Source organism: Brevundimonas sp. BR2-1 (genome assembly GCF_037626195.1).
Lineage (GTDB): Bacteria > Pseudomonadota > Alphaproteobacteria > Caulobacterales > Caulobacteraceae > Brevundimonas.
The window spans coordinates 1-106,046 of sequence record NZ_JARKMV010000003.1; the positions used below are offsets into that span (position 1 = coordinate 1).

At 68.1% G+C, this 106,046-nt stretch carries 122 protein-coding genes, 5 tRNA genes and 1 other RNA gene (1 of these 128 running past the window's edge); 63 read left to right on the top strand and 65 right to left on the bottom strand.

Features of this window, described 5'->3' with window-relative positions; translation table 11 throughout:
* From BrevBR_RS12765 to BrevBR_RS12825, 13 genes are all read left to right on the top strand, one after another.
* A partial coding sequence (locus BrevBR_RS12765; RefSeq protein WP_340001202.1) for an aminotransferase class I/II-fold pyridoxal phosphate-dependent enzyme occupies nucleotides 1-577 on the top strand: 577 nt, incomplete at its 5' end.
* A 143-nt stretch (nucleotides 578-720) separates the two neighbouring features.
* Nucleotides 721-897, top strand: coding sequence for a DUF6898 family protein (locus BrevBR_RS12770; protein ID WP_340001203.1), 177 nt, complete (start codon nucleotides 721-723; stop codon nucleotides 895-897).
* A gap of 67 nt (nucleotides 898-964) precedes the next feature.
* Entirely contained in the window at nucleotides 965-1,360 is a 396-nt protein-coding gene (locus BrevBR_RS12775; protein WP_340001204.1) for a GFA family protein, read from the top strand.
* Between the two features lie 108 nt (nucleotides 1,361-1,468).
* On the top strand, nucleotides 1,469-2,752 hold the full coding sequence (glyA, locus tag BrevBR_RS12780; RefSeq protein ID WP_340001205.1) for a serine hydroxymethyltransferase: 1,284 nt from the start codon (nucleotides 1,469-1,471) through the stop codon (nucleotides 2,750-2,752).
* A gap of 7 nt (nucleotides 2,753-2,759) precedes the next feature.
* Entirely contained in the window at nucleotides 2,760-3,218 is a 459-nt protein-coding gene (gene nrdR, locus BrevBR_RS12785) for a transcriptional regulator NrdR (RefSeq protein ID WP_056614424.1), read from the top strand.
* Nucleotides 3,218-3,844 (top strand): RibD family protein, encoded by a 627-nt coding sequence (locus tag BrevBR_RS12790; protein WP_340001206.1) that lies wholly within the window; start codon nucleotides 3,218-3,220, stop codon nucleotides 3,842-3,844. The genes nrdR and BrevBR_RS12790 overlap by 1 nt, the downstream gene beginning before the upstream one ends.
* A gap of 51 nt (nucleotides 3,845-3,895) precedes the next feature.
* Nucleotides 3,896-4,486 carry a riboflavin synthase gene (locus BrevBR_RS12795; protein ID WP_340001207.1) on the top strand — a complete coding sequence of 197 codons (591 nt, stop codon included), beginning with the start codon at nucleotides 3,896-3,898 and terminating at the stop codon, nucleotides 4,484-4,486.
* Entirely contained in the window at nucleotides 4,486-5,619 is a 1,134-nt protein-coding gene (ribB, locus tag BrevBR_RS12800) for a 3,4-dihydroxy-2-butanone-4-phosphate synthase (protein WP_332640335.1), read from the top strand. Before BrevBR_RS12795 ends, ribB begins: the two co-directional genes overlap by 1 nt.
* Complete coding sequence (ribH, locus tag BrevBR_RS12805) at nucleotides 5,613-6,077, top strand: 6,7-dimethyl-8-ribityllumazine synthase (RefSeq protein ID WP_340001458.1); 465 nt, start codon at nucleotides 5,613-5,615, stop codon at nucleotides 6,075-6,077. Before ribB ends, ribH begins: the two co-directional genes overlap by 7 nt.
* On the top strand, nucleotides 6,074-6,604 hold the full coding sequence (gene nusB / locus BrevBR_RS12810) for a transcription antitermination factor NusB (protein ID WP_332640336.1): 531 nt from the start codon (nucleotides 6,074-6,076) through the stop codon (nucleotides 6,602-6,604). Before ribH ends, nusB begins: the two co-directional genes overlap by 4 nt.
* 7 nt (nucleotides 6,605-6,611) lie before the next feature.
* Complete coding sequence (thiL, locus tag BrevBR_RS12815) at nucleotides 6,612-7,601, top strand: thiamine-phosphate kinase (RefSeq protein ID WP_340001208.1); 990 nt, start codon at nucleotides 6,612-6,614, stop codon at nucleotides 7,599-7,601.
* A gap of 37 nt (nucleotides 7,602-7,638) precedes the next feature.
* Entirely contained in the window at nucleotides 7,639-8,064 is a 426-nt protein-coding gene (locus BrevBR_RS12820; RefSeq protein ID WP_332640338.1) for a hypothetical protein, read from the top strand.
* Nucleotides 8,065-8,241: 177 nt separating this feature from the next.
* Nucleotides 8,242-10,395, top strand: a complete 2,154-nt coding sequence (locus BrevBR_RS12825) for a sodium-translocating pyrophosphatase (RefSeq protein ID WP_340001209.1) — start codon at nucleotides 8,242-8,244, stop codon at nucleotides 10,393-10,395.
* Nucleotides 10,396-10,498: 103 nt separating this feature from the next.
* Here BrevBR_RS12825 and BrevBR_RS12830 read toward each other — a convergent pair whose 3' ends face one another.
* A complete protein-coding gene (locus BrevBR_RS12830) occupies nucleotides 10,499-10,975 on the bottom strand; it encodes an outer membrane protein assembly factor BamE (protein ID WP_340001210.1) in 477 nt (158 codons plus the stop codon).
* 83 nt (nucleotides 10,976-11,058) lie between these two features.
* Between BrevBR_RS12830 and BrevBR_RS12835 the strand changes: the two genes are divergently transcribed.
* From BrevBR_RS12835 to BrevBR_RS12865, 7 genes are all read left to right on the top strand, one after another.
* The gene (locus BrevBR_RS12835; RefSeq protein WP_332640341.1) at nucleotides 11,059-11,592 is read left to right on the top strand and encodes a ubiquinol-cytochrome C chaperone family protein; all 534 of its coding nucleotides are present in this window, start codon (nucleotides 11,059-11,061) and stop codon (nucleotides 11,590-11,592) included.
* Entirely contained in the window at nucleotides 11,589-12,101 is a 513-nt protein-coding gene (locus BrevBR_RS12840; RefSeq protein ID WP_340001211.1) for a YceD family protein, read from the top strand. The genes BrevBR_RS12835 and BrevBR_RS12840 overlap by 4 nt, the downstream gene beginning before the upstream one ends.
* 93 nt (nucleotides 12,102-12,194) lie before the next feature.
* Nucleotides 12,195-13,274, top strand: coding sequence for a phosphate acyltransferase PlsX (gene plsX / locus BrevBR_RS12845; protein ID WP_332640343.1), 1,080 nt, complete (start codon nucleotides 12,195-12,197; stop codon nucleotides 13,272-13,274).
* On the top strand, nucleotides 13,271-14,248 hold the full coding sequence (locus BrevBR_RS12850) for a beta-ketoacyl-ACP synthase III (protein WP_332640344.1): 978 nt from the start codon (nucleotides 13,271-13,273) through the stop codon (nucleotides 14,246-14,248). Before plsX ends, BrevBR_RS12850 begins: the two co-directional genes overlap by 4 nt.
* A gap of 75 nt (nucleotides 14,249-14,323) precedes the next feature.
* The gene (locus BrevBR_RS12855) at nucleotides 14,324-14,632 is read left to right on the top strand and encodes an integration host factor subunit alpha (RefSeq protein WP_056614459.1); all 309 of its coding nucleotides are present in this window, start codon (nucleotides 14,324-14,326) and stop codon (nucleotides 14,630-14,632) included.
* A 5-nt stretch (nucleotides 14,633-14,637) separates the two neighbouring features.
* Nucleotides 14,638-15,075, top strand: a complete 438-nt coding sequence (locus BrevBR_RS12860) for a MerR family transcriptional regulator (protein ID WP_340001212.1) — start codon at nucleotides 14,638-14,640, stop codon at nucleotides 15,073-15,075.
* Between the two features lie 54 nt (nucleotides 15,076-15,129).
* Nucleotides 15,130-15,206 (top strand) — tRNA-Pro (locus BrevBR_RS12865).
* Nucleotides 15,207-15,270: 64 nt separating this feature from the next.
* On the opposite strand, the gene BrevBR_RS12870 is transcribed toward BrevBR_RS12865, so the two are convergent.
* Nucleotides 15,271-15,474: a DUF2842 domain-containing protein gene (locus BrevBR_RS12870; RefSeq protein ID WP_332640346.1), complete on the bottom strand. Its 204-nt coding sequence runs from the start codon at nucleotides 15,472-15,474 to the stop codon at nucleotides 15,271-15,273.
* A gap of 2 nt (nucleotides 15,475-15,476) precedes the next feature.
* Nucleotides 15,477-15,728 (bottom strand): transglycosylase, encoded by a 252-nt coding sequence (locus BrevBR_RS12875; RefSeq protein ID WP_332640347.1) that lies wholly within the window; start codon nucleotides 15,726-15,728, stop codon nucleotides 15,477-15,479.
* 134 nt (nucleotides 15,729-15,862) lie between these two features.
* Here BrevBR_RS12875 and BrevBR_RS12880 point away from each other — a divergent pair, with 134 nt between their 5' ends.
* Nucleotides 15,863-16,930: a COX15/CtaA family protein gene (locus BrevBR_RS12880; RefSeq protein ID WP_340001213.1), complete on the top strand. Its 1,068-nt coding sequence runs from the start codon at nucleotides 15,863-15,865 to the stop codon at nucleotides 16,928-16,930.
* Here BrevBR_RS12880 and BrevBR_RS12885 read toward each other — a convergent pair.
* Together BrevBR_RS12885 and BrevBR_RS12890 are read right to left on the bottom strand one after the other, a co-directional pair.
* Nucleotides 16,899-18,311 (bottom strand): alkaline phosphatase PhoX, encoded by a 1,413-nt coding sequence (locus BrevBR_RS12885; protein ID WP_340001214.1) that lies wholly within the window; start codon nucleotides 18,309-18,311, stop codon nucleotides 16,899-16,901. The two genes, BrevBR_RS12880 and BrevBR_RS12885, sit on opposite strands and share 32 nt — an antisense overlap.
* Nucleotides 18,312-18,395: 84 nt before the next feature.
* On the bottom strand, nucleotides 18,396-19,646 hold the full coding sequence (locus tag BrevBR_RS12890) for a DNA polymerase IV (RefSeq protein WP_340001215.1): 1,251 nt from the start codon (nucleotides 19,644-19,646) through the stop codon (nucleotides 18,396-18,398).
* A gap of 117 nt (nucleotides 19,647-19,763) precedes the next feature.
* Between BrevBR_RS12890 and BrevBR_RS12895 the strand changes: the two genes are divergently transcribed.
* Together BrevBR_RS12895 and BrevBR_RS12900 are read left to right on the top strand one after the other, a co-directional pair.
* Nucleotides 19,764-20,129 carry a response regulator gene (locus BrevBR_RS12895; protein WP_055830736.1) on the top strand — a complete coding sequence of 122 codons (366 nt, stop codon included), beginning with the start codon at nucleotides 19,764-19,766 and terminating at the stop codon, nucleotides 20,127-20,129.
* A gap of 6 nt (nucleotides 20,130-20,135) precedes the next feature.
* Entirely contained in the window at nucleotides 20,136-21,500 is a 1,365-nt protein-coding gene (locus tag BrevBR_RS12900; protein WP_340001216.1) for a PleD family two-component system response regulator, read from the top strand.
* A 6-nt stretch (nucleotides 21,501-21,506) separates the two neighbouring features.
* Here the strand turns inward: BrevBR_RS12900 and BrevBR_RS12905 are convergent, their stop codons facing one another.
* The 3 genes from BrevBR_RS12905 to BrevBR_RS12915 form a co-directional block, all read right to left on the bottom strand.
* The gene (locus tag BrevBR_RS12905) at nucleotides 21,507-21,692 is read right to left on the bottom strand and encodes a hypothetical protein (RefSeq protein WP_332640352.1); all 186 of its coding nucleotides are present in this window, start codon (nucleotides 21,690-21,692) and stop codon (nucleotides 21,507-21,509) included.
* A 76-nt stretch (nucleotides 21,693-21,768) separates the two neighbouring features.
* Nucleotides 21,769-21,936 (bottom strand): 50S ribosomal protein L33, encoded by a 168-nt coding sequence (gene rpmG / locus BrevBR_RS12910; protein ID WP_003164451.1) that lies wholly within the window; start codon nucleotides 21,934-21,936, stop codon nucleotides 21,769-21,771.
* Nucleotides 21,937-22,008: 72 nt separating this feature from the next.
* Entirely contained in the window at nucleotides 22,009-22,404 is a 396-nt protein-coding gene (locus BrevBR_RS12915) for a DUF5990 family protein (protein ID WP_332640353.1), read from the bottom strand.
* A gap of 57 nt (nucleotides 22,405-22,461) precedes the next feature.
* Here BrevBR_RS12915 and BrevBR_RS12920 point away from each other — a divergent pair, with 57 nt between their 5' ends.
* The gene (locus BrevBR_RS12920) at nucleotides 22,462-23,022 is read left to right on the top strand and encodes a hypothetical protein (protein ID WP_340001217.1); all 561 of its coding nucleotides are present in this window, start codon (nucleotides 22,462-22,464) and stop codon (nucleotides 23,020-23,022) included.
* On the opposite strand, the gene BrevBR_RS12925 is transcribed toward BrevBR_RS12920, so the two are convergent.
* Nucleotides 23,019-23,594, bottom strand: a complete 576-nt coding sequence (locus BrevBR_RS12925; RefSeq protein ID WP_332640355.1) for a superoxide dismutase family protein — start codon at nucleotides 23,592-23,594, stop codon at nucleotides 23,019-23,021. The two genes, BrevBR_RS12920 and BrevBR_RS12925, sit on opposite strands and share 4 nt — an antisense overlap.
* Nucleotides 23,595-23,718: 124 nt before the next feature.
* Between BrevBR_RS12925 and gyrA the strand changes: the two genes are divergently transcribed.
* From gyrA to BrevBR_RS12950, 5 genes are read left to right on the top strand one after another with little or no spacing between them, the layout of a single operon-like run.
* A complete protein-coding gene (gene gyrA / locus BrevBR_RS12930; protein ID WP_340001218.1) occupies nucleotides 23,719-26,505 on the top strand; it encodes a DNA gyrase subunit A in 2,787 nt (928 codons plus the stop codon).
* 3 nt (nucleotides 26,506-26,508) lie between these two features.
* On the top strand, nucleotides 26,509-27,312 hold the full coding sequence (locus BrevBR_RS12935; RefSeq protein WP_340001219.1) for an aminotransferase class IV: 804 nt from the start codon (nucleotides 26,509-26,511) through the stop codon (nucleotides 27,310-27,312).
* Between the two features lie 48 nt (nucleotides 27,313-27,360).
* Complete coding sequence (coaD, locus tag BrevBR_RS12940; protein ID WP_340001220.1) at nucleotides 27,361-27,843, top strand: pantetheine-phosphate adenylyltransferase; 483 nt, start codon at nucleotides 27,361-27,363, stop codon at nucleotides 27,841-27,843.
* A gap of 1 nt (nucleotide 27,844) precedes the next feature.
* Nucleotides 27,845-28,699, top strand: a complete 855-nt coding sequence (locus tag BrevBR_RS12945) for a peptidylprolyl isomerase (RefSeq protein ID WP_340001221.1) — start codon at nucleotides 27,845-27,847, stop codon at nucleotides 28,697-28,699.
* Between the two features lie 22 nt (nucleotides 28,700-28,721).
* On the top strand, nucleotides 28,722-29,630 hold the full coding sequence (locus tag BrevBR_RS12950; protein WP_332640360.1) for a peptidylprolyl isomerase: 909 nt from the start codon (nucleotides 28,722-28,724) through the stop codon (nucleotides 29,628-29,630).
* Here BrevBR_RS12950 and BrevBR_RS12955 read toward each other — a convergent pair.
* On the bottom strand, nucleotides 29,623-30,765 hold the full coding sequence (locus BrevBR_RS12955; protein WP_332640361.1) for a Ppx/GppA phosphatase family protein: 1,143 nt from the start codon (nucleotides 30,763-30,765) through the stop codon (nucleotides 29,623-29,625). The two genes, BrevBR_RS12950 and BrevBR_RS12955, sit on opposite strands and share 8 nt — an antisense overlap.
* A gap of 148 nt (nucleotides 30,766-30,913) precedes the next feature.
* Here BrevBR_RS12955 and hspQ point away from each other — a divergent pair, with 148 nt between their 5' ends.
* A complete protein-coding gene (gene hspQ / locus BrevBR_RS12960; RefSeq protein WP_332640362.1) occupies nucleotides 30,914-31,228 on the top strand; it encodes a heat shock protein HspQ in 315 nt (104 codons plus the stop codon).
* A 79-nt stretch (nucleotides 31,229-31,307) separates the two neighbouring features.
* Complete coding sequence (phhA, locus tag BrevBR_RS12965; protein ID WP_340001222.1) at nucleotides 31,308-32,183, top strand: phenylalanine 4-monooxygenase; 876 nt, start codon at nucleotides 31,308-31,310, stop codon at nucleotides 32,181-32,183.
* Here phhA and BrevBR_RS12970 read toward each other — a convergent pair.
* Complete coding sequence (locus tag BrevBR_RS12970) at nucleotides 32,150-33,415, bottom strand: acyltransferase family protein (RefSeq protein ID WP_340001223.1); 1,266 nt, start codon at nucleotides 33,413-33,415, stop codon at nucleotides 32,150-32,152. The genes phhA and BrevBR_RS12970 overlap by 34 nt on opposite strands.
* A gap of 12 nt (nucleotides 33,416-33,427) precedes the next feature.
* Between BrevBR_RS12970 and BrevBR_RS12975 the strand changes: the two genes are divergently transcribed.
* The gene (locus BrevBR_RS12975) at nucleotides 33,428-34,369 is read left to right on the top strand and encodes a LytTR family DNA-binding domain-containing protein (RefSeq protein ID WP_340001224.1); all 942 of its coding nucleotides are present in this window, start codon (nucleotides 33,428-33,430) and stop codon (nucleotides 34,367-34,369) included.
* On the opposite strand, the gene BrevBR_RS12980 is transcribed toward BrevBR_RS12975, so the two are convergent.
* The 7 genes from BrevBR_RS12980 to BrevBR_RS13010 form a co-directional block, all read right to left on the bottom strand.
* A complete protein-coding gene (locus BrevBR_RS12980) occupies nucleotides 34,370-35,644 on the bottom strand; it encodes an MFS transporter (protein ID WP_332640366.1) in 1,275 nt (424 codons plus the stop codon).
* Nucleotides 35,641-36,072 carry a hypothetical protein gene (locus tag BrevBR_RS12985; protein WP_340001225.1) on the bottom strand — a complete coding sequence of 144 codons (432 nt, stop codon included), beginning with the start codon at nucleotides 36,070-36,072 and terminating at the stop codon, nucleotides 35,641-35,643. Before BrevBR_RS12985 ends, BrevBR_RS12980 begins: the two co-directional genes overlap by 4 nt.
* Nucleotides 36,073-36,083: 11 nt before the next feature.
* Nucleotides 36,084-36,569, bottom strand: a complete 486-nt coding sequence (locus BrevBR_RS12990; protein ID WP_332640550.1) for a GNAT family N-acetyltransferase — start codon at nucleotides 36,567-36,569, stop codon at nucleotides 36,084-36,086.
* 63 nt (nucleotides 36,570-36,632) lie between these two features.
* A complete protein-coding gene (gene astB / locus BrevBR_RS12995) occupies nucleotides 36,633-37,970 on the bottom strand; it encodes an N-succinylarginine dihydrolase (protein WP_340001226.1) in 1,338 nt (445 codons plus the stop codon).
* Nucleotides 37,967-39,388, bottom strand: coding sequence for a succinylglutamate-semialdehyde dehydrogenase (gene astD / locus BrevBR_RS13000; RefSeq protein ID WP_340001459.1), 1,422 nt, complete (start codon nucleotides 39,386-39,388; stop codon nucleotides 37,967-37,969). The genes astB and astD overlap by 4 nt, the downstream gene beginning before the upstream one ends.
* A 17-nt stretch (nucleotides 39,389-39,405) precedes the next feature.
* A complete protein-coding gene (locus BrevBR_RS13005; RefSeq protein ID WP_332640369.1) occupies nucleotides 39,406-40,413 on the bottom strand; it encodes an arginine N-succinyltransferase in 1,008 nt (335 codons plus the stop codon).
* A 4-nt stretch (nucleotides 40,414-40,417) separates the two neighbouring features.
* Nucleotides 40,418-41,668: a hydrolase gene (locus BrevBR_RS13010; protein ID WP_340001227.1), complete on the bottom strand. Its 1,251-nt coding sequence runs from the start codon at nucleotides 41,666-41,668 to the stop codon at nucleotides 40,418-40,420.
* A gap of 105 nt (nucleotides 41,669-41,773) precedes the next feature.
* On the opposite strand from BrevBR_RS13010, the gene BrevBR_RS13015 reads away from it, so the two are divergent.
* Nucleotides 41,774-42,292, top strand: a complete 519-nt coding sequence (locus BrevBR_RS13015; RefSeq protein WP_340001228.1) for a hypothetical protein — start codon at nucleotides 41,774-41,776, stop codon at nucleotides 42,290-42,292.
* Nucleotides 42,293-42,295: 3 nt separating this feature from the next.
* On the opposite strand, the gene BrevBR_RS13020 is transcribed toward BrevBR_RS13015, so the two are convergent.
* The 4 genes from BrevBR_RS13020 to BrevBR_RS13035 all read right to left on the bottom strand — a co-directional run bounded on the left by BrevBR_RS13020 (nucleotide 42,296) and on the right by BrevBR_RS13035 (nucleotide 49,842).
* On the bottom strand, nucleotides 42,296-46,519 hold the full coding sequence (locus tag BrevBR_RS13020) for a translocation/assembly module TamB domain-containing protein (protein ID WP_340001229.1): 4,224 nt from the start codon (nucleotides 46,517-46,519) through the stop codon (nucleotides 42,296-42,298).
* The gene (locus tag BrevBR_RS13025; protein ID WP_445214763.1) at nucleotides 46,516-48,207 is read right to left on the bottom strand and encodes an autotransporter assembly complex protein TamA; all 1,692 of its coding nucleotides are present in this window, start codon (nucleotides 48,205-48,207) and stop codon (nucleotides 46,516-46,518) included. The genes BrevBR_RS13020 and BrevBR_RS13025 overlap by 4 nt, the downstream gene beginning before the upstream one ends.
* Before the next feature lie 145 nt (nucleotides 48,208-48,352).
* Complete coding sequence (locus BrevBR_RS13030) at nucleotides 48,353-48,613, bottom strand: hypothetical protein (protein WP_332640374.1); 261 nt, start codon at nucleotides 48,611-48,613, stop codon at nucleotides 48,353-48,355.
* 95 nt (nucleotides 48,614-48,708) lie between these two features.
* Entirely contained in the window at nucleotides 48,709-49,842 is a 1,134-nt protein-coding gene (locus tag BrevBR_RS13035) for a CaiB/BaiF CoA transferase family protein (protein ID WP_340001231.1), read from the bottom strand.
* 109 nt (nucleotides 49,843-49,951) lie between these two features.
* Here BrevBR_RS13035 and BrevBR_RS13040 point away from each other — a divergent pair.
* From BrevBR_RS13040 to BrevBR_RS13050, 3 genes are all read left to right on the top strand, one after another.
* Nucleotides 49,952-50,028: transfer RNA gene (locus BrevBR_RS13040), tRNA-Lys, on the top strand.
* Nucleotides 50,029-50,094: 66 nt separating this feature from the next.
* The gene (locus BrevBR_RS13045; RefSeq protein WP_340001232.1) at nucleotides 50,095-50,439 is read left to right on the top strand and encodes a hypothetical protein; all 345 of its coding nucleotides are present in this window, start codon (nucleotides 50,095-50,097) and stop codon (nucleotides 50,437-50,439) included.
* Between the two features lie 193 nt (nucleotides 50,440-50,632).
* Nucleotides 50,633-51,184, top strand: coding sequence for a hypothetical protein (locus BrevBR_RS13050; RefSeq protein WP_332640377.1), 552 nt, complete (start codon nucleotides 50,633-50,635; stop codon nucleotides 51,182-51,184).
* On the opposite strand, the gene tgt is transcribed toward BrevBR_RS13050, so the two are convergent.
* From tgt to BrevBR_RS13075, 5 genes are all read right to left on the bottom strand, one after another.
* Nucleotides 51,181-52,299, bottom strand: coding sequence for a tRNA guanosine(34) transglycosylase Tgt (gene tgt / locus BrevBR_RS13055; protein WP_340001460.1), 1,119 nt, complete (start codon nucleotides 52,297-52,299; stop codon nucleotides 51,181-51,183). The two genes, BrevBR_RS13050 and tgt, sit on opposite strands and share 4 nt — an antisense overlap.
* A gap of 33 nt (nucleotides 52,300-52,332) precedes the next feature.
* On the bottom strand, nucleotides 52,333-52,644 hold the full coding sequence (locus BrevBR_RS13060; protein WP_340001233.1) for a DUF1801 domain-containing protein: 312 nt from the start codon (nucleotides 52,642-52,644) through the stop codon (nucleotides 52,333-52,335).
* A gap of 97 nt (nucleotides 52,645-52,741) precedes the next feature.
* On the bottom strand, nucleotides 52,742-53,839 hold the full coding sequence (gene queA / locus BrevBR_RS13065) for a tRNA preQ1(34) S-adenosylmethionine ribosyltransferase-isomerase QueA (RefSeq protein ID WP_340001234.1): 1,098 nt from the start codon (nucleotides 53,837-53,839) through the stop codon (nucleotides 52,742-52,744).
* A 78-nt stretch (nucleotides 53,840-53,917) separates the two neighbouring features.
* Nucleotides 53,918-54,220: a hypothetical protein gene (locus tag BrevBR_RS13070; RefSeq protein WP_340001235.1), complete on the bottom strand. Its 303-nt coding sequence runs from the start codon at nucleotides 54,218-54,220 to the stop codon at nucleotides 53,918-53,920.
* A gap of 55 nt (nucleotides 54,221-54,275) precedes the next feature.
* Entirely contained in the window at nucleotides 54,276-54,779 is a 504-nt protein-coding gene (locus tag BrevBR_RS13075) for an Hsp20/alpha crystallin family protein (protein WP_340001236.1), read from the bottom strand.
* A 253-nt stretch (nucleotides 54,780-55,032) separates the two neighbouring features.
* On the opposite strand from BrevBR_RS13075, the gene BrevBR_RS13080 reads away from it, so the two are divergent.
* Nucleotides 55,033-56,706, top strand: coding sequence for a lysine--tRNA ligase (locus BrevBR_RS13080; protein WP_340001237.1), 1,674 nt, complete (start codon nucleotides 55,033-55,035; stop codon nucleotides 56,704-56,706).
* Between the two features lie 124 nt (nucleotides 56,707-56,830).
* The gene (locus tag BrevBR_RS13085; RefSeq protein ID WP_340001238.1) at nucleotides 56,831-57,304 is read left to right on the top strand and encodes an SH3 domain-containing protein; all 474 of its coding nucleotides are present in this window, start codon (nucleotides 56,831-56,833) and stop codon (nucleotides 57,302-57,304) included.
* A gap of 96 nt (nucleotides 57,305-57,400) precedes the next feature.
* Here BrevBR_RS13085 and BrevBR_RS13090 read toward each other — a convergent pair whose 3' ends face one another.
* Nucleotides 57,401-58,036: a S24 family peptidase gene (locus tag BrevBR_RS13090; protein ID WP_332640384.1), complete on the bottom strand. Its 636-nt coding sequence runs from the start codon at nucleotides 58,034-58,036 to the stop codon at nucleotides 57,401-57,403.
* Between the two features lie 111 nt (nucleotides 58,037-58,147).
* Here BrevBR_RS13090 and BrevBR_RS13095 point away from each other — a divergent pair, with 111 nt between their 5' ends.
* Together BrevBR_RS13095 and BrevBR_RS13100 are read left to right on the top strand one after the other, a co-directional pair.
* Nucleotides 58,148-59,107 (top strand): IS1595 family transposase, encoded by a 960-nt coding sequence (locus tag BrevBR_RS13095; RefSeq protein ID WP_340001239.1) that lies wholly within the window; start codon nucleotides 58,148-58,150, stop codon nucleotides 59,105-59,107.
* A 110-nt stretch (nucleotides 59,108-59,217) separates the two neighbouring features.
* The gene (locus BrevBR_RS13100; protein ID WP_340001240.1) at nucleotides 59,218-59,514 is read left to right on the top strand and encodes a hypothetical protein; all 297 of its coding nucleotides are present in this window, start codon (nucleotides 59,218-59,220) and stop codon (nucleotides 59,512-59,514) included.
* A 24-nt stretch (nucleotides 59,515-59,538) separates the two neighbouring features.
* Here the strand turns inward: BrevBR_RS13100 and BrevBR_RS13105 are convergent, their stop codons facing one another.
* Nucleotides 59,539-59,700, bottom strand: a complete 162-nt coding sequence (locus BrevBR_RS13105) for a hypothetical protein (RefSeq protein ID WP_340001241.1) — start codon at nucleotides 59,698-59,700, stop codon at nucleotides 59,539-59,541.
* On the opposite strand from BrevBR_RS13105, the gene BrevBR_RS13110 reads away from it, so the two are divergent.
* Complete coding sequence (locus tag BrevBR_RS13110) at nucleotides 59,699-60,310, top strand: hypothetical protein (protein WP_340001242.1); 612 nt, start codon at nucleotides 59,699-59,701, stop codon at nucleotides 60,308-60,310. The genes BrevBR_RS13105 and BrevBR_RS13110 overlap by 2 nt on opposite strands.
* Before the next feature lie 94 nt (nucleotides 60,311-60,404).
* Here BrevBR_RS13110 and BrevBR_RS13115 read toward each other — a convergent pair whose 3' ends face one another.
* The 6 genes from BrevBR_RS13115 to BrevBR_RS13140 form a co-directional block, all read right to left on the bottom strand.
* Nucleotides 60,405-60,833, bottom strand: coding sequence for a hypothetical protein (locus BrevBR_RS13115; protein WP_340001243.1), 429 nt, complete (start codon nucleotides 60,831-60,833; stop codon nucleotides 60,405-60,407).
* Nucleotides 60,834-60,870: 37 nt separating this feature from the next.
* Entirely contained in the window at nucleotides 60,871-61,281 is a 411-nt protein-coding gene (locus tag BrevBR_RS13120; RefSeq protein WP_340001244.1) for a hypothetical protein, read from the bottom strand.
* A gap of 103 nt (nucleotides 61,282-61,384) precedes the next feature.
* Nucleotides 61,385-61,723 (bottom strand): hypothetical protein, encoded by a 339-nt coding sequence (locus BrevBR_RS13125; RefSeq protein ID WP_332640387.1) that lies wholly within the window; start codon nucleotides 61,721-61,723, stop codon nucleotides 61,385-61,387.
* 39 nt (nucleotides 61,724-61,762) lie between these two features.
* Nucleotides 61,763-62,176 (bottom strand): hypothetical protein, encoded by a 414-nt coding sequence (locus BrevBR_RS13130; protein ID WP_332640388.1) that lies wholly within the window; start codon nucleotides 62,174-62,176, stop codon nucleotides 61,763-61,765.
* Between the two features lie 60 nt (nucleotides 62,177-62,236).
* Nucleotides 62,237-62,638: a PaaI family thioesterase gene (locus tag BrevBR_RS13135; protein ID WP_340001245.1), complete on the bottom strand. Its 402-nt coding sequence runs from the start codon at nucleotides 62,636-62,638 to the stop codon at nucleotides 62,237-62,239.
* A complete protein-coding gene (locus BrevBR_RS13140; protein WP_340001246.1) occupies nucleotides 62,635-63,105 on the bottom strand; it encodes a PaaI family thioesterase in 471 nt (156 codons plus the stop codon). Before BrevBR_RS13140 ends, BrevBR_RS13135 begins: the two co-directional genes overlap by 4 nt.
* An 83-nt stretch (nucleotides 63,106-63,188) precedes the next feature.
* On the opposite strand from BrevBR_RS13140, the gene BrevBR_RS13145 reads away from it, so the two are divergent.
* Nucleotides 63,189-64,226, top strand: a complete 1,038-nt coding sequence (locus BrevBR_RS13145) for a ligase-associated DNA damage response exonuclease (RefSeq protein WP_340001247.1) — start codon at nucleotides 63,189-63,191, stop codon at nucleotides 64,224-64,226.
* Here the strand turns inward: BrevBR_RS13145 and BrevBR_RS13150 are convergent.
* Nucleotides 64,223-65,854 (bottom strand): response regulator, encoded by a 1,632-nt coding sequence (locus BrevBR_RS13150; protein WP_340001248.1) that lies wholly within the window; start codon nucleotides 65,852-65,854, stop codon nucleotides 64,223-64,225. The two genes, BrevBR_RS13145 and BrevBR_RS13150, sit on opposite strands and share 4 nt — an antisense overlap.
* 191 nt (nucleotides 65,855-66,045) lie before the next feature.
* On the opposite strand from BrevBR_RS13150, the gene queC reads away from it, so the two are divergent.
* Genes queC through BrevBR_RS13165 form a run of 3 tightly spaced genes read left to right on the top strand, consistent with a single transcriptional unit; the run spans nucleotide 66,046 to nucleotide 67,759 of the window.
* A complete protein-coding gene (gene queC / locus BrevBR_RS13155; RefSeq protein WP_340001249.1) occupies nucleotides 66,046-66,762 on the top strand; it encodes a 7-cyano-7-deazaguanine synthase QueC in 717 nt (238 codons plus the stop codon).
* A complete protein-coding gene (gene queE / locus BrevBR_RS13160) occupies nucleotides 66,759-67,394 on the top strand; it encodes a 7-carboxy-7-deazaguanine synthase (RefSeq protein WP_332640394.1) in 636 nt (211 codons plus the stop codon). Before queC ends, queE begins: the two co-directional genes overlap by 4 nt.
* Nucleotides 67,391-67,759: a 6-pyruvoyl trahydropterin synthase family protein gene (locus tag BrevBR_RS13165; RefSeq protein ID WP_340001250.1), complete on the top strand. Its 369-nt coding sequence runs from the start codon at nucleotides 67,391-67,393 to the stop codon at nucleotides 67,757-67,759. Before queE ends, BrevBR_RS13165 begins: the two co-directional genes overlap by 4 nt.
* A gap of 1 nt (nucleotide 67,760) precedes the next feature.
* Here the strand turns inward: BrevBR_RS13165 and BrevBR_RS13170 are convergent, their stop codons facing one another.
* The 3 genes from BrevBR_RS13170 to BrevBR_RS13180 all read right to left on the bottom strand — a co-directional run bounded on the left by BrevBR_RS13170 (nucleotide 67,761) and on the right by BrevBR_RS13180 (nucleotide 71,428).
* Entirely contained in the window at nucleotides 67,761-68,033 is a 273-nt protein-coding gene (locus BrevBR_RS13170) for a hypothetical protein (protein WP_332640396.1), read from the bottom strand.
* Nucleotides 68,034-68,111: 78 nt separating this feature from the next.
* A tRNA-Val gene (locus tag BrevBR_RS13175) sits at nucleotides 68,112-68,188 on the bottom strand.
* Between the two features lie 54 nt (nucleotides 68,189-68,242).
* Nucleotides 68,243-71,428 carry an autotransporter outer membrane beta-barrel domain-containing protein gene (locus BrevBR_RS13180; RefSeq protein ID WP_340001251.1) on the bottom strand — a complete coding sequence of 1,062 codons (3,186 nt, stop codon included), beginning with the start codon at nucleotides 71,426-71,428 and terminating at the stop codon, nucleotides 68,243-68,245.
* A gap of 198 nt (nucleotides 71,429-71,626) precedes the next feature.
* On the opposite strand from BrevBR_RS13180, the gene BrevBR_RS13185 reads away from it, so the two are divergent.
* From BrevBR_RS13185 to BrevBR_RS13200, 4 genes are all read left to right on the top strand, one after another.
* Nucleotides 71,627-72,520 carry an SPFH domain-containing protein gene (locus BrevBR_RS13185; protein ID WP_332640398.1) on the top strand — a complete coding sequence of 298 codons (894 nt, stop codon included), beginning with the start codon at nucleotides 71,627-71,629 and terminating at the stop codon, nucleotides 72,518-72,520.
* A gap of 4 nt (nucleotides 72,521-72,524) precedes the next feature.
* Nucleotides 72,525-72,707, top strand: a complete 183-nt coding sequence (locus BrevBR_RS13190) for a hypothetical protein (RefSeq protein ID WP_332640399.1) — start codon at nucleotides 72,525-72,527, stop codon at nucleotides 72,705-72,707.
* A 133-nt stretch (nucleotides 72,708-72,840) separates the two neighbouring features.
* The gene (locus tag BrevBR_RS13195) at nucleotides 72,841-74,088 is read left to right on the top strand and encodes a glycosyltransferase (protein ID WP_332640400.1); all 1,248 of its coding nucleotides are present in this window, start codon (nucleotides 72,841-72,843) and stop codon (nucleotides 74,086-74,088) included.
* Nucleotides 74,089-74,154: 66 nt separating this feature from the next.
* Nucleotides 74,155-74,673 carry a histidine phosphatase family protein gene (locus BrevBR_RS13200; protein WP_340001252.1) on the top strand — a complete coding sequence of 173 codons (519 nt, stop codon included), beginning with the start codon at nucleotides 74,155-74,157 and terminating at the stop codon, nucleotides 74,671-74,673.
* Between the two features lies 1 nt (nucleotide 74,674).
* Here BrevBR_RS13200 and BrevBR_RS13205 read toward each other — a convergent pair whose 3' ends face one another.
* Genes BrevBR_RS13205 through BrevBR_RS13215 form a run of 3 tightly spaced genes read right to left on the bottom strand, consistent with a single transcriptional unit; the run spans nucleotide 74,675 to nucleotide 78,910 of the window.
* The gene (locus tag BrevBR_RS13205) at nucleotides 74,675-75,472 is read right to left on the bottom strand and encodes a hypothetical protein (protein ID WP_340001253.1); all 798 of its coding nucleotides are present in this window, start codon (nucleotides 75,470-75,472) and stop codon (nucleotides 74,675-74,677) included.
* Between the two features lie 2 nt (nucleotides 75,473-75,474).
* Complete coding sequence (parE, locus tag BrevBR_RS13210) at nucleotides 75,475-77,592, bottom strand: DNA topoisomerase IV subunit B (protein ID WP_340001254.1); 2,118 nt, start codon at nucleotides 77,590-77,592, stop codon at nucleotides 75,475-75,477.
* The gene (locus BrevBR_RS13215) at nucleotides 77,555-78,910 is read right to left on the bottom strand and encodes an O-antigen ligase family protein (RefSeq protein WP_340001255.1); all 1,356 of its coding nucleotides are present in this window, start codon (nucleotides 78,908-78,910) and stop codon (nucleotides 77,555-77,557) included. Before BrevBR_RS13215 ends, parE begins: the two co-directional genes overlap by 38 nt.
* Nucleotides 78,911-78,954: 44 nt before the next feature.
* On the opposite strand from BrevBR_RS13215, the gene BrevBR_RS13220 reads away from it, so the two are divergent.
* Nucleotides 78,955-80,127 (top strand): low temperature requirement protein A, encoded by a 1,173-nt coding sequence (locus BrevBR_RS13220; protein ID WP_332640405.1) that lies wholly within the window; start codon nucleotides 78,955-78,957, stop codon nucleotides 80,125-80,127.
* A gap of 6 nt (nucleotides 80,128-80,133) precedes the next feature.
* On the opposite strand, the gene BrevBR_RS13225 is transcribed toward BrevBR_RS13220, so the two are convergent.
* On the bottom strand, nucleotides 80,134-81,459 hold the full coding sequence (locus BrevBR_RS13225; protein WP_340001256.1) for a glycoside hydrolase 5 family protein: 1,326 nt from the start codon (nucleotides 81,457-81,459) through the stop codon (nucleotides 80,134-80,136).
* On the bottom strand, nucleotides 81,456-83,795 hold the full coding sequence (locus tag BrevBR_RS13230; protein ID WP_340001257.1) for an ATP-dependent helicase: 2,340 nt from the start codon (nucleotides 83,793-83,795) through the stop codon (nucleotides 81,456-81,458). Before BrevBR_RS13230 ends, BrevBR_RS13225 begins: the two co-directional genes overlap by 4 nt.
* Before the next feature lie 118 nt (nucleotides 83,796-83,913).
* Here BrevBR_RS13230 and BrevBR_RS13235 point away from each other — a divergent pair, with 118 nt between their 5' ends.
* Complete coding sequence (locus BrevBR_RS13235) at nucleotides 83,914-84,111, top strand: hypothetical protein (protein ID WP_332640408.1); 198 nt, start codon at nucleotides 83,914-83,916, stop codon at nucleotides 84,109-84,111.
* 3 nt (nucleotides 84,112-84,114) lie between these two features.
* Nucleotides 84,115-84,435 (top strand): hypothetical protein, encoded by a 321-nt coding sequence (locus tag BrevBR_RS13240; RefSeq protein ID WP_332640409.1) that lies wholly within the window; start codon nucleotides 84,115-84,117, stop codon nucleotides 84,433-84,435.
* Here the strand turns inward: BrevBR_RS13240 and BrevBR_RS13245 are convergent.
* Together BrevBR_RS13245 and BrevBR_RS13250 are read right to left on the bottom strand one after the other, a co-directional pair.
* Complete coding sequence (locus BrevBR_RS13245; protein ID WP_332640410.1) at nucleotides 84,432-85,148, bottom strand: SIMPL domain-containing protein; 717 nt, start codon at nucleotides 85,146-85,148, stop codon at nucleotides 84,432-84,434. The genes BrevBR_RS13240 and BrevBR_RS13245 overlap by 4 nt on opposite strands.
* A gap of 44 nt (nucleotides 85,149-85,192) precedes the next feature.
* Nucleotides 85,193-85,429, bottom strand: a complete 237-nt coding sequence (locus BrevBR_RS13250) for a ribbon-helix-helix domain-containing protein (protein WP_332640411.1) — start codon at nucleotides 85,427-85,429, stop codon at nucleotides 85,193-85,195.
* A gap of 97 nt (nucleotides 85,430-85,526) precedes the next feature.
* On the opposite strand from BrevBR_RS13250, the gene BrevBR_RS13255 reads away from it, so the two are divergent.
* Entirely contained in the window at nucleotides 85,527-86,282 is a 756-nt protein-coding gene (locus BrevBR_RS13255) for a Coq4 family protein (RefSeq protein ID WP_340001258.1), read from the top strand.
* 90 nt (nucleotides 86,283-86,372) lie between these two features.
* Nucleotides 86,373-87,308: a DMT family transporter gene (locus BrevBR_RS13260; RefSeq protein WP_340001259.1), complete on the top strand. Its 936-nt coding sequence runs from the start codon at nucleotides 86,373-86,375 to the stop codon at nucleotides 87,306-87,308.
* On the opposite strand, the gene BrevBR_RS13265 is transcribed toward BrevBR_RS13260, so the two are convergent.
* Both BrevBR_RS13265 and BrevBR_RS13270 read right to left on the bottom strand, forming a co-directional pair.
* Nucleotides 87,305-87,460 (bottom strand): hypothetical protein, encoded by a 156-nt coding sequence (locus tag BrevBR_RS13265; RefSeq protein ID WP_332640414.1) that lies wholly within the window; start codon nucleotides 87,458-87,460, stop codon nucleotides 87,305-87,307. The two genes, BrevBR_RS13260 and BrevBR_RS13265, sit on opposite strands and share 4 nt — an antisense overlap.
* A gap of 3 nt (nucleotides 87,461-87,463) precedes the next feature.
* Complete coding sequence (locus tag BrevBR_RS13270) at nucleotides 87,464-87,640, bottom strand: DUF4169 family protein (RefSeq protein ID WP_340001260.1); 177 nt, start codon at nucleotides 87,638-87,640, stop codon at nucleotides 87,464-87,466.
* Between the two features lie 72 nt (nucleotides 87,641-87,712).
* Between BrevBR_RS13270 and BrevBR_RS13275 the strand changes: the two genes are divergently transcribed.
* The 3 genes from BrevBR_RS13275 to BrevBR_RS13285 all read left to right on the top strand — a co-directional run bounded on the left by BrevBR_RS13275 (nucleotide 87,713) and on the right by BrevBR_RS13285 (nucleotide 88,935).
* Nucleotides 87,713-87,946 carry a DUF2171 domain-containing protein gene (locus tag BrevBR_RS13275; protein WP_340001261.1) on the top strand — a complete coding sequence of 78 codons (234 nt, stop codon included), beginning with the start codon at nucleotides 87,713-87,715 and terminating at the stop codon, nucleotides 87,944-87,946.
* Nucleotides 87,947-88,049: 103 nt separating this feature from the next.
* Nucleotides 88,050-88,451 carry a YccF domain-containing protein gene (locus BrevBR_RS13280; RefSeq protein ID WP_332640417.1) on the top strand — a complete coding sequence of 134 codons (402 nt, stop codon included), beginning with the start codon at nucleotides 88,050-88,052 and terminating at the stop codon, nucleotides 88,449-88,451.
* Nucleotides 88,452-88,527: 76 nt separating this feature from the next.
* Nucleotides 88,528-88,935, top strand: coding sequence for a hypothetical protein (locus BrevBR_RS13285; protein WP_332640418.1), 408 nt, complete (start codon nucleotides 88,528-88,530; stop codon nucleotides 88,933-88,935).
* A gap of 110 nt (nucleotides 88,936-89,045) precedes the next feature.
* Here BrevBR_RS13285 and fumC read toward each other — a convergent pair whose 3' ends face one another.
* The gene (gene fumC / locus BrevBR_RS13290; protein WP_340001262.1) at nucleotides 89,046-90,434 is read right to left on the bottom strand and encodes a class II fumarate hydratase; all 1,389 of its coding nucleotides are present in this window, start codon (nucleotides 90,432-90,434) and stop codon (nucleotides 89,046-89,048) included.
* Nucleotides 90,435-90,526: 92 nt separating this feature from the next.
* Between fumC and BrevBR_RS13295 the strand changes: the two genes are divergently transcribed.
* A complete protein-coding gene (locus tag BrevBR_RS13295) occupies nucleotides 90,527-90,889 on the top strand; it encodes a RusA family crossover junction endodeoxyribonuclease (RefSeq protein WP_332640420.1) in 363 nt (120 codons plus the stop codon).
* On the opposite strand, the gene BrevBR_RS13300 is transcribed toward BrevBR_RS13295, so the two are convergent.
* From BrevBR_RS13300 to miaA, 4 genes are all read right to left on the bottom strand, one after another.
* Nucleotides 90,852-91,634 (bottom strand): C13 family peptidase, encoded by a 783-nt coding sequence (locus tag BrevBR_RS13300; protein WP_340001263.1) that lies wholly within the window; start codon nucleotides 91,632-91,634, stop codon nucleotides 90,852-90,854. The two genes, BrevBR_RS13295 and BrevBR_RS13300, sit on opposite strands and share 38 nt — an antisense overlap.
* A gap of 60 nt (nucleotides 91,635-91,694) precedes the next feature.
* A complete protein-coding gene (locus BrevBR_RS13305) occupies nucleotides 91,695-92,186 on the bottom strand; it encodes an SspB family protein (protein WP_340001264.1) in 492 nt (163 codons plus the stop codon).
* A gap of 71 nt (nucleotides 92,187-92,257) precedes the next feature.
* Nucleotides 92,258-92,623, bottom strand: a transfer-messenger RNA (tmRNA) gene (gene ssrA, locus BrevBR_RS13310).
* Between the two features lies 1 nt (nucleotide 92,624).
* Nucleotides 92,625-93,506, bottom strand: a complete 882-nt coding sequence (miaA, locus tag BrevBR_RS13315) for a tRNA (adenosine(37)-N6)-dimethylallyltransferase MiaA (RefSeq protein WP_340001265.1) — start codon at nucleotides 93,504-93,506, stop codon at nucleotides 92,625-92,627.
* Nucleotides 93,507-93,579: 73 nt separating this feature from the next.
* On the opposite strand from miaA, the gene BrevBR_RS13320 reads away from it, so the two are divergent.
* On the top strand, nucleotides 93,580-94,686 hold the full coding sequence (locus BrevBR_RS13320; RefSeq protein ID WP_340001266.1) for an Mrp/NBP35 family ATP-binding protein: 1,107 nt from the start codon (nucleotides 93,580-93,582) through the stop codon (nucleotides 94,684-94,686).
* 6 nt (nucleotides 94,687-94,692) lie between these two features.
* Here the strand turns inward: BrevBR_RS13320 and BrevBR_RS13325 are convergent, their stop codons facing one another.
* The 6 genes from BrevBR_RS13325 to BrevBR_RS13350 form a co-directional block, all read right to left on the bottom strand.
* Nucleotides 94,693-95,016 carry a YbjQ family protein gene (locus BrevBR_RS13325; RefSeq protein ID WP_340001267.1) on the bottom strand — a complete coding sequence of 108 codons (324 nt, stop codon included), beginning with the start codon at nucleotides 95,014-95,016 and terminating at the stop codon, nucleotides 94,693-94,695.
* A gap of 13 nt (nucleotides 95,017-95,029) precedes the next feature.
* Entirely contained in the window at nucleotides 95,030-95,545 is a 516-nt protein-coding gene (locus BrevBR_RS13330) for a dihydrofolate reductase (protein WP_340001268.1), read from the bottom strand.
* 57 nt (nucleotides 95,546-95,602) lie between these two features.
* Complete coding sequence (locus BrevBR_RS13335) at nucleotides 95,603-96,274, bottom strand: aquaporin (protein WP_340001269.1); 672 nt, start codon at nucleotides 96,272-96,274, stop codon at nucleotides 95,603-95,605.
* A 73-nt stretch (nucleotides 96,275-96,347) separates the two neighbouring features.
* On the bottom strand, nucleotides 96,348-96,662 hold the full coding sequence (locus tag BrevBR_RS13340) for a phosphoribosyl-ATP pyrophosphohydrolase (protein ID WP_340001270.1): 315 nt from the start codon (nucleotides 96,660-96,662) through the stop codon (nucleotides 96,348-96,350).
* Nucleotides 96,662-97,519, bottom strand: a complete 858-nt coding sequence (locus BrevBR_RS13345; protein WP_340001271.1) for a thymidylate synthase — start codon at nucleotides 97,517-97,519, stop codon at nucleotides 96,662-96,664. The genes BrevBR_RS13340 and BrevBR_RS13345 overlap by 1 nt, the downstream gene beginning before the upstream one ends.
* Nucleotides 97,520-97,591: 72 nt before the next feature.
* Complete coding sequence (locus BrevBR_RS13350; protein WP_340001272.1) at nucleotides 97,592-98,140, bottom strand: DUF924 family protein; 549 nt, start codon at nucleotides 98,138-98,140, stop codon at nucleotides 97,592-97,594.
* Here BrevBR_RS13350 and ilvC point away from each other — a divergent pair.
* Complete coding sequence (gene ilvC, locus BrevBR_RS13355; protein ID WP_340001273.1) at nucleotides 98,139-99,155, top strand: ketol-acid reductoisomerase; 1,017 nt, start codon at nucleotides 98,139-98,141, stop codon at nucleotides 99,153-99,155. The genes BrevBR_RS13350 and ilvC overlap by 2 nt on opposite strands.
* Before the next feature lie 51 nt (nucleotides 99,156-99,206).
* Here ilvC and BrevBR_RS13360 read toward each other — a convergent pair.
* Nucleotides 99,207-99,283, bottom strand: a tRNA-Pro gene (locus BrevBR_RS13360).
* A gap of 156 nt (nucleotides 99,284-99,439) precedes the next feature.
* Here BrevBR_RS13360 and BrevBR_RS13365 point away from each other — a divergent pair.
* Nucleotides 99,440-99,513, top strand: a tRNA-Gln gene (locus BrevBR_RS13365).
* 170 nt (nucleotides 99,514-99,683) lie between these two features.
* Here the strand turns inward: BrevBR_RS13365 and BrevBR_RS13370 are convergent.
* Nucleotides 99,684-100,286 carry a sensor histidine kinase gene (locus BrevBR_RS13370; RefSeq protein ID WP_332640432.1) on the bottom strand — a complete coding sequence of 201 codons (603 nt, stop codon included), beginning with the start codon at nucleotides 100,284-100,286 and terminating at the stop codon, nucleotides 99,684-99,686.
* Between the two features lie 360 nt (nucleotides 100,287-100,646).
* Here BrevBR_RS13370 and BrevBR_RS13375 point away from each other — a divergent pair, with 360 nt between their 5' ends.
* Nucleotides 100,647-101,075, top strand: coding sequence for a response regulator (locus tag BrevBR_RS13375; RefSeq protein WP_332640433.1), 429 nt, complete (start codon nucleotides 100,647-100,649; stop codon nucleotides 101,073-101,075).
* An 11-nt stretch (nucleotides 101,076-101,086) separates the two neighbouring features.
* Here BrevBR_RS13375 and BrevBR_RS13380 read toward each other — a convergent pair whose 3' ends face one another.
* Both BrevBR_RS13380 and BrevBR_RS13385 read right to left on the bottom strand, forming a co-directional pair.
* The gene (locus BrevBR_RS13380; protein WP_340001274.1) at nucleotides 101,087-101,644 is read right to left on the bottom strand and encodes a GNAT family N-acetyltransferase; all 558 of its coding nucleotides are present in this window, start codon (nucleotides 101,642-101,644) and stop codon (nucleotides 101,087-101,089) included.
* Between the two features lie 19 nt (nucleotides 101,645-101,663).
* Entirely contained in the window at nucleotides 101,664-103,841 is a 2,178-nt protein-coding gene (locus tag BrevBR_RS13385; RefSeq protein WP_332640435.1) for a S9 family peptidase, read from the bottom strand.
* Nucleotides 103,842-103,928: 87 nt separating this feature from the next.
* On the opposite strand from BrevBR_RS13385, the gene BrevBR_RS13390 reads away from it, so the two are divergent.
* Entirely contained in the window at nucleotides 103,929-104,759 is an 831-nt protein-coding gene (locus BrevBR_RS13390; protein ID WP_340001275.1) for a S1 family peptidase, read from the top strand.
* A gap of 124 nt (nucleotides 104,760-104,883) precedes the next feature.
* Here the strand turns inward: BrevBR_RS13390 and BrevBR_RS13395 are convergent, their stop codons facing one another.
* Entirely contained in the window at nucleotides 104,884-105,753 is an 870-nt protein-coding gene (locus BrevBR_RS13395) for an NAD(P)-dependent oxidoreductase (RefSeq protein ID WP_340001276.1), read from the bottom strand.
* Nucleotides 105,750-106,046, bottom strand: the 3' portion of a protein-coding gene (locus BrevBR_RS13400) for a flavin reductase family protein (protein ID WP_340001277.1). 201 nt of this gene lie beyond the right edge of the window; the window shows 297 of its 498 coding nt (coding positions 202-498); its start codon lies beyond the right edge, outside the window; the stop codon is at nucleotides 105,750-105,752. Before BrevBR_RS13400 ends, BrevBR_RS13395 begins: the two co-directional genes overlap by 4 nt.

Below are 106,046 nucleotides of genomic sequence, written 5' to 3' on the forward strand. Positions count from 1 at the left end.
CCATGCGGTCGGCCTGTACGGCGCGACCGGCGCCGGCGTGGCCGAGCGGGACGGGGTGCTGGACGGCATCGACATCGTCGAATGCACCCTGGGCAAGGCCATCGGCGTCATGGGCGGCTATATCGCCGCCGACGCGGTGATCGTGGACGCGGTGCGCAGCTGGGCCTCGGGCTTCATCTTCACCACCAGCCTGCCGCCGGCCCTGACGGCCGGGGCCCTGGCCTCGGTGCGCTGGCTCAAGGCCCATCCGGAGCTGCGCGCGGCCCATCAGGAGCGCGCCGCCACCCTGAAGGCCCGGCTCGCCGCCGCCGGCATTCCGGTCATGCCGTCCGAAAGCCACATCGTGCCGGTGTTCGTCGGCGACCCGGTGCACACGAAGATGATCTCGGACATGCTGCTGGAAGACCACGGCGTCTATGTCCAGCCGATCAACTATCCCACCGTGCCCAAGGGCACCGAGCGGCTGCGCTTCACCCCCTCGCCCAACCACACCGACGCCATGATGGACGACCTCGTCCGCGCCATGGACGCCCTGTGGACCCACTGCAACGTGGCGCGACTGCCTGCCGTCGCCTGAGCCCCAATACCGCTCATCCCGGCAAATGCCGGGACCTGGATCACAGGGCGCTGAAGGCTGGCGTTTTGCGCGGTTCTCTCTGATGCTTCGTCCGAGTCATGGCGTCTGGGCCCCGGCATTCGCCGGGGTGAGCGGAGTTTGTGGTGAGCGACGATCTTGGCGAGGTGATCCTCGAGACCACCCGCAGCGGCATCTACCTGAAATGCTGCGCCGTGCATGTGGCTACGGGCGTGGAGGCGGTAGCGATCGGCCCTGCACGTGAGCCCAAGGCGGTCGAGAGGTTGGCTGTCGCCAAGCTGAGGCGGGCCCTGAACCGCTGACAGGCTGCTGACAACTCCTGACATCGATGGATGATAGGTCACCAGGACAAGCCCACGGAGTTCCGACATGACCCTGACCGCCGCCTGCCACTGTGGATCCACGAAGATCTCCCTGCCCGGGCCTCCGGACGAGGCCAAGACCTGCAACTGCAGCTACTGCCAGCGCACCGGGGCGGTGTGGGGCTATTATGCGCCCGAGGACCTGACCGTCGTGGCGACGGAGGACCGCGTCTATTCGGCTACCGGACTGAACCTGCATCATTTCTGCGGGACCTGCGGTGGCAATACGCACGGCTTCTCGCCGGACTGGGCCTCGAAATACAACAGCGACGGCACGCTGAAGCCGGGGGAGGCGGAGGGCGTCCCGGAACGGAAGGTCGCGGCCGTGAACCTGAACATGATCGACGATCTCGACCTGTCGGACCTCACCATCCAGGCGATGGACGGACGGAACAGCTGGTAGGCGGATGCGGGGTGCCGGCGGCGGCCGGACCCCAGATGTTGTGGTCGGCGGAACAGGAGCCTAGATAGGTCGCCTTCCGGACCGCCGCTCCTGCCTCGGGGATTATCAGTGACCGCCTTCACCCATGCCGACTATTTCTCGAAGAGCCTCGCCGAGGCCGATCCCGACATCTTCGGCGGGATCCAGGGCGAACTGGGCCGGCAGAAGGAGCAGATCGAGCTGATCGCCTCCGAAAACATCGTCTCGAAGGCGGTGCTGGAGGCGCAGGGCTCGGTCCTGACCAACAAATACGCCGAGGGCTATCCGGGCCGCCGCTACTATGGCGGCTGCGAATATGTCGACGTGACGGAGGATCTGGCGCGCAACCGGGCGAAACAGCTGTTCGGCTGCGCCTTCGCCAACGTCCAGCCGCACTCGGGCGCGCAGGCCAACCAGGCGGTGTTTCAGGCGCTGCTGACGCCGGGGGATACGTTCCTGGGCATGGATCTGGCGGCCGGCGGCCACCTGACCCACGGCTCGCCCGCCAATCAGTCGGGCAAGTGGTTCCGGCCCGTGACCTACAAGGTGCGCGAGGATGACTGCCTGATCGATTACGACCACGTCGCCGAGATGGCGGAGAAGGAAAAGCCCAGGCTGATCCTGGCCGGGGCGAGCGCCTACAGCCGCCACATCGATTTCAGGCGCTTCCGCGAGATCGCCGACTCGGTCGGCGCCTATCTGATGGTCGACATGGCCCACTATGCGGGGCTGATCGCAGGCGGCGTCTATCCGGACCCGCTGCCGCACGCCCATGTGGTGACGACGACCACCCACAAGACCCTGCGGGGGCCGCGCGGGGGCATGGTGCTGTCGAACGACGTCGAACTGGGCAAGAAGATCAACTCGGCGGTGTTCCCGGGCCTGCAGGGCGGACCGCTGGAGCATGTCATCGCCGCCAAGGCCGTGGCCTTCGGCGAGGCGCTCAAACCCGAATTCAGGATGTATGCGAAACAGGTGGTGACCAACGCCCAGGCCTTGGCCGCCGTACTGGTCGAGCGAGGCGCGGCCATCGTTTCGGGCGGCACCGACAGCCATCTGATGCTGGTCGACCTGCGGCCCAAGGGCGTGACAGGCAAGGCTACGGAAGCCGCCCTCGAACACGCGCTGATGACCTGCAACAAGAACGGCGTGCCGTTCGACACCGCCCCGTTCACGGTGACCTCGGGCGTCCGTCTGGGTACGCCGGCGGGCACGACTCGCGGTTTCGGCGTCGACGAGTTCGAGCAGATCGGCCACTGGATCGCCGATGTGATCGACTCCATGAAGGGCACGGACGAGGCGGACACCGGCGTGTCGCAACGCGTGGCGGGCGAAGTGCGTGAACTCACACGCCGCTTCCCGATTTACGGATAACTCTCTGATGAAATGCCCCTTCTGCGGACATCAGGATACACAGGTGAAGGACAGCCGCCCGTCGGATGACGGCGCTGCGATCCGCCGCCGCCGGTCCTGCCCGCAGTGCAGCGGGCGTTTCACCACCTTCGAGCGGGTGCAACTGCGCGAGCTGATGATCCTGAAGCGCAACGGCCGCCGCACGCCGTTCGATCGCGACAAGCTGGAGCGGTCGCTGAATGTCGCCCTGCGCAAGCGACCGGTTCAGGCCGAACAGGTCGAACAGCTGGTCAGCCGCATCACCCGCCAGCTGGAAAGCCTCGGCGAGACGGAAATCCCGTCCTCGACCGTCGGCGACTTCATCATGAAGGCGCTGAAGTCGGTCGATGAGGTGGCCTATGTCCGCTACGCCTCGGTGTACAAGGATTTCCGCCACACGGGCGATTTCGCCCGGTTCCTGGGCGACGAGGGTCTGGACGAAAGCTGATGCGCGTCACCCTGAAACTCGCCACGTCGCTGGATGGCCGGATCGCCACCGCGACCGGTGAGAGCCAGTGGATCACCGGCGAGGCCGCGCGGCTGGAAGGGCACCGGCTGCGGGCCGCCCATGACGCCATTCTGGTGGGCGTCGGGACCGTTCTGCACGACGACCCCGAGCTGACGGCGCGCCTGCCCGGCCGGCCGGTGGATCAGCCGTTGCGCGTGGTTCTGGACAGCCGGTTGCGGACGCCGCCGACCGCCCGGGTGGCGAAGGGCGACAGCCTGATCCTGACCGTCGTGGAGCCCGCGCCGGTCGGCGCCGCCGTCGTCGAACGTGTCGCGGCCGACCACGGTCGTCCGTCCGTCGAAGCGTGTTTTTCGGCGCTGAAGCGCCGGGGCGTGTCGTCGGTGCTGATCGAGGGCGGCGGGCAGGTGGCGGCGAGTTTCCTGCGCGCCGGCGTCGTGGACCGGCTGGAGTGGTTCCGGGCGCCGATCCTGCTGGGCGGAGAGGGGCGGCCCTGCGTGGCGGCCCTTGCGCTGGCCCGTCTTGCGGATGCTCCGAGGTTCAGGCGCCTTGCGGTCGAGCCCTGCGGTGACGACCTGTGGGAACGCTACGAGAGAGTCCATGATTAGTCGCGCGTCCTTAACCGAAAACCGGGTTCCACTTTTCGGGGACGCGCTCTGATGTTCACAGGCATCGTCACGGACATCGGCCGCGTCCGTTCGGTCAGGCAGACCGAACGCGACCGGCGCTATGAGATCGAGACGGCCTGGGACACCGCGGGCATCGATCTGGGCGCCTCGGTCAGCCATGCCGGCTGCTGCCTGACCGTGACGGAGAAGGGGCCGGGCTGGTTCGCGGTCGAGGTCTCGGGCGAGACCCTGTCGAAGACCAGTCTGGGCGACTGGGCCGAGGGCCGTCGCGTCAATCTGGAGCGCGCGGCGAAGCTCGGGGACGAGATGGGGGGGCATGTGGTGTCGGGGCATGTCGACGGTCTCGGCCGGGTGGCGGCGATCGAGCCGGAAGGCGGATCGCACCGGGTCCACATCGAGGTTCCGGCGCCGTTGCACCGTTTCATCGCGCCCAAGGGCTCCATCACCGTGGACGGCGTTTCGCTGACGGTGAACGGGGTCGAGGGGCAGCGGTTCGACGTCAATCTGATCCCGCACACCTGGGATGCGACCACTCTGGGCGGTCTGAAGGTCGGCGATGCGGTGAATCTGGAGATCGACATGCTGGCGCGATATCTCGCGCGGTGGCAGGAGACGGCGTGATGCAATTGGCCGCGAACATGAACGACAGCCCGATCAGCCCCATCGAGGACATCCTCGAGGACGCCCGCAACGGCAAGCCCTACATCCTCGTCGACGCCGAGGATCGTGAGAACGAGGGCGACATCATCATTCCGGCCCAGTTCGCCACGCCGGACCAGATCAACTTCATGGCCCGTCATGCGCGCGGTCTGATCTGTCTCGCCATCACCGCCGACCGGGCCCGCCAGCTGCGGCTGCCGCCGATGGCCGCCGAGAACCGCGAGAGCATGGGCACCGCCTTCACCGTGTCGATCGAGGCGAAGGAGGGGGTCACGACCGGAATCTCCGCCGCCGACCGCGCCCGCACGGTGCAGGTCGCCGCCGACCCGACCCGGGGCGCCGACGACATCGTCTCGCCCGGCCACGTCTTCCCCCTGGTCGCCCGCGACGGCGGCGTTCTGGTCCGCACCGGCCACACCGAGGCGGCGGTCGACATCAGCCGCATGGCCGGGCTGACGCCCGCCGGGGTGATCTGCGAGATCATGAACGACGACGGCTCGATGGCGCGGATGCCCGATCTGGTCGCCTTCGCCCAGCTGCACGGGCTGAAGATCGGCACCATCGCCGACCTGATCGCCTATCGCCGCCGCACCGAGCGGATGGTCGAGCGGGTGATGGATACGCCGTTCGACAGCGTCCACGGCGGACCGTTCCGGCTGATGCTGTACCGCAACGCCATCGAGGGGGTGGAGCATGTCGCCCTGGTCAAGGGCAAGATCGAGCCGGGCAAGCCGACCCTCGTCCGCATGCACCAGGTCGATTTCGCCGCCGACCTGCTTGGCCACGTCGAGGCGCGCCAGGACTATGTGCCCCGCGCCCTGCGGGCGATCAGCGAGCACGCCGGCGCGGGCGTGACCGTCTTCCTGCGCGATCCCGAATTGCATGGACTCGCCGAGCGGCTGGCAGGGGTCGAAAAGCCCACCGCCGTCGACCGCTCGATCCGCAACTACGGAGTCGGGGCGCAGATCCTGCTGGACCTCGGCGTGCGCGACATGATCGTGATGAGCTCGACCCGCCCCAATCCCGCTGCGCTTGAAGGTTACGGCCTGCGCATCGTCGGCTGGCGCGACATGGACGGAGAAGACCAATCGTAAGCGAGCCCGTCCGCGTTCTCATCGTCGAGGCGCGCTTCTATGACGACCTGGCCGACGCCCTGCTGGAAGGGGCGAAGGACGCCCTGCGCGCGCAGGATGTCGAGTTCGACGTCGTCTCGGTTCCGGGCGCGCTGGAAGTGCCGACAGCCATCGCCCTGGCGGTCGAGGCCGGCCGCTATCCGACGGCGCCGCGCTATGACGGCTATGTCGCCCTGGGCTGCGTGATCCGTGGCGAAACCTATCATTTCGAGATCGTCTCGGATCAGTCGGCGGCCGGAATCACCCAGCTGGGCCTGAGCGGCGTGGTGGTCGGCAACGGCATTCTGACGACCGAGGACGAGGACCAGGCCTGGGCCCGGGCCCGCCGCAGCGAGGGCGACAAGGGGGGTGGCGCCGCGCGCGCCTGCCTGGACCTCATTGCCTTGCGCAAGCGGCTGCGCGTAGGACTGGGCGCGTGACCGAACCCGCCAGCATCCAAGCCGTCCTCGCCCAGCTCGCCGAGGCCGAGAAACAGCGCGCAGAGCCGCAGCTGACCAGCCGCCAGCGCCGCGCGCGAACCGTCGCGCGCCTCGCCGCCGTGCAGGCCCTGTATCAGATGGAGCTGGCCGGCGAAGGCGTCGAGACCGTGATCTCCGAGTTCCAGAACCACCGCTTCGACGCCGACATCGAGGGCGAGCCGCTGGCGGAGGCCGACGAGGACTATTTCGCCGGAATCGTGCGCGGGGTCGTCAGCGGCCAGCGGGGCATCGACGACGCGGTCAAGGCGCGTCTGGCGTCGAACTGGCGGATGGAGCGTCTGGACTCGACGCTGCGGGCCCTGTTGCGGGCCGGGGCGTGGGAGTTGCGCGAGCGGCAGGATGTGCCCCGCGAGATCGTCATCGACGAATATGTCGAACTGGCCAAGGCCTTCTTCGACGACGCCGAGGCCAAATTCGTCAATGCGGCGCTGGACGGCGTGGCCCGAGACGCGCGGCCCAAGGGCTGAGGCGGAGATGCCCGCGGTCGACGTCGCCGGCGAGTTCGAAACCATCCGCCGCCTGTTCGCGCCGCTGGCCCATCCCGAGTGGGGACGCGGCTTGCTGGACGATGTGGCTGTCGTGCCTTCGCGCCCGGGCCACGATCTGGTCCTGACCAAGGACGCCATCGTCGAGGGGGTGCATTTCCTGCCCGACGATCCGCTGGACACGGTGGCGCGCAAGCTGATGCGGGTGAATCTGTCGGATCTGGCCGCCAAGGGGGCGGAGCCGTTCGGCTACCTGCTGGCCTGCCACTGGTCCGGGCGGTGCGGCTGGCCCGAGCGGATGGCGTTTTGCGACGGCCTGCGGGTCGACCAGAAGGCGTTCGGCGTGGCCCTGCTGGGCGGGGATACGGTGGCGACGCCCGGACCGGCGAGCTTTTCCATGACCATGCTGGGCTGGGTCCCCAAGGGGCGGACTGTCGGACGGGCAGGGGCGCGGCCGGGCGATCTGGTGTTCGTGACGGGCGCGATCGGCGACGGCTGGCTGGGGCTGGAGGCGGTGCAGGGCAGGCTGTCGCTGGAGCCCGAGCGGATGGCGGCCCTGTCCGACCACTACCGCACGCCCATGCCGCGCATCGAGTTCGCCGGGGCCGTGCGGGACATGGCCAGCGCCTCGATCGATGTCTCGGACGGGCTGATCGCCGATCTGGCCCATGTGGCCGAGGCCAGTCGGGCAGGCATCGAGATCGATCTGGAGAGCGTGCCCCTGTCCGCGGCCGGTCAGGCCTGGTTCGATGGACGGGTCGATGAGCAGGCGGCGCTGGAGAAGCTGGTCACGGGCGGCGACGACTATGAGATCGCCTTCACCGCAAGGCCACGCGACGAGGCGGCCATCCGACGCGAGGCCGAACGCCGCCATCTGCGCCTGACGAGGATCGGGCGGGTGACGGCGGGGCAGGGAGTGGTGGCCCGGTTCGGCGGCAAGCCGGTCGCGTTCGAAAGACCGGGCTTCACCCACGGCTGACAACGAAATCTCAAGGCGTGGCGGTCAAGGTGCCGTCATGCGCCGTCGTGATCTCATCGCCGCCTCCGCCGCCCTGCCGGTTCTCGCCGCCGGGAGCGAAGTCCTGGCCAGCGACCGGCCGGCGCCGGGCGGAGCCAGCATCAGCATGGCCGGCGTGGGCCTGCCGATCATCGCGGGCGGGCGGCTGCGCAACTATGTCTTCGTGTCGCTGAGACTGCATCTGGGCGGATCGGCGACCCCCGAATCGATGCGGTCGAAAGAGGCCTTCCTGCGCGACGCCCTCGTGCGTGCGGGTCATCGGACGCCGTTCACGGTTCCGGACGACTGGACCGTCATCGACACCGCCGCCCTGTCGGCCAGTCTGGTGCGTTCGGCCGCCGCGATCGCCGGCCGGGGCTCGGTCACGCGAGTCGAGATCGTCAGCCAGGCGCCCCGCCGCCGCACGGGCGTCGCCGCCGGCTGAACTTCGTTCACCAACGCTGTTGCGTCGGCCCCCGGCATTTGGCACGTTTCCGCCGCAATTCCCCAAGGACGCAACCTGCGTCCGGTGCGCACGGGGGGACCGGAAGGCGGACAGAGGCGAATAACGCCCGCCGCGCCAAGGAACCGGGCGCCTGAACACACAGGGTTTGGAAACGCCATGAGTAACTATCTGTGGCTGGTCATCGCCGCAGGCGCACTGGGAGTCCTGTACGGACTGATCCAGACCGCCGCGCTGATGAAGGCCAGCACCGGCAACGACAAGATGCGCGAGATCGCCGCGGCGATCCAGGAAGGGGCCTCGGCCTATCTGCGCCGGCAATACACCACCATCGGCATGGTCGGGGTCGTGATCCTGATCGCGGCCTGGCTTCTGATCGGCCCGTACGCGGCCATCGGCTTCGTCATCGGGGCGGTGCTTTCGGGCCTGGCCGGTTTCGCCGGCATGCTGATCTCGGTCCGGGCCAACGTCCGCACCGCGCAGGCGGCGTCGGAGAGCCTGGCCAAGGGTCTGGACCTGGCCTTCCGCTCGGGCGCCATCACCGGCATGTTCGTGGCGGGGGGCGCGCTTCTGGGCGTGGCCGGCTACTACGCCTTCCTGACCGCCGGCGCGGGCTTCGAGAGCACCAGCCGCGAGGTCATCGACGGCCTGGTCGCCCTGGGCTTCGGCGCCTCGCTGATCTCAATCTTCGCCCGTCTGGGCGGCGGCATCTTCACCAAGGGCGCCGACGTGGGCGGCGACATGGTGGGCAAGGTCGAGGCCGGCATCCCCGAGGATGACCCCCGCAACGCCGCGACCATCGCCGACAACGTGGGCGACAACGTCGGCGACTGCGCCGGCATGGCCGCCGACCTGTTCGAGACCTATGCGGTGACGACGGTGGCGACGATGGTGCTGGCGGCGATCTTCTTCCGCGACCAGCCCTATGTCGAAACCATGATGCTGCTGCCGCTGGCCATCTGCGGCGTCTGCATCCTGACCTCGATCATCGGCAGCTTCTTCGTCCGCCTGGGCAAGAAGCAGAACATCATGGGCGCCCTGTACCAGGGCCTGATCGTCACCGGCGTTCTGTCGATCGGCGCCGTCTGGCTGGTGATCGAGCAACTGCTGCCCGGCAATGCGATGATCCAGCCGGTCAACGGCGAGGCCATTTCGGCCATGAACCTGTTCTGGTCCGGCATGGTCGGTCTGGGCGTCACCGCGGCCATCGTGGTGATCACCGAATACTACACCGGCTCCAACTTCCGTCCGGTCCGTTCGGTGGCCAACGCCTCGGTTTCGGGCCACGGTACGAACGTCATTCAGGGTCTGGCCGTTTCGCTGGAATCGACCGCCCTGCCGGCGCTGACGATCATCGTCGGCATCATCGCCAGCTATCAGCTGGCGGGCCTGTTCGGCATCGCCATCGCCACCACGACCATGCTGGGCGTGGCGGGAATGATCGTGGCGCTGGACGCCTTCGGTCCGGTCACCGACAACGCCGGCGGCATCGCCGAGATGGCGGGGCTTCCCCCGGAAGTCCGTCACTCGACCGACGCCCTCGACGCCGTGGGCAACACCACCAAGGCGGTGACCAAGGGCTATGCGATCGGCTCGGCCGGCCTGGGCGCCCTGGTGCTGTTCGCGGCCTATACCTCCGACCTGGAGTATTTCGCCGCCAATCCGGACCTGTATCCGTTCTTCGCCAACATGGGCGAGGTCGCCTTCGACCTGACCAATCCGTACGTCGTCGTCGGCCTGCTGTTCGGAGGGCTGCTGCCCTTCCTGTTCGGCGGCATGTCGATGATGGCCGTGGGCCGGGCCGCTGAATCGGTCGTGGCCGAGGTCCGTCGCCAGTTCCGCGAGAACCCGGGGATCATGACCTATGAGGTCAAGCCCGAGTACGGCCGCGCGGTCGACATCCTGACCAAGGCGGCGATCCGCGAGATGATCGTACCGTCGCTGCTGCCGGTGCTGTCGCCGATCGTGCTGTTCGTGGCCATCCTGTTCCTGTCGGACAAGGCGGACGCGTTCGCGGCCCTCGGCGCCATGCTGATGGGCGTGATCGTCACCGGCCTGTTCGTCGCCATCTCGATGACCTCGGGCGGCGGCGCCTGGGACAACGCCAAGAAGGTGATCGAGGAGGGCTTCACCGACAAGAACGGCGTCGTTCACGGAAAGGGATCCGAGGCTCACAAGGCCGCGGTGACCGGCGACACCGTCGGCGATCCCTACAAGGACACCTCCGGCCCGGCGGTGAACCCGATGATCAAGATCACCAACATCGTCGCCCTGCTTCTGCTGGCGGTGCTGGCGAGCGGCAAGATCGTCTGATCGCGATCGGCCTCTCCGGTTCGCCGGAGGGGCCGGCCATCGAAACGAAAGAGGCCCCGGAGATCGCTCTCCGGGGCCTTCTTCGTCTGCTCGGGCAGAAGTCCTATTCGCGGCGCTGCTGGCCCGGGGTGTCCTCGTCCGTGCGGGGCAGCTGGCCGCGGCCGACGTTGCCGAGCAGCTGCTCGAGGATGGTCAGCTGGCGACCGCGGGTCGGGGTCTCGCGGCCGTTCATGGCCACGACGCGCCCGTCCTCGAGGCCGAGGTTATTCACCGCCGACACCTGCCCGGCGTCATTGAAGGTGATCTCGGTCACCGACCGCTGGGTCACCTGCGGGCGGTTGTAGGTGTATTTCTCGGTGACCTGGCTGATGTAGTACCAGACGTTGTCGCGCTCGAAGGTCGAGGTCGTCGAGGGCGTGCCCAGTTTGGTCAACACCGTCTGTTTGGTGTCCGTGCCGGCGACGATGTCGGCCGGCTTGGCGTCGATCGCCTGGAAGCCGTTCTGACCGATCACCGGAGCGCACGCAGCCGTCAGGGCGGTGGCCGACAGGACGACGATAAGGAGCTTGGAACGGAGCATTTGCGGCGCCTGCGACTTCAACAAGGTCTTTGACCTAACCGGACCCGAGCCTTAGTTCAACGGCGCGGCGGAAAAGGGGCCGTATGACCATGCTTCAGAATCTGTTCCGTACCCGTCCCCGAGAGCGTCTGGGCCAGCCGCTGTATGAACTGGCGGTGCGCCAGGCCCGCAAACCGGGCTTCTATACGCAGCTGGGCGTCGCCGACCGCATCGATGCGCGGTTCGAGCTCTACACCCTGCATGTGCTGCTGCTCGTCATGCGCCTGCGCGATGAGGGCGAGCGCGGGGCGCAGGCCGGGCAGGACCTGTTCGACACCTATGTCTCTGCGCTGGACCACGCCCTGCGCGAACTGGGCGTCGGCGACATTTCGGTGGGCAAGAAGATGCGCAAGCTGGGCGAGGCCCTGTACGGCCGGATGACCGCCTGGGAAGCGCCGCTGCGCGACGGTGACGCCGCGACCTTGTCGGCCGGGCTGGCGCGTAACATTTACGAGAGCGAGGACGCGGCGACCGGCGTCAGGCTGGCGGACTACGCGCTGATCAGCCGGGCCCGTCTGGCGGCGCAGGATTTCGACGCCGTCGTCGCTGGTCCCGACTGGGCGGAGGTAAACCCATGAGTGTTCCCGGCCTTCCCTACAGCGAGCCCGTTCGCCTCCATCAGGTGGCCGGCGGGGTGAAGCGGACGCTGGAGCCCGACGCGGCGGCCCGGGCGCGGATCGCCAAGGCGCTGGATCTGGCCTCGCTCGACTCCTTTAAGGCGGACATGGATCTGGCTCCCACCGCAGCGGGCTGGCGCCTGTCCGGGCGGGTCCGCGCCAGCCTGGCCCAGACCTGCGGCATCACCCTGGAGCCGCTGCCTGTCGAGATCGACGCGCCGTTCTCGATTTCCCTCGCGGAGGCCGTGGACGAGGATTCGGACGAGATCATCATCACCCTGGACGACGAATCGCCCGACCTGATCGAGGACGGCCAGATCGACCTGGGCCAGTATGCGGTGGAACAGCTGGCGTTGCGGCTTGATCCATTCCCCCGCAAGCCGGGCGCCGAGTTCGTCCAGCCGCCGGAACCCGCCGAAATCTCGCCCTTCGCGGTGCTGAAACAACTTCGGCCTTCCAACGACGGTTGACGCAGCGTCGGCGCGGTTGCATCCCCCCGCTGCGGCGCTATCGTCGCCTCACTGACAAGCGCCGCACGGACGGCGCGACGGAGTCGAAACGGCTTGTCATCCCCGATCCTGATTTCGCTCGACGCCATGGGCGGAGACCACGGCCCATCCGTCGTGGTCGGCGGCGTTCGCGAGTACCGCAAACGCCACGGCGGCGAGGGCGTGCGCTTCCTGCTGCATGGCGACGAGACGGCGATCCGGGCCGAGATGGCCAGATGCGCGCTGACGGAAGACGTCTGCATCGTCCGGCACACCGACAAGATGGTGGCCATGGACGAAAAGCCGGCCCAGGCCATGCGCCGCGGCAAGGGCTCGAGCCTGTGGAACGCCATTGAAGCCGTGAAGTCGGGCGAGGCCGGAGCGGTCGTATCGGCCGGCAACACCGGCGCCCTGATGGCGATTTCCAAGCTGTTGCTGCGCATGTCGGCGCCCGGCCTGGAGCGGCCGGCCATTGTGGCCGGCTGGCCGACTCCGAGAGGCGTCACGGCCGTGCTCGACGTCGGGGCCAATGTCGAGAGCGACGCGGCCCAGCTGGTCGAGTTCGCCATCATGGGCGAGGCGTTCATGACGGCCGTTCACGGCATCGCCAGGCCGACCATCGGCATTCTGAACGTCGGCTCAGAGGACATGAAGGGGCACGAGGAGGTGCGCGAGGCGGCGCGCCTGCTGCGGGAGGGCGGCTTCGGACTGGACTATTTCGGCTTCGTCGAGGGCACGGACATCGCCAAGGGCACGGTGGATGTGATCGTGACAGACGGTTTCACCGGCAATATCGCGTTGAAGACGGCCGAAGGCGTGGCCAAATTCATCGCGGGGCTGCTGAAGGAGGCGCTGGGCTCCAGCCTGACGTCAAAGGCCGGCGCGGTGCTGGCCATGCCGGCGCTGAAGCGCATGAGCCGGAAGATCGACCCCAACGCCAATAACGGCGGGCCATTGCTGGGCCTGAACGGCATTGTCGTGAAAAGCCACGGCGGGGCGACCCCGGGCGGCTTCGGCGCCGCCATCCGGGTAGCGGTCGAACTGGCCCGCAGCGACTATCTGATCAAGGTCAGCCAGAGCTTCAACCGCCTGACCGCCGTCCTCGAACAGCCGCCCGCACCCCCTGCGGACCCGGCCATGGAGACTTCCCAGTGAGCGTCATTCGCAGCGCCGTGACCGGCGTCGGCTCCTTTCTGCCGGAACAGGTCGTGACCAACGCCGACCTGGCGAAGATCGTCGACACCTCCGACGAGTGGATCCAGGAGCGGACCGGCATCCGTCAGCGGCACAAGGCCCGCGACGACCAGCCGACCAGCGATCTGGCAGTCGAGGCGGCGAAGAAGGCCCTGATCGACGCCGGCCGGACGGCGGCCGAGGTCGACATGATCATCGTCGCCACGACGACGCCCGACATGACCTTCCCCTCGGTAGCCTCGATCGTGCAGCGCAAGATCGGCGCGCCGACCTGTATCGCCTTCGACGTCCAGGCGGTGTGTTCGGGCTTCGTCTACGCCCTGGGCGTCGCCGACGGGTTCGTCGCGCGCGGCCTGTCGAAATGCGCCCTGGTCATCGGCGCCGAGGAGATGACCCGGCTGATGGACTGGACCGACCGGTCGACCTGCGTCCTGTTCGGCGACGGGGCCGGCGCGGTCGTCGTCGAGCCGCGCGAAGGGCAGGGGACCAAGGAAGACCACGGCCTGCTCGGCTTCGCCCTGCGCAGCGACGGGACCAAGACCGACCTGCTGTACGTCGACGGCGGCCCGGCCACCACGGGGACGGTCGGCCATCTGCGCATGGCGGGAAATCAGGTCTTCCGCCACGCCGTGGTCAATATCGCCGAAGCCATCACCGCCTGCTGCGCCGCCTCGAACATCGAGATCGCGGACGTCGACTGGTTCGTGCCGCACCAGGCCAACCAGCGCATCATCAAGGGCGTCGGCGACCGGCTGGGGCTGGATGAGAACAAGGTCATCTCGACCGTCGCCATGCACGCCAACACCTCGGCCGCCTCGATCCCGCTGGCCCTGGACGCGGCCATCCGTGACGGCCGCATCAAGCGCGGCGACCTGGTCCTGCTGGAGGCCATGGGCGGCGGTCTGACCTGGGGCGCCTGCGCCTTTCGTCTGTAGGGCGTATTTCCGGCTTTCCATTTGACGACGCTTGCCCTTTTATGTCGGGAACCGACCTTTGGAGGGGAGCGGACCTTGGCCGAACACCAGACCCTGACGCGCGCGGACCTGTGTGAAGCGGTGCACGAGGAAGTCGGCCTTTCCCGGCAGGAGTGCTCGTCGCTGGTCGAGCGGACGCTGGAGCTGATCATCGAGTCGCTCGAACGCGGCGAAACCGTGAAGCTGTCCGGTTTCGGCGTATTCCAGGTGCGCGAGAAGCGCGCCCGCATGGGCCGTAATCCCAAGACGGGCCAGCCGGCGGCGATCCATCCGCGCCGGGTCATCAGTTTCCGCGCCTCGCAAATCATGAAGGGCCGGGTTCACGACGCCGTCGTGCCCGCCTGACGCCTGTGACCAAGGGCCCCAACGCCTTCCGGACGATTTCAGAAGCCTCTGACGAAGTCGGCGCGCCCCAGCATGTGCTGCGTTTCTGGGAGACGAAATTCGCATTCCTGACGCCGCTGAAGCGGGCCGGGGGACGGCGGTTCTACCGGCCGCAGGACATTGTGGTGCTGAAGGCCGTCAAGCGGCTGCTCCACGAGGAAGGCCTGACGATCAAGGGCGTGCAGCGGCTGCACAAGGAACAGGGGCTCAAGCGTCTGGCCCATTACGGCGACCCCGACGGGACAGTGACGTTCGAGCCGGAAGGCGCTGCGCCCGCCGCTGTTTCGACCTCCGCCGCCAACCCGTCGCCCGCCGCGCCATCGTCCATCCGCCTGCGTCAGGTGCTGGCCGAACTGGAGGGCGCGCGGGCTCGTCTGGAAGCCGTCCTGTCGAGAAGCGCCTGAGGGCTGTTTTTTCGGTTTGCGGCGCCGCGAACCCCGTCTATAGGGAGCGCCTCTCGGAGCGTGGCGCAGCCTGGTAGCGCACTTGACTGGGGGTCAAGGGGTCGCAGGTTCGAATCCTGTCGCTCCGACCATTTTCCTCGCGAAAACGGTTGGTTGAAGGGGTCGCCTCAGGGCGGCCCCTTTGCAATTGGCGGTCTACCGCCTGCCGCCGCCCTCGGCCCAGCGGAACAGCGGATACAGAGGCACGCCCCAGCCGACGCCGGCGATGGCGTAGACCAGCAGGTCGATCAGCGGCGAGGCCGGCAGCAGCCCCCGGATCGCGATCGCGCCCCAGATCCAGACGACGAGGAAGGCGATCACGCCCAGCATGGCGACGAATCGGCGCGTGCGCGGACCCATGGTCAGCGCTTGCTGCGGAACAGGAAGAAGCCGCCCAAGGCCAGGGCCGAGGCGGCCAGAGACCAGCCGACCCAGCCCCATTCGTCCATCGTGCCGATGCCGAAGACCCGAATGGCCAGGAACCAGCCGGCGACGGCGGCGACGCCTGACACCAGCGAGGTGGCGAACAGGCCGCGACGGCCGGTGAACAGGTCGGCCAGCCAGGCCAGGGCGAAGGCGCCCAGAACGGCGATGGCGATGTCGGCGTACTGCAAGGGCCTCTCCTGACTTGTGGCGATGCGACGCCGAAAAGCGACTCGATCTCGCCGCGCCGGGCGGGCATACCGCTCAGTCCGGCGTCGGACCAGTGACGCGCCGGCACTGTAACGGTCAGGACGGCAGGCGTCGAATGAAGCGTTTCATCGGGGGCGATCAGAGCCGGGCCGTCGCCATCTGGCTGTTCGCCTGCGCCGCGCTGGTGTTCGCCATGGTGGTGGTGGGGGGCGTGACGCGCCTGACCGGGTCCGGGCTGTCGATCACCGAATGGAAGCCGATCATGGGGGCCCTGCCGCCCATGAACCCGACCGACTGGAACGAGGCGTTCGAGAAATATCGCGCCATCCCGCAATACGCCCAGGTCAACGCCGGCATGAGCATGGGCGAGTTCCAAGGCATTTTCTGGTGGGAGTGGGCGCACCGTCTGCTGGGCCGGCTGATCGGGGCGGTCTTCTTCCTGCCGTTCGTCGTGTTCCTGCTGCTGCGAAAGATTCCGAGACGGTTGATCGCGCGCTGCGCCGTGCTGCTGGCGCTGGGCGGGCTGCAGGGGTTCATCGGCTGGTGGATGGTGTCGAGCGGGCTCTCGGAGCGGGTCGACGTCGCGCCGGAACGGCTGGCGACGCATCTGGGTCTGGCGCTGCTGATCTTCATGGGCCTGATCTGGACCGGGCTGGAGGCCTGGAACGGGGAGGCGCATTCGCGGGCGCCCCAGGGATGGAGCCGGGGCGCGGCCGTCCTTCTGGGCGCGGTCTTCGTCCAGTGTCTGCTGGGCGGCCTGGTGGCGGGGGCCAAGGCGGGGTTCGTCTATACCGACTGGCCGATGATGAACGGGGCGGTTCTGGCGCCGGTGGACTGGGGCAAGGGCGCGCTGGCCTTCCTGCACGACCAGGCGCTGGTGCAGTTCAACCATCGGATCTGGGCCTATGCCCTGCTGGCCGGGAGTACGGTCTATGCGGTGCAGGCCTGGCGCTGGCGGCTGGCTGAGGGGCTGGGCGTTTCGGCCTTCGTCGTGGCCGGCGTGCTGTGGCTGCAGGCGCTGCTGGGGGTGGTGACGCTGGTTCACGCCGTGCCGCTGTGGCTGGGCGCGCTGCACCAGGCCGGAGCGGTGCTGGTGCTGACGGCCGCGACGGTGAACCTGTGGCTGGTGCGGCGCTCGCAGGCGCGGCTGTTTACGTCCGGACCGAGGTCCAGGGGCCTCTGATCGCGAGCGTGACGCCGGGGTACATGATGTTGACGAACATCACCTGACCATCGGGAGAGAAGCAGGCCCCGGCGAACTCGGAGTTGCCGGTGAAGACGTTACGGCCGAGCGTATAGACCTTGCCGTCGGGCGTGACGCCTTTCAGGTGGTTGCGCAGGTCGGCGGAATAGTTGTCCTCGCAGACGATCAGATGACCCCACGGCGCGACAACGATGTTGTCGCCCATGTTCATGGTCCGGATGTCGGCGCTTTCGAAGAAGAGCTGGAGACGCCCGGGTCGACGGACTTCGCCCCGCGCGCCTTCAGCAGGCGAGGGGACGTAGCGCATGATCTGGCCGCGCTGGAGCGGCCCGCCGGACGTCGCGGTCATGTACAACTCGCCGTCGCCCCAGAATACGCCCTCTCCGCGGGCGACGAGGGCGGCGCCCGCGGCATGGCCTCGCCGGCGCAGGTCGCCGTTGGGCGATTCCACGTCTTCCATGTCGACCCAGACGACTTCGCGCCAGTCGTTCACCGCCCATTCGCGGGTCTCGTGATTGCGGGTGTCGGCGGCAGGCTTGCCCCGGATCGCCATGGCCTGAAGCCGGCCCCCGTCCGCCAGCTTTCCAGGCGTCGTGGGGATGAAGCGGTAGAACAGGCCGTCAACCTTGTCTTCGGTCAGATAGACGACGCCCGTCCGGGGATCGACGCAGACCGCTTCGTGCTCGAACCGGCCCATGGCCTTGAGCGGGACCGGATCGACAAGGCCGACCGCGTTGGCCGGCACTTCGAAGACGTACCCGTGGGCCTTGGTCACATCGGCGTCGGCGGACGTCTGTTCGGTCTCTTCGCAGGTCAGCCAGCTGCCCCAGGGCGTACGGCCGCCGGCGCAGTTGGTGCTGGTGCCGGCGAGGGAGAGATGCTGGCTCACAGTCTGCCGGGTTGCGAGGTCGTAGACGAGCGTGGTTGTGCCCCCCGGCAGAACCCGGCCGTCCTTGTAGGTGTCGTAGGCGCGAGCCGCGTCGAGCCGATCGATCCGTTCCTGATGGAAGCCGCCGGGGCCGAGATTCCGGTGCAGGGCGCTGGAGCCCTTGAGTTCGTGATTGCGGACCAGGGCGAGCTTGCCGCCGCCGAGATCGAAACAACCCATCCCGTCCGGCTGACCCGGGACGAACAGTCCGTCGTCCATGGTGTCGCCGCTCTGGGAAATGACCTGGTAGGTGAACCCCTCCGGGAGGTCGAGAAGGCGGTTCGGATCGGAGACCAGGGGGCCGTAGCCGGGGACCTCGTTGACGTAGGTTTCCTCCGCCGCAACGGTTTGGGCGTGGACGCTGCGGGCCAGTCCGGCGAAGGCGAGAGCGGCGGTGGAGCCAGCGATCAGATCACGACGATGGGGACGCATGGAGACTCCGGGCTGATGGCCACGCTTATGACGGGGGAGGGCGTCGCGGTCATCATGGTTCTGTGACGGACGTGCGTCGGCCGCTCAGTCCTTCAGCGCCCGCCCCGCCACTACAGCCCTGGCTCCGAACCTTGCCCGCAGGGCGTCGATAGCCGTCTCGGTCTTCAGGGCCCGCGTTTCCACGGTGTCGAAGAGGGCTGGTGCATCGACGGCGTCGACAACCTCGCCCATGCCGATGCCGATCAGCCGGTAGGGCCGGCCCAGTTCAGGGGCCATCAGGGCGCGGCCGGCGGCGAACAGGGCGCGGGCGGTCTGGACGGGTTCGGGCAGGGACACGCGGCGGGTGACGATCTTGAAGTCCGTGCGGCGCAGTTTCAGCACGATGATCCGGCTGGCGACGCCGTCGCGGCGCGCCTTGGAGGCCAGTTTCTCGCACAGGGGCCAGAGTTCGGCCTCCAGATCCCCGGCCGCGGTCAGGTCCTCGTTGAAGGTGGTTTCGGCGCTCATGCCCTTGCGGTCGTGGGTCGGATTGACCAGGCGGGCGTCGCGGCCGTGGGCGAGGTCGTGCAGGCGCAGGCCCGATTCGCCGTAGCGTTTGACCAGATCGCGAACCTCGGCGGCGGCCAGATCGCCGACGGTGGCGTAGCCGTCGCTGTTCAGGGTTCTGGCGAAGACGGGGCCGACGCCGGGCAGGATGCGGATGGATTTCGGGGCCAGGACGTCCTTCGCCTCGGAACCGAGGACGGAAAACCCCCGCGGCTTGTCGAGTTCGGACGCCACCTTGGCGAGGAAACGGTTGGCGGCCAGGCCGATCGACACCGTCAGGCCGGTGTCCTGCTCGATCTGTTTCTGCAGGCGAATCAGCTGCCATGCAGGCGGACCGCCGTTCAGTCGCTCGGTGCCGGCCAGACCGATCCAGGCCTCGTCCAGCGACAGGGTCTGGACCAGAGGCGTCAGCTTGCCGACGGCGCCGAAGATGGCTTCGCTGGCGGCGATGTATTTGCGGAAGTCGGGTTTGATGACGACGGCCTCCGGGCAGGCCTTCAGCGCCTTGAACATCGGCATCGCCGAATGGATGCCGTACTGGCGGGCGACGTAGCAGCAGGTCGAGACCACGCCGCGCTTGCCGCCGCCGACGATGACGGGCCTGTCGCGTAGTTCGGGCCGGTCGCGCTTCTCCACCGAGGCGTAGAAGGCGTCGCAGTCCAGATGGGCGATGGTCAGCTGGTCCAGCTCGTCGTGGCAGACCACGCGGCGAGAATCGCAGGCCGGACACCGGTCGACCTGATGGTCTCCGGTCCAGAGGCAGTCGCGGCAGATGGCGCGGATCGGCACGTCAGGGGTCCTGTGGCAGCGCTTCACCCCAACTTAAGACCCGTGGGGGCACAGTGCACGAAGAAGGCGACAAGCCTCCGTGCAGCCGCACTCCATGAGGCGACAGGCCAGGTGATGATGTCCAAGAAAGTCCTCATCGTCGAGGATAACGAGCTGAACATGAAGCTCTTTCATGATCTGCTCGATTCCCAGGGCTACGAGACGCTGCAGACCCGCGAAGGTCTGCAGGCTCTGGCCCTGGCGCGCCTGCACAAGCCCGATCTGATCCTGATGGACATCCAGCTGCCGGAAATCAGCGGCCTGGAAGTGACCAAATGGCTGAAGGACGACGAGGAACTGAGCCACATCCCCGTCGTCGCCGTCACTGCCTTCGCCATGAAGGGCGACGAGGAACGCATCCGCCAGGGCGGGTGCGAGGCTTACATCTCCAAGCCCATCTCGGTGATGCATTTCCTCGACGTGGTTCGGAAACATCTGGGGTAGGGATCGATGACGGCGCGTATTCTCGTTGTTGACGACGTCGAGCCGAACGTCCGCCTGCTCGAGGCCAAGCTGACGCTCGAATACTATGAGGTGCTGACCGCCTGCGACGGCGTGACGGCGCTGCAGATCGCGTCGGACGAACGGCCCGACATCATCCTGCTGGACGTCATGATGCCCGGGATGGACGGGTTCGAGACCTGCCGGCGGCTGAAGGCCGATCCGGTGACCCGCCATATCCCCGTCGTGCTGGTGACGGCGCTGGATGGGCGCGAGGACAAGATCAAGGGACTGGAGGCCGGGGCCGACGACTTCGTCACCAAGCCGATCGACGACGTGGTCCTGTTCGCCCGGGTGAAATCGCTGGTGCGGCTGAAGTCCGTGATGGACGAGTTGCGCGAGCGCGAGGAAAGCGGACGCAAGCTGGGCGTGGACACCGACGGCGCGGGGCGTCTGCGCGGTTCGGGCGGGCGGGTGCTGATCGTCGACGACAACCGGCGCCAAGCCGAGAAGATGGTCGAACACCTGGCCGGCGAGCACCGGCCGACGGTGGAGGCCGACCCGGCCGCGGCGCTGATCGCGGCGCGGGGACCGGTCGATCTGATGATCGTCAATGTGTCGAGCTCGGAGTTCGACGGCCTGCGGTTCGTGGCCCAGGTGCGGTCGACCGAGGCTTCCCGCCGCCTGCCGATCCTGGCGGTCGTCGATCAGTCCGACCGGCCGCGCCTGCTGAAGGCGCTGGAACTGGGGGTCAACGACATCCTGCCCCGGCCCGTGGACCCGGAAGAGCTGGAAGCGCGGACGCGCACCCAGATCAAGCGCAAGCGATACGCCGACTTCCTGAAGCAGAAGCTGGACTACAGCCTGGAGATGGCGGTCACCGATGCCCTGACGGGGCTGCACAACCGCCGCTACATGGCCGGTCAGCTGCAGGGACTGATGAACCGGGCCGGGCAGGGCGGCGAGGGTGTGGCCGTGCTGGTGATGGATATCGACCACTTCAAACTGGTCAACGACGGCTTCGGCCACGACGCCGGCGACGAGGTGCTGCGCGAGTTCGCGGTGCGTCTGGCGACCAATGTGCGGGCCATCGACCTGCCGTGCCGTCTGGGCGGCGAGGAGTTCGTGGTGGTCATGCCGGGGGCGACCATGGATGACGCAGTGCGGGTCGCCGACCGTATCCGGCGCGACGTCGCCTCACAGCCGTTTCCGATCATGAACGGCGCCGAGGGACTGACGATCACGGTCTCGATCGGGGTGGCGTCCAGCGACGGCAACGGCGATACGCCCGAGGCCCTGCTGAAGCGGGCCGACGAGGGTGTCTACGAGGCCAAGGCCCACGGCCGGAACCAGGTCATCGCGCGGGCCGCCTGACGGCTGCTAGCGGCTCATCCAGGGCCTGGACTTGCCGGCAGTGATCCGCGCGGCCTGTTCGCGCTGGAAACGGCCGCCGCGGGGCGGCTTCTCCCGGGCCTCGATCGCCGCCTTCTTCAGCCGAAGCGCACGTTGGACGGGGCTCTCGTCCGGCGTTTCGGGCGCGGGGTGTTCGTCGGTCTGGTCACTCATTCAGGCATCCTGGCACGGCAAAGAAAAACGCCCGGTGTTTCCACCGGGCGTCTTCAAATCCAGCAGGGCGTTGCCCTTACTTGATCTTGCCTTCCTTGAACTCGACGTGCTTGCGCACGACGGGGTCGTACTTCTTGACCACCATTTTCTCGGTCATGGTGCGGGCGTTCTTCTTGGTGACATAGAAGAAGCCGGTGTCGGCCGTGGAGTTCAGGCGGATCTTGATGGAAGCCGGTTTGGCCATCGGGAATTACCTCTGCGACGGCGAAAGCCGCTAAAATAAGAGGCGCGGAACATACTCAGGCGCGACCGGAAGTCAACGGCGACTTGCGGGCTTCCACTCACCGAGCTTCCGGACGGTGGCGCAGGCGGGCGAACCGTCCTTGCCGCGGCCGGGCAGATGGACCTCCAGAACGGCGCCGGGCGTCAGCAGGGCGGGCGGGATGTCGTGGATGTCGATCTTGGCGCGGCGGCTCCACGGGCTGGCGTGGTCGCCCGCTGAGATGCCGATGCGGATATAGACGAAGCGGCGCGTCGGGCCCTCGCGGCGCACGAAGGGGCCGGTCATGCGGCCGTCGGGGTGGAGGGTGATGGGGGCCTCGAACGAGATCGGACCGTCGCCGGCTGTGACCGGCTCGAACGGCATGTCGTCCTTCTGGAGGCTGTAGCGCACTCCGGGGACCGGATCGTCGATGGTGAGGCGAAGCGTCACGGTGTCAGCCATCCGGGCAGGTTAGGCGAGACGCGCCTGTCATGCGAGGCTGGGGACATGAAACAGATCGCCGCCCTCGCCGCCGCCGCCATCGCCCTGTCCGCCTGCGCCACCGCGCCGGTCCCGGCCTCGCCGCAGGACGCCTTCTTCGCCAGTCTGAGGGCCCTGTGCGGCCAACGGTTCGAGGGACGGGTGGTGACGACCGACGCCGCCGACGCCGACTTCGCCCGGTCGCGGCTGCTTATGCATGTACGGGACTGTTCGACGAACGAGGTGCGGATCCCGTTTTGGGTCGGCGAGAACCGGTCGCGGACCTGGGTCATCACCCGGACGGCCTCGGGCGTGCGGCTCAAGCACGATCACCGGCATGAGGACGGGACCGAGGACGAGCTGAGCCAATACGGCGGAGACACGACGGACGCCGGAACGGCGACTCGCCAGGAGTTTCCCGTCGACCAGTTCTCGAAGGACCTGTTCACCCGCCGCAACGCGACGGTGTCGAACACCAATGTCTGGGCGGTCGAGGTCCGGCCTGCGGAGATATTCGCCTATGAACTGCGCCGGCCGAATCGCTATCTGCGGGTCGAGTTCGACCTGACGCGGCCCGTTGCGGACTAGCCCGCCGCCATCACGCCGCAGACCACCCGGTCGCCGGCGCCGCCGATGGGCTGGCTGGTCTGGTCGTCCATATTGGCGTGAATCACCAGGGCTGAGCCGTCAGCATCCCACAGCCACTGGCCGGGGCCGTTGCGGGCGATGCGGGCGCGGGTGGTGAAGACCTCGGCGTTCACCCGCCCTTGCGCGTCAGCGAAGATATTGGGCAGGTCGCCGTCGTCGGGGCCGCCGGCGTTGAGCAGGCCGTGAGGCGCCTTGGGGTCGCCATGGTTGATGTGGCCGCCCGCCGAGGTGAAGGGCGCGGCGCACTGGCCCGTGGCGTGGATGTGGACGCCGTGCCAGCCGGGGGTCAGGCCCTCGGCCTCGATACGGATCAGCAGGCCGGTCGCCCCCTGCGTCAGTATGGCCCGGCCGACGCGAGCGCCGCTCGCATTCATCAAGGTCGCCTCGCCGAAATCTCCGGGGGACGCGCGGTCGGGACCAGCCGAATAGTCGTTGGCGGTGACGCTGACGCAGGCGCCCAGGGCGGCCATCAGGGGCAGGGCGGCGAGGGCGGAGAGGCGGGCGAGGCGCATGGTCTGGAATCCTTGTCTGGGCGGAGCGTTTCCGGCGGCCTGGCTTTGCCACGTGGGTCTCTGGATGCTAGAAAACCCGTTCGCGGATCACGTTCCGATTCCGGCCATTTAAAGCCTGATTTCCTTGACTGACGACAGCTATAACGACGCGCTTCCCCCGGCTTCGGGCGGCGGCGGCGGCGACATCTCCACCATCACCATCGAAGACGAGCTGAGGCGCTCGTATCTCGACTACGCCATGAGCGTGATCGTGAGCCGCGCCCTGCCGGACGCGCGCGACGGGCTGAAGCCCGTGCACCGCCGCATCCTGTATTCGATGCACGATCTGAAGATGACGCCCGACCGCGCCTATTCGAAATGCGCGCGGGTCGTCGGCGACGTGCTGGGGCGGTTCCACCCGCACGGCGACGCCTCGGTCTATATGGCGCTGGTGCGCATGGCCCAGCCGTTCTCGATGGGGCTGATGCTGGTCGACGGCCAGGGCAATTTCGGTTCGGTCGACGGCGATATGCCGGCCTCGATGCGATACACCGAGGCCCGGATGGCGCCGGCGGCCTCGGCCCTGCTGACCGACATCGACAAGGACACGGTCGACTTCCAGCCGAACTATGACGAGAAGGAGCTGGAGCCCGTCGTCCTGCCGGCGCGAATTCCGAACCTGCTAGTCAACGGCGCGGGCGGCATCGCCGTCGGCATGGCGACCAACATCCCACCCCATAACCTCGGCGAAATCATCGACGCCTGCGTGGCGCTGCTGGACGATCCGAACGTCAGCGACGACGCCCTGCTGGACATCGTGCCCGGTCCCGACTTCCCGACCGGCGGCGAGATCATGGGCCGCACAGCGCCGCGCAACGCCCTGCGCGACGGCCGCGGCTCCGTCATGGTGCGCGGCCAGGCGACGATCGAGACGATCCGCAAGGATCGCGAAGCCATCGTCGTCACCCAGCTGCCCTATCAGGTCAACAAACAGACCCTGATCGAGCGCATCGTCGAAATGGTCCGCGAGAAGCGGATCGAGGGCATCAGCGACGTCCGCGACGAATCCGATCGCGACGGCATGCGGATGGTGATCGAGCTGAAGCGCGACGCGTCCGCGGATGTGGTGCTGAACCAGCTGTGGCGGTTCACCGCCATGCAGAGCTCGTTTGGCGTCAACATGCTGGCGCTGAACCACGGCCGCCCCGAGCAGATGGGCCTGCGCCAGCTGCTGGAAGCCTTCCTGGAATTCCGGGAAGAGGTTGTCGTCCGCCGCATCAAGTTCGAACTGGCCAAGGCCCGCGATCGCGGCCACGTGCTGGTCGGCCTGGCCGTGGCCGTGGCCAATATCGACGAGGTCATCCACATCATCCGCAGTTCGGCCGACCCGGCCGAGGCGCGCGAGCGGCTTCAAGGCAAGAGCTGGCCGGTGGGCGACATGATCGCCCTGGTGGAGCTGATCGCCGATCCGCGCTCGATGCTGGTCGACGGCGACAAGCTGAACCTGACCGATGAGCAGGCGCGGGCCATCCTGGGCCTGACCCTGAGCCGCCTGACCGGCCTGGGCCGCGACGACATCTTCGGCGAGGCGCGCGGCCTGGCCGAGATCATCCAGGGCCACCTGACCCTGCTGAGCGACCGCGCCAACATCCTGGCCGTGATCCGCGAGGATCTGCTGCTGGTGAAGGAGGAGTTCGCCGTTCCGCGCCGCACCCTCATCGGCGAAGGCGATTTCGAGCTGGAAGACGAGGACCTGATCCCGCGCGAGGACATGGTCGTGACGGTCACCCACGGCGGCTACGTCAAGCGGGTGGCGCTGAACGCCTATCGGACCCAGCATCGCGGCGGCAAGGGCCGTTCGGGCGTGGCGATGAAGGAGGACGACGCCGTCGTCGGCGTCTTCTCGGCCTCGACCCATACGCCGGTGCTGTTCTTCGCCACCAACGGCAAGGCGTACAAGCTGAAGACCTGGCGGCTGCCGCTGGGCAATCCGCAGTCGCGCGGCAAGGCCTTCGTCAACCTGCTGCCGATCGAGCCGGGCGACAGCATCATGAACGTCCTGCCCTTGCCCGAGGATGAGGCGGACTGGGCCAACTACGACATCATGTTCGCCACCAAGTCGGGCGACGTGCGCCGCAACAAGCTGAGCGACTTCGCCACCGTCAACCGGGCCGGCAAGATCGCGATGAAGCTGGAGGACGGCGATCACATGGTCGGCGTCGCCCTGTGCACCGCCGAGGACGACGTCATGCTGACGACCGCCCTGGGCCGCGCGATCCGCTTCAAGGCCGACGACGTGCGCGTGTTCAAGGGCCGGGATTCGACCGGCGTGCGCGGCGTGCGGCTGCAGAAGGATGACGAGGTGATCTCCATGGCCGTGCTGGGCCGGGTCGATGCGACGCCGGACGAGCGGGCCGCCTATGTCAAACACGCCTCGGCCATGCGCCGGGCGACGGACGGCGACGAAGAGGCGCCGGCGGTCGAGGCCGACGAAGAGGGTGGCGAAGGCTCGGCCGACGCCGCGCTGAGCGTCGAGCGGATCGCTGAACTGGGCGCGGCCGAGCAGTACATCCTGACCGTCACCGACACCGGCTTCGGGAAGCGCTCCTCGGCCTATGAATACCGGCGCACCGGGCGCGGCGGGCAGGGGCTGACGGCCCACGGTCTGGGCGGCCGCGCGGGTACGCGCCTGGCGGCGTCTTTCCCGGTCGAGGACGGCGACGAACTGCTGCTGGTCACCTCCGGCGGGCAGATGATCCGCACACCGGTGGCTCAGGTCCGTATCGTCGGCCGGTCCAGTCAGGGCGTGACCATCTTCCGCACCGCCGAAGGGGAGCGTGTCGTCTCGGTCGAACGGCTGCCCGACAGCGGCGGCGGCGATGACGAAGCGGGGGAGGCCGAGGTCCCGGACAGCGAGGGCGGCGAAAGCTGATCCATGACGGGCGCCGTTGAACCGAGTGTCGACGGCGCACCGGCCACGCCGGAGGATCTGACCCAGGTGGCGCTGGTCAACTACGGCGCCTACACCTCGTTCGGGGTGGAGCAAGGCGGCGTTCGAGGGCTGGACCTGCATCTGGAGCGGCTTGAAGCCGAGGCGGTCGAACTGTTCGGCGAACCGGTCGGGGAGACACGTCTGCGTGAGTGGATGCGGTCGGCCGTCGCGGGGCGCGAGGCCTGTTGGCTGCGCGTCAGTCTGTTTTCGCCGGAGATCGGACCACGAACGCCGGACTGGCACGGCCGGCCCAGTGTCATGACCGCGGCGTCGCCGCCGGCTCGGCCATTGGCGGATAGCGTGCGCTTGCAGGTTCAGACCTATGCCCGCGAAGCGCCGCATCTGAAGCATGTGGCGACGTTCGGCCTGATCCGCGCACGTCGGCTGGCGCGCGCCGCAGGCTTCGACGATGCCCTGTTTGTGGATTCGGAGGGTTATGTTTCAGAGGGAAGCCTATGGAACATAGGATTTATCTCTGGAGATGAGGTGATCTGGCCTCAGGCGCCGATGCTCGCGGGAGTCGCGCAGGCGCTGGTGCAGCGCGGCCTGCGCCAGTCAGGTCTGACGGGCAGGACCGCGCCGGTTCATGTCGACAGCCTCGCCGATTTCGACGGCGCCTTCATCTGCAACAGCGCCACCCCGGCCTGCGCCGTGACAGCCATCGGCGATCATGCGTTCGCGACGTCCCCGGCCATGATCGACCGGCTTCAGGCCGCATGGGCGTCGAACCCGGTTCAACCGATCTAGGCTGTGGCGGCGGCGGCTGCTAAACCGCTGGAAAGCGGGGAGGACTGCATGCGCATCGGCCTGTATCCGGGCACGTTCGATCCCGTGACCAACGGACATATGGACATCATCGGCCGCGCAGTGAAGCTGGTCGACAAACTGGTCATCGGCGTGGCCCGCAACGATGACAAGGGGCCGCTGTTCACGACCGACGAACGGGTCGAAATGGTCCGCTCCGAGGTGGCCCATCTGGGCGCCAAGGTCGAGGTCCGGGCCTTCTCCAGCCTGCTGATGCATTTCGCCGAGGACCTGGACGCCAGCATCATCGTGCGCGGCCTGCGCGCCGTGGCGGACTTCGAATACGAATTCCAGATGACGGCGATGAACCAGCGCCTCAATGCCGACATCGAGACGGTCTTCCTGATGGCGGACCCGCGGCATCAGGCCATCGCCTCGCGGCTGGTCAAGGAAATCGCCCGTCTGGACGGCGCGATCGACAGTTTCGTCAGTCCGGCCGTCGCCAAGGCGGTCCGGGACAAGGTCAAGGGATAGAATGAGCCTCAGGATCGCAACCATCGGCGTGTTTTCGATAGCGCTTCTCGCCGCCGGCCTGCCCGCCGCCGCCCAAAACCCCGCCGCCGAATGGCGCGCCGTCGCGCCCGAGAACCTGCTGGTCATCGACACCGCCAAGGGTCGCATCGTCGTCGAGCTGGATCCTGTCGTCGCGCCACTGTCGGTGGAGCGCATCCGGACCCTGGCCGATCAGGGCTTCTACGACGGTCTGAAATTCCACCGGGTGATCCCGGGGTTCATGGCCCAGACCGGAGATCCCCTCGGCACCGGCGCGGGCGGGAGCGAGCTGCCGGACGTCGCCGGCGAATTCCAGTTCCGTCGCGGGCGCGATCTCGGCTTCGTCAATCTGGTCTCCGCGCCAACCGGCCAGCTGGGCATCGCCGGCTCGATGCCGGTCTTCACCCAGCCGGACGCGCAGATGATGGTCACGGCCGACTTCAAGACGGCCGCCCAGGCCCTGTTCTGTCCGGGTGTGGCGGGTATGGCCCGGAATAACGACCCGAACGGCGCCAACAGCCAGTTCTTCCTGATGACCGGGCCCAATGAGACTCTGAACGGCCTGTACACGCCTTTCGGGCGGGTCCTGTCAGGGCTGGACGTGGTCAAGGCGCTGAAGGCCGGAGCCGAGGCCGGAAACGGCCAGGTCGCCGACCCGGACATCATGATCCGCGCCCGGACGGCGGCGGCCATGCCCGAGGGGCAGCGCCCGACCGCGCGCGTGATGACGCCGCGCAGCCCGGCCTTCGCGGCCCTGGTCGAACAGAAACGGGCCGAGCTGGGAGCGCGCTTTACGATCTGTGAGGTCCAGCCCCCGGCCGAAGTGACCGGCGGCTGATCCAGAAATGAGGGGGAAGACGATGCGGCAGTTTCTCGGTCTCGCAGTTCCGGGCGTCCTTTGGGGTCTCCTTGCAGCCGGCGCGGCGAACGCGCAGGATTCGGGCGGTACGCCGCCTCCACCACCTCCTGCGCCGACGCCCGCGACGACGGTCGCCGCGCCCGAATGGCGAACGGCGACCGCCGAGAACCTGCTGGTCATCGACACCACCAAGGGGCGGATCCTCGTCGAACTGACGCCCGAGGCGGCGCCGCTGCACGTGGAGCGGATCAAGCTGCTGGCGCGGCGCGGCTTCTATGACGGCGTGCCCTGGCACAGGGTGATCGATTGGTTCATGGCCCAGACCGGAGATCCGCTGGGCAACGGCGAGGGCCAGAGCCCCTATCCCGACCTGAAGGCCGAGTTCACCTTCCGCCGTGAAGCGACCATGCCGTTTGCCGCCGTGGCCGAGCCGGCCGGGGCCCGGGTCGGCTTCTTCCATTCCCTGCCGGTCCAGACCCAGCCCGATTCCGCCTTCGCCTTGACCGCCGACGGCAAGGTGCACGCCTGGGGGCTGTACTGCCCGGGCGTTGCGGGCATGGCGCGCGACGAGGGCAATGACACGGCCAATAGCCAGTTCTTCATCATGCGGCAGGCCTATCCGGCGCTGGACAAGCGCTACACCATCTGGGGCGTGACGGTGTCGGGGCTGGACGTGGTGCGCAGCCTGCAGGTCGGCGACGGCGACAACGGCATGATGACCGAGGCCCAGCCGGACCGGATGACGCGCGTACGCGTCGCCGCGGACATTCCTGAAGCCGAACGGCCCACGGTTCAGGTTCTGGCGACGGATTCGCCGCGCTTCCGGGCGCTGGTGCAAGAAACCCGCGCGGCGCGCGGCGCCGACTTCTCGGTCTGCGACATCACCCTGCCGGTTCAGGTGGTCAACTAGCCGGTTCGCTCCGGCCGCCGCCGTTCGAACCGCGTCCACGACGACGCCGGCGGGAGGGCGTCCGGGCGGCGCGCATCTGTTGCAGCAGCAGGCCCTCTCTCAGGCCGCGATCCGCGACGCGCACCCGTTCGGACGGCCATGCGCGCTGGACCGCTTCCATGATGGCGGCTCCGGCCAGGACCAGATCGGCCCGATCCGGCCCGATGCAGGATTCCGCCGCCCGGCCCGCGGGCCCGAGGGCCATCAGCTTTTCGGCCGCGCGCTCGCAGTCGCCGCTGGTCATCCACAGGCCGTCGACCAGATTCCGCTGATAGCGGCGCAGGCCCAGATGGATGCCGGCCAGACTGGTGATGGCGCCGGACGTTCCGATCAAATGGCCGCGTCCGCCGGTGAAAATGTCCCGCAGATCCGGGCTGACAGGCGCGGCGGCGAGGGCGCTGCCCATGTCGGCGACCATGGTCTCATACCAGGCGTCCAGTCCCACGTCCGGTTCGGGATGGCGTTCGGCCAGTGTGACGACGCCGACCGGCGCGGACATCCAGCCCTCGAGCACGAAATTCTCGCGACCCTGACGCCTCAGCCAGCTGAGTTCGGTCGAGCCGCCGCCGACGTCCACGACCAGAACCGCCTCGGCCGAATGGTCGAACAGGTTCAGGCAGCCCTCGACCGCCAGCCTTGCTTCCTCGACCGGGTCAATGATCCGGAGTTTGAGGCCGGTGCCCTGACGGACGCGCTCGATGAAGGCCTCGCCGTTGTCGGCCTGACGGCAGGCCTGGGTCGCGACGGCCATCAGCCGGGCGGGGTCGACGCCCTTCTTGGCGACGCGTTCGCCGCACAGGACCAGGGCCTCGTAGGCGCGGTCCATGGCCGCGTCGTCCAGCCGGCCCGTGCGGGACAGGCCTTCGCCCAGACGGACGATGCGGCTGAAGGAATCGACGACGCGAAAGCCATCGCGCGCCGGCCTGGCGATCAGCAGCCGGCAATTGTTGGTCCCCAGATCGAGCGCGCCATACAGGGGCGCGTCGCGACCTGACGCCCCGGTTCCGCCGACGGCGCCGCCCCGGGCGCGCTGTCGGTCGGGCTTTCGGAGCTGGGACCGCTCGTCACGCCGTGGCGCGCCGTCGGTCTCCGGCATGGGCCGAAACTTTCAAGGTGGGCGGTCCGAAACGGCGCCCGTCCCGGACACCTTAGGACCGGCAAATGGTCCGCGCCAAGCGCATGTGACGCGAAAATGAACAGGAGCACGCGCATATGGCTCAGGTTGGGTCCGGCATTCTGCGGCCATGACCCAGTCATCCGTCGCGAAATTCGGCCTCGGCCAGATCGTCCGTCACCGCGACGCCGCCTTCCGCGGCGTTGTGATCGACATCGACGCCAGCCATACGGGCGATCCCGCGGAGACGCGCGAGGCGAGGGCCGATCAGCCCTGGTACAAGGTCCTGGCCATCGGTCCGGACGGCGGCTTCATCGCCTATGCCGCCGAGACGGCGTTGGAGCACGACCCCGAATTGTCGGCGCTGAGCCGGGAAGCCGAGCAGCGCTGGTTCACGGTCGACGCGCAGGGCCGTCACGCGCCGCTAACGCACGCCATTCACTGAGGGCGGCTGGCGTGCCGGCGGCCGCGAGCCTAGATTGGCGGCAAGGGCCAGTCAGAGCCCGTGTTTCCAGGAGGCTTCCATGTCAGATTTCGAGCATGTGTTCGACAAGCCGCCCGAGGGCGCGGCAGCTGACTGGACCATTCCGCAGGACTGGGCGTCCTACACCGACGTCGAGCACCGAACCTGGGACACGCTTTACGCCCGCCAGATGAAAATCCTGCCCGGCCGCGCCGCCGACGTCTTTCTGAAGGGTCTGACGGCCCTGGATCTGAACACGGGCGGCATTCCCGATTTCGCCGTGATGAACCCCAAGCTGCAGGCCCTGACGGGCTGGACCGTGGTCTGCGTGCCGGGGTTGGTGCCGGACGATGTCTTCTTCGACCATCTGGCCAACCGGCGCTTCCCCTCGGGCCAGTTCATCCGCAAGCCGGACCAGCTGGACTATCTGCAGGAGCCGGACATCTTCCATGACGTCTTCGGCCATGTGCCGATGCTCAGCGATCCCGACTTCGCCGACTATATGGAGGCCTATGGCAGGGGCGGGCAGCGGGCGGCCTCGCTGGGCATGCTGCAGAATCTCGCGCGGCTGTACTGGTACACGGTCGAGTTCGGCCTGATGCAGGACGCGGGCGGCCTGCGCATCTACGGCGCCGGGATCGTCTCGTCCGCGACCGAGAGCGTCTTCTCGCTGGAGGATCCCTCGCCGAACCGGCTGGGCTTCGATCTGGAGCGGGTGATGCGGACCCTGTACCGGATCGACGACTTCCAGCAGGTCTATTTCGTCATCGACTCGATCGAGCAGCTGAAGGCCGAGACGCTGAAGGATTTCGGCCCGATCTACGACCGGCTGAAGGGCGCCGACGACATCGCCATCGACGCCATTCTGCCGACCGACCGGGTCTTCACCCGGGGCACCCAGGCCTATGCCGGCAAGGGTGGACGGTTCGCGGCCTGACCGCCCGCCGGCCCTGACCGGGGCCTGACGCCGAGCAACAGCCCCAGCCATCCCGACCGCCGGGCGATCTCATAGGCCGCGAAACAGGCGGCGAAAGTCGCCGTGATGACCAGGCCCGCCTCGACCGGCAGGGGCAGGTTCAGCGGCATCAGATACCAGGCCGCGACGATGATCACCGTCTGGTGGACGATGTAGAACGGGAAGACGCCGACGCTCAGATAACGCAGCACGGGTCCGCCGCGATTCAGATAGCGCGCGCCGTAGCCCATGATGGCGGCGATCCAGGCCCACTGATCGACGGCGTAGACGACCCGCATCGCATTGCGCAGCGCTTCAGGCGGCGCCGCGTCGTCGGCCCGGTAGATCCACGCATAGGTCGCCCACGCCGCCCAGCTGACCAACGCAAGGATCGCCGCGGGCCGGCGCAGCCGCACGAAATTCGCCTTGAGCACCTCCGACCGCGCGATCAGGAAGCCGAACAGATAGGCGCCGAACGACAGGGCGTGGTTATACCAGTCGCCCCAGAAGGCGTGGGTGACCTCGAAGATCGGCGCGAGGGTGAAGCGCAGCACGCCCAGATACAGTATCGGCCAGATCAGCAGGCCCCAGCCGGCGCAGGCCCGTTCGGTCCACCGGCCGAGGACGCCCAGCGGCTTTCCCGGAAGACCGACGAGGGCGGCGACAAGGAGGCCATAGGGCAGGAGGTAGGCGACGAACCAAAGGTGGTTCCAGGTCGGGGTGGTCAGGCAGCCGTCAGCGTCGCACCAGCCCCCGGACGCGGTGGCGTATTTGATCCAGAAGTCCTGCAGCCACGGAGAATGCGCCGGGTCCGCCACGCCCAGTCCCTGCGCCGCCTGGAAGACCTCAAAATAACTCTGGGGCGGAACGATCACGAACATGCCGAAGAGCAGGGCGGGCAGAAGCCGGAGGGTTCGCGACCCGGCCAGCCGTCGGCCGGCGTGTCCGCCCCGGGCTTCAAAGCCGTCGACCATGAAACGCGTCGCCGCTCCCGAAACCACGAACAGCAGGGTCAGCCGCCAGGGACTGGTGATCATCATGAACGGCTGGACCGCCTCGACGATGTGGGGGCTCTTCACGTGGAAGTCCCACGACACATAGAGCATGCCCACGTGGTAGAGAATCAGCAGGAAGAAGGCCCCGACCCGGATCCAGTCGAGGTCGTATCGGCGGAGGGCGCCCGGGGCGGCGGCGGGGGGTAGTGTGGACGACATGGCGGTTTTTCCATGAGCGATGAACGATCCCCCGGGGTCCCATCCGGAGCCGGCGTCGGGCAACCGCGCGGGGACGGACGGGGCAATCGCCGGGACACGGCCGGCCAGGCTGTGACGACCGGCGCGCATCCTGTGACGGGCGGTTGGGTTCGGGCGCCCCTGGATGGCCGCGACCTGCGCACGGCCTGGCTTGTCATCGCACCCGTCACGGCGATCGTGATTTCGGTGAACGCCCTGACCAACCTCAGCGACATGCCCCACATCGCACCGTGGGAGCCGTGGGTCTGGGAGATCAGCAGCGCGATCGCCATCATGTTGGCGATGCCGGTCCCCTGGCTGGCCACGGCCCTGGCGCCGCCCGACGAGGCAGCGGCCGAAGGCTGGCGGCCCAAGGTACGGTTCGTGCTGATCCATCTCGCGGCCCTGCTGGGCTTTTCGGCTTTGCATGTGGCCGGCTTCGTCGTGCTGCGCACGGTCGCTTACGATCTTATGCACGCAGGCCCCTATGAGTTCGGGGACCGGTTCATCTACGAACTGCGCAAGGACCTGATCAGCTACGCCACCTATGTCGGGATCTTCTGGCTGATCGGCTATCTGCGTCGACGGCGTGATGAGCCGGTGCGGCCGGTCAGTTTCGACATCCGCGACGGCGCCCGCATCATCCGGGCGGCCCTGCCGGACATCGTCGCGGTGTCCTCGGCCGGCAACTATGTCGAGTTCTGGCTGGCGGATGGACGTCGCCCACTGATGCGCGCGACGCTCGCGGCCATTGAGGTGGAACTGGAACGGTTCGGCTTCGTCCGGGCGCACCGGTCGTGGCTGGTCAATGCGGGCCGCGTCACCGGCTTGCGACCCGACGGGTCGGGGGACTGGACCGTCGAGCTCGGTCCGATAGAGGCACCGCTGTCGCGCCGCTATCCACGGGCCCTGGAGCGGCTCAGGTCGCCGGGCTGATCAGTCCTCGTGGACGATCAGGCTGCGATGCTTCGTGTCGCGCATGAACAGATAGACCAGCAGCGAGACACCGATCATGCCGGTCACGTACCAGAAGAAGGCGCTCTCGATGCCGTTCGACTTGAACCATAGCGCGACGTATTCCGCGGTACCCCCGAAGGCGGCGTTGGCCACCGCATAGGGCAGGGCGACGCCGAGGGCGCGGATGTGGGCCGGGAACAGTTCGGCCTTCACCACGGCGTTGATGGCCGTGTAGCCGCTGACGATCACCAGCGAGGTCATGGCCAGCAGGAAGGCGACGAACGGGCTGTCGGCGGTCGCCAGGGCCGTCATGATCGGGACAGTGAACAGGACGCCTGACACCCCGAAGGCGATCATCACCGGCTTGCGGCCGATCCGGTCCGACAGGGCCCCGACCGCGGGCTGGAGCAGCATGAAGACGAACAGGGCGGCGGCGCTGATCTGGGTGGCCGTGTCCTTGGAGAAGCCGGTCGTGTTGACGAGGAATTTCTGCAGGTAGGTCGTGTAGGCGTAGAAGGCCAGGGTGCCGCCGGCGGTCAGGCCCAGCACCAGCAGCGCCTCGCGCGGATGTTTGAGGATCAGCAGCAGGGCGCTGGATCTGGGCGCGCCCGAGATGTCGCCCTCGAAGGCGCGGGTCTCGTCGAGGCGGCGGCGCAGCCAGAAGACGACGACGGCCAGGGCCGCGCCGACGAAGAACGGAATGCGCCAGCCCCAGGCCTTGAGATCGGCCTCGTCCATGGTGGTCTGCAGCAGGATCAGCAGCAGCAGGGCCAGCAGCTGGCCCGAGATCAGGGTGACGTACTGGAAGCTGGACCAGAAGCCGCGGCGCTTCGCCGTGGCCATCTCGGACAGATAGGTGGCCGACGATCCGTATTCCCCGCCGACGCTGAGGCCCTGCAGCAGGCGGGCGAACAGCAGCAGGGCGGGGGCGGCGACGCCGATCGTCGCGTAGCCGGGCGTCAGGCCGATAATCAGGCTGCCCGTGCACATCAGGGTCACCGACAGGGTCAGGCCGGCCTTGCGCCCCTTGCGGTCGGAATAGACGCCCATGACCCAGGCCCCGACCGGCCGCATGAAGAAGCCGACGGCGAAGATGGCGGCGGTGCTCAGCAACTGGGCGGTCGAGTCGCCCTTGGGGAAGAAAACCGGGGCGAAATACAGGGTGAAGGCCGCATAGGCGTACCAGTCGAACCACTCGACCAGATTGCCGGCGGATCCGCCGATGATATTGCGCAGGCGGCGGGCGGGGGTCATCGCAGGCTTTCCCACGCCATCCAGGTCCCGATGGCGTAGGTCAGGCCGAACACCAGCACGATGGCCGAACTGACCCAGGCGAAGGTCCCGGCCTGGCCGGTCTGGATGATCACGGCGGGCACGAAGACCACGGCGCGGACCAGATAGACGGCGCTGATCGCGGCCAGGCCGAACCGCAGCAGAGGCAGACGGGGAAACAGGCCCGCGCCCGAGAAGGCGTAGGCCGACCATACGGCCAGCACGGCGGCGATCGCCAGGGTGGTCAGGGTCGCCGATGGCGCGCCCTGTTCGGCCAGCCGAACCATTCGCTTTCCGGCTCCGAAGAAGGCGTACCAGCGAGGCCCGCCGAGGATGACGGCCAGATGCGCCAGAGAGGCCGCGGCGCTGAGCGCGCCGCCGGCCAGCAGCCATGGGTTGAAATTATGCAAGACGCGCTCCCTCAACGCGGCGCATCATCCAGTCGTTTGCCCATTCTGACCAGAGGTACGGGCGCGCCGCCGCGGTCGTCCTCGAAGCGTTCGATCTCGCGATAGCCGTTGGCGACGTAGAGGGGTTCGCCGCCCATGGTGGCGACCAGTTCGACGCGGTCGTAACCCTCGGCGCGGGCGGCGTCCTCGCAGACCCGCAGGATCAGCCGGCCGACGCCCCTGCGGACGAATTCCGGCGCCGTGTACATGGCGCGGACGCGGGCGGCGTCGGTTCCGGGATGCAGCAGGGCGGGCTCCCGGCCCGGGGTGTGGTCGCCGCCATAGGTCGTGATGCGCCGGCTCCAGCCGCCGCAGCCGGCCAGGACGCCGTCGACCTCGACGATGAAATAGGTGCGGTCGGCGATGATCTGGCTGTCCAGCCCCATCAGCCTGCGGCTGGCGGCGATCTGTTCCGGCGTCAGGAAGGCGGCGAGCGGGCCGGAGATGGACCGGTCCATCAGGGCGACCAGGGCCGGGATGTCCGCCTCGGTGGCGATGCGGATCGAGAAGGCCGACACCGATCAGACCCGCTGGAAGGGGTAGAAGCCGCGGCCGAGGCCGAGGATGCCGGTCAGTTCGTCCAGCGCCGCCCGGCCTTCGTCCAGCAGGGCGGGATCGGCGAGGTCCCGGGGCGCGAGCGTGTCACGATACCGGGCCGCGGCCCAGGCGGAGAGGCGGGCGTGGAGGGCGTCGGTCATCCGCATGGCGGGGTTGGCCGCCGCCAGCTCGGCCTCGGTCAGGACCACGCGCAGACGCAGGCAGGCGGGGCCGCCGCCGTTGCGCATGGACTGGCGGACATCGACGTACTCGACCCGGCCGATCGGGCCGTTGGAGGCGGCCAGCCGCTCGGCGACGGCGTGGCTGCGCGGGTTGTCGCGGGTCTCGGTGGGGCAGATCAGGGTCAGCCGATCCTCACCCGGAATCCGCACCAGCATCGAGTTGAACAGATAGCTGGAGATGGCGTCGGCGAGCGGCAGGTCGGCGGAGGAGACCTCGACGAAGATCGGCTCGAACAGGCCGGCGGCGGCGGCGCGGATGTCGGCCTTCGTAGCCTCCGTGTCCTCGAAGGCCAGTTCGTGGAAGAACAGGGTCTCCAGGGCGCCGACGCAGACGACGTCGTTGTGGAAGGTCCCGCCGGCGATGGCGGCTCCCGACTGGCGCGGGAAGACGGCGCGCGCGGCGCCGTGGCGGCGGGCGACGGCCTCGGACGCCTCGCGCGTCTGCCGGGCGGGGAAGGCGCCGGACCAGGGCTCGTACGCCTCGCGGCCCCAGACGAGGATGTTGACGCCGGGCTCGCCGTGGTCGGCGCACAGACGGACGTGGTTGGCGGCGCCCTCGTCGGCCAGGTGGGCGACGGAGGGCAGGGCGTCGTGGACGGCGAAGCGGGCCGGATCGGGGAAGAGGGCGTCCAGCGCCCGCTTCGTCTGCGCATGCTCCAGCGAGCGGTGCAGGTTGGTGGCCAGATTGGCGGGGGTGAAATGGACCCGGCCGTCGGCGGCGTCGGCGGACGGAGTCACCGTGGCGGCGTTGGCGGCCCACATGGGGGAGGCCGAACAGGCGGCGGCGGCGAAGGACGGCGCGGTCTTCCAGGCGGTCTCAAGCACGGCGGCGTCGGAGCCGCTGAAGCCGAGGCTGCGCAGGAAGGGGATGTCGGGCCGCTCGTGCGGCGGCAGGACAAACTGGGGCAGGCCGAGGTCGGCCAGCCGTTTCATCTTGTCGAGACCTTGCAGAACTGCGGCGCGGGGGTTGGACGACTCGCCGGCGTTGAGGCTGGAGGCCAGATTGCCCGGCGACAGGCCGGCATAGGAGTGCGTCGGTCCGATGAGGCCGTCGGCGTTTGCCTCGACAGCAGAGGTCACGGCAGCAAGCCCTTGATCTCGCTTTCGATGTTCTTCACCGATTCGGCCTCGAAACTGGCCACCGGATAGGCGCAGTAATCAGCGGCGTAATAGGCGGACGGTCTATGGTTGCCGCTGGCGCCCAGGCCGCCAAAGGGCATGTCGCCGGCCGCGCCGGTGGTCGGACGGTTGAAGTTGACCACGCCTGCGCGGATGCGGCGGATGAACCGGTCCCAGTTGGCGGGATCGTCGCTGACCAGACCGGCGGACAGGCCGTATCGGGTGTTGTTGGCCTCATGCAGGGCGGCGTCGAAACTGGCGACGCGGCGGACCTGCAGGATGGGGCCGAAAATTTCCTCGTCCGGCACCTCGACGCCGGTGACGTCGAGCAGGCCAGGGTAGCAGAAGGCGCCGCTGCGCTCGGTATCGACGCGGCCGAAACCCTTGAGGATGCGCCCGCCGCGATCAGCCAGCTCACCGGCGCGGCCGCGAACGTCCTCGCCTGCGCGCTCCGAGATCAGCGACCCCATGTAGGGCTCCGGATCGCTATCCCAACGACCGATGACCAGCCGATCTACCAGGGCGATGACGGCCTCGATCACCGCGTCGCCCGCCTTGCCTTCCGGCACGATCAGACGGCGGGCGCAGGAGCAGCGCTGGCCTGTGGTGACGAAGGCGGACTGGACGACAATGCCGGCCACGGCATCGGCGTCGGCGGCGTCCCAGACGACCAGCGGATTATTGCCCCCCAGCTCCAGCGCCAGGATGACGTGCGGGTCGTCGGCGAATTTGCGCCGGAAATGGGCGCCGGCCGCGCCGGAACCGGTGAACATCAGGGCGTCGATGCCGGCGTCGAGCAGGGCCGCGCCCGTGTCGCGCCCGCCCTGGACGACATTGATCACGCCCTCGGGCAGGTCGGCCGCCTCGAAGGCCTCGGCCATAAGCTGGCCGATGAGGGGCGTCTCTTCCGACGGCTTGAACACCACGGTGTCGCCGGCCAGCAGGGCGGGGACGATGTGGCCGTTGGGCAGGTGGCCGGGGAAGTTGAACGGCCCCAGCACCGCCGCCACGCCATGAGGACGATGACGCAGGATGGCGCGGCCGAAGGCGGTGTCTGCGCTGCGCTCGCCCGTGCGCTCGTCATAGGCCCGGATCGAGATGTCGACCTTGCCGGCCATGGCGGCCAGTTCGGCCGTGGTTTCCCACAGGGCCTTGCCGGTCTCGCGGCTGATCGTCTCGGCCATCCGAGGGGCGCGGTCCTTGAGGACGGCCTGATAGCGTTTGAGGGCGTCGATGCGATCCTGCCGCGGGCGGTCGGCCCAGTCAGGGAAGGCGGCGCGGGCGCGGTCGGCGGCGGCCTGAACCTCGGCGGGAGAGGCGGCTGCGCCCTCCCAGACGGTTTCGCCGGTGGCGGGATCGGTGGATTTGAAATGGGTCATGGTCATCAGATGGTCGTTCAGGCCTTCACTCGCACCGTGTCGCCCGCGCTGACCTTCAGCGCGTCGGCGGTTTCGGCGTTCAGCGTGGCTGTGTCGCCCTCGATATGGGCGCGCTGGCGGACGGCGCGGAAGTCGGAGACGCTGTCCGTCGAGATCAGGGCCGGCAGCTCGGCCTCGACCTCGGCGGCGACGGCCACGGTCAGGCGGCGGGCGTCGCGGACGGTGCGGATGTTGTCGCGGCCGCAGGACACCGTGGGCCCGGCGTCGAAGATGTCGATCAGGCCGTTGGGCCGGAAGCCTTCGCTCTCAAGCAGGGCCATGGCGGGCACGCCCTGCGGATGGACCTTGCCGATCACTGCGCGAGCGGGCTCGGGCAGGAGGTCGACGTAGATGGGGTGGCGCGGAGCCAGGTCAAGGATGAACTGCTTGTCGGTCGAGCCCGTCATGCGGTCGGCCTCGTCGAACTCCATGGGGAAGAATTTGTGCGCCACATGGTCCCAGAACGGGCAGGCCCCGTCGGGTGTGAAGACGCCGCGCAGCTCGGCCAGGACGTTCTCATTGAACAACTCGGGCTGGGCGCCGATCAGCATGTAGCGCGACTGGCTGAGCAGCCGCCCTGCGCCGCCCTTGCGGCGGTCGGCCTTGAGGAACAGGGAGCCGACCTCGGTCCAGCCGGTGCATTCATTGACCAGGACAAGGGTCTTCTGCTCGAGCCTGATGCCGAGCGAGGGCGAGGACTGGGTGTTGGTCACCACCCGGAACGAGAAGAAGGGCCGGTGCAGGCCGACCGCCGCCTTGACCGAACCGATTCCGTCGACGTCGCCGGTCTCGGATTCCTCGAGCATCAGGGTGTACCAGCGCTCTTCTGGCGCCAGCTTTGCCGAGAAGCTGTCGCGGCTGACCTCCAGCCGGTCCGCCAACTGGTCCGGATCCTCGGGCAGGCTGGTGAAGCCCGGGCCGCTGAGGATGGCCAGTTCCAGCAGGTGGTCGAGGTCGGCGGGCGCGGCGGGTCGGACGACGAGCATGGGGTTACATCGTCTCCAGACGCAGGGATTTCAGTTTCAGGGCGTCGATCTCGCCCGAGGCGATCTTGCACAGGATCAGGGCGCTGAGCTGGGCGCGCTCGACGAAGCTGGCGGGCCAGGCGAATTCCTGGTCCGAATGGATGTCGCCGCCCAGCACGCCGAGGGTGTCGATATTGGGCAGACCCGCGGCATGCAGATTGTTGCCCTCGCAGACGCCGCCCGACGGTTTCCAGGCGATGGTCTGCCCCAGCAGTGCGCCGGCGTCGCGCACAGCCTCGAACAGGGCGGTCTGCGACACGTCCATCGGCTTGGGCGCGCGGGTCATGCCGCCGTGCAGATGCAGGGTCAGGCCGGGGAAGGGCGGGTCGGCCGCGATTTCGCGCACCGCGGTCTCGATCCAGTCCGAGGCCCCCTGATCGGGAACCCGGACGTTGAAACGGACCACGGCGTTGTCCGCCACGACATTCAGGGGCCCGCCGCCGGAAATCTTCGCCACATTGACGGTGACGCCGTCGCGCTGGCCGTTCAGGGCGTGGAGGCGGGCGGCGAGAATCGCGGCCCCCGCGACGGCGTTGGCGCCCTCGTGGAAGGCGCGACCCGCGTGGGCGGCCTTGCCGCTGACGATCAGATGATAGTTGCCGCTGCCCTTGCGCGCGCCGGCCAAGGTGCCGTCGGCGAGGGCCGGTTCATAGGTCATGCCGATGTGGCCGCGCGCGCCCAGCTCCGCCAGCAAGGGGGCCGAAGCGGGAGAACCGATCTCCTCGTCCGGAGACAGCAGCACCGTCCAGCCGACGCGCTCACGACCGGGATGGGCTTCAAAGGCCTCCAGGGCGGCCAGCATGACGCTGATCCCGCCCTTCATGTCGGCGATGCCGGGACCGTTGAGCGCGCCGTCCGGACGGGTCGACACGGTCTGGAAACCGCTCTCTCTGGGGAAGACGGTGTCATAGTGGCCGGTCAGGACGATCTGGATCGGGGCCGCGGGTCGGGCGGTGACCTTCAGGGCGTCGGCGTGGGCCTCGGTCCGCACCGCGCCGTCGTCGTCGATGGAGGTCGAGGTCCGGGTGGCGATTCGTTCAACCGTGGCGGGCAGACGGGCGGCTTCCGCCTCCAGCCGATCCAGCATCCGGCCCAGGCCCTCTGGGTTGCGGCTGCCCGAGTTGATTGCGGCCCAGTCGACCGCCCGGCCGACGATGGCGGTTTCGCGCGCCGCGACATGGTCGAGCACGAGTTGGTCGGAGGGCTGAATTCGCATGCCGGCGGACCCTAGCCGGGCCGACGGCAAAGGTGAAGGCGACGCCGGGTATCGACTTGTCGTCAGGGCCGGTTAGGCTCAGGCATCTTCGGGAGGAACACGAGAATGACCGATCTTATCAAGGCGATGAACCCCACCGCGCCCCTGACGAACGAGGAGACGGCGCTGGCCGCCGCCCGCGTCAGCGCAGTCGGCATGGTGATTGGCGCGATCAACCAGGTGGTGGCGGGCTGGTACTCCACCACCCCGGCGGCAGCCGAGGGGGCCGCGCGCATGGTCGAGCAATTCACCGGTCAGGCGCCGGACGCCGCCGCGATGGCGCAACAGACGCAGACGGGTCTGATCGTGACCGGCGTCTTCGTGGTGCTTCATCTGATCCTCGCCGCCGTGCAATGGCGGAAGCCCAATCAGGTCCTGCCGATCCTGTTCCTCGTCCTGGTGATCTGGGGTCTGGGCACGTCCCTGATCTCGCTGTTCGTGCCGGCCTTCTCGGCCGGGCAGCCGATGTGGCTGACGGCATTGACGATCGTCCTGCTCCTGATCGCGGCCATCGCCCATATCGCGGCCATCCGGGGCGCCAGCGCCCTGGACAAGATCCGCACCAGCGCCGCCCAGAATTACTAGACCCTAACGGTTCGGGCGCCGGTCCTCGCGACCGGCGCCCGGCTGCCGCGACTGGCGGCGCCAGCGGATCGACAGGCTGGCGTCGCCCGCGCCGCTCACCTTCGAGCTGATGGTCAGGTTGCGCCGCACCTGCCACTCGACATTCACGGCCGCGCCGCTCTCGCCGCCGCCGATAATCTCCAGATAGACATCGTCGCTGATGTAGCGGCCCCCCGCGACAGTCAGGCCGGAAGCCTCGCCGCCGAACGACAGCCGGTCGAGGCCGGCCAGTTCGCGCAGATTGCCGATGACGTCGAAGCCGCCGCCGCCCGCCAGGGCTGCGACGCCGGCCGCCAGCTGGGCCGCCTCGAACGCGGACAGTTGCGACGCGGAGCGCCCGAACAGAACCTGTGACAGGATTTCGTCCTGGGGCAGGGAGGGCGTCGAGGTCAGGACGATCTCGGGGCGCGCCGCAGTGCCCGTAACGCGGATGGTGGCGGTCAGGGCGGGGTCTTCGCGCGTCGCGGTCAGATTGAGCCGGATCAGTTCGGGATTGGTCGACAGGCTGACGGAGCCGCGCTGATCGAAGACGAACCGCTTGCCCGCGAAATCATAGTCGCCGCGCACGACCCGCGCCGTGCCGCTCAGGATGGGCCGGCTGATGGTGCCGGTGACGCGGGCGTTGACGTTCATCTCGACGTTCAGGCCACGGCCGACCACCCGCACGTCGCCGCCCGGCGAGTTAAGGCCGATGTTGAGACCGAACTGGAGGCCGCGCTGGCGGTTCTGCTCCTGCTCCGGAATGTCGCCGCCCGGCTTGTTGATTTCGACGACGTCCATACGGACGATGCCGGTCGATCCAGGCGGATTGGCCTCGATCCGGGCTTCGTCGATGTCCATCTCGCCGGTCAGGGTGATGTTGCCGTCCTCGCCGCGGGTCACGGTCAGCGGACCGGACGCCTTGGCCTCGGCGATGTCGTTGTCGATGATCCGGAACCGGTTCAGGAGCAGTTGGAAGCTGGAGCCCGAGCCCTGACGCAGGCCGATGCGGCCATTGCCGGTAACCGATCCGCCGGCGCCGTCCACCGCGCTGAAGGCCTCGACCAGGCCCGTGGTGTCGTCGAAACGGCTGGCCAGGGTGACGTTCTCGAGCCGCACGCCGGTGGCGCTGTCTCGGAACGAACCCTGCTGGAGGTCCAGTCGTCCGTTGATGCGCGGCTCGGCCAGCGACCCCGCCACGCTGGCGCGGGCGTTGACCTGACCGGTGAGGGACCGTTCGCCGCCGGCCAGCAGGTCCCAGATCGGCTGGATCTGCCCCTGTATGGAGATGTCGCCCGACATTTCGCGCGTCCGCACGACGGCCAGCCGCAGGGGAACGGCCGAAGCCACGACGGGCAGGGTGAGGTCGGCTTCGGCCTGGACCGCGTCGCCGTCATTGGCCTGGGCCTGGACCCGCAGGCTGTTGTTGACGAGGATGGCGTTCAGCGTTCCGTCGACCGCCAGACCCCGCGGCGCGTCGATGCTGCGGATATCCTGGGCCGTCAGGTTGGCCGAACCGGACAGATCATCGCCGGCGCCGCGCAAGGACAGTCGGCCGGTGATGGATCCTCGCATGTCGCGAACCACTGTGCCCAGATCGACGCTGGTCAGATTGGCCTCGATGACGGCCGCGCGGGAATCCTGCCGCAATTCGCCCATCAGGACGCCGCCGCCGATGCCGAGATCGACCCGGGCGACGCGGCCGTCTCCCGCCAGGGCGATGACGGCGGGATTGCGTGTCGTGAAGGCGATCTCGCGAACGCGGCCGGCTCCTTCCAGCAGCACCGACTGGGCGTTCCCGCTGCGGGAGTAGACGCCCGTTCCGTCGAAGGAGACGGGCGTCGCGCCACCGACGTCGGTCCTGACTGTGAAGGGCAGGCGGGACAGCGTTCCCCGGCCGTTCAGGTCGAGGGTCCGGATCACCCATGCCGACCCCGTCAGCCGGACGTTTCGGCCTGTGACATCGAGGATCGCCGTCTCGGCTCCATCGCCGTCGGTCAGGCGGACGCGGCCGTTGGCGGTCCCCGACGCCAGGAAGGCGCCGGGCCGGGCGGTGAAGGTCAGGTCGGCGCTGGAGGGGAAGCTGTTGGACAGGGCGATCGCGCCCTGGGCCGTGACGCCGCCGGCGTTCAGGTCGACGTCCGTCAGGCGGATGCGATCGCCTCCGAGGAAGAAGTTTCCGCTGGCCCGGGCGGGGCCGTAGTTCGATCCGGCGGCCAGGGCGATGCGGCCGTCGGACGCGTCCGCGCCGCGCCGGAAGCTCAGGATCATGTCCGCGTCCGTCAGGACCAGCTGCCCGGCGCTCAGCCTGCCGAATTTCGCGGTTAGATCGGCGCGCGGTTGGGCCAGGGTCCCGGTCAGGGCGCCCTCGCCGGTCATCGCGCCGTCGATGGCGACCGGGCCGACGCCGAACGGGCCCTGAGCATCCCAGTTCAGGGCCAGCCTCAGCCGTCCGTCGCCCTCGATCAGGCCCCGTGCGCCGGCGGTTCCCCGCGCGCCGGTCAGCGCCGCCCGCTCTATCTCGATCCGCCCACCCCTGAGGGCGCCGGTCGCCTGCAGCCGGGGCGTCGGGCCGAGGAGCCGGTCCAGCTCCGCCATGCCGGTGGCCAGCCGGCGGCCCCGGGCGTCGAAGGTGATCCGCCATGGCTGGCCGGTCCGCGCCATCGAGGCCGTGATCGGGCCGCCAAACGCGCCGCGCGCGCCCTTGCGGAGGCGGGAGACATCGGTGACCTGGGCCTGACCGCGGAAGCCCAGACCGCCAGTCAGGCTGCGTCCGCCGGACCCGGACAGGGTCAAGGCCTGGCCGGTGGCCTGAACCCGCTCGAGCAGGATGGCGCCGTCGGCCAGCCGGGCCGCTTGGAAGGTGATGCGCGGCTGGCTTCCCAGCAGTCCGCCGACAATGCCGGCGTTGGAGCCCCCGGCGGCGCGAAGGTCGCCGTCCAGGCCGAGCCGCCCCTGCCGCATGCGGGCGCTCAGCGGGCCCCGGACACGTTGGGCCCGGTAGCTCGAAACCTCGACCCCCAGCAGATCCGCCGATCCGGTCAGGGTCCAGGACGAGGCGTCGCCCTTGAACAGGCCCCTCCAGGCGGCGGGACCCGCGGCGCGCTGGCCGATCAGCCGGGTCAGGGACGGGGTCGAGATGTCCAGGGTTATGCCATCGGGACTGCTGCGGTCGCTGAGGCGGATGTCGCCGCTGGCGCTGGCGTTCAGATTGTCAGCGATCAACCGCCAGCCGACGCCGTGCAGCCCGTCCCTGTCGCTGTCGGTCGAGGTGGCGAAACCGAATTTGACGGTACGTCCGACGCGCTCGGCGAACGGCGCCAGCAGGTCCGATCCCGAGAAGTCGGCGAATCCTGCGATTCGGGTGCGGTTCTCGCCGTAGCGGCCCTTGATCACCAAGGGGATGAAGTTCCCCGTGCGCACCACGGCGTCAACGACCGAGCCGTTGACCACGGCCGTGGCGAAGAACGGCTGGTCAGGGGAATAGCCGAGCGCGCCCGCGATCGGACCGCCCTGGGCCTCGTTGGCGCGCAGGTTCAGGCGCAGATCGGTGATCTTCTCACCGAGCGTGGCGTTGATGCGCAGATAGTCGCCCGGCCGGCTGTTGCTGGCGGCGTTCAGGATCGCCTTCTTCGGACCCTTGCGGGGCGCGTCGGTCTCGCCCGTCAGACGCCAGCGGCCATATTCGCGGCTGAAGCCTTCCAGCAGTTCGACGTCGGCGGAGAAGCGGTCGATGTCGACCGACAGGGGCTGAGGTCCGGGCGGAGTGGTCGAAGGCTCGACCTCGGGGCGGCGGATCAGGCGAATGACCTGGGCCTCCACGTTTGTCGCGTGGAACTCGCGCGCCATCAGCGGCCACCAGTCCCAGTCGACGCGGACCTTGCGCGCTTCCAGCCAGACGCCCTTCGCATCGGTGACCGTGACGCGGTCGATGGTGAAGTCGTCGAACAGGTCGCCGCGCACGCCCTCGACATTGATCCGACCGTAGCGGCCGATCTTCTTTCCGGCGACGAAACTGGTGACCAGTTCGCGACCCGGATCAGACAACAGATACATTCGCCCGCCGACCAGGGCGACGATCAGGATGGCGGCGAGGATGGCGGCCCCCATGCCGCCGAAGAAGGCGATGGCCTGCAGCCGCGTGCGCTTCTTCTTCGCCGTTTCCGCCGGCGTGTCAGGCGCGTCCGCAGGCGGCGGGGCGGCGGTCAAAACGCCTGTCCGATACTGACATAGAGCTGGAAGTCGGCGTCGCCTTCCCGCTTGTCCAGCGGAATGGCGATGTCAGCCCGGATCGGTCCGAACGGCAGCATGTAGCGGACGCCAACGCCCGCGCCGTAGCGCAGATTGTTGAAGTTCGGGGTTTCCTGGAAGCCGACCGCGCCGGCATCAATGAAGGCCACGGCCTGGAAGCTGCGCCAGACGTCGCGGCGTATCTCGATTGAGGCCTCGACCAGGCTCAGGCCGCCGCGCGGCGTATTGTCGGGCAAACGCGGGCCCACGCCCTGATATTCGTACCCGCGGACCGAACCGCCGCCGCCGGAATAGAACAGGCGGTCGGAGGGGATGGCCAGTTCATCGCCGCCGACGATCGAGCCGAGCCGCGCCCGTCCCGCCAGGACGGTTTTCGCATTGTCCTGAAGCGGCAGATAGGCCGAGACCTGCGCCTCGGCGCGCAGGAAGGCGAGGGAATCGTCGCCACCGACACCGGTGGGCTGGGCCCAGATGGACAGGCGCCAGCCGGTTGTCGGATTCAGCGGATCGTTGGACCGGTCCAGATAGGCGCTGGCGCGGCCGGTCAGGATCATCAGATCGCGCTCGAGGGCGACGGGCAGCTGGGTGATCGGGTCGAAGCGGCTCTCGTCGTATTTGCCGGCGTCGATGCCGACGCCGTAGCTGATGTACGAGGTCTTGCCGATCCGCTGCTGCAGGTCGGCGGCCAGGGCGACGGCCGTACGCCGATACGCGTCGGTGTCCTCGTTCACGAGCGCGGCGGAGAGTTTCAGCGTCTCGCCCGGATGCCGCCAGTGGGGCAGGCTGAGGCTGGCACCGATGCGGCTGTCGATATTGGCCGCCCGCGCCTCCCACACCAGGGTGTCGGCGCGTCCGAACCGGTTGTGCCAGGTCCAGAGCAGATCGACGCCCGACCCTTCGGCCGTGGAGAAGGTGGCGCCCGCCTCGAGGATGCGGCGCGGCCGATCGGTCAGGGTGACGACGATGGGCCGGTTTCCATTGGCCAGGCCTTGATCGGCGGAGGCCAGGGCCACGCCGACGCCGTCATAGACCCCGGTTTCCAGCAGCCGGCGCTCCAGCTCGGCCACGTCCTCGGGATCGTAGACGTCCCCTTCGGACCAGGGCGCGAGACCGGCCACCCAGTGGGGATTGGTGGGCCCCCGGGTTTCGAGCCTGACGCCGTCCAGACGCACCAGGGCGCCGGAGGAGAGCCGGTAGTTGGGCTGGACGGTGAAGGCCGCATGATCGACCACCACCCGCCGGGGTTCGGCCTCGGCGTCGGCATACCCCCGGCGTGTCAGGACGGCCACGGCGCGGCCCTCGGCGGAGATCACGTCGCCGGCGCGCCCAGCCTGGTCCGGTTTGACCGCGACCTCGCTGAGGGCGGCCGCTTCGGAAGCGGGATCCGGAGCCGGAGCGGTCCACTGGATGCGTGGATCCGTGAGGATGAAGCGCCGGCCCGGGGTGACCTGAACGATGGCGACGGGGGTTTCCTCGCCCTCGACGACGTCCTCGAGCACCGGCTGATAATAGCCCTCGGACCTCAGCAGGGCCTCGGCCGCCTGCATGGCCCCGCGCGCGCGCCGGCGCGCCTCGAACCGGTTGGTGGGCGGCGCATCGACCTCGCCTACGGCCCGCTCCAGTTGTTCGCGAAGCTCGGCGTCCATCTCGCCGCGAATCCGGGCGCGCGGGTCTGCATGGGCGGCGGACGCGAGGAGAGCGAGACCCGCCGTGCTGACGAGAAACAGGGCGTGCCTTGGCGTCAAACTGGAACTTTCGTCAGGACGGAGAGCCGCCGCCGATCATCGGCGATCAGTAGAAGAGGGTTTCACTCTCGGGTTTGACCGACTCTTCGGACGACCGCTTTTCGGGGGGAAGAGTTGTCGAATCCACAGGCGGCGTATCGACCGCGCTGGGCTCGGCCGCCGGAACGCCGGCGTCCTCGGCGGCGGGGGCGACAGGGGCCTCCATCGTCGCGTCCGCGGTTTCGGGCTCGTTCGACTCCTGCGGATCGCTGCAGGCTGCGGCGGTCATGGCGCTGGTCAGGACCAGACAGGCGATCAGTCGTTTCATGGATGGCGTCTCCCCCGGATCGGCCTTCCAACGCGCGACCGGTTCGCCCGTTCCATAGCCTTGAACGGACCGATGGTCACCACGCCAGAGGGCGGTCAGGCAAGATTTTGCGGTTCGGTGACGGATGAGTCCGTCGGGCGGATCCCATGGCTCCAGCGCGTCAGGGCCTCGGCGACCGAGAGCACCGCGCCCTCGGGTTCCGGAAGCGGGTTGGAGCCCGCGAATCGCGGGGCGGGCGAGGGCTGGGGCGGGCTGCCCGCCGTGAAGGTGTTCCGGGCGGCGTTGTGCGGGTGCCCGGGGGCCTCTGCGAGCGTCAGCACCGGGGTGACGCAGGCGTCCGTGCCCTCGAACCGGGCCGCCCAGTCGTCGCGGTCGCGGGTGGCGAAGATCGCCTCCAGCCGGGCGTGCAGCGCGGGCCAGTTCGCCATGTCGTACTGCGGAGCCTCGGCCTCGCTCAGGCCCAGGCCGGCCAGCAAGGCGCTGTAGAACTGCGGCTCCAACGCCCCGACGGCGACGAACCGTCCGTCGCGGCAGGTGAAGCAGCGGTAGAAGGGGGCCCCGCCGTCCAGCAGATTGGCGCCGCGTTCCTCGCGCCAGAGTCCGCGCCCCGACAGGGCGTGGAACAGGCTCGTCAGCAGGGCGGACCCGTCCGTCATGGCGGCGTCCACGACGCGGCCTGCGCCGGTCCGCCGGGCCTCGATCAAACCCGCCAGCAAGCCGGTGACCAGTATCATGGCCCCGCCGCCGTAGTCGCCGATCAGGTTCAGCGGCGGCCGGGGCGGGCGGTCAGGCTCGCCCATGGGGTGCAGGGCGCCGCTGAGGGCGATATAGTTGATGTCGTGGCCGACCTCGGCCGCCTTGGGCCCGGTCTGGCCCCAGCCGGTGACGCGACCGTAGACGAGACGGGGGTTGCGGGCGGCGCAGACGTCCGGGCCGAGGCCCAGCCGTTCCATGACGCCGGGGCGGAACCCCTCGATCAGGCCGTCCGCCGCGCCGATCAGGTCCAGGATCCGTTCCCGGTCGTCGGTATCCTTCAGATTGACCGCGACGGAGGACCGCCCGCGGTGGAGAACCTCGCCGCCGACGTCGGCGAACACCGGCGCGCCGGCGCCGGCGGCCCGGGTCAGGCGCAGCACATCGGCTCCGAGATCGGCCAGGACCATGCCGGCGAAGGTCACAGGACCCAGACCGTCGAGTTCGAGGATGCGCAGACCAGACAAGGGTTTCATGCCCGATGCCTAGCCCGGCGCCTTCATTCCGTCGACCCGGCGCTTGACCCGGAAGCCGGATTGCAACAGAAGGCGCGTCGCCGGGTTGCAAGCGCGATCCGACAGGTGTGCGTCCTTAGCTCAGTTGGTTAGAGCATCTGACTTTTAATCAGAGGGTCCTCGGTTCGAGCCCGAGAGGACGTACCACCCCTTTTTCTGGAACAAGGCAGGCCCCCTCCCGGTTGTCGTCAGACACCGAAAGGAGAATCCGCCATGCCCCATCAGAACGTCGATTCCTCCAGCGCCACGGCCCAGAACGCCGCGACCGATCCTGCTGCGCCCGGCGGTCCGGCCGGCGATCCGACGGACGCCCGGGCCGGAAGGGAACCGCGCAGCTACGCCGCCTCTGACGTGACCGATTCCTCGCTGGCCGCGCCGGCGGCAGGCGAGGTCGCTGACTATATGGATGAGGGCGACGCCCTTGCCGCGGACGATGTCCAGTCCGGCGGAAATCATCGCAATCGCCCTGAGCGAACCGAGGCCATGTCGGATCAGGGCCCGAAGACGACAGCCGGCAACAAGGAGCGGCTGAAGTCCGGTTCCGCCGACGGCCGCTAGGGATCGCCGCGCCGTGTGCGCCATTTCCCGGAAACCAGCGCGCCCGGCTTTGTGCGGCTGAATTTGAACTCGTGCTGGCGGCACAGTCGGGTGAGCGAGGTTTGCACGAACTGGAACATGCCGCCGGACCCCAGCCGGATTTGCGCCGCCCGGAAGTGCTTTCGCCGGATTGCGGGGCATGGTTGAAGAGCGGATGCGCAAGACCTTGCTCTTCCTGATCGCGATCGCTTTGACCGGGTGCAACGCCGGCGGCTCGGCGATGGATGGAGCCCGGCAGCTCGGGGCGGGGCTGGGGGCGGCGGCGACGGCGCCGCTGGACGATCTGAACCTGCGTCGCGAGCATATCCCGACTGTCCTGCTGCAAGCCGAGGCCAATCCGTACGACCTGCGCAACCTGAACCACTGCGCCACCATCGGGGCGGAGATCGCGCGGCTCAACGAGGCGCTGGGGCCCGATTCCGACGAACCACCCGCGCCGGACGGCTCGTTCCTCAGCGAGCGCGCGGCGGATGCGGCCGCCGCGGGCGCGCTGGACGCGATCCGGGACGCCACGACCGACTTCATTCCGGGCCGCAGCTGGATCCGCCAGCTGTCCGGGGCCGAGCAGCACAGCCGGCATGTCCAGTCCGCCATCGAGGCCGGACGGCTGCGGCGGGCCTTCCTCAAGGGGACGGGGATGCAGCGGAACTGCGCCCCGCCGGCGGCGCCGGCCTGGTTCCGGCCCAGAGGCCGCAGCCAGCGCTAGCCGTTCGAGGCGTGCCGGGCGTGGAAGTCGCGGCGGAAAACCTCGAACCGGCCTTCGGCGATCGCCGAACGCATCGCCGCCATCAGGGTCTGGAAGAAGGCGATGTTGTGCCAGCTGAGCAGCACCTTGCCCAAGATCTCGTCGGTCCGGATAAGGTGATGCAGATAAGCTTTTGAATATCCGGAGGAAGCCGGGCACTCCATCATCGGGTCCAGCGGATCCTGATCCTCGGCGAAGCGGGCGTTCTTGAGGTTGATCGGGCCTTCCCACGTCCAGGCCTGGCCGTGGCGGCCGGCGCGGGTGGGCAGGACGCAGTCGAACATGTCGACGCCGCGCCAGACCGCCTCTACCAGATCGACCGGCTTGCCGACCCCCATCAGATAGCGGGGCCGGTCGGCGGGCAGCATCTCTGGCGCATAGTCCAGGACGTCGCACATGGCCTGATGGCCCTCGCCGACGGCGAGGCCGCCGATGGCGTAGCCGTCGAAGCCGATCTCCTGCAACCGGTCCGAGGACTCGCGGCGCAGGTTCTGGAAGGTCGAGCCCTGCTGGATGCCGAACAGGGCCTGGGTCTCGCGCGTGCCGAAAGCGGCCTTCGACCGGGCTCCCCAGCGGACCGACAGCTCCATGGCGGCGCGCGCGGCGGGCTCCTCGGCAGGCCAGGACACGCACTGGTCCAGCTGCATGGAGATGTCGGCGCCGATGCGGTCGGCCTGGATCTCGATCGAACGTTCGGGCGTCAGGACGTGCTTCGAACCGTCGATATGGCTGGCGAAGGTGACGGCCTCCTCCTTCACCTTCGAAATGCCGGCCAGGGACATGACCTGGAAGCCGCCGCTGTCGGTCAGGATCGGCTTGGTCCAGCCCATGAATTTGTGCAGGCCGCCCAGCCGCTCCATCCGCTCGGGGCCGGGGCGCAGCATCAGGTGGTAGGTATTGCCCAGGATGATGTCCGCGCCGGTCTGGGCCACCTGGTCCACCGTCATGGCCTTGACCGTGGCGGCGGTGCCGACGGGCATGAAGGCGGGCGTGCGGATGTCGCCGCGCGGGGTCCTGAGGACGCCGGTGCGGGCGCGGCCTTCGGTGGCGGAGATGTCGAAGGGGAAGGGCAACAGGCGGGCCTCGCGGAGGTGGTGAACCGGCAAGGCTCAGTCAGAGGAGTCGAGGCGTGTCAGAACGTCCCGATAGGCGGCCGCTATTAGAGTATCGAGGGCTGCCGTGTCGACCGGATGGCCCCAGCGCAGCTTCACGTGTCGCATGCCCTTGCCCGTTCCCTCCAGCAGGCCAGCGGGATCGCCGAGCGACGCGCCGTGGAAGAAGCCGACGTTCGCATGGGCCTTGAACGCACCGACGTACCCGAACGCGGCGTCGCCAATGCAGGCGGTTGGACACCCGTCGTGCATGACCTCCCGGACGTCCGCGCCACACGCCCGCATCCGGGCGAACCACGGCTCCGCCATGCGACGAATTTCATCTCCCGCGTTGAACCATGCGTCAACGTCGGGATGTCGCCTGACGGTGTCGTGAAGCCGAAAAGTCCGGGTCATTCCCTCAACGTTACGGGAACGCGGTCGCCCGGAAAAGCAATGACCCGTCGCCGTAGGAATAGAAGCGGTAACGGTCCTCCACCGCATACGCATAGGCCGCCTTCATCGTCTCCAATCCCGCGAAAGCCGAGACCAGCATGAACAGGGTCGACTTCGGCAGGTGGAAATTCGTCATCAGCACGTCGGCGGCGCGGAAGCGGTAGCCGGGGGTGATGAAGATGGCGGTATCGCCGTGGAAGGGCCGGATCTCGCCGTTCTCGGTCGTGGCGCTCTCGAGCAGGCGCAGGCTGGTGGTGCCGACGCAGACGATGCGGCCGCCGGCGGCGCGGACGGCGTTCAGGGCGGCGGCGGTTTCGGCGGACACCTCGCCCCATTCGCTGTGCATTTTGTGGTCGACGGTGTCGTCGGCCTTGACCGGCAGGAAGGTGCCCGCGCCGACGTGCAGGGTCACGGCATGGGTGGAGACGCCGCGAGCCTGGACGGCGTCGAGCAGGGCAGGGGTAAAGTGCAGGCCCGCGGTGGGGGCGGCGACCGACCCGTCCAGTTGCGCGAACATGGTCTGGTAGTCCGACCGGTCCCTGTCGTCCTCGGCCCGCTTCGCCGCTATATACGGGGGCAGCGGCATGACCCCGACGTCGCGGATGGCCTCGTCCAGCATGGGGCCGGCGAGGTCGAAGCGCAGCGTCACCAGACCATCCTCGCCCTTGTCGACCACGGTCGCGTCGAGGCGGCCGAGTTCGCAGGCGGCGTCGCCACGCGCGCCGAAGCGGATGCGATCGCCGGCCTTGATCCGCTTGCCGGGCTTCATGAAGGCCGACCAGACGTCCGGCGCGTCGCGGTGATGCAGGGTGGCCTCGACCTCGACGGTCAGGGTCTCGCCCTCGGGCCCGACGCGCTGGCGCACGCCGGACAGGCGGGCGGGGATGACGCGGGTGTCGTTGAAGACCAGGGCGTCGCCGGGTTCGAGGAAGCCGGGAAGATCGCGGATGATGCGGTCTTCCAACACCCCGTCGCGGACGACCAGCAGGCGCGCGGCATCGCGCGGCTCGGCGGGGCGGAGCGCGATGCGGTCGTCCGGCAGGTCGAAATCGAAATCGGCGGTCTTCATCAGGCGGCGCAAAGGCCACGGGGGCGGGGCGGGGTCAAGCCTGGCCCGCGCCCGTCCGGCCCCGCGCGCCGTACAAGCTCAGGAAAGAGCTGGTTGCAGCTTCGGGGCGGTCCGCTCCGGCGGGGGTGGCGGGCGAACTTCCACCAGCAGCGGATCGGGATCCTTCTCCGTCGGGGGCAGACAGACAAATCTGGCGCCCGTCGTCCCGTCCTTCAGACGAAGATGCAGTTCGGCGGCCTCGCCGGCCGAAGCCAGCCGGCAGGCCAGCTCCCGGCCCGCCCGTTCGGCGGCTCCGCCCGAGCGGAAGACCATCAGATTGTCCAGCGGGGCGGCGCGCACGGCCCAGCCAGCCGCCAGGGGTTCGACGACGATACGTTCCATCGGACTCCTCCGAAAAGATGGCGCGGGGCCGGGCCCCGCGCCATCGGGTCTTCGATCAGTGGGTCGTGCCCGAGGCGTCGTTGATGGGAATGCGCCGAACATTCTCGCGGGCGCGCTGCGTCTTCGGCAGACTGATGGTGAGCAGACCGTCGCGGAAGTCCGCCTTCGCCCCCGCCTCGTCGGCGTCGGGCAGGGACACCCTGCGTTCGAAGCGTCCGAACCAGCGCTCGCTCAAGGCGCGGCCTTCCTTCTTCTCGCCCTGCTTCTCACCGCGGATGCTCAGGACGCCGTCCTGGAACATGATCTCGACGTCGTCCTTGCCCAGGCCCGGCAGTTCCGCCGTGACCCGATAGTCGGTGTCGGTTTCGTCGATATCGAGACTGGGACCGGACATCCGCGACATCGCGCCGAACGGCGTGTCGAAGCCGCGCAGCACGTCATCGAACATCCGGTTCATCTCGCGATGAAGGGTCAGCACAGGGTGGGCCGCTCCGGTTCCGGCGGACGCGGCGAGGTCGCGATCGTTCCGACCCCAGGGGACAAGATCGCGCACATTCATCTCGGTACCTCCTTGTTACGGGGCGGATGAGCGTGGCGGGTCCAGCCCGCTCCCCAATCCCATTCCGCCCGGTTGGCGATTGATCATGAGGACGTCCCGTATGGGACGGCCGGGCTTCAGGACCCGACGCTGTCGAATCTGGATTCATCCTTGATCTCCGCAAGGGGCGGCGGGAGCAAAAATCAAAAATTGATCGGCCGCCGGGGACGCCGCCCGCATTGACCCCCGCGATGCGACGCGCCAAACCCGCCTCATGCTGCAGAACCTCGAAACCCTCGCGCGCGACGCCAGATCTTGGCCGTTCGAACAGGCCCGCAATCTCCTGGCCCATGTGCTGAAGAAGCGGCTGTCGGACGCCGAGCGGAATGCGGCGAAGCTGCTGATCGACGCCGGCAAGGCCGACGAGGCGCTGGCGACGTTCGAGGCGCTGCAGAAGCCCGTCATCTTCGAGACCGGCTACGGTCCGTCAGGTCTTCCGCACATGGGCACATTCGGCGAGGTGGCGCGCACGACCATGGTGCGCAACGCCTTCCGCGCCCTGACCGGCGACCACTGGCCGACGCGGCTGATCGCGTTCAGCGACGACATGGACGGGCTGCGCAAGGTGCCGGAGGGCATTCCCAATCCGGAAATCCTCGCCGAGGACCTGCACAAGCCGCTGACCGTGGTGCGCGACCCGTTCGGCACCCACGAGAGCTTTGGCGCGCACAACAATGCGCGGCTGAGGGCCTTCCTCGACGGCTTCGGCTTCGAGTACGAATTCCTGTCCTCGACCGAACAGTACAAATCAGGCCGGTTCGACGCGACCCTTCTGACCCTGCTGGAGCGGTTCGACGCCGTGCAGGCGATCATGCTGCCGACGCTGGGCGAAGAGCGGCGCGCCACCTATTCGCCCTTCCTGCCCGTCAGTCCGGCCACTGGCCATGTGCTGCAGGTTCCGACGCTGGAGCGGAACGTGGCGAAGGGAACCATCACCTTCGACGACCCCGTGGCCGGCCGCACCGAGCTGCCGGTCACCGGCGGCCATGTGAAGCTGCAATGGAAGCCCGATTGGGCCATGCGCTGGACGGCCCTGGACGTCGACTACGAGATGTCGGGCAAGGACCTGATCGAGAGCGTGCGCGAGAGCGGCAAGATCTGTCGCGCCCTCGGCGGCGTGCCGCCGGAAGGGTTCAATTTCGAGCTCTTCCTCGACATCGAAGGCAAGAAGATCTCCAAGTCCAGGGGCAATGGCCTGACCATGGACGAGTGGCTGCGCTATGGCACGCCCGAGTCGCTGAGCTGGTACATGTACCAGTCGCCGAAATCGGCCAAGAGCCTGCATTTCAACGTCATTCCGCGGGCGATCGACGACTATCTGGCGGCCATCGAGGCGTACAAGACGCAGGAGCCGCCCAAGCGGATCGACAACGCCGTCTGGTCGATCCATTCGGGCGCGCCGCCGACCCATACATCGCCGGTATCGTTCGCCCTGCTGTTGAACCTCGTCGGCGTGGCCAATGCGTCCAACAAGGAGCAGCTATGGGCTTATTTCGCCAAATACCTGCCTGAGGCGACGCCCGGGAATGAGCCACTGCTGGACCAGCTGATGGAGCGGGCGCTGAACTACTACGAGGACTTCGTGAAGCCGACGAAGTCGTATCGCCTGCCGGACGACAGGGAAAAGGCGGCGCTGCTGGATCTGGCGGGGCGACTGAGGGCCCTGCCTGTGGACACGACCGACGGCGAACTGATCCAGGGCGAGGTCTACGCCGTGGGCAAGGAGCACTCGTTCGAGCCGCTGCGGGGCTGGTTCGGGGCGCTGTATGAGGTGCTGCTGGGCGCATCGCAGGGCCCCCGGTTCGGCTCGTTCGCGGCGATCTACGGCGTGCCGCAGACCGTCGCCCTCATCGAGGCGGGCGCGAACGGCGAGCTGGCCCGAACGTGACATTACGGACGCTCCGCGTTCGGTAACGTACATGAACCGAATATAACGGCGGGGCTCCGGGAGCCTTCATCCGGCGTGGCGCATTGTGCTGCTCATCGACCAACCTCGATGAATTGGAGAGACCATGTCGAAGCTCATGAACACCACCCTGGCCACCGCCGCCGCCCTCGCGGCCCTGGTCACCGCGGCCCCGACCGCCTCGCTGGCGCAGGCCAACGGCGTCACGAACTGCGACGCTCCCGGCGGCCGTCAACGCACCGGCGCCCTGATCGGCGCGGTGATCGGCGGACTGGCCGGCAGCCAGATTTCGTCCAATGAACGCACCCTCGGCGCCGTGGCGGGCGCGGGCGCCGGCGCCGCCGCCGGCTCCTATATCGGCTGCAACCAGCAGCGCGCCCGGGCAGCCTCCACCGCCAGCAGCGGCGCCCAGTATCGCGCCACCTCGAACCTGCGCATTCGCTCGGGCCCCGGCACCAACTATCGTCAGGCGGGCTCGCTGCGCGCCGGCCAGCCCTTCGCGGTGATCGGCTCGCAGGGCGAATGGGTCCAGATCGCCGGCGGCGGTTGGGTCAACGCCAACTACGTCACCGCCTACTAGGCGATACGGCGTAGAGACACCGAAGGCCGCTCCGAAAGGGGCGGCCTTTTTTGTTGGGCGTCATCGCTCGCGACGCGGCTCGCTGCATGAGCGCGGTTACTGGCTGACCCACAGAATGCGGCCCATCCAGACGATGTCGCGGCGGGGCAGGGTGCGAGGCTCATAAGCCGGATTGATCGAGGTCAGGGTCACCGAGCGCGCCGTGATCGCCGCCAGTTCCTTGGCCAGGGTCTCGCCGGACGCGGTGCGGACCACGACGCGGTCGCCCTTGCGCACCCGCGTCGCGTCGCGGTCGACCAGCACGCGGTCGCCTTCGCGGTACAGGGGGACCATGGAATCGCCATCGATGCGAAGGCTGAACAGGGTGTCCTTCGGCTGCGGCAGCTCGGTCTGTTCCCATCCGTCGCCGGCCGGCAGGCCCGCGTCGTCGAAGAAGCCGTCCTCGCCCGCCCGTGCCATGCCCAGCATGGGGGCGGTCGACGGCCGGTCAGGGGCGTCCAGCGCCAGGGCGGCGAAATCGCCCAGCGAAAGTCCGGTCGCCTGCAGGATGCGGGTCAGGCTCTCTGTCGAGGGCCAGCGGGGTCGGGGAGGATCTCCGGCGCCGAACCGCTTGGACGGATTGAAACTGGTCGCGTCCAGACCGGCCCGTAGCGCCAGCCCCGAGGCGCTGAGCCCCTCGCGCCGGGCCAGGCCGTCGATCGCCTTCCACAACTGGGCATGGGACAGGGGCATGGAGCCTCGCGCGGGGCCGGGGGCCGATTCGCACGCAGATTACAGGGCGGGAATAGGAATATCCACCTAACTATGCACTTTACAAACCGGGCTGTTCTGGTAGGTTGAGGCATGGCCAACGCAACGCTTTCCGACCCGATCTTCCATGACGAGGACGCCGCCCGCGCTCACTTCGAAAAGGTGCGCTGGCCGGACGGTCGGACCTGCCCGCATTGCGGCGTCGTTGACGGCTCGACCGAGCTGAAGGGCAAGGCCCATCGCAAGGGCCTCTACAAGTGCAACGCCTGTGATCGCCAGTTCACGGCCACCATCGGCACGGTCTACGAGGACTCCAAGGTTCCCCTGAACAAGTGGCTGCTGGCCATGCACCTGATGTGCGCCAGCAAGAAGGGTATCAGCGCCCTCCAGCTACAACGCGAACTGGCCCTCGGCTCCTACCGCACGGCGTGGTTCATGGCGCACCGCATCCGCGAAGCCATGATCGACACCGACAACACCCCGCTAGGCGGCGAGGGCAAGGTCGTTGAGGCCGATGAAACCTACTACGGGAAGCCCGCCGTCTCGCCGACCGCGCGCACGTCCGGGAAGCCCTTCCTCAAGGGCAACCCGAAGCGCCGCAACAGCCGCCCGGTGGTCGCTCTGGTCGAGCGCGGCGGACGCGCCAAGGTGTTTCATGTTGCCGTTGCCGACAAAGCCACGGTCCAGAAGATCGTGACCGAGTACGTGCACCCGGCTTCGCGCCTCCACACCGACGAAAGCCGCCTCTACACGGGCGCCGCCGATGTGTTCGCCAGCCACGAAACGGTGAAGCACTCTCGCGGCGAATACGCCCGTGGCGACGTGAACACGAACAGCGCGGAAGGCTTCTTCGGCGTGTTCAAGAAGGGCATGAAGGGCGTCTATCAGCACTGCTCTGAGAAGCACCTGAACCGCTACGTCACCGAGTTTGGCTTCCGCCACAACACCCGCGCGGCGCTCGGCTTCAACGACACCATGCGCACCGATCTGGCCATCCTCGGCACGGTCGGGAAGCGCCTGACCTATCGGCGGTCTAACGAAGCCTACGTTTAGGTTTCAGGCGCTACGCCTAGCGCGTCTCCGAAAGAAGAAGCGCTAGGCCGCCCCAATCGACTCTGCTTCGTCGCCGTGCTTGCCTGCCGTCCGGGAGCAAGGAGCGAAAAATGTCTGATCGGGTCGAGGTGTATGGAACGGTGTCGATCTATGAACCGGGGGTCATCCCTACCGATCACGTGGATCGTATCCACGGGCTCCGTGTAGGACGGTCACCGGACGGCCAGCCTCAGGGGATCGAGGTCCAGTTCGACAGCGGCGATCACCGCAAGCACCTGACCATTCCCAAAATGGAGGCGCTGGCGCTTCTCTCGTTCCTGAAAGCCTTTCAACTGAACGAAGACCTCCCGTTCCCGGAGGACCCGCGTAACCCGAACTGGAAGGCGAGCGACTACAAGAAGAAGTAGACATCGGCGCCTCCGGGGCAGGGCTTAGGGCTTTTCTGGTGGCGCGGGCTTCGGCTCGCGCCCCTTCTTCTCTTTCGGCTTGTGCGGCTTCGGCGGGGTGTTCAGCATCCGCTTGAGCACTTCGTCGCGGCGCTCGGCCGTCGCCTCATCGTGCAGCCCGTTCGGCTGGTCAGGAACGTCCGTCATGGAACAACCATCGTCCTTCGATCTGGCCAGACTCGCGGCCCTTAAGGAGTATGCGAGCCTTGAGCACGAGCTATGCCTGCTGATGCGCAATCTACTCGGAGTGGACGACCCTGTCGCCGCTGCCGTTTTTTATCAGATATCGAACACGCGATCTCGCTACGCGATCATCGGTCGCCTGATTGGCCTTAGGCCAGATCCAAAGTGGAGAGCCTGGGCGAAAATAGAGCGCTGGCTCACACCCTGCGACACCGCCAGGAACCACCTGATCCATTGGTTTGAGGACCACTACATGAGGGTCACTGTCACAGAGGACGGGGGCTTGAAGGCCGCTAGCGCTGAACGGGTTCCTTGGCTACGCAACGCGACGCGTCGCGGCTCTTTCAGCGCCGACGAGAAGCGCTACGAAGCCAAAGATATCTTCACTGAGCGAGACAATTTCCGCGTCGCAAAGCACATCGTGAACCGGTTCCAGCTTACTGTTTGGAAGCCTGAAGAATGGCCATGGACTGATATATTTCAGCAACCAGCAGGCGATCTGACTCCAGTGGAATTTCTACAGCTCCTGAACGAGCGAGGACACGCAGCCCGGCTTCCACCATACGATCGGTGACCTCGACTTTGCGGTCGCTCTCTAGTGCCGGCCTGTCGGCCATCGGAATATTCCTTTTGCACGGTTTGTAAAGTGCACAGTTAGGAATATCCACCTATTCCGGTGCGAACGCGCGTCGGTCGCGCCAGGCCTGGGCCGTTCCCGCCGCGATGGCCAGCAGGATGCCGTAGCTGGCCAGATTGATGACGGCGTAGAAGGCCGCGAGGGGCGGGCGCAGGTCGACGACGGTCAGCAGGTGACTCATGACGATCAGGGCCTGAAGCGCGCCGGCCCAGACCGGCCATGAGCGCCGGCTCTTCCAGGCGAGGGCCGCATAGACGCCCAGCATGACCACATCGACGCTCATCACGCCCCACTGGGGTCCCGACAGCCGGCCGTCGTCCTGAAGCAGCAGCGACGCCAGCAGGCCCAGGGCGAAGGCGCCGGCGCCGACGCGTTCAGGCTCGTCGCCCTTGAGGAATGCGAAGGCGACGACCACGAGGGATATCGCCGTCCCGACCTGGGCGTAGAGGGTGTCAAGCAATGGGTTTGTCCCTCACTGACGGGGCGGACCTGCGCAGCTAGCGTTCGAGGCCGGCCGCTCGACGCTCCTGCCAGGCCCAGAAGGTGCCGACGGCAATCGAGATCAGGAGGCCGTAATTGGCCATGTTGTTGACTGCGGCGAAGGCGAAACTCGGAGGACGAATGCTGGCCAGCAGGAGAAGATGCCCGGTGACAATCAGACTCTGGAAGGCGGAGGCCCATACCAGCCAGGTCCGGCGAGTATGCCAGGCCAGTCCCACAAAGACGCCCAGCAGAACGATATCGAGGCCGATCAGGTCCCATCGCGGACCGATGATCATCCCACCGGCTGTTGAAAGCGACCCGGCCAGCGAGACCATGACGAACGCCGCGCTACCCAGCCGTTCCGGCTCATCACCCTTTATGAAGGCAAAGCCGACCACGAGAGCGGTGACGACCAGGCCGATCAATATATAGATGTCCACAGAATCGCCCCCATGCCGCTAGGCATGGGGGCGATACTGCCTCAAATCAGTTGCCGCGGAAATGTGCGGCTGCGGACATTACGCCGAATTAAACCGCGCGAAGGCGGTGCTCGCCCGTGGTCGGCCGGTCATCGCCGGTCTTGCCCTGGAACGGACCAGCAAACACGCCCCAACCCTGGCGACGGTGTTCCTTGGCCATTTCGTTATGGCATTCCACCAGGGTCTGACGGGCGGCGCCGAGACTGGCGATGGCTTCAAGGGCTTTGGTCTGCGCGTCGGCGGCGACGACAGCCGAGAGATTGAGCGAGGTGCGGGCGCCGATCAACGACTGGACCAAGACGGTAGCCCGCTCGATCGCCTGATCCAGCGCGGCCTCGGTTGCGTACAGATCGTCGGCGACGCCGCCGATAACTTCGGTCCTGGTCACGGTAAGCCTCCCACAGGAAAAAACTAGGTGAACAACTCTTTAACACAGCTCGGTTGTGTACGGTAGGGTTTTGTTGACCGTGTCTGGAAGGACAATATTCACCATATCCGGATACGCGCCCGGGCCGTCGCCGCCTCCACCGCCGACGGGAGGGGTGTCGCCGGGCTTGTCGATGGGGCCGACGGCGAGGACGTCGAGGCCCAGCTTGCGCGCGACGGCGGCAAGGGCGGTATGGGTCTGAACCATCTGGGACCGGGCGGCGGACAGGGCGCTGAGGGCCCCTGCAGCGCCGTCGAAGGCTCGCTGGCCCGTGACGGCGGAGAGACAGGCGTCCGCCCGCGCGGCGGGCAGCATGGCCGCCAGCATCGCTGTCTCTATCAGGGCGAGGTCGATGGCGGTTTCGGCCGCGTAGAGCCGGGCGGCGAGGTTTTCGCCGATGGTTTGTCTGGTCATGATCGTCTCTCCGGTGACCGAACGTCACCGGAGAAGCCGAGCATGCGCGCTACTAGAACGCTACTCCAGCTCGTCTACTGCAAGTAGGAAGTGTGCGGTCAGGGCGGCGATGGGCTGGGCGCGGTCGTCCTGCCAGGCCTCGGCGAGGACATGGGCGACGCGGCGTCCGGCCCGGCTGATGCGGGCGCTGGCGTGGACATCCACGGGCCGGCCCGAGCGCAGATAGGCGACATTGACGTTGATCGGCCGGGGCAGGCGCAGACGCGGATACAGGGCCGCCACCTGGGCCACGGCGGTCAGTTCCAGCAGCGCCGCGGTGGCGCCGCCGTGAAGCGCGGGCAGGATGGGGTTGCCAATCAGCTTGTCGGCGAAGGGCATGGTGACGGTCAGACTGTCGCCCTCGGCCTCGGTCAGAAGGCCCAGGAAGCGGGCGTACGGCAGGCGGTCCAGCAGATCGGTCATGCCGCCGGCCCTCCGGCGCGCAGGTTGACGCCGGCGCCCCGGCCTTCGCCGGAGCCCAGCATATAGGCGCTCTGGGCGGCGGCCACGGGATCCTCGACTGTATCCTCGAAGGCCCAGGCGCGGACGAAGGCCACGGAGCGGGTCAGGCGATAGCAGCGCGCCTCGGCGATCAGGTCCCGTCGCGGCGCGGCGGCGCGCATGTAGTCGACGCGCAGGTCCAGGGTGGCCAGCGTCTCGAACCGGCCCAGCGCGACCCATGCGGCCAGGCCGCCGACGTGGTCCAGCAGGGTGGTGACCAAGCCGCCCGACAGGACGCCGGTTTCCGGATCGCCGACGAGATCCTCGCGCCATGGCACGCGGATGCGGACGCGATCCCCGTCCACGCCGTCAAAGGCGAAGCCGAGGGCGTGGGTATGGGCGGCGCCGCTGGCCAGCTGGGGCAGCAGATCGAGAATGGGGGAGGTCATGAGCCGCTTCTGGGTCGGGCGTGAAATGAGCGCAAGTCCGTCTGGCGCGTTGTCAGATGCGCCATGACCGCCATATGCCCTTCATGACCCGCTTTGAAGACCTGCTGCGGCCCACGCCCGCAGGCCTGTATTGCCCGCCCGGCGACTTTTACGTCGATCCGGTCCGACCGGTGGATCGCGCCGTGATCACGCACGGCCATGCCGACCATGCGCGGGCGGGGCACGGAACGGTGCTGGCGACGGCGCAGACCCTGGCGATCATGGCCGAACGGTACGGCGAGGATTTCGCGGGCCGCCGGCAGGGCGTCGCCTACGGCGAAACGGCCTCGCACAACGGCGTCGAGGTGACCATGGCCCCGGCCGGCCATGTGCTGGGCTCGGCCCAGGCCGTGATCCGCTGGAAGGGGATCACCATGGTCGTCTCGGGCGATTACAAGCGCCGCCGCGACCCGACCTGCGCGGGGTTCGAGCCCGTGCCGTGCAATGTCTTCATCTCGGAGGCGACGTTCGGCCTGCCGGTCTTCACCCATCCGGCCGACAATGAAGAGATCGGCCGGCTGGTTCAGTCCCTGCGGCAGTTCCCGGACCGGGCCCATCTGGTCGGCGCCTACGCCCTCGGCAAGGCGCAGCGGGTCATCCGGCTGCTGCGCGAAGCGGGCTGGGATCGGCCCGTCTACGTCCACGGGGCGCTGGAGCGGCTGAACCGGCTGTACGAGCGCGAGGGGGTCGATCTGGGGCCCGTCCTGCCGGCGACAGGGCTGAAGCCGAACGCCTTGGGCGGGGAGGTGGTCATCGCCCCGCCTTCGGCGACCCAGGACCGCTGGGCGCGGAGGTTCGCCGACCCCGTGCTGGCCTTCGCCTCGGGCTGGATGGGGGTCAGGGCCCGGGCGCGCCAGCGGGGCGTGGAATTGCCCCTGGTGCTGTCGGATCATGCCGACTGGCCCGAGCTGACCGCGACCTTCGTCGAGTTGAAGCCGGAAGAGGTGTGGATCACCCACGGCCGGGAAGAAGGGCTGCTGCGCTGGTGCGAGCTGAACGGCCAGACGGCGCGGGCGCTGCGGCTGGTCGGCTATGAGGAAGAGGACGACGAGGCCGGGCCGGCCGGCGACGTGGTCAGCTAGGCGACCGAACGGGTCGCGGCTGCAGGATCGGCTTCGGCCCTCGCCGTGGCGGCGGCCTGTTCGAGAGCCAGGTTCATGGCCATCCGCAGACGTTCCGGCTTGATCGGCTTCTCGACCACGGCGGCCATGCCGATTTCGAGGTATTTGCGCGCGTCGTCCGGGTCGGCGTTGGCGGTCAGGGCCACGATCGGCAGGGCGCCGACGGGGCCTTCGAGCGCGCGGATGGCCCGGGTCGCCTGGACCCCGTCCATGCGCGGCATCTTGATGTCCATCAGGACCAGATCGAACCGGCGTTCCTGCACCGCTTCCAGCGCCTCGACGCCGTCCTCGGCGGTTTCGGAGGTGCAGCCGAACATTTCGCACAGCGCCTGGGCGACCACGCGATTGGTGGCGTTGTCGTCGACGATCAGGATGTGGGGGTTGGTCAGAAGCTCGCCGTCGCCGATGCTTTCGACGTTGGACGGGGCGACGGCCGTGACCTGGGCGCGCGGAACGTCGAGGTCGAAGGCGAAGGTCGCGCCGCGGCCCGGATTGTTCTCGGCCCAGATGCGGCCATCCATCCGTTCGACGATCTGCCGGCAGATGGCCAGGCCGAGACCGGCCCCGTCCGGGCCCGAGCCGTGAACGAAGGGATCGAAGATTTCATCGACGCGATCCGGCTCCACGCCCGGCCCGTCGTCGCGCACGCGCGCCTCCAGCCGGACCCTGTCGCCCGCAGCCGCCGCCTTGAGGCCCACTTCGACGACGCCGTTGCGGGCGAATTTGAGCGCGTTGCCGATCAGGTTGTTGAACAGCTGTTTGACGCGAACGCCGTCGACGACGGCGGCCAGTTCGGTGTCGCCCTCGTAGCTGACCATCAGGGTGACGTCGTCCTGCGACGCGCGCGGAGCCCACAGCGACTGGACATCGTCCATCAGGGCCCGCAGCGGCGTGGGTTCGCAATGCAGTTCCAGTTCGCCGGCCTCGGCGCGAGACAGGTCCAGGGCGTCCTGAAGGATGCGCAGCAGGGTCTCTGACGAGTCCACGATGGTGGTGACGTGCGCCTGTGCCTGGCTGTTCAGCGGCTGCCGTCGCAGCAACTCGGCCACGGCCAGGACGCCGTTCATCGGCGTGCGCAATTCATGGCTCATGATGGCGAGGAACTGGCTCTTGGCGCGGGCGGCGGCGAGGGCCTGGGTGCGGGCGTCGCCGAGCACGCGGGTCTGTTCGGCCAGTTCGTCATTCTGCCGCCGTTGCCGGTCGTTCACGGCCTGCAGCAGGGACACCGCAGTGCCGATGCCGAGATATTTGCCCTGCCGCGTGACGATGAAGCCGCGCATCAGGGCGCCGGGACCGCTCTTCAGCAGGATGTCGCAGAAGGCGTCTATGCTGACGCCGGCCTCGACCACCGCGGGCTCGTCGTCCATCAGGTACAGGATGGGACGTCCGGCGTAGAGAGCGTGGCCGAACGGGGCGGCGATCTTCAGCAGGAAGGCGTTGCGCTCGATCAGGCCGACCGGCTTGCCTGCGTCGACGACGGGAATGACGAGGGTGTCGGGTTCGCTCTCGAAGCGCTGGAACACAGCACTGCCCAACGTCTGGGGCGAGACTGCCTCGGCGCGCTCGGTCAAGACTTCGATGGTCGGCATATCCGGCCATAACTCCACTGCGACACCGCACCTTTGGCCCGAAAGCCTTTGCAGAAGGGTTAAGGTCAGTAACCGCCGTTTTTGGGCCGCCTTTGCTCTGTTCCCGGCGCTGGTGTAGAAGGCCCGCCCGCCATCGAGGCGCCCATCCCCTTGTTTATGCGCGCGGCCAAACGGCCGACCGCAGGTTTGTCATGAGCGAATTCGGCCCCGCCAGCGAAAAATCCGCCCTCGTCCTGTTCTCGGGCGGGCAGGACAGCGCCACCTGCCTCGCCTGGGCGCTGGAGCGGTTTTCACGCGTCGAGACCGTGGGTTTCGACTACGGCCAGCGCCACGCCGTCGAGATGGAGGCGCGACTGAAGGTGCGCGAGGGCATGACCGGCGTCCTGCCGCAGTGGGCCGGCCGTCTGGGTCCCGACCATGTCGTCGACCTGGCGGGCTATGGCCGGATCGCCGAAAGCGCCCTGACGGCGGACCGGGCGATCGAGATGGGCGCGCGGGGCCTGCCCACCACCTTCGTGCCCGGGCGCAACCTGGTGTTCCTGACCTGTGCGGCCGCGCTGGCGGACCGGCGGGGACTGGATGTGCTGGTGGGCGGCATGTGCGAAACCGATTTCTCGGGCTATCCCGATTGCCGCCGCGACACGATCGACGCCATGGCGACTGCGCTGAGCCTGGGGCTGGACAGGCCGGTCGTGATCGAGACTCCCCTGATGGCGCTGACCAAGGCGGAGACCTGGGCGCTGGCTGACCGGATCGGCGGGGCGCCGCTGGTGGAGCTGATCATCGAGGCGTCGCACACCTGCTACCGCGGCGACCGCGCCCATCGGCACGACTGGGGTTACGGCTGCGGCGACTGCCCGGCCTGTGAACTGCGGGCGGCGGGGCATTCTGAATGGGCGGCCGCATGACCTATTCCGCCAAGGAAGTGTTCCTGACCGTGCAGGGCGAGGGCGGACAGGCCGGACGGCCGGCCGTCTTCCTGCGCTTCGCCGGCTGCAATCTGTGGAACGGGCTGGAGCGGGACCGGGCGACCGCGGTCTGCACCTTCTGCGACACGGATTTCGTGGGCGTCGACGGCGACGGCGGCGGCAAATTCGCCGACGCCGGGACCTTGGCCGATTACGTGCAGTCGATGTGGCGGGGCAGGGAAGGGGACCCGAAGCTGGTCGTCTGCACCGGCGGCGAGCCCCTGTTGCAGCTGGACGCCCCCCTCATCGACGCCCTCCACGCGCGCGGGTTCGAGATCGCGATCGAATCCAACGGCACGCTTGCCGCGCCTGCGGGGGTCGACTGGATCTGCGTCAGCCCCAAGGCCGATGCGCCCGTAGTCCAGACGTCCGGTCAGGAACTGAAGCTGGTCTTTCCGCAGGCGAGGGCCATGCCGGACCGGTTCGAGCATCTGGCCTTCGAACGATTCTGGCTGCAGCCGATGGACGGCCCCGATCAGGCGGCCAATACGGCGGCGGCCATCGACTATTGCCTGACCCACCCGAAATGGCGGCTCAGCGTCCAGACCCACAAATACATCGGCGTAAGATGAGCGTTTTCGAGATCACCAAGGCGGCCACCTTCGACGCGGCCCACCATTTCCCGAACGAGCCCGACGGCAGCATCTATCGCCGCATCCACGGCCATTCCTTCATGGTCGAGGCCACCGTCCGCTCCGAGGTGCTGGACGCCGATCACGGCTGGGTGGCCGACCTCGGCGCGCTGGACCGCGCCCTCAAGGCGGCGGCCGAGGAACTGGATCACGGCATGCTCAACGAGAAGGCGGGGCTGGAGCTGCCCAGCCTTGAAAACCTGTGCCTGTGGTTCGCACGTCGTCTCAAGCCGGAATGGCCGGGCCTGTGCCGCATCCAGGTGGCGCGGCCGACCATTCACGAACGCTGCGTGCTGACCCTCTAGATCAGCAGTCGCGGCCCTCGCGCTGGCGCTGTTCGCAGCGGCGCTGTTCCCGTTCCCAGGCGCGTTGTTCGCGCTCCCGTCTGGCCCTGCTCTCTTCGTCGGAGGTGGTGACGGCGTCGACGCCGGCCCCGACCACAGCCCCGGTAGCCTGGGCTGCGCCGCCGACGACCGCGCCGGCCGTGCCCACCACTGCGCCCACCAGACAGCCTTGCAGCATCAGGGCCGAGCCGAGGACGCCTGTGAGCATCACGAGGCGGGCGGGGAACGTGGACATGACGAATCTCTCCTGGCGGTCAGGGTTAACCCGCAGAGGTGAACGCAACCTGACCGGCAGCCCGGCGTGGGTTGGGCGTGGTGGGCGGCGAGGGGTTCGAACCCCCGACCCCCTCGGTGTAAACGAGGTGCTCTGACCAGCTGAGCTAGCCGCCCATTATTTTTGCCCTGTCGCGCGCCGCGCGGCGGCGTGCGGTTTGAAGGTCAGACCTAGAACCGGAAGCTGGCCCGCAGGAACAGCATGTAGCGGACGTAGTCCTCGATCATCTCGGCGTCGGCGCTGACGGACAGCATGCCCAGTTCGTTGCCGATGTTCAGACGGAAGCCGACCAGCGGTCCGCCGCCCTCGATCGAACCGCCGGCCAGGGTGAAGTCCGGACCGCCCGAGCGGAAGCGGGCGATGGTCTCGCCCGGATCGACCGAGATGTTCTGACGCCAGCCGACCCGCAACTCGGGACGCATCCAGCTGTTCTCGCCCATGCCCATGCCGATGTTGATCGCGGCGGTGGCGGAGAACAGGTGCCCTTCGCGGTCGTCGATCTCCAGATCGAAGCCGTCGCCGCCGCCTTCTTCGACGTGACCGTCCTCGCTGAGCGAGAAGTATTCGGCATAGACCTCGGGGCGGATGCTGAAGCGGCCGAAATTGCGTTCGTAGGATGCGCCGCCGGCTGCGGCCAGGGTGAAGCCGTTCCAGTCCGATTCATTGGACAGGTTCAGGCCCGCCCCGACGAAGCGGCGCTCGGAGGTAAAGGACGCATAGCCCGCGGCGGCGCGCGCCCAGGTCGTCCAGTACTGGCCCTGTGCCCGCCAGTAGAGACCCAGTTCCAACAGGTTCGCCGAGAGAACTTCCTCGGCCTCGGCCTCTGGATCCTCGAGGTCCGACGAGGTGAAGGCCGCCGTGATGCCGATATTGCCCAGCCCCGTGCCGCGCTCAATGCCGCCCGCGACGCCGAACCCTTCCGAGCGGAAGCCGTAGGTGTCGGTCTTGTCCTTGTCAGCGTAGAAGGTGATTTCCTGCACCCAGGCGCTGGTTTCGCCCGGCGCGGCCGAGGCGTTGCGGCCGGTGAGGGCCCGCGTCACGGCGTCAACGCCCGAAGCGAGCGACAGCAGGGGGCCGCCCGAATGTTCGGGCAGCAGCTGTTCATAGAGGTTGATGAAGCCGTCGCGGTCGTTCTGGGCCAGGAAGGCGTTGCGCATCTCGATCGCGTCGGAGTCGCCGATCGCGGTGTAGAAGGCGTCGTACATCCCGGCTTCGACCCCGATCAGCTCGGCTTCTTCGGCGGTCCGCTTGCGGACATCGACGAACACCTCGCCGGCCGGGACGTCGGCCCCGGCGTCGACCTTGAAGAGATAGGGGGAGTTGGTCTCGATCGAATCCAGATCGATCGCCCCGAAGTTCAGCGTCGCAGCGTCGATCAGGGTGAACCGGGTCGGCGCCGACAACAGGGAGGTGAAGCGAACGCCAAGGCCGGCGCCGTCGGCCAGGGTCGCCGTTCCCGAAACGTTGAAGCCGCCGGACGAGTTGTTGGCCGGATCCACGGTGATGATCAGATCGCCAGCCGCACCGATGTTCAGGCTGGAGATGTTGGTCCGCGCGGTCTGACGCGCGTCAAGCGTCCCGTTGGTCACGTTGATGGACAGGTCGCCGCCGGTGTCGGACAGGGCGCCGCGTACGTCCGCCCCGCCCGTGATGGTCAGGCTGTCAGCCCCGGCGCCGAAGCTGATGTCGCCGAGGATCGAGCCGTTCCGGATATCGAGCGTGTCGGCTCCGGCCCCCAGTTTGATAGCGCCGACGATCAACGGCTCGTTGTCATTCGGCACGCCGTCGCCGTCCGTGTCGGGATTCGCCGTAGTCGGCGAGGCGGGAATGCCGGTCTGGAGCAGGGTCACGCCGGTCGTATTGGCGCTGACGTCAATCGCGGTCGTGGTCCCCGTCAGGGCATCCCCCGCATCGTTCGGGCTGAGCGTCGCCTGCAGGGAACGGGTGTTGGTGATCGAAGTGAGCGTGCCGCTGAGGTCCAGCAGGCCGGTGACGGTGGCCGCGCCGCCGCCGGACGAGGCGAGGATCGAACCGTTGTTGGTCAAGCTTGTGACCGTCGCGCCCGCGTCGATCCGGATGGCCGTCGCCGACGAACTGGCCAGTTCGCTGGCGACGGCGCCCGTGATGGCGCCCGAATTGAATATCTGCGGAGCCGTGGTCCCCGCGCCAACACGGATCGCTGTCGCGCGCCCGTCAAGGGCAAGCGCCGCCACCGTGGCCTCGTTGCGAATGCCGCCCGCAATCGTCACCGACTGGCCGGCGTTGCCGCCGAAAACGGCGGCATTGGCGTCGATCCCGCGGTAGACGCCCTGGGCGGTGATCGTTCCGCGGTTGATGAAGCCGAAGGCGGAGTCGCCCGTCCCCACGGCTCCGAGGGAAATGGAGCGGGTCGCGGAGCCGACCATGATCGCCGGCGCGGAGCCAAAGCTGGAGATCGAACCAGCGGGCTCGCTGGCGTCCGGGATCCCGTCGCCGTCTTCGTCGGCGTTCGCCGTGTCGGCATCGGTGGGCGCCCGATCGATGACGACGCCGCCGGCGATATTGCCGCCGACGATGACCGCCGCGCCGCCTTGCAGCTTGTCCTCGGCGTCGAGTTTGCTTTCGAAGGTGTCGTTTCCGAGTGACGTATAGCGATAGCCGGTCGAGACTATTTCGCTCTGGATGGTCAGTCGTCCGCCGACGTCGCCGCCGATCGAGGCCGCAGACGAATTGGCGCCGCGCGCGCTGATGCTGCCCAGCAGCATCACGTCGCCGGTGATCGCGCCCTGGGTCCGGACGGCCACCGAATTGTCGCCGAACACCCGGATTGCGCCCTGGCTCTGGACCCTCCCGTTCAGGCCGGATTCTATCGAAATGCCGTAAGAGTTGTTCCCGTCTACATTGATAACGCCGGCGGTGCCGATGATCAGGTTGCCCGTGACGGGCGCGCCCGCCGCATACCGAATACCGTACCGACCGGTCCCGGTCGCCCAGGGACCGTCCTGGTCGCCGTCGTTGTCCGTGTCAGGATAGTTGTCGATCGTGTCCAGGACGGAAATGGTGCCGTTCATCGACAAGGTCGACGTCAGTCCCGGATTGACCAGCACGCCGGTCGAGCCGTTGGCGGACGCCGCCATATTGACCGAGCTGCTCGCCTCCATGGTGAGGTTTTCACTGGCGTCGACCGTGATCCCCACGCCCGAGGTCACGTTGATCGCGCCGGCGCTGGTGATGCGGATGTCGTCCGGGCCTGCGCCGCCCGGATTGGACGTCGCGATCGGCGTCGTGCGGGCGGTCGAGATCACGACCTCGGCCATTGCGCCGGAAGCCGCCATCAGGGGAGCGATCGCAACCGCGGTCGCGAGTAGAATACGCATTCGGTAGAAACCCCTGTGGACGATACGCCAGAGACGCCGGCGATCCTCTAACAGGGACCACGCCAGCCTGCCTCAAGTTTCTCGAATTTGAGGCGAATGCAAGGCCAATGCCCGGCTTCGCAGCCACAGGTCAAGCGCGGAGCTTGCACAATATGGCATCAAAGTGATATCATTTTCATATTGCTTGAGGAGGGACCCATGACCGCCACCACCCATTCCAGATCCATCGAACGCCCCGCATCGACGGCCAATGGCGTCGTCGTCCTGCTGATCGGGCTGGCCCTGCTGATTCTCGGGCCGGTCAGCGTCGCGCAGGATCCGGACACGGCCTGGCGGATCGTTGGGGGCGTCGTCGCCGCGGTCGTCGGCCTGCTGCTGATCTGCGGTCTCTATTCGCTGCAGCCGAACGAGGGGATGGCGATCCTGCTGTTCGGCGACTATCGCGGCACCGATCGCAAGACCGGACTGCGCTGGGTGCTGCCCTGGTACAGCCGTAAGAAAATCAGCCTTCGCGTCCGCAATCTGACCTCCGACAAGCTGAAGGTGAACGACCGGCGAGGCAGCCCCATCGAGATCGCCGCCAACGTCGTCTGGCGGGTCGAGGACTCGGCCATGGCCCTGTTCGACGTTGACGACTATCAGGCTTTTGTGAACATCCAGGTCGACACCGCCCTGCGCGATATCACCTCGCACTACGCCTACGATCACGGCGACGATGAGTCCGCGCCGGAAATGACCCTCCGGTCTGACGCCGAGGATGTCGCTGCCCGGCTGCGCGATGAACTGGTCGAACGGGTCAAGGTCGCAGGCGTCGCGGTCGACGAGGCCAGGCTGGCTCACCTCGCCTACGCGCCCGAGATCGCCGGCGCGATGCTGCGTCGTCAGCAGGCCGAGGCCATCCTGTCGGCCCGCCGATTGATTGTCCGCGGCGCGGTCGGCATGGTCGAGAACGCTCTGGCCGATCTCAACGAACGCGGCGTGGTGGACCTGGACGAGGACCGCAAGGCCGCGATGGTGTCCAACCTGCTGGTGGTTCTGTGCGCCGATCGCGAGGCCCAACCGGTCGTCAATACCGGCACCCTGTACGGCTGAGTTCATGGCGCGTCCGCGTAAGCCCTTTCTGATGCGCGCGTCTCCGGGCGTGATGGCGGCGGTCGAGCGATTGGCCGCCGCCGAGCTGCGGTCGGTCAACGCCCAGGTGGAAACCCTGCTGCGGGAAGCCCTGCACCGCCGCGGCGTGGCGCCTTCGGAAGACCCTCCGCAAGCGGACGACGCTTGAGCTTGGCTGCGAGCGGCGCTAGGGGCCGCTGATGGTCAAGTCGCATATGTCTAAGGTTCGCAAGGCGCGCCGCATCCAGAAGCGTGTCGCGCGCGTTGGCGCAGGACGCATCAGCGACGCGGAGCGGGAACTGATGAGCCTGGCGGGCCTGGAGGTTCAGGAAGGCGAATTGCGCCTGATCCCGGGCTGGGACGAAGAGGTTTCCGAGACCCTGGCCGCCACCAAGGCCGCCGGCGACGACGGACGGCCGCGCCTCGTCGACACCACCATGCTGTACGCGCCGCGTTCCGGCGGGGTGAAACGCTATCTGCTGTCCAAGAAGGCCTGGCTGGAGGCCAACCGTCCGGGCGTCGCCCATTCGCTGGTCGTGCCGGGCGCGCACCACAAGGCGGGCGATGACGGCATCGTTCATCTACACGCGACCAAGCTGCCGTTCGGCGACGGCTATCGCTGGCCGACCTCAGTGCGGCGCTGGGGCGCCTGGGTGGCGTCGCTGAATCCATCGATCATCGAGGCCGGCGATCCCTATACGCCGGGGCAGGGGGCTCTGGAGGCCGGCCAGCGCGCCGGCTGCCCGGTCGTCGGCTTCTGCCATTCCGATCCAGCCGGCCTTGCCGCGCTTCACTTCGGCGAATGGGCCAAGAAGCCGGTCGAGAAGCGCTGGGCCCGGCTGTTCGGCCAGTTCGACAAGGTGATCTCGCCAAGCCGGTTCATCGCCCGCCGTCTGGAAGAGGCGGGGGTCGGCAACATCATCATCCGGCCGCTGGGCGTGGAGATCGACACCTTCCGTCCCGACCGCGGCGATCGCGACTGGCTGCTGAAGAAGCTGGGCCTGCCGGCGTCGGCGCGCCTGCTGTGCTTCGCCGGCCGACCCGCGCGCGAAAAGAATATCAATGTCCTCATCGAGGCCGTGCAGAAGCTGGGCGATCCCTACCACCTCGTCCTGGTGGGCGCGGGCGCGGGCATGCCGGCGGAAGAACGGGTCATCTCCCTGCCGTATGAGGCCAATCCCAAGGCCGTGGCCAGGATCATCGCCTCCTGCGACGCCTTCGTGCACGCCAACGACAAGGAGCCGTTCGGTCTGATCGTGCTGGAGGCCATGGCCTGCGGCCGTCCGGTCGTCGGGGTCAACGCCGGCGGGGTGAAGGAAACCGTCGACGATACGGTCGGCCAATTGGCGAAGAGCGCGAATCCGGTCCAGTACGCCGCCGCCGTCGAGGCCCTGTTCGCCCGCGACATCGAGGCCATCGGCGCGGCTGCGCGGGTTCGGACCGTCGAACGCTTCGCCTGGAACCGGGTCTTCGAGGATCTGAGCTCGGTTTACGCCGAGGTCAGCGGCCAGCCCGCCTTCGCCCAGCCGGGCGAATGGAAGGTGCACTGAGGCCTGTCCGCTCGACAGGCGGCTCGCGCCCGGTCAATCTCGAACGAAAATCGGGGATTTGAGATCATGAAACGTTTCCTGCTCGCGGCCGCCGTCTCGCTGCTGACCGCCACCTCGGCCATGGCCCAGACGGTCTACCTGGTGCGTCACGCCGAAAAGGCCGACGCCGGCGCCGATCCGGCGCTCTCGGAGGCGGGACAGGCCCGCGCCGCGGCCCTCGCGGCGATGCTCGCGGACGTCCATCCCGGCCACATCTTCACCAGCCCCCTGCAGCGCACCCGTCTGACCGCCGCGCCGACGGCGGCATTCCATTCGGTGACGGTTGAGCCGATCAGCCTCGACGGCGGCGGCGCCGCCCATGTCGCCGCCATCGCCGAACGTGTTCGCGCCCTGCCGGAGGACGCCGTCGTGCTGATCGTCGGCCACAGCAACACCGTGCCGCCGATCGCCCGTGCGCTGGGCTATGCGGAGGCGGCCGACATGCCGGAGTGCGAATACGACCGGATGACGACGCTGCACCTGATGGGCGACACAGCCGCCCATGGGCAGGTCACCCGCTACGGCGCGCCCACGACGTGCCCCTGAACTAGCGGCGAGAGCGGCGCCGGGGTCGGGGCGTCACCCGCTCGAGTTCCGCGCCATCGATCACGACGAAGGTCGTTGGGCTGTCCTCCACTGATATGGGGAAGCCGTGCATGATCGAAACGTAGACCAGAGCCTCGCTCGGTGGCGTGCCTCCGGCGGTGTAGAGGATCATCTGCACGGTTCCGGGAGATCGCCGGTGCAGGGCGCATCCCGCTGACAGCCGATCCCGGCGCAGCAGGGTCAAACCGTCCGCGCTGACGCGAAAACGGAAGTGGCCGTCGATCGGCACGGTCCTGAGGTCGTTGGCGTTCGCCAACAACCACACCAGCCAGTCATGGCTCTCGGGATCGCGGACGGCGAAGACATTGTAGCGGCCGCAGCGCCCGGCGCCGACATTGGCCGCCGCGGTTCGCCGGGCCCGAAACTGCGCCAGCTCGTCGTCGCTCAGCGGCGCGTCCGGTGGAACGACCACAGCGCCGGTCCGCGATCCCGAAACGACGATGTCCCATCCGGCGCGAGGATGCCCGTCACGTTCGACGAGGAAGCGGACGCGTTGCGCGTCGCCATCCGCGACCACGATCGAGCCTATGAGGCCCGGCGGGTCAGCGCCGTCGAAGGTCCGCCTGAGCCGCTCTCCCGCCGCGATGGCGGCCCGGTCCTGACGGGCCAGCGCCTGACCCATCTCGCTCATCCGTTCGAGCGACCAGGGCTCGATATCGACGGTGGAGGTCTGCGCGCGCGCCGTTCCTGCAGCCGGGGCGAGGACCAGCAGCCCCACGATGCCGAGCAGGAGCCGCATCGTCATACGTCCAGATCAGCCACCGCGAAGCGCGCGTTTTCCTGGATGAACTGGAAGCGGGCCTCGGGCTTGCGGCCCATCAGCCGTTCGACCAGATCCTCGATCTCGTCTTCGGACTCCGGCACCGTGACCCGGGCGAGTGTGCGCTTCTTCGGGTCCATGGTGGTCTCCTTGAGCTGGGAGGCCATCATCTCGCCCAGACCCTTGAACCGCCCGATCTCGACCTTCTTGCCCTTGAACACTGTGGCCAGCAGCTCGTCCCGGTGGGCGTCGTCGCGGGCGTATTCCGACAGCGGCCCGGCGCTGATCCGGTAGAGCGGGGGCAGGGCCATATAGACGCGGCCCTGACGGATCGTCTCGGGCATGGAACGGTAGAAGAAGGTGATCAGCAGGGCGGCGATGTGGGCGCCGTCCACGTCGGCGTCGGTCATGATGACGATCCGCTCGTAGCGCAGGTCGTCGATGTTGAACCGGCTGCCGGGCTGGACGCCGAGGGCCAGGGCGAGGTCGGACAGTTCGATATTGGCGCGCAGCTTGTCGGCCGTGGCCGACGCAACATTCAGAATTTTGCCGCGCAGGGGCAGGATGGCCTGGGTGGTGCGGTCGCGCGCCTGTTTGGCCGAGCCGCCGGCCGAGTCGCCCTCGACGATGAACAGTTCGGTGCCATTGGCCGACTGGCGCGAACAGTCCGACAGCTTGCCGGGCAGACGCAGCTTGCGCGTGGCCTGGGCGCGCTGGACCTCCTTGTCCTTGCGGCGGCGCAGACGGTCTTCTGCCCTGTCGATAACAAAGCCCAACAAGGTGTTGGCTTGCTTCGGACTTTCGGTCAGCCAGTGATCCAGCGGATCGCGCATCAGCTGCTCGACCAGACGCTGTGCGTCGGGCGAGGACAGGCGGTCCTTCGTCTGCCCCTGGAACTCGGGATTGCGGATGAAGACCGAAATCATCGCCCCGGCGTTGGCGATGACGTCCTCGGCGGTGATCAGATTGGCGCGCTTCTCGTTGGTCAGTTCGCCATACGCCTTGAGGCCCTTCACCAGCGCCGCGCGGAAGCCGGCCTCGTGCGTGCCGCCGTCGGGCGTGGAGACCGTGTTGCAATAGGAGGAGACGAAGCCGTCGGCCTCGCCGAAGCCGATCGGCGACCAGGTCACGGCCCATTCCACGGCGCCCGCCTCGCCCTTGCGCTCGACGCGTCCGGCGAAGGCGGGAGTGACCGTCTCCAGCGTGCCGATCCGCTCCGCCAGGGCGTCGGCCAGGCCGTTGGGGAAGTGGAAAACCGCCTCGGTCGGGGTGTGGTCGGTGATGCGTTCTGCGGCGCAGGTCCAGCGGATCTCGACGCCGCGGAACAGATAGGCCTTGGAGCGGGCCATGCGGAACAGGCGGGCGGGCTTGAAGGCCGCGCCGACGCCGAAGATTTCCTCGTCCGGCTTGAACCGGATCAGGGTGCCCTTCTTCTTCGAGGGCTGACCCTGGACGATGGACCCCAGCGGCAGGCCGCGGCTGAACGACTGTTTCCACTCATGGCCGTCGCGCCAGACGGTGACGTCCAGCTGCTCGCTCAGGGCGTTGACGACGCTGACGCCGACGCCGTGCAGACCGCCTGATGTTTCATAGGCCTTTCCGGAAAACTTGCCGCCAGAGTGGAGGACGGTCATGACCACTTCCAGCGCCGACTTGCCCGGATGTTTAGGGTGCGGATCGACAGGGATGCCGCGGCCGTCGTCCTTGACCGAAAGCCGGCCCTCCGCGTCGAGGTCGACGGTGATCAGCCGGGCGTGTCGGGCCACGGCCTCGTCCATGGCGTTGTCGAGGACCTCGGCGAACAGGTGGTGCAGAGCACGCTCGTCTGTGCCGCCGATGTACATGCCGGGGCGTTTGCGGACGGGCTCGAGCCCCTCCAGCACCTCGATCGAGGAGGCGGAATAGCCGCCCGGGACCGGCGGAGCCGTGGGTTCGACGGCCGAGGGCGCGCGGATGGGCGCCGGCTCCGGCTTCGGCGCGGCGGCCTGGGGGGCGAGCGCGGGCTCTACAGCCAGATCAGGCGTGGCGACGAGATCGGCGGGACGCGGTTGCGTCGGCTCTTCATCGAACAGCGAAAGGAGGTCGGCGGACTGGCCCATGCGGATACTGTGCGGCGATTCGGGAGGGGGTCTGGTAGGCCCCGCGACGCTTCTCCACAAGCGGAACGGCGGCCGCGGCCGGCGACGGCAGGACAGCGCGGGTCAGGACCGCCAGGAACAGCACCCACGGCAGGCTCTGGTGCTGCATCAGAATGCTTTCCGACAGGCTGAGGACGAAGAAGGCGGCCAGGAAGCCCAGCGCCCACCAGCCCTCGCGCGCGCCGGAGCCCATGGAACGCAGGATGGCGATCAGACCCGTCGCAGCCATCAGCATCCCGACCAGCACCGCCCCCGGCCAGCCCAGCTGCACCAGCAGATCGATCCAGCCGTTGTGGGCGCTGGGCACGCTCCAGCCGGTCTCCTTGCGCACCCAGTCGGCGGGGACGGATTCGCCTTCCCGTCCCCAGAAGGCGCCGTAGCCGTAGCCGGTCCACGGCCGGTCGGCGACCTTGCGCATCAGACTGTCCCAGATCTCGGTGCGGCCGGTCAGGGAGGGGTCCTTGCCGAGCGCCTCCAGCACGGCGACGGAATGGGTCTCCCAGATCCAGACTCCCAGTCCGGCCAGCACCACGACGACCCAGATGCCCACGACGCCGAACGCCGCGCCGCCGCGCTTCAGCGACCAGAAACCGCCGACCATGCCCAGGCCGACGATCAGGCACAGCAGGGAGGTCTTGGACTGGGTGGCCAGCACCAGGATCGAGGCGAGGCCAAGAGCGATGGCCGGCAACAGACGGCGCGGATCGGGCGAGGCGAGGCAGGCGGCCGAGGCGGTGGCCCCGATCACCATGACCGCCCCCATCTGGTTCTTCTCATACCAGAGGCCGCGCCACAGGCCGGCGTTGTCGTACTGGTGGACGCCGATGGAGGGGAAGGCGAAAACCATCACCAGACTGCCCACCGCCATCAGCAGGGCGGCGTGCATCAGCAGGCGTGGCAGATGCGGTCCCCGAAACACCGCGCCCAGATACAGGGCGAAGACGCAGCTGATGGCCAGGGCGATGATGCGCCGGCTGGTCACCTCATAATCGATCGACCAATATTTTGAGGCGAAGGCCAGGCCCACGACAGCCAGCATCGCCAGCATTGCCGGCCAGGCGCGCCACAGCCGGTCGAGGCGATACGCAGCCATGCCGAAGATGGCGGCATACGCCGGCAGCCAGACCAGACGCAGCACCGGCGTCTCTTCCTGCAGCGGCGCGAAGACGGGCCCGATCAGGGCGCCGGTCAGCATGGCGACGAGGCCGATGCAGATCGCCCGCTCCCACAGGCTGGGAACCGGTTCGGTCAGGACCGCTTCTGGACGGGACTCGCGCACCCATGCAGGGTCGGGCCTCAGGCTTAACGAAGGGTTGGAATCGAATGGGGCGCGACCTGCTCAGAACCCGGGACGGAGGTCACGCCCGCGTGGGCTTCGTCGAACTGTTCTTCGACCTGGTCTTCGTGTTCGCCATCACCCAGATTTCGCACGCCCTGCTGGCCCATCTGAGCTGGATCGGGGCGCTGCAGGGTTTCATGCTGCTGGGCGCGGTGTGGTGGGCCTGGATCGACACCAGCTGGATCACCAATTGGCTGGATCCCGACCGCGCGCCCGTGCGCATCCTGCTGTTCCTGCTGATGGGCGCCGGTCTGGTGATGTCGACATCCCTGCCGGAAGCGTTCGGCGACAAGGGGCTGATCTTCGCCTTCGCCTTCGCCTCCCTGCAGGTCGGCCGCGGCCTGTTCACCCTCCGGGCGGTCCGCAGGCACGAGGTGCAGCGGCGCAATTTCCAGCGCATCTGCGTCTGGGCCGTCGGCGGCGCGATCCTGTGGATCACCGGCGGCTTCATGGAGGGCCAGACCAGGCTGATCCTGTGGCTGATCGCCGTCGCCGCCGAGTTCGCCGCGCCGGCCTGCTATTTCTGGGTTCCGGGTCTGGGCCGGTCGCACACCGAGGACTGGGAGGTCGAGGGCGGCCATATGGCCGAACGGGTCGGCCTGTTCATCATCATCTGTCTGGGCGAATCCGTCCTCGTCACCGGCGCGACCTTCGCCGGACTGGAGTGGACGCCATCGGTCGTGGGCGCGTTCGCCACGGCCTTCATCGGAACGCTGGCCATGTGGTGGATCTGGTTCAGCAAGGCCCATGACGCCGCCTCGGACGTCATCGCCCATTCGCAGGACACGGGCCGGGTCGCCCGGCGCGCCTACACCTATGCGCCGATCCTCGTGGTGGCCGGCATCGTGGTCACCGCCGTCGGGGACGAGATGTCGCTGAGTCATCCGGACGGGTCCCTGGAGTTCCCCACGGCCGCCGTCCTGATCGGCGGGCCGATGCTGTTCCTGATCGGGGCGCAAGTGTTCAAGCTGGCGGCGTTCGGCCTGTGGTCGCCGTCCCGGCTGAGCGGGATCGCGGCCTTGGGCGCATTGAGTTTCGCCGTTCCGATGCTGACGCCGCTGGGGCTGGCGATGTGCGCGACGGCGGTGCTGGTCGGGGTCGCGGTCTGGGAGACCGTGGCGACCCACGGGAGGCCTATCGCCGAAGCCCCCGGATAGACCGCGCTACAGCGACGCCAGGGCGGCGGCCTGCGCCCGGATCAGCGCCCGCGTGGACCTGTCGGCGTCGAACACGCCGTACCAGCCCTGCGGTTCGTGCGGCGGATCGCCCAGCCACGCCCGGTCGCCGTCGCGGAAGCGGAAGTCCGGATTGCGCGTCCGCCCCTCGCCGTTCCAGGCCCAGAAGTTGGAGCCGGCCAGTGGCCCGCCGGCCCGGCCGTCGGCCAGAACTGCTGCGTGAATGTCGGTGTAGAAGCCGTCGCGCAGGGTTACGGCTGTTGCCGGGTCATAGGCGTCGCCATCCCGTGGATAGCCGAACTCCTCGATCACCAGCGGCTTGCCGAGCTCCCGGGCGAAGCCGATGTGCTGACGGATGTATTCGGCCGTCCTGGCGCGGGCGTCCGCGTCGGTTCCGGCCATGTCCTGCCGGTTCAGCCAGCCCCAGTTGGCGGGCCAGATGTGGGCGGTCAGATAGTCGATGTCCGGGGACCGGTGGGCGTCCAGCAGGATGTCGGCGCGTTCGACAGACCCCTTCAGGCCCTCGCTGCCCGTCGAGACCAGGTGGTGGGGATCCAGCGACTTGATCAGCCGGGCCGTGTCCGCGATCCAGCCGTGGAAGGCCGGCAGGTTTGCGACGGCGCGGGCTTCGGAGCCGGCCGGGCGCGGCTCGTTTGCCAGCTGCCAGGCCATGATGGCGGGGTCGTCGGCATAGCGGACGCCGGTCACCGTATTGGTCCGGGAAACCACGGCGCGGACATAGTCGTGGTAGAGGCCGACGGCTTCGATGTCGCCGTAATAGTCGGCGACGAAGTCGGGAAATTCCGGCCAGGGGTGGGCCGGGTCGTTCATGTTCAGATATCGGCCGCCGTTGACCCATGAGAGGTAGGTCATCATCCCGCCCGACCATTCCCAGAAATTGGTCAGATAGAGCACCGCCTTCATGCCCCGCCGCCCGATCTCCGCCAGCGCGCGGTCCAGACCTGTGAGCAGGGTCTCGTTGTAGTCGGAACCCCGGTCCCGGAAGGCGGGCCGGACGGAGTTCTTCAGCGGCGACAGTTCGGCGGATGCGGCGAGCCGGATATTGGTCACGCCGTCGCCCGCCAGCGTATCCAGTTCACGCCCCAGCCGCGCCCGGTCGCCGAAATCCGCCTCGGTGCCCAGCCAGGCCAGATACCAGGCGTTGGCGCCGACGAAACGGTAGGGCCCGCCGTCGATCTTCAGCCCCATGCCGTCGCGCGTGACGAAGCCGGGACGGCCGATCGATGCGGCGGCTCGCGAGGGCAGGGACAGTGCGGCCGCGGCGGCCAGGACGACGCGGCGGCTGGGTGTCACGGCGCCTTCTCCACGAAGCTGTCGATGACCTTCTTCTCCCCGGCCTTGTCGAAGGCCACCAGCAGTTTGTTGCCCTCGATGCCGATGATCAGACCATAGCCGAACTTCTGATGAAACACCCGCTCGCCCTTCGACCAGTCGGCGCCGGCCCTGGGGTCCGCCGTGGCCACCAGCCGACCATCACCCTCGATCAGGGCGTGGCGCGCCGGGCGAGCGTCGGGCGCGCGCGCGGCGGTGAAGGACTGGGCGCGTTTCCAGCCGGGCGAGGAATAGCCCGAACCGAAGGTCGGCATGTCGTCCCAGCGGCTCTTGGCGTCCTTCATGCCCGGCGTGACGCCGTAGTAGCCGGTGTCGCTCTCGGCCTCGACATGGGCGATGGGCAGTTCGTCGACGAAACGGCTCGGCAGTTGCGAGGTCCAGCGGCCATAGACCAGCCGGTTGGCAGCGAACGAGATGCGTGCGTCGGACTTGGCCCGTGTGACGCCGACGTAGGCGAGGCGACGTTCCTCCTCGAGACCCTTTTCGCCCTTCTCGTCGATGCTGCGCTGGCTGGGGAAGACGCCTTCCTCCCAGCCCGGCAGGAAGACCAGCGGGAACTCCAGCCCCTTGGCGCCGTGCAGGGTCATGATCTGGACGGCGTCATCCGCACCGCCGCGGTCCAGGTCCATGACCAGCGAAACGTGCTCCAGATAGGCGGGCAGGGTCTCGAACTGCTGCATCGACTGCGTCAGCTCCTTGAGGTTGTCGAGCCGCGTCTGGCCGGTGGCCCGGTCGGCCTTCTGCATGTCGGTGTAGCCGCTCTCTTCCAGCACGGCCTCGGTCAGCTCCCAATGGGTCGTCGTCTGGGCGAGGGCCCGCCAGCGGTCGATGTCGCGCACGAAGTTGGACAGGGCGGTCCGCGTCCGCGCCTGAAGCTCGTCCGAGACGATCAGGTCGCGCACCGCCGACATCGCCGAGACGCCGGACAGGCGGGCGATCTGCAGCACCTTCTGCACCGAGGTGTCGCCGATGCCGCGCTTGGGCACATTGACGATCCGCTCGAAGGCCAGGTCGTCGTCCTCGGACAGGATCAGGCGCAGATAGGCGTGGGCGTCGCGGATCTCGGCGCGCTCGAAGAAGCGCGGGCCGCCGATGACGGTGTAGGGGACGGCCAGCAGGACGAACCGTTCCTCGAACGCCCGCATCTGGAACGAGGCCCGGACCAGCACCGCCATGTCCCTGTAGGCGACGCCCTGGCGGCGGGCGGTCTCGATCTCGTCGGCGATCAGCCGGGCTTCCGCCTCGCCGTCCCAGACGCCCCGCACCCGGACCTTGTCGCCGCTCAGGTCCTCGGTCCACAAGGTCTTGCCCAGCCGGTCGCGGTTGGCGGCGATCAGGCCGGACGCTGCTCCCAGAATATGCTGTGTGGAACGATAGTTACGTTCCAGTCTTATGACCTTGGCTCCGGTGAAGTCGCGTTCGAAGCGCAGGATGTTGTCGACCTCGGCGCCGCGCCAGCCATAGATCGACTGGTCGTCGTCGCCCACGCAGCAGACATTGCCTGTGGAGCAGGTCAGGAGCCGCAGCCACAGATACTGGGCGACGTTGGTGTCCTGGTATTCGTCGACCAGGATGTAGCGGAAGCGACGGCGATATTCCTCTGCGATATCCGCATGCTGTGACAGGATCGTCAGGTTGTGCAGCAGCAGGTCGCCGAAGTCGCAGGCGTTCAGGCTGACCAGCCGGGCCTGATAGGCGGCGTACAGGCTGTGCCCCTTGCCATTGGCGAAATCCTCGGACGGCGGCAGCTTGTCCGGCGTCCAGCCGCGGTTCTTCCAGTGGTCGATCAGCCCGCTGAGCGAACGCGGCGTCCAGCGCTTGGTGTCGAGATTGGCGGCCTCGAGCAGCTGTTTGCAGACCCGCTCCTGATCGTCCGTGTCCAGAATGGTGAAGGTCGACTTCAAGCCGACCAGTTCAGCATGCCGGCGCAGGATCTGGGCGGCGACGCTGTGGAAGGTGCCCAGCCAACGCAGGCCTTCGGCCGAAGGCCCGATCAGATGGGTGATCCTTTCGCGCATTTCGCGCGCGGCCTTGTTGGTGAAGGTGACGGCCAGCAGCTCCCACGGCCGGGCGCGGCCCGTGGCGAGGATGTGCGCCAGCCGGGTTGTCAGCACCCGCGTCTTGCCCGTCCCCGCGCCGGCGAGCACCAGAACGGGACCGTCGACGGTCTCCACGGCCTCGCGCTGTTCGGGGTTCAGCCCGGCCAGATAGTCGACCGGGGCCGCCTCCACGCCGTTGGGGCCGCGCGAGCGGGCGAGGTCGGAGATACGCGGGGCGGGGACTTCAGGCAGACTCATCGGCGGAACATAAGGGGCACGGAGGCGGATGTCAGCGGCGGTGTGCGCAAGGCCTCGCGGGAACCGTGAAGCGTGACCGTCGTTCCGGCTGCATCAGCAATCAGGGAAGGGGTCTTCCATGGCCGACAACATCAACAACACCGGCAGCGGCGGCGGCAATGCGGGCCTCGCCTTCATCGTCGGCGGCATCGTCGTCGTCCTGGCGATCGTGGCGTATTTCGTCTTCGCCCGCGGCGGCGCGCCCGAGACCAAGGACGTGAACGTCGACGTCAACCTGCCCGAAGTCTCGGCCCCGGCCGTTCCGAGCACGAACTGAGCCATGACAGATCCCAACGTTCCGCCGCCCGGCGAACCCCGGACCGAGGTGCATCACACTACCATCAACAATCCGCCCGCTCGCAGCGGCGGCGGCGGCTGGATCGGTCTGCTGGTCGGGGGCCTTGTGGTGGTGGTGATCATCATCGCCTTTGTCGTCTTCTCGAACGGCGGCATGAACCCGGCCAAGGACACCAATGTCGACATCGACGTCGACCTGCCGCGCCCGACCCTCCCGGACGCGCCGAAAATGCCGGATCTGCCTGACGTCCCGCAGGTCGAGCCGCCGACGGTGCCGACGCCGTCGCCGGAGCCGCAGGCCTAGCGCAGGCGGTAGCTGATGGTGGTCACGACCCGGACCTTCTTGTCCGGAGACTGGCTCTCATCGCCGATCTCGTCGCGGGCGAGGATTTCGAACGAGCCCTGCGTGGCTTGCCGGATAGGCCCGAGCGGCGCGCCCGAATCCTGGGCGAACCGCTCGGCGCCGGTGCGCGCGGCGGCCGTGGCCTCGGCAATCATGGCCGGGCGCACGGCGTTCAACCTTGTGAAGACATAGGTAGGGCCGGTGAAGTCCTGCAGCACCACGCCCTGGCGCACGAGGTCGTTCAGGGCGCGGGTCGTGGCCTGGACCCGGTCAACGTCGGTCGTACGCACGATGACGGTCTGGGCCAGGATGAAGCGGGGGCCGCCGTTCTGGTTGGCGTATTCGCGGGACTGCGTATCGGCGACCTCCAGCCGGCCCAGCGACACGGCGTTGGCGGGATAACCCTGGGCGGTCAGGAAGCGGCGCACGATGGCGAGATCGCCATCCACGCGGGCCTGCACGTCCGAAAGGACATCGCCGGAGGCCGTGAACCGCAGCGGCAGAACGGCCAGATCAGCCTTCACATTGCGCTCGGCCAGACCACGCACGCTCACGGAGCGGTCTCCGACGCGGGCGTTGACCACTCCCTGTCCGATCAGGGCGCCGCTCCCGATAAGCCCGGCGGCGATCAGGCCTCCGAAGACCAGCGCGGGGATCAGTTTTTCATTGGCCATGGGAACGCCCTCCGGAGCGGAGGATGCGCCAACCCGGGCCGCTGTCAATCGGCGGACTCCTGTTCGGCGAAAGACCGGTCGCCGCCGGCCCAGGCGAGGGCCAGCAAGCGGCAGGCCGAGGCGAGGGGCGTGCGGCCGCGCCCTTCGTCTATCCGCTTCATCAGCCCGGCTTGAGACAGGCCCGCGGCGACGGCGACCTGATCGAGGACGGCCCAGAACGCCGGTTCCAGCGCCACGGAGGTGGCGTGGCCGGACAGGGAGACGGAGCGTTTCTTCAGCATGCCTGTAACCCTGGCACAGGGTCGCGCCGGATGCGACGTGAACGACGTTCACCTGCCGTCAGGATCGGGTATGATCATGACAGCGACAGGATCCTCCATGACCGCCACCGCAGACTTTCAGACGTACAGCCGCTTCCGGCCGCAGAAACTCGAGCCGATCACCGCCTTGCGCGCCTTCCGCCGCCTCATCCGCGACAAGGAGGACACGGCCCAGGTCTTCGAGATCATGCGCGCCCTCTCGGGCGGCTCCATCGCCCGCGGCTACAACCGGATGCTCGGCACCATGGAAGGCGGCCGGCAGGCGTTCCTCCGTGAAGAACTGGCTCACAAGCTCGATGATCCCGTCTGGCTGTCGCAATTTCCGGCCGGGTCGGTCGGCGGGGCGTATCGGGAGTTCCGCGAGGCGCGCGGCTTCACCGCCGAGGGTCTGGCCGACGAGGCGCGCAAGGTCGCGCCCCTGGCCGACGCCCCCCATCCGGTCATCTGGTACTCGCGCCGGCTGAGGGACATCCACGACATCTGGCACGTCCTGGCCGGCTACGGCACCGACGCCCTGGGCGAGGCCTGCGTGGTCTCCTTCTCGTACGGTCAGACCCGCAATCTTGGCTTCGCCTTCATCGGCTGGGGCGCGGCGCGGGAAATCCAGCGCGAGGTGCGCACGGTGCCGGCGCGCCGGGCCGTCTGGCAGGCGTACCGCAACGGCAAGGCCGCGCGCTGGCTGCCCGGACTGGACTACGAAGCCCTGTTCGGACAGCCGCTGGATCAGGTCCGGGATCGCCTGAACATTCGCCCCGCGACGGTCTATCAGACCGTGCCCGCCGAGGTGCTCGCCGGGCTGAAACTGCGGGCCTGACCGGCGATATCCGGACGTCATAAGTCCGCCTTATGGCGGAGGTGGACAACCCCGCTTGAAGACCGCCCCGGAGCGGTTCATGTCGGTCGCATGTCCTCCCCGACTGAAGCCGCGCCCGTCGTTCGCCTGCCCCTCTCCCGCGCCAGACTGCTGGGCGTCGTGGGCGTGATCATCTGCGCAATGATCTGGGGCACGACCTGGTACGCCATCACCCTGCAGCTTGGGACGGTGCCGCCGCTGGCCTCCATCGTCTGGCGCTTCGGCCTGGCCTCGGCCCTGCTGTTTCTCGGCTGTCTGATCTTCCGCCAGAACCTGCGTCTGACCCGCGCCCAGCATCTGGCGGCGCTGGGGCAGGGGGCCTTTGCCTTCTCGATCAGCTACAGTTTCACCTACGCCAGCGAGGGCCATGTCGCCTCGGCCATCGTGGCCGTGACCTTCGCCTCCCTGACCTTTCTGAACCTTGTCCTGTTCCGCATCGCCGCGGGCCAGAGGGCCGCGGCCGCATCCTGGGGCGGCGCCATCCTGGGCCTGTTCGGCGTCGCCGTGCTGTCGGGCGGCGAGGTTCTGAGCGCGGGCTTCGACCGGCGCGCGGCGCTGGGCGTCGGCCTCGCCCTGATCGCCACCACGGCCTCGGCCTTCGGCAACTATTTCGCCTGGCGCGGCCAGAACCGCGGCTCCGAGGCCATCCCCTCGACCGCCTGGGCCATGGCCTACGGCACGGGCCTGCTGGCGCTTTACGGCCTGGCGACAGGGGTGGAGTTCCGGATCGACCCGACCTTCACCTATGTCGGCTCGCTGCTCTATCTGTCGATCTTCGGCTCGGTGATCGCCTTCGGCCTGTATTTCACCATCGCCCGCACCATCGGCTACGCCATGGCCAGCTATATTTCGGCCCTGACGCCCCCGATCGCCATGCTTGTCTCGGTGCTGTTCGAGGGCGCGCATTTCGGCTGGACGGCGCTGGCGGGCCTGTTGCTGGTCCTGTCCGGTCAGGCGCTGCTGATCCGCGCCCCCAAGGCGGCCTAGCGGAACCAGCCGCGTTTTTTCTTCTTCGCCGGAGTCGCCGCCTTCTTCGCCGCCTCGGCCTCGCGCCGTTCGCGCTCGGCCTTGACCCGCATGGCGACGAGGACGGGGATCAGCCCGTGTCTGATGCGCGGGTCCTGACGCGGGTCGGCCATGGCTCAGTCCTCCAGCTTCGATCCGTCCAGAAGGCGCTGGATACGGGCGCGCTCCCGCTCGGCCGCCGTCCGCTCCGCCTTCGACTGTCCGTGGGCGGCGCGGCTGGTTTTCGCCGCGGCCTTCGCTTCGGCCTTCGCGCGATCCTTGCGTACCTTGTTCAGGTTGACGAGCTCGCCCATCCACGGTCTCCGCAATGCAACCCCGGCCGACGCCGGGCGATTATCCCCGACAGCCAACCGTCAGGAGAACCCATGGTAGACCCGACTCAAATCCGCGAACACCTCGAAGTCGTCGGCTCGGACGGCGAGCACGTCGGCCGCGTCGATCACGTCATCGGCGACCGGATCGAACTGGCCAAACTGGATCTCGCCGCCGGCTTCAAACACCACATGATCCCGGTCAGCTGGGTCGATCACGTCGACGAGCACGTCCATCTGAATGTGACGAAGGACGAAGCCAGGGCGCGCTGGACCGAGAAACACTGACCGTCCGACTTACCGCGAATTCACGAAGGCCCCGCTGATATCCGGCGGGGCCTTCGCCTATGTAGGGATCTGCGCCCGCCACGGGCGGGAGGAGACGACTGCCTTGATCCGCCTGATCCTCAACATCCTCTGGTTCATCTTCGGAGGCTGGCTTTCCGGCCTGCTCTGGCTGTTCGGAGGCGCGATCCTGGCCCTGACCATCGTCGGCCTGCCGTGGACCTTCGCCGCCTGGCGGATCGCCAGCTACTCCTTCTGGCCGTTCGGACGCGAGGTGGTCTGGCGCGACGAGTTCACCGGCCGGCATGACATCGGCACAGGCGGCGTCGGCCTGGTGCTGAACATCATCTGGTTCATCTTCGCCGGCTGGTACATCGCCCTGTCGCACTTGGTGATCGCCATCGCCGAGTTCATCTCGATCATCGGCATCCCGTTCGCGCTCAAGGACCTCGAGCTGGCCAAGCTGGCGCTGGCGCCGATCGGCCGGACGATCCGCGACAAGCCCTGAACCCGCCAACCTCGACGGGAGAGTCAGCGGCGGCTATGGCTGGATGGCAGCAGCTTTGCTGTAGGGGAATTCCAAGATGATCAAACACCTGGTTCTGGCCGCCGCCGCGGCTACATTGCTGGCTGCCTGCGGCTCTGGCGATGACGCCGCCGCGCCTGCGCCCGCCACAGCTGCGCCAGCCGCCGGCGAACCCGCCGCCGCGCCTGCCGCCGGCGTGGCCGAGGTCAAGTTCAACCTCAAGAACGCCACCAGCTTCACCCTGACCCATCTCTATCTGTCGCCGGCCGCCAGCAACGACTGGGACAACGACATCCTGGGCGAGCAGGTGGTCGCCGCCGGTGAGACCGCCGAGGTCTCGATCGATGACGGGGTCGAAAGCTGCATGTATGACCTCCGCGCCGATTTCGACGACGGCGACGCCATCGACATCCGCGGCGTGAACGTCTGCGAGATCGAAGGCACGACGGTCACCGTCTCGGAATAGGTCCCGGACTGAACGACGACGGGCCGCGCCGGGATCTCCGGCGCGGCCCCTTTCTTATCTGTGTCCCGGTGACTGCCGACGAGTATCGGCCTTTCCCCGGACGGCGTGCATCAGCCCGGCGAGATCATCTTCTCGGGCCGCACCGCCTCGTCGAACTCGGCGTCGGTCAGATAGCCGCCGCCGACGGCTTCCTCGCGCAACGTCGTCCCGTTCCTGTGCGCCGTCTTGGCGATCTTGGCGCAGGCGTCATAGCCCAGCTTGCCGTTCAGGGCGGTGACCAGCATCAGCGAGTTGTCGAGGCCGCGCTTGATGTTGTCCTCGCGCGGCTCGATGCCGACCACGCAGTTGTCGGTGAAGGACACCGCCGCGTCGGCCATCAACCGCACCGACTGCAGGAAGTTGTAGGCCATCACCGGGTTGAAGACGTTCAGCTCGAAATGTCCCTGCGAACCGGCGAAGGTCACGGCGGCGTGGTTGCCGAACACTTGCACGCAGACCTGCGTCAGGGCCTCGCACTGGGTCGGATTGACCTTGCCCGGCATGATCGACGAGCCCGGCTCGTTCTCGGGCAATGCCAGTTCGCCCAGACCCGAGCGCGGGCCCGAGCCGAGGAAGCGGATGTCATTGGCGATCTTGAACAGGCTGGCGGCGACCGTGTTGATGGCGCCGTGGCTGAACACCATGGCGTCATGGGCGGCCAGGGCCTCGAACTTGTTCGGGGCGGTCACGAAGGGCAGGCCGGTGATGGCGGCGATCCGCTGCGCCACCTGTTCGGCGAAACCGATCGGGGCGTTCAGCCCGGTGCCGACGGCCGTGCCGCCCTGGGCCAGCTCCATCAGTTTCGGCAGGGTCAGTTCGATCCGCTCGATGCCGTTGGCGACCTGCTGCGCATAGCCGCCGAACTCCTGACCGAGCGTCAGGGGGGTGGCGTCCTGCGTATGGGTGCGGCCGATCTTGATGATGTGGCCCCAGGCCTTCGCCTTGGCGTCCAGCGCGGCGTACAGATGCTTCAGCGCCGGCAGCAGGTCGTTGACCACCTGTTCGGCGCAGGCGACGTGCATGGCCGTCGGATAGGTGTCGTTGGACGACTGGCTCATGTTGACGTGGTCGTTGGGGTGGACCGGCTTCTTGGTCCCCATCTCGCCGCCCAGCATCTCGATGGCCCGGTTCGAGATCACCTCATTGGCGTTCATGTTCGACTGGGTGCCCGAGCCGGTCTGCCAGACCACCAGCGGGAAATGGTCGTTCAGCCGGCCCTCAATGACCTCGTCAGCCGCCTTGACGATGGTGTTGCCGATCGCCGGGTCCAGCTTGCCCAGCGCCATATTCGTCTCGGCCGCGGCGCGTTTGACGATGCCCAGCGCCCGCACGATGGGCAGAGGCTGTCTCTCCCAGCCGATCCTGAAATTCCCCAGCGACCGCTGCGCCTGGGCGCCCCAGTAACGGTCGGAGGCGACCTCGATGGGGCCGAAGGTGTCGGTTTCAGTGCGGTTCGTCATGGCGAAAGCAGGCTCTTCAGACGTGGCGGGAGGATGCGCGGCGGTGTAGCACGGGGCCGCGCGCGAACAAGGCGCAGACGCGAGGACGCTGAATGACCGCAGGCTGGATCGGCATCGGAAAGGTCCGCGCCCGTGAAGCCGGCGACGCCGTCGAGATCACCATCGACGGCCTGACGACCCAGGCCAAATACTACAAGCCGCTGGTCTATGAGTTCATGCGCAAGGAGTGGTCGTCGCGCCCCTCCTACGGCGACTACACCGTCGAAATCCTGATGGAGCACGTCGGCGATCCGCCGTGGATGGACCTCGACAATCTGGCCAAGGCGCTGCTGGACGCCATCAAGGGCTATCTGTTCCACGACGACGCCCAGGTCGCGCGCCTGCTGGTCGAACGCCGCGAGGGCGAACGGGAGCGGATCACGATCCGGGTCTTCCCGCGGCCACCGGCCGGTTGAAGCGCAGGGTCGGCAGGCGCAGTTGCATCTCGGAGCCGACGAACAACTGGGGTTCCGAGGGCAGGTCCACCGCGTGTTCCTGCTCCTTGCGTGTCACGCAGGCCCGCGCCCCCGCCGCCAGCGCCAGGAAGTCGGTCGCCGTCGGCAGCGCTTCGATGATGCAGCCATCGAACCACGGATACCTCTCGTCCGCCCCGCATCCGAAAGACGTCCGCTCGCGGCTGGCGGCCGTCAGCACCATCCGGTTGGGTGCTGACAGGGCGTTGACGAAGATGCCCGAGTAGCAGGCCGATACGATCACCACCGTCGGCCGCGCGCCGCAGGCCCGGCGGACGATGTTGACCATCATGTCGGGCGTCATGCGCGGAGCGTCGCCGAACACCATGGCCGTCGGCGCGCCGTGCGAGGTGAAATACAGCAGGCAGCCCGCGCTTCCGCGCGCCGCCGCGTCATACAGGCCGTCCAGCACCGTCTGCGGCGTCTCGGGGTTCGAGGCATCCGGCCTCAGGCTGTAGTCGACCATGGTGGCGCGCGGGAAGCCGGCGTCCAGGAAGCCTTTCACCAGGTCCCGGCGCGCGTTGTCGAAGGCCTGGATGGGCTGGCCGCGTCCGTCGCGCCAGTCCGCCGCAACGATCGCCGAGGTCCAGCCTTCGAACCGGCTGAACGAAGTCCGCTCCGCCTGGGCGCCGGCGGGCGAGACAAGGGCGATCCACACCGCCAGTACGATGACAGACGCCCGTCCCATGACGTTTCTCCGGCTTCGAACAGACCAAGGTTAGCCGAGGTCGCCGGGAGGGGAAGGGGGCTATTTCTTCCGGAACTGGTCCAGGGAGACGACCTTGGGGCCGTCGTCGCCCGTAACCTCGGGTTCGGTCCCCGCAGGCTCCGCGGCCGCGACCTCGGCGGCGATGTCCTCGACCGTGGCCGGCGCCTCGAACTGAAGCAGGAACTGGACGGACGGATCGTAGAACCGGGTCACGGCCGTATAGGGCATGGCCAGGACCTTGGGCATGCCGCCGAACTTCAGCATGACCGAGAATTTCGTCGGCTCGACCTTCAGGTCCCAGTACTGGTGCTGCAGCACGACCGTCATCTCGTCCGGATATTTGGCCATGATGTCGGGCGGCACGCTGACGCCGGGCGCCCGCGTCTTGAAGGTTACGTAGAAATGGTGCGCCCCGGGGATGCCTTCGGGCAGCGCCGCGCGCTCCAGCGCCGAGCGGATGACGCCGCGCAGGGCGTCCTGCGCCAGCTGCTCATAGTGCATCTCGTCGACTGGGGGAGTTTCGTCGGCCATGGCTCGCCTCGGGGGTTCGGGCGAACTGATAGCTGCGCCGGGCGGCGGGCGAAAGGTGGCGATGTGGTGAAAGTGCCGGGATTCTGTTGGCAGGCTCCCGGCGGCCCCGCCTGAGGAACTGATCCCCCAGGACTTAAGTGTTCGAAATCACCCGAACCGCTTACGCGGCGAGAGCGACTTCTCCAGCGAAGTTATCGTTCGCAGTTAGAAAATGGCCCGATACGGTGGGCCAGGACGGGCGAAAGCAGTCTTCTTTACACGTCCGTCGATGCTAGTCGGCCCCATGCTCGCTCCGCCGATAACGCGGGGAAGGAATGGTGGAGCCGCCGGGAATCGCACCCGGGTCCGGTCCGCTTATTACAAGCGCGTTTATCGCCATAGTCCGGGCGAACCCGGACAGGACCAATATAGGCGCAAGGGCCTAATGTTCCAAGACCTTCACGCGTATCCGGGATGGCGCGCCCAGCCGGGCGTCTGGTTCCTGAACCAGGTCAGCTGACGTTTGGCGTAGTTGCGTGTCGCCTGGCGCGTCGCCTCCACCGCCGCAGTCAGCGTGGTCTCGCCCGCCAGATGGGCCGCGAACTCGCGCACGCCGACCGCCTTCATCGCGGGCAGGGCGGGATCCAGATCGCGAGCCGTCAGGGCCCGAACCTCGTCGAGCGCGCCCTGTTCGACCATCTGCGCCACCCGCCTGTCACAGTTGGCGTAGAGCGCCTCCCGCGACGGCTCGATCACCACCCCGGTCCAGGCCTCCGGCGACAGGAGCGGCGTCGTGTCCGCGGTCCAGTCGCTGAGCGATCGCCCGGTGTGGTCCGCCACGGCCCAGGCCCGCGTCAGCCGTTGCCGGTCGCCGGTCTCGATCCGCGCCTCCGATGCGGCGTCGACCTCGGCCAGACGACGGCGGAAGACGGCTTCGCCTTCGGCGTCGTATATCGCGCCGGCCGCGTCGCGCACCTCGACCGGAATATCCGGAATATCCGCCAAGCCTTTGGTCAAAGATGTAAAATACAACCCCGTTCCACCGACCAACAGCACCGGACGGCCTTGCGCAGCTTCGTTCGTCGCCAGCGGAAGGACCGCCCGGCTCCACCGCCCGACGGACCAGGCGTCGGCTGCGTCCGCCACGCCGTACAAGGCGTGCTCCGCCTGCGCCTCTTCCTCCGCTGACGGCCGGGCGCTCAGCACGCGCAGGTCGGCGTAGAGCTGCTGGCTGTCGGCGTTGACGATCAGCCCCCCCGTGCGCCGCGCCATGTCCAGCGCCAGCCGCGACTTGCCCGAGGCGGTCGGGCCGGCGATCAGGGTGATGAGGGGCTGTGACAAATGCGGGGCTCGCGGGCGGGAGTCTCCGGCGATAGAACGCAGGCTTCGCTCCCGCAACCCGGACTGAATCGCCTTGCCCGACCGTTCCCCCCGCCGTGAGCAAGTCATCGACGCCCTCGACGGCATCCTCGATCCGAAGACGGGGCAGGGGCTGGTCGCCGCCGGTCTGGTGCAGGGGCTGACGGTCGCCCCCACACCTGACGGACTCCGCGCCGGCTTCGTCATGGAGGTTCCCACCGCCGACGCCGCCCTCTACGCCCCGGTCCGCGACGCCGCCGAGGCCGCGCTGAAGGCCCTGCCCGGGATGACGCGTGTTTCCGTCGTCCTGTCGGCCGAGGCGATCACGGCGCCGACGCGCCGGGCCTCCCTGTCGCCGCAGGCCGTCGACCAGACGCGCCCGAAAGCACCCGTTGCGACCGACCGGCCCGCCCACGTCCGCCGCGTCCTCGCCATCGCCAGCGGCAAGGGCGGAGTCGGCAAGTCGACGGTCGCCGTCAATCTGGCCGCCGCCTTCGCCGCCCTGAAACGCGAGGGCAGGGGCCTGTCCGTCGGCCTGCTGGACGCCGACGTCTACGGCCCCTCGCTGCCCACCATGCTGGGCGTCTCCGGCCAGCCCGAATACCGCGACGGCAAGATCCAGCCTCACCTCGCCCACGGCATGAAGGCGATGTCCGTCGGCCTGCTGACCAGGGCGGACGACGCCATGATCTGGCGCGGCCCGATGGCGTCCCAGGCCCTGACCCAGATGCTGACCCAGACGGCCTGGGGAACGCAGGACGCGCCGCTGGACATCCTCGTGGTCGACCTGCCGCCCGGCACCGGCGACGTCCAGCTGACCCTGATCCAGAAGACGCCGCTGGACGGCGCCGTCATTGTCTCGACGCCGCAGGAGGTCGCGCTGGCCGACGCCCGCCGGGCCCACCGCCTGTTCGAAAAGGTCGGCGTCCCTACCCTGGGCCTGATCGAGAACATGGCGGGCGACGTCTTCGGGCGGGGCGGAGCGAAGGTCGAGGCGGAGCGCCTGTCCATTCCCTTCCTCGGCGACCTGCCACTGGATGCGGCCTTCCGCGAAGGCGGCGACGCCGGCGCGCCGGTCGTCATCGTCCAGCCGGACGGCGACATCGCCCGGCGCTTCGCCGCTCTCGCGGAACGGTTGGCCGGCGCGCTGGGCCTTGGCTGAACCGGCCTAGGCCTCGGGCTCGATCACGACCGCCGTGCCATAGGCCAGCACTTCGGTGATCCCCGGCATGATCTCGTTGGCGTCATAGCGCATGGCCAGAACGGCGTTGGCGCCCATCTCCCGCGCATGGGCGATCAGTTCGTCATAGGCTTCCTGACGGGCCGCCTCGGCCAGTTTCACATAGACGCCGACCCGGCCGCCGAGGATCGACTGCACCCCGCCGACCATGTCGCTGATGGCGTTGCGCGAGCGCACGGTGATGCCGCGCACGACGCCCAGCGTCTTCACGACCCGGTGGCCGGGAATGTCGTTGGTGGTCACGGTCAGCATGGTCGTCTCCTGTTCAGCGCCGCTCCAGCACACGGAAGACGAAGGCGTGGTCGTCCTTCTCGCCGGCCGGATGCGCCTCGGACGATACCTCGACAAAGGCCGTTTCGTCGAACGCGGGAAAGACCACATCCCCTTCGGGCTCGGCCTCGACCTCGGTGAGATAGAGGCGCTTCGCCCGGGGCAGGGCCTTTTCGAACAGGCCGGCGCCGCCGATGACGCAGATCTCGTCGACGCCGTCTTCCTCGGCCGTCTCGCGCGCGATCTCGATCGCCTCGTCCAGGGTGGTGCAGACCAGGGCCCCGCGCGCCGCGAACGACTCGTCGCGGGACAGGATGATGTTCAGTCGGCCGGGCAGGGGTTTCAGCGGCAGGCTCTCCCACGTCCGGCGGCCCATGACGCAGGGCTTGCCGACCGTGATCGCCTTGAACCGCTGCAGGTCGCTGCGCAGCCGCCACGGCAGGTCGCCGTCGCGGCCGATCACACCGTTGCGGGCCCGGGCGACGACGAGGACGAGTTGGGGCAGGGGCAAGCGGGACCTCGACGGAAGCGGACGGCGGCGTGGCGACCGCCGTCCGTTCTTACGCGATCAGGCCACAGGTTCCAGCACCTTGAAGCGGAACAGCAGGGCGCCAAGCACTGCGCCGACGGCGGGTGCGGCGAAGAACACCCAAACCTGGCTCAGCGCCTCGCCGCCCTGCAGCACGGCGGGGCCGAAGCTGCGCGCCGGATTGACCGAGACGCCGGTCACCTGGATGCCGACGATGTGGATCACCGCCAGGGTGATGCCGATCGCCAGGCCGGCGAAGGCTCCGTGCTTCTGGTCGCCGCTGACGCCCAGAATCACGACCACGAAGATGGCCGTCATCACCACCTCGAAGATCAGGGCCGCCTGCAGGCCGTAGCCGCCGGGCGAGCCCGCGTCGAAGCCGTTGGCGCCCAGATTGGCGAAGCCGGTCTGGGCGATCAGCCCGATCAGAAAAGCCCCCGCGACCGCTCCCAGAAATTGGGCGACCCAGTACAGACCCATGTCCTTCAGCGACATCCGCCCGGCCACGAAGGCCCCCAGACTGACCGCCGGATTGACGTGGCAGCCCGATACCGGGCCGATGCCATAGGCCATGGCCACGATGGCGAAACCGAAGGCCAGGGCGATGCCCAGCTGACCCACATGATCAAACCCGCCCAGCACGGCCGCGCCGCACCCGAACAGAACCAGCACCAGCGTGCCGACAAACTCCGCTGCGAACTTCCTCACCATGGCAACCTCCCCGTTGCTACGGCCCCGCTTCACGCGGGGTCGAGGGGAGGGTGGGCCGAGTCTTATGGTGAAGCTAGGTTGGTGGAACGGCGGTCTTCGGCGTGAGCCAGTGCAGCCATTTGCGCTGCATCGCCTGTTCGAGGTCGATATTTGCCCGGTCGCAATAGATCAGCAGCATGCCCAGCACGTCCGCCGCCTCGTCGCCCAGCTTGCCGGCGTCGGCCGCGCCGCGCGCCCGGCCGCTCATCCGCAGATGTTCGGCGGTCAGCTCGCCCAGCTCTTCCTGGATCTTCAGCAGGGCCCAGTCGGCGGACCGCTCGATCCCGTGTTCGGCGGCGTAGATGTCCGAGATGCGCAGGACGTCCGCCTGCAGGGTCTTGAGGTGCATCAGACCGCGACCGGCGCCTTGATATGCGGCCACGGCTCGTAGCCCTCGAGCACGAAGTCCTCCAGCCGGTAGGCGAACAGGTCGTCGCGCGGGGTGATGGTCATGGTCGGGGCGGGCCGGGGCTCGCGGCTCAGCTGCAGTTCGGCCTGTTCGACGTGGTTCAGATACAGGTGGGCGTCGCCGAAGGTGTGGACGAACTCGCCCGGTTTCAGGCCGCACACCTGGGCCACCATCATGGTCAGAAGGGCGTAGGAGGCGATGTTGAACGGCACGCCCAGGAAGACGTCGGCCGACCGCTGGTACAGCTGGCAGCTCAGCTTGCCGTCGGCGACGAAGAACTGGAACAGGCAGTGGCAGGGCGGCAGGGCCATGTCGTCGACGTCGGCCGGGTTCCACGCCGAAACGATGTGGCGGCGGCTGTTGGGATTGGTCTTCAGGCCTTCGACCAGCTTTGTGATCTGGTCGATCACCCGGCCGTCCGGCGCCGCCCACGATCGCCACTGCTTGCCGTAGACGGGACCCAGCTCGCCCTCGGCGTCGGCCCATTCGTTCCAGATGCTGACGCCGTTGTCCTTCAGCCAGCCGATGTTGGTTTCGCCGCGCAGGAACCACAGCAGTTCGACGATGATCGACCGCAGGTGCAGCTTTTTGGTCGTCAGGACCGGGAAGCCCTTGCTCAGATCGAACCGCATCTGCCGCCCGAACACGCCCAGCGTCCCGGTGCCCGTCCGGTCGTCGCGCTGCGCCCCGTTGTCGAGGATGTCGCGCAGCAGATTGAGGTACTGCCACTCCGGATGATCCGCCGCGACGGCGCCCGTGCGTGCGTGCAGGTCTTCAAGGGTGGCGACGGCGTTCATGGAAGCGAGTGTGCAACTGATTCGCCGATAGCCCACGTCGATCCGTGGACACTTCGGCGCGAGCCTGTGGACTCAGCCGCGAAATCCGTCCCCGTCCAGAAAAACCTGCTCCTCCGGCGTCGTCTCGCGCCCCAGCGCCCGGTTCCGGTGCGGGAAACGCCCGAAAGTCGCGATCACCTTGTGATGGTGCTCGGCCCAGCGGTCGTCGGCGGGGCGGTCCATGGCCTGGAACAGCGCCAGCTGGCGGTCCTGCAGCGCCATGTCCTCGGCGTGCTGAAGCGGCAGGTAGAAGAAACGGCGCAGATCGTTCTCCACCGCCTGATCCTGCCGCCCGTCCAGGGCCATGATCGCGAAACGCCGCGCCAGGGGGTCAGTGGCGAAGGCGTGGCCGGTGTTGCGGAACACATTCCTCGGAAACTGGTCCAGCAGGATCAGCAGGGCCAGAGACCCCTCCGGCGTCTTCGCCCAGTGGTCCAGCTCGCGCCGGGCCGCCATGAAATGCGCCGCCTCGAACTGCTGCCGGAACCGGGCGTCGAAGGCGTCCTCCTTGGCGAACCACTTCTTCGGACCGGCCTCTTTCCAGAAGCCGACGACGTCCGATGGCGCTATCTGTATGCTCATGACCGATCAAATAGCCGCGCCGCTGCCCGTATTCCATGACCGCGACTGCGATCTGGCGATCATTCGCGGCAAGCGGGTCGCCGTGATCGGCTATGGCAGTCAGGGCCGCACCCACGCCCTGAACCTGCGCGACTCAGGCGTGGGCGACATCGTGGTCGGACTGAAGACCGGCTCGGCCACCCGCGCCAGGGCCGAAGCCGACGGCTTTCCGGTCATGACCGCGGGAGAGGCCGCCTCGAACGCCGATGTGGTCGCCGTCATGGTTTCGGACGAGGCCCACCGTGATCTCTGGGCGAATGAACTGGCTCCGGCGATGAAGCCCGGGGCCGCTCTGATCTTCGCCCACGGTCTGTCCGTGCGGTTCGGTCTGGTCCAGCCGCGCGCCGATCTGGACGTCGTCCTGGCCTCGCCCAAGGGCATCGGGCCGCGCATCCGCGACCTCTATGTCGAAGGGCAGGGGGTCTTCGCCCTGTTCGGCGTGCATCAGGACGCCACCGGCGGGGCCCACGCCCTGGGCCTGTCATACGCGGCGGCGCTGGGCTGCGGCCGCAAGGGCATTCTCGAGACCACCTTCGCCGCCGAATGCGAGAGCGACCTGTTCGGCGAACAGGTGGTGCTGTGCGGCGGGGTCGGAGAACTGATCGACGCCGCCTTCATGAAGCTGGTCGACGCCGGATATCCGCCCGAGGTGGCGTGGTTCGAATGCTTCTACGAGGTCAAGCTGGTCACCGACCTGATGTTCGAGCGCGGCATCGCCGGGGCGTTCGGGAAAATCTCCAACACGGCCGAGTACGGCGCCTATCTGACCGGCCCGCGCATCATCGGCGAGCCTTCGCGCGCGGCCATGTCTGCCGTGCTGGGCGAGGTCCGCGATGGTTCGTTCGTGAAACGGCTGATGGCCGACTATGACGCCGGCTCGCCCGACCTGCTGGCCCGCCGCAAGGCGCTGGGCGAACGCACGATCGAGGCCGTGGGCGCGCATCTGAACGCGGTGGCGGCCAAGGCGGAGGATTGAGGCGGGGAACCTCGGGGCCCCGAAGGGCTGTCTCTTCTTTCCGGGGAAAGATGGTCGGAGTGAGAGGATTCGAACCTCCGACCCCTGCGTCCCGAACGCAGTGCTCTACCAGGCTGAGCCACACTCCGACTTGAGGAGGGGGCTTATAGCCACGGGCTTTCACCCCCGCAAGGGCCGTTTCGCGGTCGATGAAAATAGTCTCGAAACCGGTTCTTGCATCGCCCGCGGCCTTCGCGTATCTCGACCGCCTTCCGGCGCTTCGGCCCCGGATGCGCCGGACCTGCTGGGGAATGGTGTAATGGTAACACTCCGGTTTTTGGTACCGTCATTCTAGGTTCGAGTCCTAGTTCCCCAGCCATCCGCCCCTCCTGACATCGCGAGGCCTGCTTCAGGAAATGGCGCATGCGCATGCGAGGCTCCTCCCGGTTGACCGGGAGACGCCTCATCCGCGCAGCGCGCTCGATCCGCGAAGTGGACGGAGTGGACTCTTCGAACGTTTCGGACGGTGTTTTTCAGCCGGCCGGGCGATCAGTGCGCGGTTGCGGTCTCCAGCGGCAGTCGGATGCGCACGCCCACGCCGGCCTCGGGCGCGGTTTCGATGTTCATCGATCCGCCGAGGTGTTCGACCAGTCCCTGAACCAGCGACAGGCCTTCGCCGGGATTCAGCGCCTCGGCGCCGATGCCCGAATCGCGGACGACAAGGCTGACGCCGCCGACGGCGCGAGAGAAGGCGACGGCGATCGAGCCCCGCCGCGCGTCCGGGAAGGCGTGGCGGCAGGCGTTGGCGATGAGCTCATGGGTGATGATGGCCAGGGGAAGCAGATGGCTGTCGGGCAGCAGCGCCGCCTGGCCGCGCACGTCGATTCGCACCGGCCGGCCTTCGCAGGCCCGGGTCCAGAAGGTTGCGACGTCGTCCAGATAACCCGCGAAGTCCAGAGGACCATCGCCGGTCATGCGCCGGCTGATCAGTTCCATCGCCGCCGTTACGTCGCTGAGCCAGGCCAGATGGCGGACGCTCTCCGGGTCGACGACGCTGCGCAGGCGAATGCCGACGATCGTTTGCAGCAGCTGATAGCCGCCCAGCAGACGTCGTTGAAGCTCGACGAGGCGGTCCTCGGCTATCGCGGCCATTGCGCCCCCGGGCGTTAAAAACACAGGATTTTCTAGCCGAACCGAAGCCGTTAGCCAATGGCGCCGTCAGCCGCCCGGCGCGGTCGTGAGGCCCAGGGAGGGCGGCATGGACGCCACGCTCAGGAGCCCGTTTCGCGCCGCACACGGCCGGTGATCCATCCGAAGATGTAACCGGGCCTTCCCCGGAGCCGAAACTCGGGGCCGTTCGATGGGATTGCCCATTGAAAAAAGCGGATTTTCCCCCGCTGGGTCGAACCAATGAGCCAGTGACGCGTTCGATTGTCCGCTAGCCGACACAATGGTGTACTGGGTCGGTTCGCGTGGGGGTGTTGAGTGTCGAATCCGCCGGATCTCAGGGTCATGATCGTTGAGGACCAGGCCCTGCTCGCCATGGAGCTGGAGCTGGTGCTGGGCGAGTCCGGCTGCGACGTCGTCGGGTGCGCCATGGACAAGGCCGGCGCCTTCGCCATCGCCGAACGCGAGCGACCCGACCTGGCCCTGATCGACGTCAATCTGCTGGACGGCCTGACGGGTCCCCAGATAGCGCAGCATGTCGTGAGCGAGTTTGGCTGCGCTGTCGTTTTCCTGACCGCCAACCCCGAACAGATTCCGGATGGTTTCGCCGGCGCCCTCGGGGCCGTGTCCAAGCCGTTCGATGAGGCCACCATCCAGGCTGTCGTGGTTTTCGCGCGCCAATTCATCCAGCACCGCACCTTGGGCGAGGCGCCGCGCCGGTTCCGCCTGGCGCCTTGGCTGACGACGCCTCCGGCCGATATCGCGCCGCACTGAGCCTCAGCGCCTCAAGCCAGACCGCCCGCCAAATCCAGTCCCGGGGCTTGCGGCCACGCACCGCCGGGATCCATATCGAGCTGCATCAGGGTGACGTCCAGCCAGCGCTCGAACTTCCAGCCCACCTGACGATAGACGCCCGCCTCCACAAACCCCAGCGACCGGTGCAGGGCGATAGAGGCGGTGCTGGTGTCGCTGTCGCTGATCGCGCCGATGAGGTGCCGCATCCCCATCGCCCGGACCCGTCCTATCAGGGCCGTCAGCAAGGCCCGGCCGACGCCATGGCCGCGCGCGTTCTCTTCGACATAGATCGAACCCTCGACGCCGTAGCGATAGGCGGGCCGGGGCCTGAACGGCGAGGCGTAGGCGTAGCCGGCGAACCGGCCGTCGATTTCCGCGACCAACCAGGGCAGGTCGTGGCGCCTCACCGCCGCGAACCGGCCCGCCATCTCCGCGAGCGTGGGCGGCGTGGTTTCGAACGTCGCGGTGCCCCCCTGCACCTCACGGCCGTACAGGGCGGTGATGGCCGCAAGGTCGCCTTCGTCTGCGTCGCGGAGCAGGGGGGGCATGGTCGATCGCGCAGGCGGCTCAGGCCTGCTCCCAGCCCTTTTCGACGGCCCAGACCGCGAAGGCGTAGTCGTGTGCGACCTCCTTCAGATAGTCGAACCGGCCCGAGGATCCCGCGTGGCCCGCCTCCATATTGATCTTCAGCAGGATCGGCTTGCCCGAGGTCGTCGCGGGCCGCAGCTTCGCCACCCATTTCTCCGGCTCCCAATAGGTCACGCGAGGGTCCGACAGCCCGCCCGTGGCCAGCACAGCCGGATAGGCGCGGGGCCCCACCTGATCGTAGGGGCTGTAGCTCATCATGTAGTCGTAGGCCTCGGGGTCCTCGATCGGATTGCCCCATTCGGGCCATTCGGGCGGCGTCAGCGGCAGGCTGGTGTCGCTCATGGTGTTAATCACGTCGACGAAGGGCACGCCCCCGATGACGCCGGCCCACAGGTCGGGCCGCATGTTGTTGACCGCACCCATCAGCATGCCGCCGGCCGACCGGCCCTCGGCGACGATGTGGCCGGCCCTGGCGTAGTTGCGCGAAATCAGATGTTCGGCTGCGGCAATGAAGTCGGTGAAGGTGTTCTTCTTGGTCATCCGCCGCGCGGACAGGAACCAGTTCCAGCCCTTGTCGGAACCGCCGCGGATATGGGCGATTGCGTAGATCCAGCCCCGGTCCACCAGCGACAGCCGGTTGGTCGAGAAGCTGGCCGGGATCGGATTGCCGTACGAGCCGTAGCCGTACAGCAGCAGCGGCGCCGAACCGTCTACCGGCGTCGACCTGCGGCGCAGCACCGTGACCGGAACCAGTTCGCCGTCGGGGGCGGGGGCGTTCAGCCGCTCGACCACATAGTCGGCCGGGTCATGGCCGGACGGCACCTCCTGCACCTTGCGCAGGGTCCGCTCGCGCGTCGCCAGATCATAGTCATAGGTCGAGGTCGGCGTGGAGGGCGAGTTGTAGCCATAGCGCATGGTGGTGGTGTCGAACTCCGACGCCCCGGCCAGCGACAGGGAGTAGGCCGGCTCGTCCACCGCGATCTCGTGCTCGACCCCCGAACGGTCGCGGATGACGATCCTCGTATTGGCGTCGGCCCGCTCCTGGCGGCCGATATAGTCCTTCACCAGCGCCACGCCCTCGATGAACCGGCCCGGCGTGTGGGCGACCAGATCGGTCCAGTTCGATCTGGCGGGCGAGGCGGTCGGCGCCTCGACGATCTTGAAGTCGATCGAGTCGTCGGCGTTGGTGCGGATGACCCAGCGGTCGCCCCAGTGGTCGGCGTCGTACAGCCGTCCAACATGACGCGGCTCCAGCACGACCGGCGTGGCGGTCGGCGTCGCGGCCGGAATCACGCGAGCTTCCGAGGTCTCCTGATTGGCGATTGAGATCAGGATGAAGGCGTCGTCGGCGGTGCGGCCGACGCTGATGAACATGCCGTCGTCGGTTTCCTCGTAGACGAGACTGGTTTCGCCGCCGCGAACCGGCCGGCGGAAGATCTTGTCGGGCCGGCCGTTGTCGTCGCGGTTGGTCCAGAAGACCCACTGGCTGTCAGGCGAGAAGGTGAAGTTGCCCGTCGCCGAGCCGATCGGATCAGGCAGGACCGCGCCGGTCGCCAGGTCCTTGACGTAGATGTGGTGCACCTCGGACCCCTGCGCGTCCTCCGCGTAGGCGAACAGGGCGTGGTCGGGGCTGTGGTCGGCCGCGGACACCTCGGAATAGGCCTTGCCTTCGGCCAGGGCGTTGGCGTCGAGCAGCATCTGCGCGTCGCCGCCGGCGCGCGGCTTGCGCATGTACCGGGGATGCTGGTCGCCGGTCCGGTATTCGACGAAATACTCCCAGGCGCCGTCGGGCGAGGGGACCGAGCTGTCGGCCTCCTTGATCCGGCCCTTCATCTCCTCGAACATCGCCGCCTGCAGGGGCGCGGTCGAGGCCATCATCGCCTCGCGATAGGCGTTCTCGGCCAGCAGATGCTCCTTCACATCCGCCTTGATGACGGTCGGATCGCGCAGGACGGTCTGCCAGTTGTCGTCCTTCATCCACTGGTAGTCGTCGGTGCGCACGCGCCCCAGCTGTTCGATCGTCACAGGAATCTTCTTCGCGACGGGCGGGACGGGACGGTTCTGCGGCATCGGGGCTCCGGGCGTGCGGGCTGAGACGGGAAGGGCGCTCGCGGCCAGTGCGGCGGCGGATGTGGCGAGCAGGTCGCGGCGGTTCATTGATGGCCCCCTGATTTGAACGCGGACCTTGTGCGCGCGGGCGACCCGCCGTCAAATGAACAAACGCCGCTGACCCGATGGGGGATGATGTTTGATCTGCAGACGCCGCCCGAACCCGTTCAGGAGCCGCCGCCCGCCGCCGGCCTGTCCGTCCCGGCATGGGATCTGACGGTCGGGCTGATCAGCGCCACGGTGCAGATCGACCAGATGAACGGCGACAGCACCCGCCGGGTCGGAACCGCCTTCCTGATCAATGCGCCACGCGCCAGCGGCGAGCCCCGCACGGTGATGGTGACGGCCCACCACGTGATGTCGGGCATGAGCGCCCCCGAGGCCCGGATCGGCTGGCGGACGGAGGTCCCGGGCGGCGGCTGGCGCTTCGCTCCCGAGCCGCTGCGCATCCGCGACGAGGCCGGAGAGCCGGTCTGGATCAAACACCCCGACCGGGACATCGCCGTAATGGAGATTTCGGCGCCCCCGGTGTTCGCCCGCGCCGCCATACCTTTGGCCTGGCTGGCCGACCGGGATACGCTGGACGCCTGGCAGGTCGGACCGGGCGATGAGCTGTTCACCTTGGGCTTTCCGCGCGGCTATGCGTCGAACACGGCGGGATTTCCGATCCTGCGGGTCGGCCGGGTCGGATCGTGGCCACTAACACCGATAGACAGCTTTCCGGTGTTCTTACTTGATTTTCCAGTCTTTCCGGGGAATTCCGGCGGGCCGGTCTTCTGGACGCCGGCGGCCCGCAAACTGCCGGGCACCGTTCAGCCGGACCATCCATTCATCGCCGGGGTGCTGACGTCCGAGGTCCGGCCGGGCAACGAACCGCTGGGGATCGGTCTGGTCGCCCACGCCAACTATGTGCGCGAGGCGATAGCCTTGCTGGACGCGACGGAAAGGGTTGCGGAGGGGCCGTAAAAGTCAAATCTTCTGCGGACCCGTAATGCGCATAAGATATATTATGCGAAATGATCGATGCGGGCTGGGCCGTGAATCAGCCTTCCTGCCGCTCAATCCACCATAAATCGCGAACCATCAGGGTTCAGGCCCGGCCGTTGCGCGCCTGCAATCTCGCGGCCAGGCTCGAGGTGTCCCATCTCGACCCTCCCATGGCCTGCACTTCGGCATAGAATCGGTCGACCAGCGCCGTCAGTTCCAGGTGAGCGCCATTGGACCGCGCCTCATCCAGCACCAGACCCAGATCCTTGCGCATCCAGTCGACAGCGAAGCCGAAATCGAACCGGCCCTCGGCCATGGTCTTCCAGCGATTGTCCATCTGCCAGGACTGGGCCGCGCCCTTGGAGATGGCGTCATAGACAGCGTCCGTGTCGAGGCCGGCGACCTGGGCGAAATGAACCGCCTCGGCCAGCCCCTGAACAACGCCCGCGATGGCGATCTGGTTGACCATCTTGGTCAGCTGGCCGGTCCCCGACGCCCCCATGTGTTTGACGGCCTTCGAATAGGCCATGAGCACGGGCTCCGCCTTGTCCAGGGCGGCCGCCTCGCCGCCAACCATGACGCTGAGCTGGCCGTTCTCGGCCCCGGCCTGACCGCCGGAAACCGGGGCGTCGATGAAGTCGCAGCCTTGCACGGCCGCCAGCGCGGACATCTCGCGCGCCGCCCTGGCCGAGGTCGTCGTGTGGTCGACGATGATCGCGCCGGCCTTCAGATGCGGCAGCGCTTCGGTCACGACCTGGCGCACGTCGTCGTCGTTGCCGACGCAAAGGATCAGCAGATCCGCGCCGGCTGCAGCCTCGGCGACGGTCGCCGCGAACCGCCCGCCGCTGGCCTGCGCCCAGGCTCGCGCCTTGTCTGAGGTGCGGTTGAAGCCGGCGACCTCATGCCCTGCCTGAACCAGATGCCGCGCCATCGGCCCGCCCATCACGCCGAGGCCGGCGAAACCGATCTTCATGTCCCAGGCTCCGGAGCGACGCCGTAACGGCCGCGATAGTAGACGAGCGCCGGGCCCGGCGCGGTCTCAAAGCTTTGCACAGCGCCGACGATGGTCAGGTGGTCGCCCATGACGATCCGTTCGGTCGCGACGCAGTCCAGTCGCGTCAGGGCGTTCTTCAGGCGCGGCGGCTCGGCGCTGGAACTGTCGAACTCCTCCGACGACAGGCGGCAGACGCCCCAGGCGAACCGGTCCGACATCTCCCGGTCCTCGGCCGGCAACATATGAACCGCGAAACGGTCGGCGGAGGCGAA

What these genes read in the sequence shown, in the direction of transcription:
- BrevBR_RS12775 (WP_340001204.1), top strand. Translation starts at nt 965, where the DNA reads ATGACCCTGACCGCCGCCTGCCACTGTGGATCCACGAAGATCTCCCTG.
- nrdR (WP_056614424.1), top strand. Translation starts at nt 2,760, where the DNA reads ATGAAATGCCCCTTCTGCGGACATCAGGATACACAGGTGAAGGACAGC.
- BrevBR_RS12790 (WP_340001206.1), top strand. Translation starts at nt 3,218, where the DNA reads ATGCGCGTCACCCTGAAACTCGCCACGTCGCTGGATGGCCGGATCGCC.
- BrevBR_RS12795 (WP_340001207.1), top strand. Translation starts at nt 3,896, where the DNA reads ATGTTCACAGGCATCGTCACGGACATCGGCCGCGTCCGTTCGGTCAGG.
- ribB (WP_332640335.1), top strand. Translation starts at nt 4,486, where the DNA reads ATGCAATTGGCCGCGAACATGAACGACAGCCCGATCAGCCCCATCGAG.
- thiL (WP_340001208.1), top strand. Translation starts at nt 6,612, where the DNA reads ATGCCCGCGGTCGACGTCGCCGGCGAGTTCGAAACCATCCGCCGCCTG.
- BrevBR_RS12820 (WP_332640338.1), top strand. Translation starts at nt 7,639, where the DNA reads ATGCGCCGTCGTGATCTCATCGCCGCCTCCGCCGCCCTGCCGGTTCTC.
- BrevBR_RS12825 (WP_340001209.1), top strand. Translation starts at nt 8,242, where the DNA reads ATGAGTAACTATCTGTGGCTGGTCATCGCCGCAGGCGCACTGGGAGTC.
- BrevBR_RS12830 (WP_340001210.1), bottom strand. Translation starts at nt 10,975, where the DNA reads ATGCTCCGTTCCAAGCTCCTTATCGTCGTCCTGTCGGCCACCGCCCTG.
- BrevBR_RS12835 (WP_332640341.1), top strand. Translation starts at nt 11,059, where the DNA reads ATGACCATGCTTCAGAATCTGTTCCGTACCCGTCCCCGAGAGCGTCTG.
- BrevBR_RS12840 (WP_340001211.1), top strand. Translation starts at nt 11,589, where the DNA reads ATGAGTGTTCCCGGCCTTCCCTACAGCGAGCCCGTTCGCCTCCATCAG.
- BrevBR_RS12870 (WP_332640346.1), bottom strand. Translation starts at nt 15,474, where the DNA reads ATGGGTCCGCGCACGCGCCGATTCGTCGCCATGCTGGGCGTGATCGCC.
- BrevBR_RS12880 (WP_340001213.1), top strand. Translation starts at nt 15,863, where the DNA reads ATGAAGCGTTTCATCGGGGGCGATCAGAGCCGGGCCGTCGCCATCTGG.
- BrevBR_RS12885 (WP_340001214.1), bottom strand. Translation starts at nt 18,311, where the DNA reads ATGCGTCCCCATCGTCGTGATCTGATCGCTGGCTCCACCGCCGCTCTC.
- BrevBR_RS12895 (WP_055830736.1), top strand. Translation starts at nt 19,764, where the DNA reads ATGTCCAAGAAAGTCCTCATCGTCGAGGATAACGAGCTGAACATGAAG.
- BrevBR_RS12900 (WP_340001216.1), top strand. Translation starts at nt 20,136, where the DNA reads ATGACGGCGCGTATTCTCGTTGTTGACGACGTCGAGCCGAACGTCCGC.
- BrevBR_RS12905 (WP_332640352.1), bottom strand. Translation starts at nt 21,692, where the DNA reads ATGAGTGACCAGACCGACGAACACCCCGCGCCCGAAACGCCGGACGAG.
- rpmG (WP_003164451.1), bottom strand. Translation starts at nt 21,936, where the DNA reads ATGGCCAAACCGGCTTCCATCAAGATCCGCCTGAACTCCACGGCCGAC.
- BrevBR_RS12920 (WP_340001217.1), top strand. Translation starts at nt 22,462, where the DNA reads ATGAAACAGATCGCCGCCCTCGCCGCCGCCGCCATCGCCCTGTCCGCC.
- BrevBR_RS12925 (WP_332640355.1), bottom strand. Translation starts at nt 23,594, where the DNA reads ATGCGCCTCGCCCGCCTCTCCGCCCTCGCCGCCCTGCCCCTGATGGCC.
- BrevBR_RS12935 (WP_340001219.1), top strand. Translation starts at nt 26,509, where the DNA reads ATGACGGGCGCCGTTGAACCGAGTGTCGACGGCGCACCGGCCACGCCG.
- coaD (WP_340001220.1), top strand. Translation starts at nt 27,361, where the DNA reads ATGCGCATCGGCCTGTATCCGGGCACGTTCGATCCCGTGACCAACGGA.
- BrevBR_RS12945 (WP_340001221.1), top strand. Translation starts at nt 27,845, where the DNA reads ATGAGCCTCAGGATCGCAACCATCGGCGTGTTTTCGATAGCGCTTCTC.
- BrevBR_RS12950 (WP_332640360.1), top strand. Translation starts at nt 28,722, where the DNA reads ATGCGGCAGTTTCTCGGTCTCGCAGTTCCGGGCGTCCTTTGGGGTCTC.
- BrevBR_RS12955 (WP_332640361.1), bottom strand. Translation starts at nt 30,765, where the DNA reads ATGCCGGAGACCGACGGCGCGCCACGGCGTGACGAGCGGTCCCAGCTC.
- hspQ (WP_332640362.1), top strand. Translation starts at nt 30,914, where the DNA reads ATGACCCAGTCATCCGTCGCGAAATTCGGCCTCGGCCAGATCGTCCGT.
- phhA (WP_340001222.1), top strand. Translation starts at nt 31,308, where the DNA reads ATGTCAGATTTCGAGCATGTGTTCGACAAGCCGCCCGAGGGCGCGGCA.
- BrevBR_RS12970 (WP_340001223.1), bottom strand. Translation starts at nt 33,415, where the DNA reads ATGTCGTCCACACTACCCCCCGCCGCCGCCCCGGGCGCCCTCCGCCGA.
- BrevBR_RS12975 (WP_340001224.1), top strand. Translation starts at nt 33,428, where the DNA reads ATGAGCGATGAACGATCCCCCGGGGTCCCATCCGGAGCCGGCGTCGGG.
- BrevBR_RS12980 (WP_332640366.1), bottom strand. Translation starts at nt 35,644, where the DNA reads ATGACCCCCGCCCGCCGCCTGCGCAATATCATCGGCGGATCCGCCGGC.
- BrevBR_RS12990 (WP_332640550.1), bottom strand. Translation starts at nt 36,569, where the DNA reads ATGGACCGGTCCATCTCCGGCCCGCTCGCCGCCTTCCTGACGCCGGAA.
- astD (WP_340001459.1), bottom strand. Translation starts at nt 39,388, where the DNA reads ATGACCCATTTCAAATCCACCGATCCCGCCACCGGCGAAACCGTCTGG.
- BrevBR_RS13005 (WP_332640369.1), bottom strand. Translation starts at nt 40,413, where the DNA reads ATGCTCGTCGTCCGACCCGCCGCGCCCGCCGACCTCGACCACCTGCTG.
- BrevBR_RS13010 (WP_340001227.1), bottom strand. Translation starts at nt 41,668, where the DNA reads ATGCGAATTCAGCCCTCCGACCAACTCGTGCTCGACCATGTCGCGGCG.
- BrevBR_RS13015 (WP_340001228.1), top strand. Translation starts at nt 41,774, where the DNA reads ATGACCGATCTTATCAAGGCGATGAACCCCACCGCGCCCCTGACGAAC.
- BrevBR_RS13025 (WP_445214763.1), bottom strand. Translation starts at nt 48,207, where the DNA reads ATGGACGCCGAGCTTCGCGAACAACTGGAGCGGGCCGTAGGCGAGGTC.
- BrevBR_RS13030 (WP_332640374.1), bottom strand. Translation starts at nt 48,613, where the DNA reads ATGAAACGACTGATCGCCTGTCTGGTCCTGACCAGCGCCATGACCGCC.
- BrevBR_RS13035 (WP_340001231.1), bottom strand. Translation starts at nt 49,842, where the DNA reads ATGAAACCCTTGTCTGGTCTGCGCATCCTCGAACTCGACGGTCTGGGT.
- BrevBR_RS13045 (WP_340001232.1), top strand. Translation starts at nt 50,095, where the DNA reads ATGCCCCATCAGAACGTCGATTCCTCCAGCGCCACGGCCCAGAACGCC.
- BrevBR_RS13050 (WP_332640377.1), top strand. Translation starts at nt 50,633, where the DNA reads ATGCGCAAGACCTTGCTCTTCCTGATCGCGATCGCTTTGACCGGGTGC.
- BrevBR_RS13060 (WP_340001233.1), bottom strand. Translation starts at nt 52,644, where the DNA reads ATGGCGGAGCCGTGGTTCGCCCGGATGCGGGCGTGTGGCGCGGACGTC.
- queA (WP_340001234.1), bottom strand. Translation starts at nt 53,839, where the DNA reads ATGAAGACCGCCGATTTCGATTTCGACCTGCCGGACGACCGCATCGCG.
- BrevBR_RS13070 (WP_340001235.1), bottom strand. Translation starts at nt 54,220, where the DNA reads ATGGAACGTATCGTCGTCGAACCCCTGGCGGCTGGCTGGGCCGTGCGC.
- BrevBR_RS13075 (WP_340001236.1), bottom strand. Translation starts at nt 54,779, where the DNA reads ATGAATGTGCGCGATCTTGTCCCCTGGGGTCGGAACGATCGCGACCTC.
- BrevBR_RS13080 (WP_340001237.1), top strand. Translation starts at nt 55,033, where the DNA reads ATGCTGCAGAACCTCGAAACCCTCGCGCGCGACGCCAGATCTTGGCCG.
- BrevBR_RS13085 (WP_340001238.1), top strand. Translation starts at nt 56,831, where the DNA reads ATGTCGAAGCTCATGAACACCACCCTGGCCACCGCCGCCGCCCTCGCG.
- BrevBR_RS13090 (WP_332640384.1), bottom strand. Translation starts at nt 58,036, where the DNA reads ATGCCCCTGTCCCATGCCCAGTTGTGGAAGGCGATCGACGGCCTGGCC.
- BrevBR_RS13095 (WP_340001239.1), top strand. Translation starts at nt 58,148, where the DNA reads ATGGCCAACGCAACGCTTTCCGACCCGATCTTCCATGACGAGGACGCC.
- BrevBR_RS13100 (WP_340001240.1), top strand. Translation starts at nt 59,218, where the DNA reads ATGTCTGATCGGGTCGAGGTGTATGGAACGGTGTCGATCTATGAACCG.
- BrevBR_RS13110 (WP_340001242.1), top strand. Translation starts at nt 59,699, where the DNA reads ATGGAACAACCATCGTCCTTCGATCTGGCCAGACTCGCGGCCCTTAAG.
- BrevBR_RS13105 (WP_340001241.1), bottom strand. Translation starts at nt 59,700, where the DNA reads ATGACGGACGTTCCTGACCAGCCGAACGGGCTGCACGATGAGGCGACG.
- BrevBR_RS13130 (WP_332640388.1), bottom strand. Translation starts at nt 62,176, where the DNA reads ATGACCAGACAAACCATCGGCGAAAACCTCGCCGCCCGGCTCTACGCG.
- BrevBR_RS13135 (WP_340001245.1), bottom strand. Translation starts at nt 62,638, where the DNA reads ATGACCGATCTGCTGGACCGCCTGCCGTACGCCCGCTTCCTGGGCCTT.
- BrevBR_RS13140 (WP_340001246.1), bottom strand. Translation starts at nt 63,105, where the DNA reads ATGACCTCCCCCATTCTCGATCTGCTGCCCCAGCTGGCCAGCGGCGCC.
- BrevBR_RS13145 (WP_340001247.1), top strand. Translation starts at nt 63,189, where the DNA reads ATGACCCGCTTTGAAGACCTGCTGCGGCCCACGCCCGCAGGCCTGTAT.
- BrevBR_RS13150 (WP_340001248.1), bottom strand. Translation starts at nt 65,854, where the DNA reads ATGCCGACCATCGAAGTCTTGACCGAGCGCGCCGAGGCAGTCTCGCCC.
- queC (WP_340001249.1), top strand. Translation starts at nt 66,046, where the DNA reads ATGAGCGAATTCGGCCCCGCCAGCGAAAAATCCGCCCTCGTCCTGTTC.
- queE (WP_332640394.1), top strand. Translation starts at nt 66,759, where the DNA reads ATGACCTATTCCGCCAAGGAAGTGTTCCTGACCGTGCAGGGCGAGGGC.
- BrevBR_RS13165 (WP_340001250.1), top strand. Translation starts at nt 67,391, where the DNA reads ATGAGCGTTTTCGAGATCACCAAGGCGGCCACCTTCGACGCGGCCCAC.
- BrevBR_RS13170 (WP_332640396.1), bottom strand. Translation starts at nt 68,033, where the DNA reads ATGTCCACGTTCCCCGCCCGCCTCGTGATGCTCACAGGCGTCCTCGGC.
- BrevBR_RS13180 (WP_340001251.1), bottom strand. Translation starts at nt 71,428, where the DNA reads ATGCGTATTCTACTCGCGACCGCGGTTGCGATCGCTCCCCTGATGGCG.
- BrevBR_RS13185 (WP_332640398.1), top strand. Translation starts at nt 71,627, where the DNA reads ATGACCGCCACCACCCATTCCAGATCCATCGAACGCCCCGCATCGACG.
- BrevBR_RS13190 (WP_332640399.1), top strand. Translation starts at nt 72,525, where the DNA reads ATGGCGCGTCCGCGTAAGCCCTTTCTGATGCGCGCGTCTCCGGGCGTG.
- BrevBR_RS13195 (WP_332640400.1), top strand. Translation starts at nt 72,841, where the DNA reads ATGAGCCTGGCGGGCCTGGAGGTTCAGGAAGGCGAATTGCGCCTGATC.
- BrevBR_RS13200 (WP_340001252.1), top strand. Translation starts at nt 74,155, where the DNA reads ATGAAACGTTTCCTGCTCGCGGCCGCCGTCTCGCTGCTGACCGCCACC.
- BrevBR_RS13205 (WP_340001253.1), bottom strand. Translation starts at nt 75,472, where the DNA reads ATGCGGCTCCTGCTCGGCATCGTGGGGCTGCTGGTCCTCGCCCCGGCT.
- parE (WP_340001254.1), bottom strand. Translation starts at nt 77,592, where the DNA reads ATGGGCCAGTCCGCCGACCTCCTTTCGCTGTTCGATGAAGAGCCGACG.
- BrevBR_RS13220 (WP_332640405.1), top strand. Translation starts at nt 78,955, where the DNA reads ATGGGGCGCGACCTGCTCAGAACCCGGGACGGAGGTCACGCCCGCGTG.
- BrevBR_RS13230 (WP_340001257.1), bottom strand. Translation starts at nt 83,795, where the DNA reads ATGAGTCTGCCTGAAGTCCCCGCCCCGCGTATCTCCGACCTCGCCCGC.
- BrevBR_RS13235 (WP_332640408.1), top strand. Translation starts at nt 83,914, where the DNA reads ATGGCCGACAACATCAACAACACCGGCAGCGGCGGCGGCAATGCGGGC.
- BrevBR_RS13240 (WP_332640409.1), top strand. Translation starts at nt 84,115, where the DNA reads ATGACAGATCCCAACGTTCCGCCGCCCGGCGAACCCCGGACCGAGGTG.
- BrevBR_RS13245 (WP_332640410.1), bottom strand. Translation starts at nt 85,148, where the DNA reads ATGGCCAATGAAAAACTGATCCCCGCGCTGGTCTTCGGAGGCCTGATC.
- BrevBR_RS13250 (WP_332640411.1), bottom strand. Translation starts at nt 85,429, where the DNA reads ATGCTGAAGAAACGCTCCGTCTCCCTGTCCGGCCACGCCACCTCCGTG.
- BrevBR_RS13255 (WP_340001258.1), top strand. Translation starts at nt 85,527, where the DNA reads ATGACCGCCACCGCAGACTTTCAGACGTACAGCCGCTTCCGGCCGCAG.
- BrevBR_RS13260 (WP_340001259.1), top strand. Translation starts at nt 86,373, where the DNA reads ATGTCCTCCCCGACTGAAGCCGCGCCCGTCGTTCGCCTGCCCCTCTCC.
- BrevBR_RS13265 (WP_332640414.1), bottom strand. Translation starts at nt 87,460, where the DNA reads ATGGCCGACCCGCGTCAGGACCCGCGCATCAGACACGGGCTGATCCCC.
- BrevBR_RS13270 (WP_340001260.1), bottom strand. Translation starts at nt 87,640, where the DNA reads ATGGGCGAGCTCGTCAACCTGAACAAGGTACGCAAGGATCGCGCGAAG.
- BrevBR_RS13275 (WP_340001261.1), top strand. Translation starts at nt 87,713, where the DNA reads ATGGTAGACCCGACTCAAATCCGCGAACACCTCGAAGTCGTCGGCTCG.
- BrevBR_RS13285 (WP_332640418.1), top strand. Translation starts at nt 88,528, where the DNA reads ATGATCAAACACCTGGTTCTGGCCGCCGCCGCGGCTACATTGCTGGCT.
- fumC (WP_340001262.1), bottom strand. Translation starts at nt 90,434, where the DNA reads ATGACGAACCGCACTGAAACCGACACCTTCGGCCCCATCGAGGTCGCC.
- BrevBR_RS13295 (WP_332640420.1), top strand. Translation starts at nt 90,527, where the DNA reads ATGACCGCAGGCTGGATCGGCATCGGAAAGGTCCGCGCCCGTGAAGCC.
- BrevBR_RS13300 (WP_340001263.1), bottom strand. Translation starts at nt 91,634, where the DNA reads ATGGGACGGGCGTCTGTCATCGTACTGGCGGTGTGGATCGCCCTTGTC.
- BrevBR_RS13305 (WP_340001264.1), bottom strand. Translation starts at nt 92,186, where the DNA reads ATGGCCGACGAAACTCCCCCAGTCGACGAGATGCACTATGAGCAGCTG.
- BrevBR_RS13325 (WP_340001267.1), bottom strand. Translation starts at nt 95,016, where the DNA reads ATGCTGACCGTGACCACCAACGACATTCCCGGCCACCGGGTCGTGAAG.
- BrevBR_RS13335 (WP_340001269.1), bottom strand. Translation starts at nt 96,274, where the DNA reads ATGGTGAGGAAGTTCGCAGCGGAGTTTGTCGGCACGCTGGTGCTGGTT.
- BrevBR_RS13340 (WP_340001270.1), bottom strand. Translation starts at nt 96,662, where the DNA reads ATGCACCTCAAGACCCTGCAGGCGGACGTCCTGCGCATCTCGGACATC.
- BrevBR_RS13345 (WP_340001271.1), bottom strand. Translation starts at nt 97,519, where the DNA reads ATGAACGCCGTCGCCACCCTTGAAGACCTGCACGCACGCACGGGCGCC.
- ilvC (WP_340001273.1), top strand. Translation starts at nt 98,139, where the DNA reads ATGACCGATCAAATAGCCGCGCCGCTGCCCGTATTCCATGACCGCGAC.
- BrevBR_RS13350 (WP_340001272.1), bottom strand. Translation starts at nt 98,140, where the DNA reads ATGAGCATACAGATAGCGCCATCGGACGTCGTCGGCTTCTGGAAAGAG.
- BrevBR_RS13370 (WP_332640432.1), bottom strand. Translation starts at nt 100,286, where the DNA reads ATGGCCGCGATAGCCGAGGACCGCCTCGTCGAGCTTCAACGACGTCTG.
- BrevBR_RS13375 (WP_332640433.1), top strand. Translation starts at nt 100,647, where the DNA reads ATGATCGTTGAGGACCAGGCCCTGCTCGCCATGGAGCTGGAGCTGGTG.
- BrevBR_RS13380 (WP_340001274.1), bottom strand. Translation starts at nt 101,644, where the DNA reads ATGCCCCCCCTGCTCCGCGACGCAGACGAAGGCGACCTTGCGGCCATC.
- BrevBR_RS13385 (WP_332640435.1), bottom strand. Translation starts at nt 103,841, where the DNA reads ATGAACCGCCGCGACCTGCTCGCCACATCCGCCGCCGCACTGGCCGCG.
- BrevBR_RS13390 (WP_340001275.1), top strand. Translation starts at nt 103,929, where the DNA reads ATGTTTGATCTGCAGACGCCGCCCGAACCCGTTCAGGAGCCGCCGCCC.
- BrevBR_RS13395 (WP_340001276.1), bottom strand. Translation starts at nt 105,753, where the DNA reads ATGAAGATCGGTTTCGCCGGCCTCGGCGTGATGGGCGGGCCGATGGCG.